Genomic DNA, 115343 nt, shown 5'->3' on the forward strand with positions numbered 1-115343 from the left:
CATCTCCTTAGAGTTTATGAAACCGATAAAAGCTGCTGTATTTTTAGTACGCTCAATGACCGGGTAACGTGTAAATTCGTATTCATCAATTACAACAAGAATTTGCTCTAATGTATAAGTTTTTTCGATTGTAATCATTTCACTGCGCGGAATCATGACTTCCCTTAGCTTCCGCGTATCAAAAGCGAAAATATTTTCCAGATAGGCAAGCTCTGTCTGATTGATCTCACCGCCTTCGTAACTTTGCGTCACAATCAGTCTAAGCTCTTCTTCCGAGTAAACTGTATCGTGGCCGGCAGGTTTGACACCAAAGATTTTTAGCAACCCGCGAGCAGATCCGTTTAATACGGAGATAATTGGTCCGGTAATTTTCCCGAACCAATATAGCGGCGGTGCCAAAATTAGCGTCATTTTTTCAGCATATTGGATGGCCAGTGTTTTTGGCATCAACTCGCCAAGCACTACGTGTAAAAAAGTAACAACCGATAACGCAATTACATAAGAAAGGGCTGTCGCAACCGCGGCCGGAATGCTGAAATACTCAAAAACAGGCTCAAGCATTTTCTCTACGGTCGGTTCACCGAGTGCACCAAGAATTAACGCTGTAATCGTAATCCCAAGCTGACAGGCTGATAAATAATAATCCAGATCCTGTGTTACTTTTTTTGCAGTGACGGCTTTTTTATTGCCCTCTGCGATAAGCTGATCAACCCGTGACATGCGCACTTTTAAAATCGAGAACTCGGCTCCAACGAAAAAGGCTGTCAACAATATAAATACCGCAATTAAAATTAAATTTATAATTATAATACTGTCCAATTAATTCCCCCGAAATATGAGGGATTCACCTCCAAGACATCTAAAGTATCGATCATTTACTGCTGAAGTTTATATTGTCTTAATACAACTTCCTTGATTTGATAATTGTCCATATCTGAAATAACCCAAATATGGTCGTCGAATTTTATTTCATCACCGATTTGAAGCTCTTCTCCGTTTTTGATCGAATCGATATTCGTATGCTGAATCCAGCCCCCGATTGTATCAATCTCGTCACTGTCCTCAAACTCAAATCCGAAACGATCTTCCAGTTCATCGAGCAGTACACGTCCATTAATCGTATACTCGTTTTCCCCTGACTTACGGATATCATCTACTTCATCTTCGTCAAATTCATCCCGAATCTCTCCAACAAGCTCTTCCAAAACGTCTTCCATCGTTAATATACCGGCTGTACCGCCATATTCATCGATAATAACCGTCATATGCACTTTTGCCTTTTGCATTTTTAACAGGGCATCCTGGATACTCGTCACTCCTAAAACAAATGGGACTTTCGTTAAAAACTGCTCAAGCTGTACCGTCCGATTTGAAACGATATAGCTAAGGAGCTTGTTTGCGTTGACGACACCAATAATGCGGTCTTTATCATTATTTTCAACAATAGGATAGCGTGTATAGTTATGTTCATCCAAAATCCGGATAATCTCTTCGGCGTTCATATCTTTGTCGATTGTAACTAAGTCTGTTCTTGGCACCATAATATCTTTTGCAACCCGTTCATCAAAAGCGAATACATTTTCTAAATATTTCAGTTCTTGCTGGTCGATTTGGCCGCCCTGAAAACTTTGTGCCATAATGATTTTCAGTTCTTCTTCTGAATAGGCCTGTTCTTCACTTGCTGATTTAACACCGATTGCTCGTAACAGTAAACGCGAAGTGCCGTTTAACGCCTGGATAAACGGATACATAATTTTACCGAACCAGTAAAGCGGTCCTGCAAGCATTAATGTCACTTTCTCGGAAAACTGAATCGCTAACGTTTTTGGTGCCATTTCACCAATGACAACATGCAAATAACTTACAATGGCAAGTGCTATTATATAAGAAGCGGCCGAAGCTACTACATCCGAAACATTTAACCAGTCAAATACAGGATGCATCAGTTCTTTTACATACGGCTTCGTAAAAGCACCCAAACCGATTGCTGTAATTGTAATTCCAAGCTGACAGGCTGATAAATAATAATCCAGGTCCCCTGCCACTTTTTTCGCAATGACCGCTTTTTTATTGCCTTCTAAAATCAATTGATCAATACGCGATTTACGGATTTTTACGACAGCAAATTCTGCTGCTACGAAAAATGCGGTTAAACCTAAAAAGATAATTAATAAAATGATGTTTAATATGGTGTTTACGTCCAATTACTTCCCTCAGCGCGAGGGATTCACCTCCAAAATGATTTAATAATAATTTGGTCTTTCTCTTATGTACCCGACTATCCTATTGAACATGCAAACAATAATGATGAAGTTATTAATTCTTTTAAGAGAATTTCTGCCCCAAAACCATCACGTTACAGTTTAAGAAAATTATATAGTTTTTATTGTCCAATCACAATTAATTGTGCCCAAAAATATAAAATTACAAAAAAAGTTTTCAGCTTTGATTGAAACAAAGCTGAAAACCTTTAATAAATTTATTCAACATCGACTGAAGATTTAATAATTTCGCCGTTATATAATTGGACTTTTTCATACTCATCTTTCTCTACTTGAAGAACGAATGTATGGGGCATACCTTCGTCTTCACATTTTTGTCCGACATTGTCAATCAATTGAACCGCCAAGTAATTATCATGTTCGTAAACATTATCGACTGAAGTACCACAGCTGCCCGAATAAGTGACAATAAATACGGCCATATACTTATCCATATCAATTGTGAAATTGTCTACATCAAATCGGCCTTGCAGTGATTCAAATTGTCCTTGTGTATTTGCATAGGCAATATGCGGAACGAGTGATTCATAGATCGGTGCAATTTTTTCATCATACTTAACAATTTCGAATGGTACTGCCTCTTTCTCGGTAAATGTAACTTTTGAACTTTCTCCATTACTACAACCTGCCAACAATAATAGGATGATAGCAAACAAATATTTTTTCATTATAATTTCACTTCTCTTTCTCATCTTCATAGTGATTTTAGTCCAGTTACGCATATTTTTCAAATCTTCTATCTTTCAATAAAGTAATTGTGATTACGTTAACAATTTCCCCTAATTCCTTATGAAATAAAACATCTTAAAGAAAATCCATCTTTGGGCGAAAATTCTAATCATTAAGGTATTTCAACTATTAATAGGCGAATTCCTATTGGCGCTTACCTGCATTTACATACATTACAAAGAATACTGAAGAAAGAAGGTATGCTTGTTGTATCAAAATCCGTTTGAACGCTTTGATGAGAGCCCTGAAGGACAACCATTTCAACAACAGTTTTTCCCAGCCCCACCAGGACCAGGCCCAGGAGGTTTCCCAGGAAGCCCGGGTGGATTCCCCGGATCTGGACCGGGATTCCCTGGAGGTTTCCCAGGTGGCGGCGGCCCCGGCGGCTTCCCTGGAAGTCCCGGAGGCGGATCTGGTGGAGGACCTGGAGGCAATACGCAAATGCCAATGGGACCACCCCCTAGTTTCACTCCGCAAATGCAGCAACTTTCCGCTAGCCATTCTCAGCAAGGTTCCAGTGGTATAAGACGCTGTATGTACCGCAATACGTTTATATGGCAAAGAAACGGTAGCAGCTTCTGGTTCTTCCCGACATTCGTTGCGCCAAATGTCATATTAGGCTTTAGATGGAGTCGTTTCGGCTGGATATTCAGTTCCGTTAACCGAAATTCAATACTGACTTTCCAATGCTTCTAACCTAAATATAAAAGCTCTTATGCGGCAGTGTTCATTACTGTGCCATAAGAGCTTTTACTTATTATGCTGCTTCTTTGCTGTTTTACTTACCTGTATTTTTTCATAGCAGAGCGTGTAATTGGCTGAGCGACTAATAGCTCAATTCAGGACAAACTCTTCCTGTTGTTTTCATCTCACGGTCAACTTCAGCAACAGAAAAAGCAATGACAATAATCGCCATTGCTTCGCTGACTTCGTAAATAAATTAAAAGGTTACAGCTTCAGTTCCTGTGGTTCACCATCATTCATTAATTTGATTGTGATTGGATCAAATTGAAGTGTCACCATATCCCCGTCTTCTGAAGTAAAAACATCTTTAAAGAAGTTTGTGATTTTCAACTTCAATGTATCATCCTTTACTTCGCTCAATTTTGCTGTAATTTCTAAATACGGGGCATGAAGATCTTCCTTAGTATAGCCCAGTAAAATATGTGTATAAGGATTTTCATTCAGATCGTACACTTTTTGAGAGTCTTCGGTTGTTGTCGCATAGAGCGTAAAATTTTCATTAGTAAATGTCATGTAGCGGACATAAGGGTGGCGTCCATTTAATGTAGCCATTGTCCCAATTTTATGGTCTTTAATAATTGAAAGTACTTTTTCTTTTAGTGTTTCCATTACGCTGCCTCCCTTAGTATAGTTGAATCTCTTCCTGGTTTTTTCCGTTTTTATTCATAATTCTCATTCGTGTCGGCGTAACTTGAATTAGCACAAAGTTTCCGTCCGCATGCTCCGGATATTTTTCAAGCAGCTGCTGCTTCACAACATCATTTAATGTTGTCGCCGCATTGCCTTCGATCTCCAGAAACGTTTCAAGTATTCCTTCGCCTTCATACCCTAATAAAATATGGGTACCGCCATATTCCGTAATTTCACGCACTACTTCCGAATCTTCCTGTGCCACCGTATACAGTTTCGACTCTACGTAGTCGAATGTCATATAGCGTGAGTTCGGTACACCGTTATTATTTGTGGCCATAACGCCAATGCTGTTTTCATTTAAAATTTGCAATGCAATTTCTTTATTGCTTTTACTCATATTTTCACTCCTCCGGTAATTTAAGTTCCATCATTCGTGAGATGAGAAGCACGTCCAACCGTATGTAATTCCAAATCAATGGGTAAACCGCTGTTGTGCTGATGCTTTTATAATTCCCTTAATAAATTTAAATAAAACAATTTTTCACCTATTTAACTTGGCAAATAACCTTTTAACCTTCCACCATTCAGAAAATCTCAATTAAAAATTCCTCTCCCTCAATCATGTGAACTGTAAAAAATTAAAAGTTATAGGGATATTTGTTTGAATATTAAAAAAATTGTAGATAAAATGAAATTGGAATAGATATCCTTTATTCTGCATGAAAACTATATGTAAGGAGGACATTGAATGAAAAGATTTACTTGGCTTTCTCTTATTCTTACAGCTCTTTTATTAGTTTTGGCTGCGTGCGGCGACTCCGAAGAGACGACAAATGATTCAACTCAAGGCGATAGCGGCACGACAGAAGGGACAGAAGAAAATGCTTCCGGCAAGCTCGTCATTTACACAGGGCGTGACGAAAACATGGTACAGGGTGTTATTGAAAAGTTTAATGAGCGTTACCCGGATATCGAAGTGGAATATATGACAATGGGTGCACAGCAGATTTTAGAGCGTGTGCGTGGTGAAAAAGCCAATCCGCAAGGTGATTTCTGGTGGGGCGGTACACAGTCAGCGATGATGGTTGCCGCAAATGAAGATTTACTTTTACAGTGGGATCCTTCATTTGTCGATTCCATTGACCCTCTTCACAAAGATGAAGAAAATCGCTGGGTCGGTGAAATGCTGTTACCTGAAGTCATTATGATTAACAGTGATGTCATGTCACCGGAAGAAGGTCCACAGGATTGGGATGATTTACTTGATCCGAAGTGGAAAGATGAAATTTTAATTCGCGGAGTTCTTGCTTCGGGAACGATGCGCACAATCTATTCTTCTATGATTTTCCGTCAGGGTGCCGATGATCCGTCAAAAGGCTATGACTGGCTGATGCAACTTGATGCGAATACGAAAGAATATACACAGGATCCTAACGCATTGTATTTAAAACTGGCACGCCAGGAAGGTTCAATTTCTTTATGGAACCTGCAAGATATTTTACTGAAAAAGCATACAACGGATTACACGTTTGATTTTATTTATCCGGAAAGCGGTGCACCGATCTTAGTCGATGCAGTAGGTATCGTAAACAATGCTAAAAATGAAGCGAACGCTAAATTATTTATGGAATTCCTGTTCGATCAGGAGACAATGGTAGAGCTTTCTAAAGAGTATTACCAAATTCCAACACGTACGGATATTGCGGCGGATGCAATGCCGGACTGGTATAAAGACTTGGATTTAAAACCATTGGATATCGATTGGCAAGTAATGGCCGATAAAGAAGCGGAATGGATGGAGTATTGGGATACAAATATTAAAGGAAAAGGCAAATAGTAGTTATATGACAGACCTCTGAATCAAGAGGTCTTTCTTTTCCTAATTTGTCGGTATGAAGGGAGTTGGATTGGATGAAAGCTGTTCGTATTAACGACGTTTCAAAAAAATTCGGTGATGTCGTGAGCGTCAAAGATTTAGAGCTGGATATAAAATCGGGTGAATTTTTTACATTTCTAGGTCCGAGTGGGTGTGGCAAAACAACAACATTACGGATGATTGCCGGATTTTACTACCCTTCTCAAGGTAAAATTTACTTTGACAATCAGGATGTCACAACATTGCAGCCTAATAAACGGAATATTGGAATGGTGTTTCAAAACTATGCACTCTTCCCGCATATGACAGTCAATGAAAATATTGCATTCGGTCTGGAGATCCGGAAATATGATAGAAAAACGATCAAAGAAAAGGTTGACCGGATACGCGAGCTTGTTCATCTAGGTCCATATGGCTCACGCAAAATCAATGAATTATCGGGTGGTCAGCAGCAGCGTGTTGCTTTGGCACGTGCGCTTGTCATTGAACCTGACATTTTGCTTCTGGATGAGCCATTATCCAATTTGGATGCAAAATTACGTGAGGAAACGCGGATTGAAATCAAACGGATTCAGTCGGAACTGGGTGTGACGACAATTTACGTTACCCATGACCAGACTGAGGCGATGGCAATGTCCGACCGGATTATGGTAATGGAGCATGGCGTCGTCAAACAAATCGGTACGCCACAGGAAATTTACCATCGGCCAAACAACCGCTTTGTCGCTACTTTTATCGGAGAGACAAACTTGCTTACGATGAAAGTAAAATCGATTGAAGACAATATGATTACCGTTACAAATGATAAAGGACTTGAACTGCAAGGCCTGACAGAAAACTTGGCAGCGGGTCTTCAAGTAGCAATCGGAGACGAAATTTATGTATCCGTCCGTCCTGAAGCATTTGAAAGCGGTCCTGGTGAAAACACCGTTACAGGTATCGTCGAGCTGATCGAATTTACCGGAATCAGCGTAAATTACTTTATCAAATGGAATGATACTACATTAAAAGCAATGATTATTAGTCGGGGTACTGCAATACTGCAAGCTGGCGATATGATTGAACTACATATCCCGAAACAAAATATTTATTTCCTAGGAGAATAAGAGAGGAGGCACACAATGAGCAAAAAATCCGTTGACACATACGAAGCGAGTTGGTGGTCTCGTCTTACACAATCACGCTATTTTGTCTATATTCTTATCTCCCCGCTGTTTTTAATATTGTTTGCCTATGTTATTTATCCATTTTACTCAACGTTTATTCAGAGTTTTGCCGGAGACAATCAGCTGGCAAACTATCAGAAGTTTTTCAGTTTAGAAAGTACAGCCAATCTGGAGGCACTTTGGAACAGCTTTTATATATCGATCATCAGTGTCATCTGCTGTGCTGTTGTCGGGGTCATGATGGCCTTTTTACTGGAACGCTATGACTTTCCGGGTCGCCGTCTTCTCTCTGTTTTAGTACTTGTCCCGATGGCATTGCCCCCCTTGGTCGGAGTTTTATCCTTTACATTTTTATATGGTGAAAGCGGCATCTTCCCGCGCTTATTCCAGCAGATGTTTCAATTGGAAGATGTTCCGTTTGCATTAAAAGGGATTTGGGGTGTCATTGTTGTTCATACGTTTACGATGTATACGTACTTCTATTTGACCGCTTCTGCAGCTATTAAAGGGCTTGATCCTTCTTTGGAAGAAGCCGCAACCAGCCTGGGAGCAAGCAGGATACGCGTTTGGCGGAAGATTATTTTGCCGATGCTTACCCCATCTTTAATCGCATCTTCCCTCCTCGTTTTCATGGTGTCGATGGCATCCTATACAGCGCCACTCATGTTCGGGGTTGAACGTACAATGACGATGCAAATTTATTTATCACGGACAAACGGCAATTTGGATATGGCGGCAACGCAGTCGACCATTTTATCATTCGTGTCCATTACCTTTTTGCTTATTATGCGCTGGTATCAAAACCGACGTAACTATCAGAATTTAAGTAAAGGGATCAGTGTTCACCGTTCGGAAGTGAGCTCGAAGCCTTTGAAGTATTTAGCGGTTACACTTTCCTTCATCGGAACGCTAATTTTAATCTTGCCGATTTTAGTGCTGATTTTAATTTCATTTTCAAAAGACGGTGCCTGGACAATTCAGATTCTGCCGACCGAATATACGCTTGATCATTATAAAGCGCTATTTACGGATGAACGCACATGGCGGCCAATTTGGAACTCGCTGCAAATGGGCTTCATCGCAACAGTCGGCAATATTATATTCGGTGTTGCTGCTGCTTATGCGATGGTCAGACTTAGCTTCAAAGGAAAAACAGCACTCGATATTCTAATTACGATCCCGTGGGCATTGCCGGGTACAGTTGTAGCTGTTAACTTAATCGCTGCGTTTTCCACGGAAAGCGTATTTACATTCAATCAAGTATTGATCGGTTCATTCTGGATTTTACCGCTTGCGTATTTTATCCGGCATTTGCCGCTTGTCTTCAGGTCAACATCCGCGTCCCTCATGCAGTTGGATCAGTCCGTGGAAGAGGCTTCGCGAAGTTTAGGGGCCTCGTGGTGGTATACATTCAGAAGAATTGTCATCCCGCTTACTTTATCTGGCGTTCTAGCCGGGACATTGCTCGCTTTTGTGCAAAGTATCGGGGAGTTCGTCGCATCGATTTTGATTTATAATACATCAACGATTCCTCTGTCGGTTGCCATATTCCAGAAGCTGTATGCCTTCAAGTTCGGTACAGCATGCGCATATGGTGTGCTGCAGATCATTTTAATCCTCATTGTCCTGATCATTTCAGAACGTTTATCAAAAGGCTCTGCAGGGAGCGCTATTTAACGCAAAAAAAGTAAAAGCAGAAAAACTGCTTTTACTTTTTTGCGTTATAGCTCTTTTACCATCCATACTTGATCATAGTAGCTGCCTTCAACCTTCAGGGCACGCTCTTCCTTTGCAAATCGCTTAAATCCTAGTGATTCGTAAAGAGAGATTGCCTGTTCATTTGTAGACTCGACAGTTAAATGCAGCTGTTCAAGACCATCATTTTCTCTTAATAGGCGCAACAGTTCTTCTATCATATCCCGCGCTACGCCTTTTCCTCTGGATTCAGGCATAACATAGAGTCCGACAAGAACACCTTTATGATTCAGTTTTGCACCCGTTTCTCTTTTAAATGTCGCAATTCCGATCAGCTCGTTCTCTTCAAATGCCCCAAGCGTAAATATATCGGCTTGCGGACGAAGACGCTGTTCAATTTCCGGGACCGTATAATTGTTCTCATGTTCAAAAGACGAGCTAAATGATGTTGGAGAATGTAAAAGCCCGTGTAATCTAACGTGTTTATATTGTTCTGCATCTTTATAACCTAATATTCGAATGTTCATCTTTTCACCTCATAACATTGCGTTCTATAATCTATACCCGGTTTCTTAATCTTTTACACTATTTCTCTATTATCACTAACTCTATTTCGCTACGTAATTGCGCTGGCGTATCTGCATAAACCCCAATATACTTTGCCTTTTTTTCAAATCCGCCTACTATTTGAATTGTCTGCAATTCTTTCAACTCAAGAATAAAATCGGGCTGTTCCTCTGTATTGCCTAACACTTTAAAATGATAAATCTTTTCATCTTGTAGGGACGTATGCAGTTGCGAAATATTTTTCAGCTCAATTTTTGTTTGTTTCAATAAGCCGTTGGAAAGATATAAATTTCCGTTTTCAATACGGACTGGATTTAGTACTAATGCACGCGAATCTGCCAGCAAGAATAGTAGTCCATAAAGTGAAAGAACTGAATGGCCCCAAGCCAGAATCGGCATACGGTCATGGAAAAACCAATGGAACGCGATCGCTTCAAATAATGCCGCATGGAAAATCATAAATAGCACAGGTACATACATCGTATTTTTATGAACGGTATATCCGTCCGGCTGTTTTTTCTTCCAGCTGCAAAACGCATAATAAAAAACAAGTATCTCCTGGCAAAGTATTCTCATTAATACGTTATCTTTCACTTTCTCTGCTACAATGCGAGGAAATGCGAAAATAAGTTGCTCCTGCTCTAATTTGACCGCCCGAATGATGCTCGGTAAATATTTTATGAAAACAAATAAAATGATTAATTCTACAAAAACCAATCCAACTTCTACAGCGATTGCAGAAAAAGTTATAAAACGAAAAGGCTCCATCAATCCATTAGGGATGACTAATCGAGCAAATAAAATACCCGCTGCCACAAAGACAACAAAATTTTTGACAGCCCATTTTCGTTTTTGCAGCAAAAGAAGCGCAGGTGCCACCACTGCACAGTCAATTAGCGAACCGATGACCATTCCGCGGGCTTGCTCCTCTGAAAGTGCGGAAACAAACGACAACTGATAAACAACCATATTGACCAGTAAAATGACACTAGCGATCAGGAACCATTTATAATCAACCACTCTTTGAAAAACCATCGCAATCCCCTTCCTTTCACGTATTGCATACATTTCCATAATACTTCCATTATAAACGATTGTTCCCATTCCATCCTCTATAAAAAAGCGCAGAAGTTCAGGAAACTTCTGCGCAGTAATTATTCTATTTATCCGTATTCACGAGCATGTCCTTCATCAGTTCACGGTTGCGTTTTTCGAATACTTCATTATGCGAAGAAACTTTTGCGTACTGATCTGCTGCCGGTTCAAGGCTAATTTTGATGGCGTTGATCGCATTGACCGCATCCTGGAATGTTCCGGTAATTAAATATACTTTGTTATCATATTTGGAAATATCGCCAACAGCATAAATCCCGTCAACCGATGTCAGCCCTTTCCCGTCCGTCAAATAATAATAGTCATAGTCCTGATCTTTTTCCGGAGCAAGTGCCGCATCAAAAGAAAATGAAGAATCCCGGTCATAGCCGTGGTTTACAAGGACATCATCCACCACGATTTCCGATGTTTCCTTTGTTACGACGTTTTCCAAAATGACTTCTTCTATTTTCGTCTTCGTTTCGTTCGCTACAAGTGTTTTAATCTGAGTATTTGTAATGATCGGGACGCCATTATCCTGTAAATGCCGGATTTGCGCTTCGTGCGCAGACAGCTTTTCGCCTCTGTAAATGACGGTAATCTGTTTGGCAATACCAATCAGATCCTTTGCCCAGTCAATCGCCGAGTTGCCGCCGCCTGAAATTAGCAGTGACTTGTCCTTAAAGCTTTGAATGCCTCGAATTGTATAATGCAAGTTCGATACTTCATACTTTTCCGCACCTTCAATATGCAATTTAATCGGGCTAATAATGCCTCCGCCTACTGCCACGATCACTTTTTTCGAATAGTGTTTTTCGCCTGAACCTGTCTCAATCACAAATAAATCTTCTTTTTTTGTGATGAAATCGACTTTTGTATTTAGACATACGGTTGGCTTAAATGTCAGTCCCTGTTTGATGAGATTTTCAATAACCTGCTGCGCGGGTGTTGGAGGCATACCGCCGATATCCCAAATGATTTTTTCAGGATAAACGTGAAGCTTCCCGCCGAGCGTCGGCTGAAATTCAATAATTTTCGTTTTTAATTCTCTCAACCCTGCATAGAACGCACTGTATAATCCGCTAGGACCACCGCCAATTATCGTTACATCATAAATATCGTTCATTCGAAACACTCCATTCATTTCATTTATCGGGCAATTACGCTTTTCGCGAAATTACAGCCGGATTCCATTGACTAAGTTGCAGCTAAACGAGCATTCCGGATTTCGAATGATGTCTTCCGATTGGTACAACAGAAGGCGAATCCGAAACAGGATCTTGAGTGACAACACAGTTTAAATTAAATATCTCTTTGATCAATTCACTCGTAATTACGTTTGCTGGTGTTCCCTCCGAAACAAGTCGACCTTTATATAAAGCAAAAATATAGTCGGCATAGCGGGCGGATAAATTAATATCATGGAGCACCATCACAATTGTCGTGCCGTGCTTACGATTTAAATCCGTCAATAAGTCCAAAATCTCCACTTGGTACGTAATATCCAAGTATGTAGTCGGTTCGTCCAAAAACAAGATGTCGGTTTGCTGTGCAAGTGCCATGGCAATCCATACACGTTGTCTTTGCCCTCCTGACAGCTCATCGATATGACTGTCGGCAAGTTCCGTTATGTTCATCATTTCCATCGCTTCTGCTACCGCTTCATAATCCTCAGTTGACCAGCCTTTTAAAAAGCTCTGATGTGGAAACCGGCCCCTGCCAACTAAGTCAGCAACTGTGATGCCTTCAGGTACGATCGGTGATTGTGGAAGAAGTCCTAAAACACGTGCAAGCTGCTTCGGCGGGATTTTGTTAATCGATTTATCATCCAACAATACTTGGCCGGAGATTGGCTTGATTAATCGTGCCATCGTTTTTAAGAGTGTCGATTTTCCACAGCCATTCGAACCGATAATAATGCTGATTTTATTGCTTGGAATCGCTAGACTAACACCTTGTAAAATCGCTTTGTTGTCATAGCCTGCAACAAGATTTTCCGTTTGGAATGTATGTGTCGATTTCATCATAAATCTCCTTTCCGATTAATACGGATTAATAAATAAATTAAGTATGGTGCACCGATTATCCCTGTAATGACCCCTACTGGATAGCGTGTCTCAAAAGCAAACTGTCCGATAAGATCTGCCGCCAATACTAAAATGACCCCGATTAAACCTGCAGGAATAAGACCTGAAAATCCGACACCTACTAATTTTTTTGCGATGGGACCTGCCAAAAAGGAAATAAAGGCAATCGGACCGGTTGCAGCAGTCGCCAATGCAATCATGAGCACCGACGTAATAATAAGGATGACTCTCGTTTGATTTGTATTGATGCCTAGAGATGTTGCCGCCTGTTCACCAAGTTCCAGCATTTCCAGACGCTTTGCAAAATACATTAAAATCGGAGTGCAAATACACACGATAAGAATTAGCGGGTATAAGTTCGTTAATTTTGCACCGTTTAAACTACCGCTCAGCCATCTCATTGCAGCCGGAATATCATGTGTATCCCCGATGAGCATTAAATAGTTGATAAAGGCCGTCAGCATCGCCTGAATGCCGATACCGATTAAAATAAGTCGACCAATCGAAAAGGATGTGCCTTTTGCCAGCAGATAGATAAAGATAGCTGTTGCAAGACCTCCGATTACAGCAGCGATGGATACGACCGTATTGCTTGCATTTAATACAATGATGCAAAATACAGCTGCCGCACTTGAACCTGTTGTAATTCCGATTACATTTGGATTTGCAAGCGGGTTGCGCAGCATCGTCTGGAAAATATAGCCCCCGACACCAAATGCAAAGCCTGCAAACAAACCGGCCACCATTCTTGGAAAACGAATTGTATTTACCGCAAAGGATGCTCCCTTCACTTGTTCACCTAATAAAACCTTTATGACATCCTGTACCGGATAAATCGTGTTGCCGAGCATAAGCATCAAACCGCAAAGTACTAGCGAAATGATGGCCATCAAGGAAGTCATCAGTATAAACCGGCGTTTTCTTTTTAATCTTGACGTCTTAATCATCTTCATCGTTTCATTCATCATATTGCACGCATTTTCGCTTTCATCGTAATTAAAATTAAAATCGGCGCACCTATAAAGGCCGTGACAATTCCAACTTCGAGCTCACTTGGACTGCCAAGAACCCTACCGATCACATCGGAAAAGGTTAAAATAATCGCCCCCGACAATGCTGACATCGGGATAATATAACGTAGATCAGGACCGACTACGAGACGTACGATATGTGTAGCTAATAAACCAATAAAGCCGATTGGACCTGCCAATGCCGTTGCAGCACCACATAATAATACGCCACCTAATGCCGCTGCAATTCTTACAGTACCTGTGCGTACACCCAGCCCTGTCGCAACATCATCACCTAATGCCATCGCATTTAATGCCGGAGCTGTAATGAAGGCAATAAATAGTCCTACTGCTATAAAAGGAATAAATAACGTAATTGTATCCCAGCTGCCGGAACCGACACTTCCGACCTGCCAAAATCTGAACTGATCCATAACATTCGTTCTTGGTATCATGATCGCCACGACAAGTGATGATAAAATTGCACTCGTAGCTGCACCTGCCAACACGAGCTTTAATGGCGTCGCGCCACCTTTCCCCATTGAACCAATCCCGAATACAAAAATAGCGGTAATAAAAGCTCCCGCTATCGCAAGCCAAATATACTGATTTGCTGAACTGATATTCAAAAAGGCAATGCCGCAAACGACGAAAAGGGATGCCCCTGTATTGACACCTAATATACTTGGATCGGCAATCGGGTTTCGTGTCACCGATTGCATAAGCGCTCCGGAAACACCTAATGCTGCGCCGCATAGTAAACAGAAAATCGTTCTTACTACACGCTGCCTTACGACGTTCGCTTCATGAGACTGAGCCTCTGAATGGAATAACCCATTCAGAAGATCTGTCCAGCCTATCATCCGCGAACCAAATACAAGTGATGCTAGTATACATAGCCCGAGTAAAATTATCAAAAGTAATAATACTTTGATAAAATTTCGCGGCATCATAATTTGCTTCTTTTCTAAAACGGATGTACTTTTCATATTATTTTATCTTTTTCGCAACTTCCGAAATTAAAGTTACATACTCGTCGATTGTATATTGAATTGACAGCGGGTTCGGATTTCCTGCAGCAGCAAGTGGTGTGTTGTCAGGAATGATTAAAACCGTGCCATTTTTGATTGCAGGTACTTTACCTAAAATCGGATCTGCCTGAAGTGCTGCTAATGTGTTGTCATCACCATATGCAATCAGAATATCAGCATCGTTTAAAGCATCTGCATTTTCTGCACTTAATTCGATGTAGAAGCTGCTTTCATCCTGAACTTGCGCTTTAATGCTTTCCGGATATTCCATACCTAGCTCTTCCAGTAATTCACCGCGCGGATCAGCTGGTGTATAAATATAGAACTTTGATAAATCTGTCGCGTTAAACATACCGAACGCTGCTTTTTTACCTTTGATTTCAGGGAATTCATTTGCTTTATCTTGAATTAATTTTTCTGTATCAGCGATTAATTGTTGACCTTCTTCTTCCATACCCATACCTTTTGCGTTGTATAGGATTTGGTCACGCCATGTAATAACCCACGGAGTTTCCGGATATGCAACAACCGGTGCAATCTCGCTTAACGTATCATACTCTTCTTGAGTAAGCCCTGAATATGCCGCTAAAATCACATCCGGATTTGAATCTGAAACTGCTTCAAAATCTATGCCATCTGTATCTTGGTAGATGTTCGGATTTTCCTCACCAAGCTCTTTTAATTTTTCTGCTGTCCATGGAAGCATACCGCTTTCATCCTGTACACCGTAGTTTGCTGCCGAAAACCCTACCGGTACAACACCTAAAGCAAGTGCTACATCATGGTTTGCCCATGAAACTGTTGCTACACGCTCCGGTTTTTCTTCAATTACTGTTTCACCTAATGCATGTTTGATTACGATTGGATATTGCGTTGCCGAATCTTCTGAATTTGAAGAACCTGTTGTTTCATTTGATTTATTCACTTCTGTACTTGTTTCTTTATCCGAGCAACCCGCAACAACCAGTAAACCAATCGCTACGAAAAGTATTGTCATTAAAGAATAGAACTTTTTCGTTTTCATTTGAATAGCGCCCCTTGGAATTTATTGATAACAATTATCATTATCGCTTCCTAAATAATAAATCTAAATGATAATGATTGTCAATGAGATTTATTAAATATTGAATTTAATTTTTATATAGTAAGTATTTTATATGGGCTATTCCATTTTTCGCTTTTCTATTCCCTCTCTATTTTTGTCTTTCATAAATATTTTTTCTCTTTTATACTATATTTCTCTTTAAATTGACGTTAACGTAAATGATATAATTCTTCCAATGGGGGTGTAATGTGAAATCCATTAAAACGATCGCTAAAGAATATGCACTCACACCGAGAACACTGCGCTACTATGAAGAGCTCGGAATATTGAAACCGACACGACCTCATAATGGAATGCGCCATTATTCCAAACGGGAGGAGGCAAAGATCAAGCTAATTATCCGAGGAAAAAAGTATGGCTTTTCTATGGAAGAAATTAAGGAAATGATTTTGCTTTTTGACCTTGATCGTACAGGTATTAAACAGCTGGAGCGGACAATCGAATACGGTCAGCAAAAAATAAAGGAAATTGACCAAAAGATTGAAGAGTTGTATGAAATCCGTCAAGAAATCGAAAAGACGGAAGCTATTTTTCAGGAAAAACTAATTCTATTATTGGAGGACCAATCATGAATATTTCTAATCTGTTAGCTCGTCATGCAAGAAAGTATCCGAATCAAACTGCTGTCATTAGTCTCGGCCAGGAAACGACGTATCAACAGTTGGATGACCAAGTTAATAAAATCGCCGGTTCATTGCGTGCAAGCGGAATCGTAAAAGGCGATAAAGTCGGGATTTTCATGCCAAATGTGCAAGAGTTCGTCGCGCTTTACTTTGCCATTCAGCGTATGGGGGCTGTCGTTGTACCGATCAATGCCAAGTTTGTCACACGCGAAATTGAGTATGTGCTCAATCATAGTGACGCGAAGGCGATCTTTGTCCATGAGCTGATTTTCGAACAGGCCGCTACGATTATGTTCAATGGTCTAAAAGTAAAAACAGGTCCTGCTGTCCATGACTGGCAAAGCTTCGATCAATTCCAGGCAGCTGGCCAAAATGAGGTCGTTTGCTGTGATCTAGTGGAGGATGATGATTCAACATTACTTTATACATCCGGCACAACCGGCAATCCAAAAGGCGTTTTACTGACAAACCGCAATGTCCTCGCAGTATCCCATATGATTGCCATTGAAATGGAAGTAAAACCCGAAAGCCGGATGCTCATCATGATGCCGCTAACTCATTCTGCTCCATTGAATTTGTTTTTGGTCACGGCCATTTTAGTCGGGGCAACAGCTGTGCTCACACCGACATTTACGCCTGACTTGTTAATAGATACGGTAGAAAAATACAAAACGACGCACTTCTTCGGGGCACCTGTTGCCTACCTTCTAACTGCCGGCTCACCTCGTATCGCAAGTGCGGACCTGTCGTCAATGAAGTGGTGGGTGTACGGAGGCGCACCGCTTTCCGAAAAAGAAGTCGTATATATTCAGCAGCAGTTTAATACGGACAACTTAGTATGTGTGTACGGTTTAACGGAAGCCGGTCCGAGCGGGTCGATATTACATGCTGCGGATCACCCTCACAAGGCAGGAAGCATCGGTAAGCGAGCACCGTTTGGAACAGAGCTGCGTGTGATTAATGCATTAAATGAAGATGTGGCACCTGGTGAAATTGGCGAAATCATTTTATATGGTGAAGGCAATATGAAAGAATACTATAAAAATCCGGAAGAAACGAAAAACATTTTCGTTGATGGCTGGGTGCGTTCGGGCGATTTAGCCCGCATCGATGAGGAAGGTTATATTTACATCGTCGACCGTAAAAAAGATGTAATTATTTCAGGCGGCGTCAATATTTACCCGAAAGAAATAGAGGATCAGCTGCTGCTGCATGACGCTATTTTTGAAGTAGCGGTGTTCGGTGTACCGCATCCTGAATGGGGCGAAACTGTAAAAGCGGTTTACTGTGCAAAAGTCCCTGTTTCCGAGCAGGAAATCCGCGAGCACTTGGAAGGGAAACTTGCCGCATTTAAAATCCCGAAAATCTTTGAACAAGCGGAAGCACTTCCGCGCAATGCTTCCGGGAAAATATTAAAACAGCAGCTAAGAGGTGAAGCAAATGCAAGTATTAGCCAATAAACGTGAAAAGAGCCAGAATTTTTATGAATCCGATCAAACATTGCATCAGCTACTACAGCAAAAACTTTCTCCGTCTTTTTATAATTATGCGGATGAACGGCTGACGGCATTCGGTGCGCTTTGTGCCGGACCGATCGATGCCCGTGCCAAAGTGACGGACCGGGAAGGCGAACCACGATTACGCCGCTATAATGCATACGGCGATGAAGTAAGCGAAGTCATTGTGAACGAAGGCTATAAACAAACGGTTGCCGAAACTTATGCAACAGGGATTGTCGGCTATATCCATAAAGACATTCCCGAATTAGGCCATAAAGGCAATTATGTATACAGCTTTGCGCAAGGCTATTTGCTATCGCAAACCGAACCAGGTTTTTACTGTCCTGTCACATTGACGATGGCGACAGCGTATTTATTCGAGCACTATGCATCCGAAGAGCTGAAGCAGAAGTTTATGCCGCATATTTGCGCAACAGGCGAAACGGAATTATTTGAAGGGGCTACGTTTTTAACGGAGCGCCAAGGTGGATCAGATGTTGGTGCGAATGTCGTGGAGGCACGCCTTGAACAAGGTGAATGGCGTTTATACGGTGAAAAGTACTTTGCATCGAATGCCGGGATGTGCGGAGTTGCGATGGTGCTTGCCCGTCAGACAACCAATTCCAAAGAAGGTTCACGCGGCTTAACATTGTTTGCTGTCCCATGGCGTGACGACGATGGTGAGCTTAATCACATTACGATCCGCCGATTGAAAGATAAGCTTGGCGTAAAGGCGGTCCCGTCAGGAGAAGTCGAGTTTAACGGTGCAAAAGCATATGTTGTCGGGGATCCTTCCAAAGGCATCTATTATATGCTCGAGGCACTCAACCTGTCCCGGATCTGTAATGCCGCAGCATCAGTCGGCATTATGAAACGCGCACTGGATGAAGCGGTCCATTATACAAACGGGCGTATCGCATTTGGCCAGACAGTTGCCGAGTTTCCGATGGTGAAGCATACACTAGGCTTATTGCACGCTAAATGGCATGCATCACTTGTTGCGTTGTTCGATTTAGTGTCGCGCTATGATGAAGTTGTCAGCGGGAATGCTTCAGAGGAAGAACAGCAGCTTGTCCGCCTGTTAATTGCGTTAGTGAAAAAGGAAACGGCAGAATGGGCGATTGAGTTCACGCATGAAGCGATTGAACTACATGGCGGAAACGGCTATATTGAGGATTTTGTTCTCCCTCGCTTGCTTCGCGATGCTCAAGTATTGACCGTTTGGGAAGGTACAGCGAATATTTTGGCACACGAGCTTATTCGCCTCGTTCAAAAGAATGCGCATATTACGCTGCTGAATGAATTGCAGCAGACGAACCATCCTTATTTGCAGCAGCTGGCCTCTGTCGTGGAGCAGCGCTTTGCAGTATTTGTCACACTGGAACCGGCAATGCAAACAGTGGAGGCGAAACCGCTCATGCAGGAGCTTGCTCGTCTATACGAAGCAGTTGTTGCGGTGAAGCATGGTGAAACGGCCGGTGAACGCGAGCAGATGCTGGCGGAAATTTATATCGAGGAACAGTTCGGCCAGAAGTCCTTTGGTGAAGTGCCATTAGCGGTGAAAGGGTTCGATGTGCTGAATAGCGGTTATTGATTGTTTAAGTGGAGCGCCCGGGTTGGTTACCGGGCGTTTTTTTGGTGGGGGTGCTGGGGTGCACTATGATCCAGCGGGCATTGGTCGGATTCTCTAATATATCCGCAGAAGTTCTAATATAAATTTATTTGTTCTAATATATTGCCGATCTTCTAATATAAGTGCGGTTTGTTCTAATAAGTGTCCCGGATGTTCAAATAAAGTATGTACTTCTTCTAATATCCTGCCTCGATCTTCTAATAAACCGCTTAAATGTTCTAATAAAATCCAGGTACGGCTTCTTCTCACCCATTTTACCGGCAATAAAGATTCTCCTGCACCTCAAATTATCGAATCTTCTAATATCCAGCCCCGTTCTTCTAATATCACTTGAATTTCTTCTAATAAACCACTCTATTGTTCTAATAAAATCCACACACGCTTTTTCTCACCCGGAATATAGGATCCGCCATAACAAAATAACGGATGCAGACGATTCTAAAACCGTTCACACCCGTTACATTTTTTTAAGCTTACTTCACTTCTTCAATTGCTTCCATTAAAGCCGGGAATAATTTTGCATCATCCGCATCTTCATCTGTTACTTCATTTAAAATCTCAAAATCATCTGCGTCAATGACAAACAGGCTCATGCCGTCTTTTAAAAATTCATCGGCTTCTACTTCGCCTTCGTAATATTGATACGTTGCTACAACGATGTTTGAACCTTCTTCTTCATCAAAGAAGAAATAAAGCTTTTCCGTGTTGCCGTATACTTCTTCCAACACCTCTTCCAGCTGCTCCGTACCTTTACTCCATTTCACTTCATTATTTACTGTCGCTGCCACGAGCGATTCTAATAGTTCGTCTACTGTATTTGTCATCATAATCCTCCAACTCCGCTCTATTTCGCGGTTAGTATTCCCACTGTATCATAAATTTAACGATAAACCTTAAAGGCAGATTATTAATTGCTCACTATTTGTTCATTCACCTCATAATGCGCAGCGAATAATTTTTCAATCGTCAATTGCAGTAGATCCACTAATGTTCCAAATGCAAAATCCGCGTCAAGCCGCTCTGTCCATTTATGCGGGTCTCTTCCAACCGGACCGATGTTCAGCACCGGTACAGTCAGCTCTTTCATATCCCCGATCGGCAGCGAGTAGCCTTTATCCCAAACCGGCATATTGTTTATTAGCGACTCAATCGAACTGTTTTCATAGTTCAACCCTACATAGCTTAAATCCGATATTCCGGCAAAGTAGTTTTGAATAGTAAACTCCATATTAAAAGTTTCATGCGTGTATTGCTTCAACTCATTTACAAGATTGCTGATGAGTCCATTTTTCCCTGAACTGATTGCAGGATAAAATGGCGGCGCAAAGAAGATAACAATCATCGGTGCCAGTTCATTACATAACGCAGCTAGTTGATCAACGAGGTCAATCGTTCGTTCCCGATCGTCTTTTTCGCTGTCACGATTTGATAGGAGTTCTTCAACTTTCTCTTCACCGTATTTCTCCAGCGCATATTCGTAAATTTCCTCATACTTCATGACCTTCACTTTTAATTGCTGCGGTGTAAATTCCGTATGCTGTGAATACTTCGTAGCTTTGTTCATATAGGACTGTTCGATTTCATTTGCCGCTTTGATCGCTTTTTGCTGGAGCAATGAAACAACGTCTGTCATGCTTCTTTCAAATAACAATAAATTAAATAGTGTCACAGCCCGATGTGAAATTTGTGTGGAATACTCCGTTTTCAAGTCGCGATAAATTAAATTCGTTGGTGGCGGCGTCATTTCTTCGCCCACTTTTTCACAAAAATCCGTATTTAATTCCATTTCAGCTGTCAGCACCGACGCCATATAATTTGCATTCAGTCCTCCGAACGGTTCCCCGACATGGGTTTCCTTCCCGTAGCATAAAAAGCCCGGCAATGCTTTTCCGATAGATCCGGTATAGAAGTAATTATTTTTATCGCCAGGAAAATTACTGAACATCGGCTCTGAATTTAATATTGTTGTATATTCAAGATTATGCTCTTCCGAAAGTTGCACAAGTTTTGGAACTGCTGCCCGCATTCCTTCAGAGTTTACTTCCTCATCCGGAACGGTCAATAAAAGAATGTTGCCGTCATATTCTCCGTATGTCGCCTGCTCTACAATGGACATATGCAAGGCAAGCCCGCACTTCATATCCATCGTGCCTCTGCCGAATAGCCAGTTTCCATTGTCTAGATCAACTCGTACTGCTTCAGGCAATTCATCTTTTATCAAGTAAAATTGTTCCGTCAGCTTCTCGGGCTCAAAAGCATATTGTTTCCATTTTCCGTAGTCCTGTACATCCACTACATCAAAGTGACTAATTAATACGACTGTTTTTTTAGTATCCGGAGATTTTTTGACCAATGCGCTAATGAAACTGCGCCCATCACTCAAGTATGTTCGATTTAAATGGCCAGGGTTTTCTTTGAAATACGCCAGCTCCGACAGTTTATTCACTACAATATCAGGGAAATCCTTTTCTGCCTGTGAACCTGAAACACTTTTTACTTGTACAAGTTCACATAATAATTGCCTTAACTGCTCTTTGCTCTTCCATTTAAACACAACATACCCTCTCCTTTGTCTCGTTCTAGCTGTCTCTCTATGTCGCCTATTTTCCTCAGTGTAAATAAATGTGAATATTCAGTCAATCATTTGTTTAAGACTATACTATTGAGAGTTGAAATTGGTGTTGGGTGTAAAGAAAAAGTTGAAGTTTGGCTTAAGCATTAAATACTCTCGGTAAACGAACATACCTCTATGAAGATAAAAAATCCCGCTAACATAAAAGATAGCGGGCTTTGTTATGTGCATCTAAGCTTATTTCTTTTCTTTACCCATTGAATGGAATAATTGAATTGAAGATAATACATTAATTTATAACGGTTTGTCGGAATATCTTAAAAATTTCCCGCACATGCCTCGATTAAGCGTCTTTCTATTATATACTCCAAAAATCTGTTGGTAGCCAAATTCATTGAGTTTTAAGTCTTTTCAATTACTTTTCTGATTCATATACATCAGTTATGTGAATATAATATTTTTGTTTCATATTATTATTGATAAGTTTTCCTTCATATAATAATGTACCTTGTTCAATATCAAAAATCTTAAGTACATAATCGTTATTCACTTCTGTCATGACGTAAAATTTTCCGTTTAGTGAAGTCGTGCTGTTAAATTCAGGAATTAATATTTTTACAGGATATGGTTCAGTAATCGGTTCAAGCCATCTCTGCTGTCCGATATTATATCTGTAAATGACTATTTCCTCTTTTGTTGAATAGGCAATAACTAAATAATTATCATCTACTTCAATACTTTGCAGGTTATGATCTAAACCTTCCGGTAACTGAATATCTGTTATTTCATTCGTTTCCGTATTTAATGCGCTGAACTGACGTGAAGTAACATCTTGTTCAGGACTTTTCAAATCAACAGAACTTATAGAATAGACATGGTATTTTTCATGACCTAAATTTGAATAAGAATTGTGGGAATCAATACTTCTTCTTGTCGTTTCGTCCATTGTTGCTTCTTCAAGTAAAGTTTCACTCAGCAGCTGCTGCTTTTTCAAATCAATAATCACATGATACATTTTTTCGCTTCCGTCATTATCAACTTGTTTTACAATAAGTTTAAGCTCATTATCAACAACCGTAATATCATTATAAAAAACCCAGTTATATCTATTTTTCAGCTGTGACTCGATTGCAAATGAAGTTCTCTCATCCTTCACTTTATCCAGTACATCAACTTCATAACTGTATGTGTCCCCTTCTTTTACCTTCCAGCCTTCTTCAGGATCCTTCATATAAATAAGCTTCGTATCGTCCTCAAAATAGTTATTTTCAATAAATGCTTTACCGCGCATAAAGCTTTTATGTTCATCTATGAGTCTTTGAAACATTATCGGCACTGTACGGTTATGAATAGATTCAATTAATGTGGATTCATCTTTACTAATAAGAAGTGAATTGTAACCTAGCCTATATTCAACGCTTGTTTCGAACATCAATGAATCTATATATTTATCATCACCTGAAATTTTTTCGAATGTAAAATTATACTCTTTGTCTTTTGCGTTCACTACTTGTATATAGTGCACAGTAAACGTTACAACGATTATTCCGGTAATTAAAAGAAGTTGCCAATATTTTTTCATGTCATTCCCCTCCTCTACACATTAATCTTTCGTTTTAATAAATAATCTGCTAAATAAATCGCAAGTGCAGTCGTTAAAATACTGAATCCTGTAACGATTAAATAAATCTCATTCGCATAAAAATAATTGGTAATTATTTGAATGATCACTGGAACCATTACAATGACTATTGAAATCACACAATAGATGAATGCCAGGAAAATCCCTTTAATATGATAGCTGCGTTCAAATAAAATAGAGGTGAAAATTACTGCAACAGCTGTAATGCCAATTACATAATAGAAAACAAACAATAAAGATGATTGCGGATACAATAAATCCAGTACTTCAGTAGAATAAATATAAATTATACTTTCATCCATCCATAATTGGTCAGGTACTATTCGTTGAGTAATTTGATTCACAACTTCCAGTAAGATGATTTGCATTCCAGTTAAACCGAAAATAAAAAGCAATATTGTTGTCAATTTGGCGAAATACACATTTCTGCGTGCTGTAGGCAGCATGAGTAAACGATAAATAACCGATGATTTCCCTAACCAGTCACGATACCAAATGAAAAAGACATAAATTATAAGTAAAGCTGCTGCAAATACTATGGATAGAATGAAGTATTCCGAATATAAAAAGTTTTGCAGTGAGTAGGCTCCGTACTGTTGGATATATTGGCTTACTGCCATTTGCTCACGCAGCATCGTTGTCTCCGCATTGTCTACATAATGTAAAGACGTGATAATGGCTCCGATAATTTGAGCTGCTACTACCCCGATTATTAAAGCTAGAAAGATTTTGCTGAATCGTTTCACTTCAAAATTGACGAGCTTTATATAGTGATTCATCCGACATACACCTCCCGCATTACATCTACTACGGATTTGCCTTCTGTTTCCCGCATCTCTTCTACATTCATTTCTCTTAATACACGGCCGTCCCCAATGAGCACTGCCTTATCGATTAAATGTTCAATATCATTAATTTCATGTGTTGTAATAATGACGCCGCGATTTTCAATTAAATGACTTGTAAAGACATTGGCAATCTGTTCTCTTGAAAAGATGTCGATTCCTGAAAACGGCTCATCCATCAATATATAGTCCACATCCAGTGCCAAGCCAAGCAGCAAATTGACTTTTGCCGTGTTTCCTTTTGACAGGCTTGAAATTTTATCGCTCGGATCCAGTTGAAAAAAGGCAAGGAGTTCTGTTGCCCGCTGTTCATTCCACACTTTATAAAAATCGGCCATAAAATCGAAGCTTTGCGCAATTGTATAGTTTGGTGACATTGTCAGACGGTCCGGAATATACGTAATTCTTTCAAAAGCATCTTTGCTGATTTTTTTGCCGTCGATTAGTATTTCGCCACGGTCAATCGGAGTGAGCGCCATGATTGATTTCATAATGGTCGTTTTTCCTGCACCGTTAATTCCGATCAGGCATGTAATTTGCCCTTTTTCTGCAGTAAAGCTCATATCTTTCAATACTTGCTTTCTTTTGTATTTTTTAGAGACATTTTTAACTTCAATCATGCTGCTCCGCCTCCTCATACTGTTTCTGTACGAGCTCCATGATTTCAGGAAGTGGCGCATTGATTGATTTTATCGAACTGATAAATACTTGCACTGCTTCACTGATTAGTTCTTCACGTACACTTTTTAGCACCGCTTCATCTTTCGTAATACAACTTGGCATATTTCCTTCTGTATAAATCAATTTCTGCTCCTCCATTTCCTTATAGGCACGCTGCACTGTATTCGGGTTGATTTTGAGCTGATTGGCCAACTCCCGTCTAGATGGGATGACATGGCCTGGCGCAAACGAACCTTTTGCAATTTGTTCCTTAAAATGACGGATAACCTGCACGTATACAGGATCCCGGTTATTGAATTTCACATCCACCTGTTTCAGCTCCTTTCGTGTATTACGCACTTAATACACTATTCGCAAAAAAATACTTTGAATCTCAATCTGTACTAACTACTTAATACAGTATGCATAAAAAATGTATTAAGCACTTCATACACCTAATAAGTGTATTATGTGTTTAATACATTCTTTTGTCAATATTATTTTTTACAGGTAATCATTTACAGCTGTTTTCGGATAATCCGATTTAATCCATTCATGATCATTTGAAAGTTTTTCATCGCTAATGAGGAAATACTGATAATGGACTTTATCACCCTGATCCGGAACCGGGTCATTCCATGTAATATCGAGGTGATACCACTGTCCATCCACTTTCACCAAATTCCAGGCATGTGGCCCGCCCGCATTGCCGACAACATATTTTGCTTCGATGCCGAGTGCTTCAAACATTAATAATGCGGCCAAAGCATACCCTTCACAGACGCCTTCCCCATTCATTAAAACCGAATATGGCGTATGCGGGTTCGCTTTACTGTTCATATTGTAAGCTGTATGCACAACTAAATAGTCGTTCACATATTTCACTTTCTCCGATTCCGTTGCATTCTCCGGAATTGTACTGATAATCTGATCGATTTTACCTAGCACAATGGCATTTTCTTCTGCTGTTAAATCATAGTTTACCGTTGCATGCCATTCAACTTTATTGCCGTAGTATTTGGCACGTGTTGAGAACTCGCCCATGACCGCCCATAAATACGGTTCATTTGTTTCCAGCCATGCAAATACTTCATCTATTGTTGTTTCAAAATCGGAGACGTCTCCTTCATAGTACACCGTAAACTGATGTTCAAACTGGGACATATGGTGGGCGATTGCCTGGCCTAACTGTTCCACATTTGTCACTGCCTGCGGTAAATCTTTTACGTCATAAACCGGAACAACTTTCTTATTTGCCAAATCCTGAAAATTAAAGCTTTGCAGTTTATTTTCACCTTGCATAAAGCTGGTCACGATCTGGTCGATTTTATCCTCCAAGTTGACATTCAGTTTTAATTGAATGTTTTCGTCAACTGTCGGCAATGTCAATGAAGAGGCTTTTACTTCTTCTTTCAAAATTCCGCCCGAAAGAATTGTCGCTATGAGAAAAAGACATGTAAATAACCCTTTTGAATATGTTAATGCGCTTGCATACAGTTTTGTAAAAGGATTCCTCGTCATCCGGTTTAATTCCGTATTTGCTTTCAATTCAAACTTATTTCGATCTCTGGAGACAAATAATCGATTCGGTTTTGATGTTGCGTTCTTATAAACACTTTTATATACGTCAAAAAGCTGTTGCTTATTTCCTTTTGCCAATTTAATTTGTTTAAAATGCTGCCTGATTCCTTTTCGTATTCGGCTCCGAATATATAATTGTGCGGTAAAGGAACGAAACAGCTTTATAAAAATTACTAGGACGATTAGAAAAATGATTGAAAAAATAATTAAATTACTCATATTACCCCCTACTAACCATAGTTATTTCTATATTACTTAATTATAGTTTCAAATGATAAATAATATGCATAATATTCTCCTAAATAGACTGGAACTATTTTCTTTACCCATGATTTATAGATTACCTTCACTTAAAATGAATTTCCGAAAACAATTTACTTTCACGATCCAAAAGTGTAAAATTACACTAATAGAGTATCATTACTTTTGTTGAAAGAGGTGATTTTGTGGAAAGAGATCCGGAGATGCTGGAACGGATTGCGGCTTTGGAGCAGGAACTTCGATTGTTAAAAACAGAAGTGCAGCATTTAAAGCAACATACGAAAATAGAGCAAATTATACCCGAAAGAAAAGAAACGGTAAAGCCGCCTATTATTCCGGCAAAGCAACCTGTATCAAATACGGTTGCTGTTCCTAAGGAAGACCCGATTCCCGAAAAGGAAAAGCGGTCACTGGAAGAATTGTTCACACGGGCATTACCGCGCATCTTTACAGTCATTTTAGTGCTCGGTGTCCTTTGGGGATTGAAACTCGTGAGTGATTACGGCTTTTTATCCGATAGCGTCAAAATTATCGCCGGCTTTGTACTGTCCATCGGTCTTGGCGCATGTGCCTATTATATGGAGAAAAAACAGAAAGGATCGCGGGTTGTCGCGTTATCGCTATACGGTGGTGCCTTCATCGTCGGGATTTTAACAACTGCTGCAGGGGCCATTTTATATGATGTGCTCAGTTTATACGTAGCACTGATTTTTGCACTGCTCTACATTGTTTACGGAGTATTCATCAGCTATATTAAAGGAAATGAAGCATTGACAGTACTCGTTGTCTTTACGTCATTACTGCTGCCGTATTTACTGGAATACATGCAGTTTAGCGCAATAATTATTGGTGTTTTCATCGTACTGCTGTTCGCCGTTCTACAAATCGTTATTTTGAAGCATACACAGCGAAAAGCGCTTTATATCGGGACCGCTTTTTCAGTTTTAGCACTGGCGGTTGTTTCGATATTCCATGATGAACGCCTCGTCTTTTTCGCATTTGCGCTCATTGCGGTGTTCAGTCTGTTTCTTATTAGTTTCTTACGGTTATATTCTAATAAAAGTAAGATTCATGCGAGTTTCCTATTTACCTTTACTGTCTTCGTATTGTCACTGGTAAACGGAATTCTTTCCCGTGAACAGACGCCGTTACTTATCGCGCTTATTTTGTTCTTAGCGATTGTAGCCGGTGCTTTATATATCGTATTTAAGCGTGCTGACCGACTGTTGACCGATATGTTCGGGACATTATCGGCGATCGTGCTTCTGAATATTATTACACAGCTTAATATTTCAAGTGAAATGACGTTGCTTCTGATGATTGTCGTAGCATTTGGAGGATTGGTTGTTGCGGTAAAACATGCGATAGTGTTCATGAAATGGGTTAAGTTCATTACATTCTCTCTATTGGCCCTTTTTGTTTTAATGTTTTATGAAGTGGAGCCATTTTTCTCGCTGAAGCATTTAAACATTGTTCTTGTCATCGCAATGCTTGTCGTTCTTTATAAAGTGCTGCTTCAGTATAAAGGCACAGCTGTCGAAGAGAAAAAGAGACTTTTCAAACTGGAAGATATTTATCCGTGTCTATTATATTTAGTTGCTCTGCTATACGTTTGGAAACTGGACTGGGCTTATATGCCGCAGCATTATACAACGTTTTTAGTATTTAGTGTAATCGCGTTTGCCTTTGCCGCAGTTTTGATCGTCAAAAGCGAAATCGTCGGTCAAATTCTTCCTTGGCTTGCTGCCGCGGTATACGGAGCTGCAGGACTTGTTTTACTGTCCACTGTATGGGTGGATGATCGGGCAGTTATTGTCGCCATTATCGTCCGTATTTTATACTTTGCCATTCTGTGGGCAATTGTCGCAGATGCTTGGGAACAAGGATGGATTTATAAAAACTATAAAACGTTTTTCAGCCAATATACAGAACCACTGACAATCGCCAGTATGATCATTTCGGTTATATGGGTTTTCAGTATAACGAATTTCATGAATTTCCACGAGCTTATCAATTGGAGCACCGCGGTTATTCTGAATACGGTATTTATTTTCATCATTGCCTGCATTTCGCTGTTCCTCGCAGCGAAACGAAGCTACTCTAATTTGAAAATGGTCGGTATCGGCTTACTGTTCTTCGGGATTATTAAGATGATTTTCTTTGATTTATCCGAGCTCGACATTTTGATTCGTTCGATTTCATTCATTATTATCGGTGCAATCGGACTTGTCATTTCAAACAAACTACTCGGAAAAGGAAAAGACGAATAATTGTTAGCTGAATGCAGTCTGGGCGATTTTGCCCAGACTTTTTTATTTCAATTCATCGAAAAGGAAATGGTATTATGTTATATTTAGTGTATTATTACACGAGGTGATTCGATGGATCGAGAGTTTATCATACAAATAACATCGGAAAGTTTGAAGCTTATCCGTACGGAAAATAATTACACGCAAGATAAAATGGCCGAAATTTTGGGTATTTCAAAAAAGACGCTTGTACAAATCGAGAAAGAGCGCAACTTTGCAAACTGGACAACAACAATTGCGATCTGTGCCCTTTTTCGTCATAGCGAAACATTGCAAAACCGTATTGGCGGCGATCCGATGGAAGTCATTGAACTTACTGCACATCATGTCATCATTACCCCACGCGAAAAAACAATGGGTGGATATGTTTGGTGGAAGAACATCGACGAATATAAAAAACACCGCCTTCAGCAAAATCTTCTAAGCAAGCATTACCGCATTTTAGACGACGAAAACTATCGAATCATCAGTACGTTTGAAGAAGATGTCGTAATGGAAAAGTGGCAAGCGATAAAATCTATTATTTAACAAAAATATTTTATGACTATCCTGCTGATTCGAATTTCCCTGTCAGCAGGATTTTTAATGACGGCAATTTATCCCGGTAATCGTAATAATGCTTTTCTCGTAAATAAACTGCCCCACCTTGCAAATAAACTTCGAATTTCGGGTATCATTTATTTAACAACTCTTTTAAGGATGTGTGTACGATGTGGAAGGAGATTTATGCGGATTTACATATACATATTGGACGTACTTATAAAGGACGGGCAGTAAAAATAACAGGAAGCAAAAACCTGACGCTGACAAATATTTTAGAAACCGCTACTTCGAGAAAAGGGCTGGATTTAATCGGCATTATCGATTGTCATTCACCTGAAGTAATTGAAGAAGTCGAACAGCTTCTTCACGAACAAAAAGCTACAGAATTAGTGGAAGGCGGAATTCGTTATAAAAAGACAACCCTCATTTTAGGAACGGAAATCGAGATTTACGATGCAAACTGTCATGGTCCGATCCATGTTCTGTGCTATATCCCAACACTTAAGAAGATGAAACAGTTTTCAGACTGGCTCCAACTTCACCAGAAGAATATTCATTTAAGCACACAGCGTTCGCATTGCGACGGGCGCACTTTGCAGCAAAAAGTCCATGAACTTGACGGCCTGTTTATTCCGGCACATGTATTTACCCCGTTTAAAAGTCTTTTCGGCAAAGGGGTTAAAAGCAGCCTGACGGAAGTTTTCGATCCGACGCTCATTGATGGAATTGAACTTGGGTTAAGCTCGGATACGATGATGGTCAAAGGAATCAGTGAATTGGCTCCCTATAGTTTTGTAACAAATTCGGATGCTCATTCTTTAGGTAAGCTCGCCCGTGAATATCAGAAAATCCGGGTAAAGGATGTTAATTTTGAAGAATTGAGAAAAGCACTTCATCAAAAAGAAGGAAGAACAATTACAGCCAATTACGGCCTCAATCCCCTTCTTGGCAAGTATCATGAAACGGTATGTGCGAACTGCGGCGAACAATTAATAGAGGAAGGTCATAGCCGCTGCCCTCATTGCGGGAAAGAACAGCTGATCAAAGGCGTGGCAAAAAGAATTGTGGAGTTAACGGATAACCCGCAGCTGGAAATTGCCAGACCTCCATACATTCATCAAGTTCCGCTCGATTTCATTCCGGGTATTGGATCTAAAACAATTGAAAAGATGCTGGATGCATTTGGAACCGAGATGAACATTTTGCATGAGGCTTCATTGGAAGAGCTGAAAAACGTCATCCCCGAAAAACTTGCCGTCCTGATCGACTTATCAAGAAAAGGTCAGATTGCCATAACGGGAGGCGGCGGCGGTATATACGGGAAAATTGATACGAATTGATTGAATCTTCGATTAAACATCGAAATTCTTTCCAATTTTAAATCCTCATATTCGTACACTCTACTAAGTTATAGTATACTTAGATGATAGAAATTTTATATAAAGGCAGGGTAGGAACATAATGAAGAAAAAACGTAAATTGGGCATTGGCTTCAAAATCACGAGTGGGTATATTATTCTCATAGTATGTCTAATCGTTGCGGCACTTGTCTTAAATAATCAAATAACAAGTTTACAAAAAGAACGAAATGACATTATTAAATATGATTCTCAAATGCGTATGATGTCAAACAATCTAGAACGCCAAATTCTTAATATGGAATCCTCCTTACATCGCTATTTAATTACAGACGATGAAGCGCATTTAAATAAATTCAATGAAGAAATGGCAACTTGGAAATCTTCCTATGATGAATTGAGTACCATTGTTTATGACTTTTCAAGCGGTCAGGAACAACTTGAAGTAGTACATAGCGGTATCGAAGATTGGATTAACAATATTGGTCAGCCTCTCTTGAACGCGATACTTGCTAATGATAATGAAGAAGTACTTTCAATGTTTAACGGTGTGGAAAGCAGCCTGGCCATTAGTCAACTGCAGCAAAAATTCACCGCTTTCCGTACGTATGAAACAGAAGCCATTCAAGTCAAAGTTGCGGATCTTAATGATCAAAATACGGCATTAACATATAGTCTTTTTGCGATCTTAACATTAATTGCAACAGTGACTATCGTGATTTTCACAATTATTTCACGGAATATTGCCGGGTCGATCAACGAGGTAACTGAAGCTCTTGAAGATATGAATGCTTCTGACGGGAAAGTACGGAAACGTATTACTGCCAAAACGAATGATGAAGTAAAAGACCTTGTACTGGCGACGAATTCCCTTCTTACGACATTGGAAAACCGTCAATGGTACCAAACGAACTTAGCCGAAGTTGTAACGGCCTACCAAGGTGTCGATACACTTGATGAATTAGGTGAAGTATTGCTGAAATCATTAACAACTCGTACACATTCGGTATACGGCGCATTTTACATTCAGGATATCCGCAACCATAACAAGTTCAACAAAATTGCTGCGTTTGCAGAAACTGGCGATGATGTAGGACGTGACAGCTTTGAAGTAGGTCATGGCTTCATCGGTCAGAGTGTAAAAGAAAAGCGTATATTAAGCTATGACAACAAAGATAATAGCTTCCACTACTTGGAAACAGCACTTGGAAATATTCCGATTTCAAACGGTATTATCGTCCCTGTATTTTTCGGAAAAGAAGTCGTCGCTGTTTTTGAATTGGCTTCCTTAAAATCATATAATCAGCAGCATCGCGATCTTATTAAAGAAGTGGTTGTACATCTAGGTGTAACGATCAACAGTATTATCGGACGTATGGAAGTTGTTCGTCTATTAAATGAATCGCAGGCAATGACGGAAGAATTGCAAGTTCAGTCAGAAGAGCTTCAAACGCAATCTGAAGAGCTGAAAATGCAAACAGAAGAACTGACAACAATTAACGAACGTTTAGAAGAACGTACACGTGATGCGGAACAGAAAACGCATGAACTGGAAAAAGTACAGGTTGAACTGAAGCAAAGTGCAGAGCAGCTGCGTCAAAGCTCAAATTATAAATCCGAGTTCCTTGCAAATATGTCCCATGAATTGCGTACACCGCTTAACAGTATTTTAATCTTGTCTGAAATGCTTGCTGAAAACCATGAACAGCATTTATCTGAAGATGAACTGGAGTATGCAAAAGTTATCCATGATTCGGGTGAAGATTTACTGAACCTGATTAATGACATTCTGGATTTATCGAAAGTGGAAGCCGGAAAAATGGATTTATGGTTCAGAGAGATGGATGTATATGAAATTCCACAGCATATACAAAATTTATTCCAGCCGGTAGCGAATCAAAAAGGCCTGGAATTATCTGTGGATGTAGCAAATAATCTTGCAGAAATTTTCCATACCGATGTAAAACGATTCCATCAAGTTTTAAATAACCTGCTTTCCAACGCACTCAAGTTTACTGAGGAAGGTTCAGTAACTGTGAAGGTGGACAAAGCACGTATAACGCCTGCCATGAGACAGCTTAGCGATACATGGATTACGGTTAGTGTGACAGATACCGGTATTGGTATTCCGAAAAATAAACAAAACATCGTATTTGAATCGTTCCAGCAAGCGGACGGCGCTACTGTTCGTAAATATGGCGGAACAGGATTAGGTTTATCCATTTGCCGTGAAGTGACAAAACTTCTTGGTGGCTGGATTACATTATCAAGTGCTGAAGGCGAAGGTAGCACATTTACAGTGTACTTGCCAAGCTTACCTGAAGGAAATGCTGTACAATCGAGCATCGCTGAACAGGAAGCTGTTTATACAGAGGTAGCTCCAGCTATTCCAATGGGTGTACCTACATCAATATTTGAAGAAAAGCATATTTTGATTGTTGATGATGATTACCGTAATATTTATGCGCTTCGTCAGGCATTGGAACATAAAGGTGTTCACATTATAGAAGCTTCCAACGGTGTGGAATGCCTGAATATTTTACAGACGGCGACTCGCGTAGATGCTGTTCTGATGGATATTATGATGCCTGAAATGGACGGATATGAAACAATGGAGCGTATCCGCAAAGATTTACAATTATATGAGCTGCCGATTATTGCATTAACAGCAAAAGCGATGAAGCAAGACCAAGATCGCGCATTTGAAGCGGGGGCTTCCGATTATATAAGTAAGCCTTTAAACTTGGAACAACTATTCTCCGTACTAACGGTATGGCTCACAAGTGGGGAACGTATACGAAATGTATAGAAAGAAGTTAGAGATACGCTTGTTATTAGAAGCGATTTACACATTATCAGGATTTGACTTCCGAAAGTATAATCAACAATCAATATTACGACGTATTGAGCATCGCATGCGGCTCAACAATTTTTCATCAATCTCTCAATTAACCGAATCGATAATTTACGATAAAGAGTTATTGAAAGTGCTGCTGAACGATTTTTCGATAAATGTAACGGAAATGTTCCGGGACCCCTCTTTCTTCAGGGCGTTCCGCGAAGAGATTGTTCCGCAGCTGAAAGATCTTGATAAGATACGGATATGGCATGCAGGCTGTGCAACCGGCGAAGAAGTTTATTCGATGGCCATCCTTTTGCAGGAAGAAGGACTGTTGGATCGTTCAATCATGTATGCGACAGATATGAATGAAAATGCGCTGTTAAAAGCCGAACAGGGTGCCTTCCCTCTTCATAAAATGCAAGCCTATACGAAAAATTATATTTTGGCTGGCGGAACAGAAAGCTTTTCCCAATACTATAAAACGGATGACAGCTTTGCCTCTTTCCATCCTTACTTAAGCGAAAACATCATGTTTGCCCAGCATAATCTGGCAACAGACAAATCGTTTCAGGAATTTGATGTGATCATTTGCCGCAATGTGCTCATTTATTTTACACCTGAGCTGCAGCATGAGGTACATCATCTCTTTTACGATAGCTTAGCAAGAAACGGATATCTGGGCTTAGGCGATAAGGAAACATTGCAGTTTACGCCGCTCGTATCCAAATACCGCACCGTCAACGCAACGGAGCGTATCTATCAAAAGAGATTCTAGTAACAGAATTTGACTATGTAAAGAATGGTACATCTATTATGGATGTGCCATTTTTTTATTTTGGATGAAGCAAAAAAAACCAATTTTTCTCTGTAAGAAAAATTGGTTTTTATAGTTAACATTAACTTTTCAGCTGTTGGCACTCAATAATAATACACACATATCATCCGGCTGGTTATGCTGCTGTTCGCCCTTCACTAAATAGTCGATTGGTGAAATGTCCGTCGACCAGTGGCTGCTCGCAATTTTGCACAGCTCTTTATCCGATTCTATTTCACAAGGACCCATTGCTTCCAAAACCCCGTCTGTAAACAGGACAATTTGGATGGATGAATTATATGGAATAATCGCCTTCTCAATTTTAATATCTTCAACAAAACCTACTGCATAGCTCGTATGTGTAATCGGTACAGTCTTTTCGCCATCAACAAAAGCATAGCCCTTTGGATGGCCTGCATTGACGTATTCCACTGTCTTTTTCTTCGTATCGATAATAAAATATACGCCGGTGAAATAATACAATATATTTTCTTTTTCATTTTGCAGTAAATTCATATAACGATTCAACTCTGCGATAACAAGCTCAGGGTCTGTCAGCTTTTTAATTGCCTCACGTAAAACGGAAGAAATATACATACAAACAAGCGATGCGGACACCCCATGCCCCATCATATCCAATAGCATGACAGCATATCGGTCTTCATCGAGCTTGTCCCAATAATATAAATCCCCCGCCAAATTTGATGATGGTAAATAAGAAGCGGTAATCGAAATATTCGACTCATGAACAGGTGGGCTTAAAAGGCTTTGTTGGACACGGGCTGCCAGATCCAACTCTCTTTGGATAATCTTCTCCTGATTTGTATGCCAGTCCAGTTCTTTTTTCAGTCTTTTCCCGACACGTATACGGGCTAATAATTCTATTCGATTAATTGGTTTAGTTATGTAATCAATGCCTCCAACATCTAAAGCTTCCGACAACTTCACTTTATCTTCCAGTGCCGTTACGAATATCACCTGGATATCTTTCCATTGAGGATTTTGCTTTAATATACGACAAGCTTCAATTCCATCCATTTCCGGCATCATGACATCCAATAAAATAACATTAATGTCATAGCACTTAGGGGCATTGGATGGATCTAGGTAGTCAAACATTTCTTTTGCAGATTGTACGGAAACAAACTTCTCATAACCATCACTTTTCAATATTTTTTCAATAACGAAGAGGTTAACTTGGTTATCGTCTACAACAAGAATGGTCATTACATCAACTTCTCTCTATTTTTTTAGATAAAGCATATAATTCATTGCCCGTCCCACATAATTATACAGAAAACAACAGGTAAATGAAATGAGGAGGCTTACTTGTCATGATTTCAGTCTATTAGTCTTATTAGCTATGTACTATGTATAATATAAGGGATTGATAGACTTAATCCGAACGCTTCTTACTTTCACTCTTTCTGTGGGGAAAAAGCAGTACTTTATTACGAATAATTTGCTATTAATTATCCTCATATATGTTTCCCACAAAAGAGGGATGGGTAAACATATAAGTTATGTTTTTTTTGAGAAATTTTGCATAGAGTATTCTTTATTGGGAAAAGTGGTAATAGGCAAGATAAATAGTATGTTGGAGCCATGTCTCACTATATAATCTTATCTATTGCATAGTAAGAGTGTACATATTATGATGAGCATAATTATTTAAAGAAAAGGATTCGATTTGATGAAAGAAATTTTGCTTATACTATTATTACAATTACTTTACGTTCCTTTATTTACACTGCGTACAATTTTTTTAGTTAAAAATATTACAACGCTCGCATCCATGATCGGAATCGTTGAAATGCTCATCTATGTATTTGGTCTGTCTTTAGTTTTCAGCGGCGACCAAGGTTTTCTTGCAATGGTCGTTTATGCGGTCGGTTTTGGTCTGGGGATTATTATCGGGACGCGCATCGAACAAAAGCTTGCGATTGGTTATATTTATGTAACGATCAACACGCAAATCCGCAATGAAGAACTGATACAAGTTATGAGAAATGAAGGATTTGCGGTAACGACGTACGTTGGTGAAGGCCGTGACAGCCAGCGCTATAAATATGAAATTTTAACAAAACGGAATCGTGAAAAGGAATTATTTATGCTTGTTCAGCACCATGAGCCATCAGCGTTTATTATTTCCTATGAACCGAAATCGTTTAAAGGCGGTTTCTTAGTAAAACGAATGAAGCAGCATAAGAAACATAAGTAAAAAAGTCCAATGAACGAAGAAAGTGCAGTACTGCACTCTCCCCTTCATTGGACTTTTCTTTTTATTTCACTTTATGAGCTGTTACTTTTTCAAGTTCCTGACCTAAAAACTTCGCAAGCTGCAGCATTGCATACTTCTCTTCTTTTGCCTCTGCATCCGGGTTGTAGTTCGTATTTGTGTTAACATCATACGTGAATACTTCTCCATTTACATTGCGGATAAATTCAATGCCTGCTACATCAATTCCACTGTCTTTCAGGAAATTCGCATAGTTTTCAAGCAGCTTTGTTTCGTTGTTTTCGACGATTTCAAATTTTGCACGCTGCTCTTTCGGCTCTTCCCCTACAGGACAGAACAGATCGCCAATTTGGCATACGTCTGCAGGACAAAGCTCAAATCCTTCCGATGTATCCACTTGCACTGAGTAGAAATACTCGCCGCCGATAAATTCAACACGTGTGATGTATGATTCAGGCGATTCGATATATTCCTGAATCAGCACAATTCCATCAACCGGCTCTTCATAGTCCGGCTTCGCTAAATGCTCTTCAAGTGCAGCGATCGAATAGAACAGCTGAACACCCAATCCTTTCCCTGCACGATTATGCTTCGTAATAAACGGCACAATATTCAGTGCTTTTGCTGCTTCAATAATTTGCTGTTTCCCTACAGCGGCAATAGTTTTCGGAGTTTTAATTCCATGCTTTTCCAGTGCCGTATACTGCTTTACTTTACTCAACTCCAAACGTAGTGCATTGCTGCCGTTCAATACTTTTCTTCCGTGGAATTCAAGCCAGTCCAGTACTGCTCCTGTCAGTTCAGGTGCATAACGGTGATCACGCGTATGTGATGAGGCACTCATTCGGTTATAGAATACGCCTTCTGGTGGAGCCTCTGTCAAGTTGACAATCCCCTCGTCCAAATGCCAGGTTTCATATGGTAATTTCAATTCCTCTAAACGATTTACTAAGTGACGCGTCCAATCGTCATTTTCATGGATTACGTAAATTTTTGCCATCTTCCATTCCTCCGATACTCTTTCAAACTGTTAAACAGAATTTTCCAACTTTAAAATTGTACTTCCATCATACATTAATTCATATGAAATTAGTATGATTTAAGTTTATTACTTAAAAATAATTGCTCTGCTACGTTAAAAGAAAACATCATCCATATTACCAAAATTCATATTCAAAAAATGATATTATACATTATATAGCCATAAATTTACTAATATTTCTATTATTTATGGCATTAAGGGGATGGACATTATGGAAATAAGAGATTTGAAAAACTTTATTAAAGTTGTCGATCATAGTAGTTTCACAAAAGCTGCCGAAGAAATGTATGTTACACAATCATCTTTAAGTAAAAGTGTTAAACGATTGGAAACTCAATTTGAGAGCCAGCTAATTATCCGTATAAAAAACAAAATACACCTAACAGATATCGGGAAAATCGTTTATCAACAAGGCCGCGAGATTATTAACTCTGTAAATGATCTCCATTTATTGATTAATCAAACGAAAAATATTGAGCACGGAAAAATCCTGTTAGGCATTCCACAGTTGATAGGAACATTATTTTTCCCTAAAATCGCAAAAGAATATTATGAATCACATGCCAATATTAAAATTGAATTGTTCGAACGTGGTGCAAAAAAATTAGAACAAATTTTAAATGATGGGAAAGTTGATATTGCCCTTATTGTAAAAACTCACTTAACAAAAGATGATTACAACTTTTATCCCTTTATTGAGGATGAATTTTATGTTTTTTTAAACAAGAATCACCCTTTAGCAAATCGTTCAGAACTTGCGATTTCAGAATTAAAAAATGAAAAGTTCATAATTTTCTCCGAGGAATTCACATTACATGACTATATCATCAATGCATGTAAAGCAAATGGTTTTTTCCCAAACATTTTATATAAAAGCTCTCAATGGGATTTGATTTTGGAACTTACAGCCTCCCATAATGCTGTTACATTATTGCCAAAATCCATCTATTCCAAAAATGTGAATCCTGATATTAAATTAATTAAATTAAAAGGGAAACCACTCTTATGGTCATTAGTTTTCATTACTTTGAAAGACTCCTATAAATCCTTCGCTCTACAAAGTTTTATTAATAAAATAGATTCCTTTAAACCTTAGTATTCCATTTCGGAATACTAAGAAGTCTCTTTATTCATTTTACTATTTTTCATACATAATATAGAATTTTAATTAAATTTAGAGCAAAAAACGGAGGAATTACATATGGCTTTATTAGGGTTTTTAACTATCGGAATTTTTTTGATTCTAATTTTTTCTAAAAAAGTATCAGTTATAGTTGCGTTAGTTTTAGTACCAATAGTCTTCGGATTAATTGGCGGGTTCGGGTTAGACCTAGGGGAAATGATGCTGAACGGTTTAACTACCGTTGCCCCAACTGGAATAATGTTAGTATTTGCGATTTTATTCTTTAGTATTATGTTAGATGCTGGATTATTCGATCCTATGATTCGCTTTATTTTAAAATTAGTCAAAGGTGATCCTCTTAAAGTAGTAATGGGTACAGCTGTACTAGCAATGCTTGTTCACTTAGATGGGAATGGTTCTGCAACATTCATCATTACAATCTCAGCGATGCTGCCTATTTATAATCGTTTAGGAATCAGCAGACTAGTATTGGCCGGTGTAGTTGCTCTTGGGGCTGGTGTTATGAACATTGTGCCATGGGGCGGTCCGACAGCCCGTGCCATGACAGTATTGGGCGGAGAAGCTAGTGACATATTTAACCCTGTTATCCCCGCAATGATAGCAGGAATTGCTTGGGTATTATTCGCTTCTTATTTAATAGGAAGAAAAGAACGTAAGCGTTTAGGTGTTTTAACACTTGAAGAAACAGAGCTGCAATTGAATTTATCTGAAGAAGAAATGAAATATCGTCGTCCAAAACTTGTACTGTTCAATCTTCTTTTAACAATTGCGTTGCTTGTACTACTAGTTGGTGCATGGTTGCCGATGCCTGTGGTATTTATCATTGCTTTTGTAATAGCACTTATGGTGAACTATCCAAACCAAAAAGATCAGCAATCCCGAATTGCTGCACATGCCAGCAGTGTTATTCTGGTCGCTACGATGATTTTCGCAGCGGGTATATTTACGGGGATTTTAAATGGTACTGGAATGATTGAAGAGATGGCTTTGGCATTTGTTAGTTTAATACCAGAATCTATGGGAAGATTTTTACCAGTTCTAGTAGCCATTACATCGATGCCCCTTAGTTTAGTATTCACACCAGATGCATATTATTTCGGCGTGTTACCCGTTATTGCTGAAACCGCTGCAAACTTGGGCATTGATCCATTTGAAATCGGACGCGCTGCAATATTAGGTCAAATGACAGTAGGTTTCCCTTTAAGTCCACTGACGGCTTCAACTTTTATTTTAATAGGATTGGCGCAAGTTGATTTAGTAGATCATCAAAAGTTTATTTTTAAATGGGCATTCATGACAACGATTGTTATGACTGTTGTTGCATTATTAATCGGAGCAATTTCAATTTGAGGTGAAAAGCATGAGAATAGGTGTAGGAACAGGGTTTGCCGGAGACCGTATTGAACCGGCAGAAATACTATTGGAAAAAGGTAATTTAGATTATTTAGTATTGGAATGTTTGGCGGAAAGAACAATTGCCTTGGCTCAAAAAAGAAAGCTTGCAAACAACAATTTAGGCTATGATCCCTTGTTAGAAAAAAGAATGCGTTCTCTTTTACCAAAATTAGCAAACAAGAAAACGCGCATTATTTCAAATATGGGTGCTGCCAACCCCATTGCCGGGGCCGAAAAAATCATTTCCATTGCACAAGAACTAAATATCAATGTAAAAGTAGCCATCGTTACTGGTGATGATGTTTTAAGTAAACTGACTGACAACTATGATATTTGGGAGTCGGGGAAAAAGCTCGGGGATTATGATGAGATTCTTTCAGCTAATGCCTATATTGGGGCTAAAGCTTTATTGGATGCCCTAAAGTCTGATGCCCAAATCATCATTACAGGACGCGTAGCAGATCCATCCCTATTCGTTGCACCAATGATTCATGAATTCGGATGGTCGCTGGACGAATTAGATAAAATTGCTCAAGGCACAGTCGTTGGTCATTTATTGGAATGTGCAGGACAGCTCACGGGCGGATACTTTGCAGATCCAGGCATTAAGGATATAGAAGGTATGGCAACACTCGGATTCCCGTTTGCCGATATAGATTCAGACGGGACAGCTATATTCAGTAAAGTTGAGGGAACAGGTGGCGAGCTTAGCCTTGCGACGATGAAGGAACAGCTGCTTTATGAGGTATTGAATCCACATGCCTACTATACTCCTGATATTATCGCTGATTTTTCAAAAGTAAAATTTGAGTATTTAAAAAAAGATCACATTAAAGTATCCGGGGTTTCTGCAGTAGGAAAACCCGAAACGCTGAAAGTCAGCATCGGATATAATGCAGGATTGATCGGTGAAGGCGAAATTACTTATGCAGGACCCAATGCTGTTGCTCGTGCAAAATTTGCCGGAGAAATAATTCGTACACGTATCGGGCATTTATACTCTGATTTCCGTGTAGATTTAATTGGACTCAATTCAGCACATCGTAAAGAATTTAGAGATACCGATCCATATGAAATCCGTCTTAGAATTGCCGGAAAAACAAATAATCCGAACTATGCGAGCCTTGTAGGAGAAGAAGTAGAGGCATTATATACGAATGGGCCTGCTGGAGGCGGCGGTGCACGTAAGAACGTAGTGGAATTAGTAGGTATCGTTTCAACATTTATTGATGAACAGGAAGTAGTGCTGAATACGTTGTTTAAGGAGTGTAATTCTAATGAAACTGTATAACTTAGCACATTGCAGAACCGGTGATAAAGGTAATTCTTTGACGATGTCAGTCATTGCCTATAAACAGGAGGATCTGCCGCTTCTAGTAGAAAAACTTACAGTGGATGTGTTAAAACAACATCTCGAAGGAATCGTATTAGGCGAAATTGAGCGATATGTACTTGAATCTATTGGCGCTATTCAATTTATTTGCCACCAAGCACTTGATACAGGCGTTACTACCTCTTTAACAATGGATACACATGGTAAATCATTAAGTTACTCCCTTCTTGAATTAGAAGTGTAAGCATTAAAAGTTATAGCTATTTAGGAGGCTAGTTTATGAATAAGGTTTTTGAATCTTTTGATAAGGCTGTTGAAGATATTAAAGATAGCACAACATTATTAGTAGGTGGATTTGGCCTTTGCGGTATTCCTGAACACCTTATCAGTGCTGTTCAAAAAAAGAATATCAAAGATTTAACAGTTGTCAGCAACAATTGCGGGGTAGATGACTTTGGTCTTGGTATCCTTTTAAAAAAACGTCAAATTAAAAAGATGATTGCTTCTTATGTTGGTGAAAATAAAACATTCGAACAGCAATTTTTATCTGGTGAATTAGATGTAGAGCTAACTCCCCAAGGAACTTTAGCGGAAAGGATCCGAGCAGGCGGCGCAGGAATCCCCGGGTTTTATACAGCAACCGGTGTCGGTACCCCAGTTGCAGAAGGTAAAGAAGTGAAAGAATTTAACGGAAAACCGTATATATTGGAAAATGCAATTCAGGGAGACTTTGCTCTTGTAAAAGCTTGGAAAGCAGATAAATCCGGTAATTTACAATTCCGAAAAACATCCCGTAATTTCAACCCTCTTGTGGCGACTGCCGGTAAAATTACCATTGTCGAGGTAGAGGAACTTGTAGAAATTGGTGATTTAAATCCTGATGAAATCCACTTACCGGGTGTTTATGTTCAACGTATTATTCATAGCCCCCATTTTGAAAAACGCATTGAACGTATGATGCTAAGGGAGGAAAACTAATGGATTCACGCACGAAGATTATTAAAACTGCCGTCCAGGAAATTGAAGATGGGATGTATGTAAATTTAGGAATTGGAATGCCAACACTTATCGCCAATGAAATCCCTTCAGATTTCAATGTATTTTTACAATCTGAAAATGGCTTACTTGGAATAGGACCCTATCCAACCTTAGATGAAGTCGATGCAGATCTGATTAATGCCGGCAAAGAAACTGTTACAGCAAGACCAGGCGCAGCTTATTTTGATAGTGCCACCAGCTTTGGCATGATTCGCGGCGGACATATTGATTTAGCAATTTTAGGTGGCATGGAAGTTTCACAATCAGGCGACCTTGCCAACTGGATGATACCCGGAAAAGTTGTAAAAGGTATGGGCGGTGCTATGGATTTAGTCGTAGGCGCTAAAAAGGTAATTGTCATTATGGAACATACTAACAAATACGGTGAATCTAAAGTAAAAAAAGAATGTTCTTTACCCCTGACAGGAAGAAGTGTTGTACATCGCTTGATTACTGATTTAGCCGTATTTGATTTTAAAGATGATCAAATGACTTTAGTTGGATTACAGGAAGGTGTTACAGTGGAAGAAGTCATCGAAAAAACTGAGGCATCTTTTATTAATGCACTATAAGAACCTATCCTCACATTGACCTTTTCGGATACACTATTACGCTTTATATTTTTCACTGAAAAAGTAACACGAATCGACAAATACTATAATGGAAAAATCCCTCAAGGAAAAAATCTTGAGGGATTTTTCTAACGTGAATACTCAGCAACTTTATTACGCCCTGCCTGTTTTGCACCGATATAAAGTGCACGGTCGGCATTGCGTAAAAGCCCTTTCGTCTCATCCGTGTCATCCGGTACATTGGAAACTCCGATACTCACTGTAATAAATACCAGCTCTTTCTGACCGTCTTCGGCTAAATCAGATTCAATTAAAAATGGTGTTTCTTCTACACAATGACGAATCTCTTCACCTAATTGGACGGCCTCTTCCTTCGTCATATGCGGTAGAAGCATGACAAATTCCTCTCCCCCATACCTTGCTAAAACTGCCCCTTCTGGAACGAAATTTTCCAGTAATCCAGCAAAATTTTGAAGGATGACATTTCCCGCATGATGGCCATACGTATCATTTATACGTTTAAAATAATCAATATCCATCATTAACAATGAAAACTGCAGATGTGGATTTGCCTGAATCCGCTCCTGCTCTATTACAAGCATTTTATCTAAATAATGATAATTATATAGACCTGTTAAGGCACAAGTCTCACTCTTCTCAACCGCCGCACTGAAGTATTTCGCTTTTTCCAGTGACACGGCAAAATACGTCGATAGCAAGTGCACGATATCCATCTGATACTTTTCAAAAGCATTCTTTTTGCGTGCCGTTAAAATCAGTGTTCCTTCCGTTTTTTGGTTGCGGTGTATCGGAACAATCATGACACTGTTCATATCGGAAGGAAGGAAATCCGGGGCATCTTTTTCCCATTCTTTTGAACTGGAGAACACTTTTTTGTCTTCTGTCTGGAAGCAAATATGAATAAAGGAATCCCGGATCGAATCTGAATCAGCCTGAATTTCAATATCTTTTCCATCTACTCTAGCACGCAGAATTACATATTTATCTAGAATATTATCGACAAGATACATTGCATCGTGTGTAAAAAGCTGACTCACGCGGTGCATAAACAGCTCAATAATTTGCTGTGCGCTTAGCCTGTCTGCCAGCTCATGGCCAAACTCGCTTGCTTTACTGAGCGAGTAGTTGACCCGTTCCGAAATATTGTACATTTTTGCAATAAACGTTATCGCAAAAAATGGAATGCCGAGCAGGAAAATTGCCGGTGCCCCGATCCCATTAATCAGGATGACCAATGTAACGGCAAATGGAATCGTAATGGTAGCACTCCCATAATCCCATAGTAAATGCTCACTGAAAAACTTTTCGTTTTCCCCTGTAAATCGATCGCGCAAATACAAAATCGTATGATTGATAAACATGTGCAACACGACAAAAACTGTTCCGTAAAGCAACAAGTGCGTTAAATTCGTATTCCCTACTTCAAACCCTGCTAAATGGACAATACCTGCAGCGAAAAACGACGTATAGGCAAACATCCAGGAAGTAAAAATTATGCGGTAAAACGCATCTTTATGATTTCTCATCTGGTAAATAATCGGTAAAATACTTAACTGGACGATGAGCATTTCTGCCCCGACCCCGTACAGCAAAAACGCGGCCAATGTCACCCATTGAGAAAGAATAATGGTGGTGTTTCCGATTTGGAATGGTATCGCTGTTGTAATAAGCGCGAATATCGATAAATACACGAAAATTTCCCAGTCAATTGGCTGACTTGGAAACAGAAAATATAATCCGTACATAAGGGGGAGTCCAGTAGCTACCCAAAGCAATATTACATTCTGTTTTGTTCTTCGATTAAATTCCATACCGGGCCCCCTTATCTTTTTGACTGAAATGTCTGACAAATATTAGTATATCATGATTACTAAGGAATGTAGCATGTTTTACTTCCTAACTTTTTGTTTCTATTATCCTAATGATTATTCGATTTATAGGTTTTTAGCTATACCATACTGTAAAATAATAACATAATTATACAAATATTCAATAATATTATTTGAAATAATACAAAAATTGTAAATCTTTTTTTAGACTGTTAGTTTACTTTTTCTATATTGTTTCATATATAAGTTTTTTCATCCAATGTCTTACCTACTACATTTTATTGAAAAGTTTTGACATACTCAGCCCCATAATATTGATAAAACTGTTTTGTTTTATTAGCTGCTAATACATCCACATATATTTTTTGATAGCCCTGCTCTAAAAAGGTATTCACATTGATTTCGCGATTTCTGTTTATTTTCAGGGTTTTCGATTTACTAGATGTTCTAATATATTTTGTGAAGTTCTAATATATTTTTATTTCTTCTAATAAAGTTACGATTTTCTAATATATTCGACTGATGTTCTAATAAGGTCGCCTGTTGTTCTAATATGACCGTCCGATTATCTAATATCCCTTGCACTTCTTCTAATATCCCACCGGTTTGTTCTAATAAAATCCACTTCAAGGAAAAAGTCTCCCAATAATTGTTAATTTTCTGCATAATTTTTTTATTTCATTTATTAAATGACAGGTATACGTTAAAATTGAAAATGTTGGAGGTCGAACTTCTTCATAATGTATTAAGTAAAGGACTGATGGAATGAAAAGAAGATGGTTGTTTTTAATGAGTCTTCTCGTTGTAGTCGTGCTCTCTGCCTGCTCACAGAAGTCAGAGGACGAGACGAAGGAACGGGTTAAAATTGGTGTCATGCTGTCAGATGCGGGACTTGGTGATCAGTCGTTTTCCGATATTGCTTTTGAAGGTCTTGAGAAAGCACGTGATGAATTAGATATAACATTTGATTACCGTGAACTTGAATTTACCGGTACATATAAACAAGGCTTGGAAGAACTCGTTGAAGAAGGTCAGGATCTGATCATTGGGATCGGATTTACGGTCCAGGAAGATATGGAGACAGTTGCTGCAGCTTATCCGGATGAGCATTTTTTACTGATCGATGCAGTGTCTGACTTGCCGAATATTCATAATATAACATTTAAAGAAAACGAAGGTTCCTATTTAATAGGTGCACTCGCTGCAATGAAATCTGAAAGTAATACGATCGGATTTATCGGTGGATTAGAAAATGAAGTAATCGAGCGTTTCGAAACCGGGTTTAAAGCAGGTGCCAAACATGTAAATCCCGACATAGAATTGTTATCCGTTTATGCTGGTGATTTCGGTGATGATCAGCTTGGTGCTTCCATTGCACGTGAAATGATTGAGCAAGGTGCGGACTATATCTATCCAGCTGCAGGCTTTACAGGCGTTGGTTCTATTTTAGCGGCACAGGAAGCCGGGGTACATGCATTCGGTGTGGACAGCGACCAGTTTTTCCTTGCAGAAGATACGATTGTTTCTTCGATGTTAAAACAGGTTGATACGGCCGTTTATCAGGCCATTAAAGAAGTTGCGGAAACAGGGGTACTTTCGGAAAAAGATAAAGTGCTCGGTATTAAAGAAAATGGTGTGAGCCTTGCCCCAATCCGTGTCGTGAATTTAACTGCACAGGAACAAAAACAAATCGAACAATTACAGCAGGAGCTTGCGGACGGTCAAGTGATGATTAAATAGAAGAAAGGAGATCGTACAACAGTGAAATTAAAACAGAAAATATTAATGTTGGCGTTGTTACCGCTGCTGCTGGCTGTCTGTATTATCGGCTATAATATTAGCCAGCTGATGAGCCTGAATGCATCTACGGAAGAAGTCGTGGATTCCTTAGTTGCCGTTGAAGAATTAAACAGCTCGGTTCAAAGCCTGCAAAAGTCATTAAGCGTCTATTCGATCAATGTATCCGAAAACAACAAATATAATATTGAAACAGATTTAGCGCGAACTGAAGAAGTTTATAAAAGTCTGCAAGGCAGTTTTTCAACAGAACGCCAACGTCAGATCAGTGCACAGTTTGAAGAAAAATTCGCGAAAATTTCCGAAGCGACTGCCGCTTCCCTACAGGAAACAAATGTCGCGGAAATTAAGCGTCAATCCCAGCGGACACGAGGAATCGTCAATGATGTAATCGAGCTGAAACGTGATGTCAGTGCAAACTATACCACGATGCAGCAAGAGCTTGGCAATAAAATTAATACTATTACATGGATTTCCATCATTTCGGCCATTGCACTCATTATCGTAAGTGTCGTGTCGGCCCTGTATTTCACTAACAGAATTGTTGGCCGCATCGGTCGATTAACAGCAGGTGCTAAAGAAATTGCTGCCGGAAATTTAAATGTGCAGTTTGAAGATCAGGATGCGGATGATGAAGTTGGCGAACTGCAGACTTCATTCCGCCAGATGACAGGCAATTTAAAGGAAATCATCACGCATGTATCGGACAGTTCAGACCAGGTTGCAGCATCTGCCGAGGAGCTGATGGCCAGTGCCGATGAAACAATGCTTGGCACAGAGCTGATTTCCACTTCCATTCAAAATGTTTCGGATGCAGCGGACAAGCAAAAAGTAATGTCGAGCTCCTCTGCCGACTTTGCACAAAAAGTATTGGAAGAGGCAGAAGAAATTGCAGCACAGGCTGATCATGCGACAGCACTGTCTGTTTCAACAAATGAAAAAATCGAAAAAGGTTCGGTGTATGTAGAAAATACTGTCTCTCAAATGAATCTCATTCAAACTACAGTAGAAGAAACAGCGGATTCTTTAACGCTTCTTGCCAGCCGTACGACTGAGATTGTCAATATATTAAAGCTTGTACAGGATATTTCCGATCAGACGAACTTGCTGGCACTGAATGCGGCTATTGAAGCAGCGCGTGCCGGTGAAGCTGGTAAAGGTTTTGCCGTTGTCGCAGATGAAGTGAAAAAGCTTTCTGAGCAGACGAAGCAGTCCGTATCCGATATTTCACGAATTGCAGGTGAAATTGAAAACGATACGACAACAACTGTTTCATCAATTCAGCAAGTGAAGGAACGTGTCAATGCGGGTATTACAATCTCGCACGATACGAAGGCAACATTTGACGAAATTTTGGCGATTATCGGTCAAGTACAAGATCAGGTAAACGAGATTACTGCTGTTTCTGACAGTATTCATTCGAAAATGGAATCGGTGTCAGAGCAATCACTTGAGATGGCGGCCGTTTCCGAAACTACGGCAGACAATGCTGTGTCGGTTGCATCCGCTTCAGAACAGCAGCTTGCCTCGATGTCCGAAGTAAATACTGCTGCAGGGTCGCTTGCCCACCTTGCCGAAGAGCTGCAAGGTATTGTGGCGAAGTTTAGAACTTGATTGAATTTCCGAAATCCTTTTATAGGGTTTCGGTTTTTTTATTGGGGCTGGTTCGGTTGGGTTGGGTTTATTAGAAGAATTATTGCTGATATTAGAAGATCTCAGGTAGTTATTAGAACATCTGCAACGTTTATTAGAAGTTTTCAATATATGGGCTTTAAGTATGGCGAAGTTTGATTATTAAGCGGTTTACGGGATACGGTTTCGTATTTTATTAGAAGAATTGCATGAGATATTAGAAGATCGCGTTTAGTTATTAGAACATTAACTGAGTTTATTAGCACTTCCCGGACACTTATTAGAACATCCGTCCATTATTTTAGAAGATGAGACTTTTATTAGATAACTTTTCACTTTATTAGAATATCCCTGCTATATATTAGAAAATCCATCGCCAGTAATCCGATCCCATCCATAAAAAATTTTATATGACGAAATATCCTATTTAAAACAGCAGAATCGTCATTTAAATACTAAACTTCATTTTCGGACTAAATAACTACTACATCCTGTAAAAAATAGACTTAAGTACTTAAAATTCCAACCGAAGTTATTACTAGATTCTAACTTGGACAATATGGAGGACTTTAAGATTATGAATATCGGAAAGAAACTGTTCGGTAGCTTTGGTATCGTTATTTTGATTATTATTTTTCTCTCAACTTTTTCCGCCATTAAATTGACAGAAATCGATGAAAACTTTTCATACGTAATTGATGATCGAGTATACAAAGTAACTGAACTATCGGCAATCCAGAATGCGACATCATTACAAGGGCTGTATCTCCGCTCATATGTTTTACGCCAGGACCCAGCTGATTTAGAAAGCCTTACTTCTCAGAAAGAAATGATTGCAACTACAATCGGCGCAATTGAAGGATTATTCGTAACTGAAGACATGAAGGAAAAAGTCAACATTTTAAAAGAAAATCAAGCTTTATATAATGACTATGTATCAGAAGTTATTGACTATGTGGATAGCGATGAAACAGATAAAGCGTACAATGTGCTATTCGAGTTCGCAGTACCAACTAACCGTACCATTCTGGAAACAATAACCGAGATGGTTGATTTCCAAAAAGAACAAATGCATAAAACAAGCGAGGAAACGACAGCAACTGCAAGTTTGAGTGAAAAGCTGCTGATTATCATTTCCGTTATCGGTGTTTTACTAGCATCAATCTTAGGTATTTTTATTACACTCAGCATTACCCGTCCGTTACGCAGGTTAACAATGGCGGCAAATGTAATTGCAGACGGCGATTTACGTGAGGAAGATATTCAGGTTAAAACAAAAGATGAAATTGGCGAACTTGCAACTGCCTTTAATGCAATGAAAGCCAATCTTGCCGAATTAATCAGTAATGTATCGCTGAATGTTTCAAGTACAACAGCTGCTTCGGAACAGCTGGCGAGCAGTACCGATGAAGTGTCGGCCGCTTCTGCAGATATTGCGAAACGTGTTGAAACTGTTGCTGAGGGCGGCAGTCATGCGGCAGCAATCGGAAATGATTGTGCGATCGCCATGGATGAGACTGCCCAAGGTGTAAGCAGAATCGCTGAAGCCGCGCAAGTATTGAACTCACATGCGATGGACATGCATACTATTGCAGGAGAAGGCGGTAATACATTACAGACAGCTGAACAGCAAATGGCCGTTATCCAGCAATCTTCTCATGAAACAAGAGAGAAAATTAAGCAACTGAGCAGACAATCTGCCGAAATCGAAAATATTACAAAAGTAATTACGGATATAACAGATCAGACAAACTTGCTTGCGCTAAATGCGGCAATTGAAGCTGCCCGTGCAGGAGAACATGGTAAAGGGTTTGCCGTTGTCGCTGATGAAGTGCGTAAACTGGCAGAGCAATCGAAAAACTCGGCGTCACAAATTGCCAGCTTAACATCGACAATTCAAGTAGATACGAGAGAAGTTGAAGAAAGCGTTAATACAACGGTTCACAACGTCGATCAAGGTGTTGTCTACTTACAAAATGCGCAAGTTTCATTTAATCATATTGTCGATTCTATCTCGGAAATGACTGCCCAAATCCAGGAAGTCTCTGCATCATCCGAACAAATTTCCGCAAGTACCGAAGAAGTTGCAGCATCTATTACTGAAATGGCTCATGCAGCTAATGGGGCTGCTGAAGAGGTCGGTATTGTCCAATCAGCAGTTGAAGAGCAAACTGCTACAATGCAGGAAATTAACATAGTCGCCCAATCATTGAGCGAAGGTGCTGTAGGAGTTCAAGAACAAATCAATCAATTTAAAGTGTAAAGTTAAAGACGCAAAAGCTGGAATATCAGCTTTTGCGTCTATTTGCATTATTGGATTCTACTAAACTCTTATCCAACTAATTAATCAGCTTGTACCATTTTCACTAGCACACTTGCCAATGATTTCTTTTCGCTTTCATCTGCTACTTTCCATAATTCCTGCAGCACTTTTTCTTCACTGTTTCGAGGTTCTTCGTTTTTAGCTAAATGATCCGCTACAAACTTGGCGCCTTTTGCCAACATGTCATCGCTCAAACCTAGTCGTTCACCTTTAGCAAGCTGGTCGTTCAAATAGCTTTTGAACGTTGAAAAGCTTTCTAAAATCTGATCTTTTTTTTCTGGAGATAATTCATCAAGTTTCTTGTTAATGTTATTCATTTCACTCATTTTGTAATTCCTCCTAGATTGTGTTTTGGCGTTCCCCTAACAATTACCCGCCTCCTTTGTTATTAAACTTTATTTTAAAAAATCTTCTAAATTTAAATTATTATGTTGCGCTACATAACAGTCATTATAAAAAAATGGGCACCGCTTCACCTATGAGTGTGCAGTGCCCGTTTTTACATAGCATATGAGCTATTTTTTAGGTTGGTTATCATTTTTTTCAATCTGCTCCATAATCCGTTTATGCCGGCGTACATCCCGCTTTGTAATAGGAATGACTTCATGTCGAATCATCTTAAAGAAGGAGACGATGAGTAAGAGCATAACGACGGTAAATGGCAGAGCCGAAATGAGTGAAGCAGTTTGCAGCGCTTCAAGTCCACCTGAAAATAATAGTACACTTGCTATCGCAGCGATCAATACACCCCAGATAACTTTTAATCTGTTGTGAGGGTTCATTGTCCCTTTATCTGTCATACTGGCCATAATAAATGTCGCTGTATCTCCTGATGTAATCAGGAAAATCACGATTAAAACAATCCCCAGAATGGAGGCAATCGTTGTTAACGGAAGTTGCTCCAGCATAAGGAATAAGGCAACAGTCAAATCAGTATCAACCGCTTCGGCAATTGTTGTGCCTTTGTTCAGATCAAAGTAAAGTGCTGAACCGCCAAATACCGCAATCCAGAAACAAGAGATAACCGGCGGAATGATCAAAACACCGACGATAAACTCACGGATTGTACGTCCTCTCGATACGCGCGCTACGAAAGACCCGACGAAAGGTGACCAGGCAATCGCCCATGCCCAGTAGAAAATTGTCCAATCCTTTACCCAAGTGCCCCCTGCATACGGCTGTAAACGTAAGCTGTACTGTACGAAATTCGTAATATAATCACTGATTGCTAAAACGAAACTTTCCATTATGAACACTGTAGGACCTGTAACAAAAACAAATAATAGCAAGATCAGGGCCAAGTACATGTTTACATTACTTAATATACGAATCCCCTTTTGCAGACCGCTAATAGAAGATGCCATATATCCAATGAAAACTATACCTATAATTGCCACTTGCACCCAAATGGAAATCGGTATATTAAAGACGGCATTTAAGCCACCGTTCGTTTGCAGAACACCTAAGCCGATAGATGTCGCAACACCCATTACTGTGGCAATTACAGCCAAAATATCAACCGTATTTTTAATACCGCGATTTGTCCCTGTGACAGGCTCTAACGCTGTGGATATTAATAAATCCCTTTTTTTTGTTGAATTGCATATAGGCCATGACTAACCCGATAATCGCAAAGACTGACCATTGGCTAATTCCCCAGTGGAAAAAAGCATAGCCCATTGCAAGACGGGCTGCATCTGTTGTTTGCGCTTGAACATCGTTAAACGGTGTTTTAAAATAATGACTCATCGGTTCGGCAACACCCCAGAAAACTAATCCGATACCTAGACCTGCCGCAAACAGTAGCGCAATCCATGTATGGAACTTAAATTCCGGTCTTGCATCTTTTCCGCCTAGACGAATTTTTCCGAACTTGGAGATTGCCAGTACTAAAAGAAAGACAATAATAATAAATACGGACAGCAAGTAAAACCATCCAAAATAGTCGGTTGTTAAATTAAATAAATATGTAGCAATATTACTAAAGGCATCGGGTGCCACACTCCCAAAAATAACACAAATTAAAATAAATGCTGCTGATACTGTAAATACAGTATTCGAAAAATATTTCCCTTTCATATGTTCACCTCTTTAAGTACATTGAAGAGAAGATACCCATATTATTCTATTTTTAAACATCCTTACTATGAATGTTACTATTTTTCTATAATTTATTTGGCAATGCTATTTGGATTTTCCCCTATTTTTCATTATTTTCAAGATACCAGATCGACGCATTCGATTCGAAATTTTTCTCTGGCCTGATCAGCTAAAGGTTACTGAATCAGCGAAATTTCGGCAACTTCAAACGGCCTCTTTGCCCGGGTAGATGGCAAATCCATCCTAAGCTTTGCCGCATCCGGGGTTAATATGCTGCAGTGCTTTGTTCACATCCAATTCGAAAAAGATGAACTGAAATAACAAACGGATCATTTTGAAGCACTGCATAGAAGTGTCAAAGTGTTCCGGTTTATTTTTTGCAAAGCAGGACATGTCGCGAAAATACTATTAAATGAATTAGTGGAATTACGCCACCTAAGCATGATTTTTTCGGAGGTAGCTCACTGTCTCTTTACTGAAAACCCGTTTTTCATTCCGGAAATTTGAACGCTGTTTGGATTTTTCATATAAATAGCGTTCTTCGATTGTTTCCGGATAAACTTGCGGGACTTTAGTAGGTTTCCCGGCTGTATCAAGCGCTATAAATGTAAAATAGGAAATCGCCGCAATCTTGCTTTCCCCTGTGCGCATATTTTCGGCATATACTTTTATGAAAACTTCCATCGAGCTCGTCCCTGTCCAGACGACAAACGACTCGAATGTAACGGCTTCCTCCGGACGGATTGGTGTTAGAAATTCTACTGTATCAACCGATGCGGTGACACATTCGCGCCTGCTATGCTTTGCCGCTGATATTGAGGCAACTTGGTCCATATCGCTCAACAGCCTGCCCCCAAACAACGTATTATGGTTATTGAAATCATTCGGGAATACCCGACTGGAACGGATGACTCTCGAGGCATTACAAGGTTTTGACTCTTCCATTTTTTTATCATCTCCAACACATATTATTCTAAATTTTCTAAAAATTCTTTTGTTGACCATATTAAATCATTCCATTTGAAGAATCAATGTTAATTTAAATTATTTTATACTGCTTATTATGTTCGGTCGGTCATTAATTGATTCGATTGGGAGTTGGGATTTTATTAGAAGTTTTGGGGCGGATATTAGAAGTTGGCGGCGTCTTATTAGAACATTCGAGAGGTTTATTTGAACATCTGACAGGTTTATTCCGGAACAAGTTTCACTTACCCCTTATTTTTGCTGAATTTTTTCGGGTGTGTGGTTTTATTAGAACATTTAATGCGGATATTAGAAGTTGGCGGCGTCTTATTAGAACATTCGAGAGGTTTATTTGAACATCTGACAGGTTTATTAGAACAGTTGGCCATTATATTAGAAGTTCCGGATATTATTAGAAGATTTTTTGAGATATTAGAACTTTTTATTTTTTATTAGAACATCTTGGAGAGCCTTAATAAGAAGACTGTAAGGAATGAATCCTACAGCCTATTTCATATACAAATCGACTAATTCATAGCATCTCTCTTTTGTTAACTGCGCTTGTGTGCTTACGTACTGTAGTGTTTCCATCGATCCGCCTTTATACTGCAATGCGTCCTCTGTCGCCTTTTCATCGCGATATTCCAGCCAATCTCGCTGCTCTTCTCGTAGTTTGCCCATGTTATTAGGCGGCAATGTTTTTTTTAGATCTGCGTAGATTTCATTCAATAGCTTATCCCATTCCGAGAATATTTCACCTTGGGCTGCTGTTATTTCCATTTGTGTCCCTTGATCGAAAATTTCATCAAACTTTTTCATACTTTCTTCTACATCCACTAATTTAGCGAGGTACTTTTCCTTCATGCTGACAAATGGGTCTTCGGTTACTCCAGGTGGTGGGTTTCCCTCTTCGTCCCCGTTCGCTGAATTTTGTTCAAAGCTTTCTCGGATGCTGTTGTTGATTTCCGTTTCTGCTTCTACAATCATGTTTTCAAGCTCTTCTTTCAAACTAATGTCCAATTCCGGGTTTTCCAGCAGCGGGTGTGCTTTTTCCAAAACACGGTCCCAATCGCCCTGACTCTTTGCATCCTTCACTTCTTTAAACTCCTGAATTTGTGCAGAGAAAACATTTGTCTCTTCATCGGTTTGGCTACTTTCCTCGATTAGTGTTAATGCTTTTTCATATTCCTCATCTTCCAACGCTACGATGACCTTGTCTTTTAGTTGCTCCTCACTTTCAGTACCGCAGCCGGCTAGCAATAAGCAAGCAGTAAACATTCCTACTAATTTCTTCATGTTGGTTTCCTTCTCTCTATTACAGGCTACTATTTAAGGGCAATTCAATATAAACTTCCGTACCTTTTCCGTATGCGCTATTCACTTCGATTGTCCCGCCGTGCTTTAAAATAATTGTACGGGAAATCGCTAATCCAAGTCCGGCACCAACAGATTTGACATCCGCTTTATAAAAAGAATTCATAATATGCAGTAATTGTTCTTCCTTTATTCCAATTCCCTCATCTCGAATCATACAAATCGCTTTACCGTTCAATTCGTACTGTTTGATCACTATTTCACTATCACGTGGCGAAAACTTAATCGCATTTTCGAGTATATTCAATAAAACTTGCCGGATTTTATCTTCATCGGCGTAAATGTTAACTGGTGTACTGTCAAGTTTCATGCGGATATTCTTTTCATTCGCTTTACTTTGCAACTGTAATGTCACTTCTTCAACCAGAGTCGCATAGGCAAATCTTGTCGGGTGCAGCTCAATCCGGTTTGACTCATATCTTGAGAAATTCAGAAGGTCCTCCACCAATTTTATGAGGCGATCGGACTCACTGTTGATCATCCGTAAACCAAAGTTGATTTCTTTTTCCGTTATTCCATCCGGTGACCCCAGCATTTCAGCCCACCCTTTTATTCCTGTCAGCGGTGTTCGGAGCTCATGGGAAATGGAAGAAATAAAATCATTTTTTAACTGGTCTGTTTTGACAATCTCATCCGCCATATAATTCAGCGTTTTTGACATTTCGCCTAATTCGTCCGGATAATCTTCCTTGATTCTTTTTTCGAAGTGCCCTTTTGCCATCGTTCCTGTAAAGTGAATGATTTCATTAAATGGCTTCACAATCGACTGGGCTAACCGGAGGGCTACAAGAAAGACAATTGCCGCGACTCCGATACAAAGTAAAATGCCGTATCCTAACAGGCTTTGGATGAGGTGGTCGGTCTCTGTTAATGACGTCGTATAGCGGAGTACACCTATCACTTTCCCGTCAAGAATCAGCGGGATATACGTTGCCAAAACTTTCTCTTCTGTCTGTTCAAGCTCCTCCTTTTCATAATAAGGGCTATAGGAAGAAAAGAGATCCGGATTCACTGTATAGCTGGTGTCTTCGTAAAAACCTGTAGAAGACTGAACCATTTCACCATCGCTATTTAACAGCTGCAGTTCTGCACCGTCAAACTCAAAGCTTTTTACACCGAAGTCACCGAAATCTTTTATTCTATCGGAAGTAAGCTCGATTTCATTGGCCCACCTAGGATGGATTGCCTCAACATGTTGTTGAAACGTATTGGCGATACCTTGGTAATAATACTTTGTCACTGCGCCCCAAAACACCGTCATCACAAGGGTTAACGTCAAAATAATGATGATCATGAAATAACGAATGACTCTCCGTTTCATTCGTTAACCTTCCAGTGGTAACCGCGTCCCCATTCTGTACATAAATACATTGGGGAGGAAGGATCTTTTTCGATTTTCTGGCGAATCCTTCTAATGTTGACATCCACTACTTTTAATTCGCCAACATAATGTTCGCCCCACACAACATCCAATAACTCATTCCTTGTAAACAATTCGTTTGGATGCTCCATTAGAAAATGCAGCAGGGAGAATTCAGTCGGTGTCAGTTTCACTACTTCATCAGAACTGTAAAATTTATTGTTTTTTATATCCATTTTGAAGTCTCCGGAAATCAGCATATCGCTCATTTTGGAAGTTGCCGCATCAGTGACATTTATTCTCCGCAAGAGCGAAAAAATTCTTACTTCCAATTCCTGCAGACTAAACGGTTTACATAAATAATCATCGGCCCCTATTACAAGGCCATCGATTTTATCCTTCTGTTGAGTTTTGGCCGTAATCATGATGATGCCTACCTTTTGATTCATTTTCCTGATCTGTTCGCAAACTGCAAATCCATCGATTCCCGGCAACATGAGATCGAGCAAAACAACGTCAAAAATCTTATTTTCAAATAATTGTAATGCCTGTTCTCCTGATTCGGCTTCCACCACTTCATAGCCTTTTTTTCTCAAACTTAATGAGACAAAACTTCGAATGGATAATTCATCTTCAACAACTAGGATGTTTGTCATATTTGCCCCCGCTTACAACTCGAATTGTTCCAAATGAAATGCTTCAACAGGAAAATCCGGGTGTTCTTCTATCGTCGTATAATATATCGTATCTTTCGTTTCTTTTAATATTGTATGCGCAGAATTCGGTGTTTCTTTATTCGCCCATATTACATCAAACAGCAGATTATTGTTGGCAAGTGATACAAGTTGAATGCCGTTTTCTATCTTCTTAATGGTCACTTTACCGTGCCATTTTTCCGGAATATCTATATAAAAAGTATGTTCAAAGTTGGTGGCCCGTTCTGTCACTTGTTTAGAAGTGCCGTTGATGGAATAGGTGACATAGCGCACGATGTACGGAGTTTCAGTTGAGTCTTCCTCTACCCATCCTTCGGGCAAATACGTTTCACCGACTTCCATTATGCCGTCTTCATTCCTATCCGCGCTGTATAAAGGAAGCGATTTATACGCGAGGTCACCCTGTTCAGCACCTACCTTTATCAGTGTTGTACCGTCATAAGCAATAATTTCGGTTAGCATAGCGTTCACACCAATTGCACTATCGACAAATAATGCGTGATTCCCGTCATTTAGTTTTCCGCTCTTCATCCTCTTATGAAAAGCATAGCTGTTTAAAGAAACTGCAGATAGGGACACTAAATCCCCCAATTCATAGTGAAATAATTCAGCGGTATAGAATGCTCTTCTTTCGCCGTCCACAAGAAGAAGTTCCAATTTTTCATCAGTATTATAATCTGAAATATCAAGCCCTTCATAACTGCGTTCGACCGTCTTTTTCAAGCTCCTGTCCTGCCATACATAAATCATCATCTGTTTTTTCGTTTCAAACTCACTTTCGCCTAAACCCACTACTACTTCCATGACCCCGTCTTTATCCAAGTCATGTAGCCCAAAGTAATCGATTGCCTGCCCATTTGGTTCGATATGCGCCGCTTCGTGCCACTTTGCGTTTTCTTCTTGTAAAACAGCGATATGGATTTGCGATTTCTGTTGTGGATTTCTGTATAAGACAATGGCTTCCTGCTGTCCGTCACCATCCAGATCCTCGATAAAAATGGACTGATTTTTATCGTTTTGCACAGGTGTGACAAGTTCACTGGAAGGTGGTAACAATACTTTTAGCTGTTGTTCTAGATTTCTTTTTTGCTCGTCTTGCTGCTGTGGTGAAGTAATTAATTCATTTGGAGATTTTACAAGATCGCATCCCGCGAGCAATGCAATCAATAAAATCGTTACCCATCCAATGCCTTTTCTCATACGCACCCCTAACTAACGCTGGCTTTAATCGTTTTCTGGAATAAGTTTATTATATAGCCAACTCCTACGGAAAGAGTTACAAAAAGGTTACAGTTCAAATTTATGTATAATAGGGAAATGAAAAAACTTGCATCCAATGTTTCGATTGGCTGCAAGCTCTGTCGGAGTTATTTTATAGTGGCTGAACATTTTTCATGATTATTTTACTGTTAGGAAGACTTGGAATGCTCACTTTGCTGTAGCTTAAATCCTGCTCCGGCACATCATAAGTCATTCGGTTCACTAAAAAATCCAGGCTCACTTTCATTACTTCGATTGTTACCCATTCCCCTGCACAGCGGTGGCCCAAATAGTGGTCGCCGCCACCTTGCGGAATAAAGCTGAACGGACTGTCATCCCAATTTTCAAAACGGCTTGGCTGAAATACGTCGGGGTTCTCCCAAATCGCCGGGTCATGATTTGTACCATACAGGTCTAACAGCGTCAATGTTCCTTCTTCGAACGTGTAATCTTTCCACGTAAACGCTTCTTTTACTTCGGCAGCGGCAAATGGGAAGAACGGATAAAAACGGCGCACTTCCTGAACAAACATTTGTGCCAGTTTTCCGTCACCGGATTTCAGCTTCTCACGCTCTTCCGCGTAATGATGGACGGCAAGTGCTGAAAAGTTGATATAAACGGAAATCGCGACGATCGGTCGTAAAATATTGATGACTTCCACTGCGGCGACTTTGGTGTCCAGGAGATTCCCCTCCAGATCCCGATGCCACGAAAATGCGTGCAATGCCGTTCCTTCTTCGGGATTTAATTTACCATCGCGTACTTGGTCGATTAATTCGCCTACCCACTTTTCCACCCGGTTCCGCGCATGTCTTCCCGCCCAATGCGATGGTCCGACAGCAGTTGCCGACTCGAACATTGCCCGTAAATCGTCCGCCAGTTTCTTGATCTCCTCTTCTTCCACCGGCACACCTGCCCACTCACAGGCAGTACGGCACATGATGTCCAATGTTTCTTCGTATAGTTCGATTTCTTCCATCCGCTGCCACTTGTCCAATGCGTGTTCCCACTGTTTCGCATGGATTTCATTCAGTTTTTGTAGTCGCTCGCGGGACATGAGCGACATGAACATTTGTTTACGGTGTTTATGGGCATCGCCATCCAATGTTTGCACACCCTTTTTACCAAACAAGGTTTCAGCCACTCGGTTTGGTGCGACACCCTCTCTTTTAAATTTGCTGTTGTCGTAAAAAACAGCCGCCGCTTCTTTCCCGCCCATACAGATCGCTTTTTTTCCTAGCAGCCGCGTTTCGAATACGTCTGACTGGAAGCTTTGGCGCCTATTTAAAATATAAAGATAACCTTCCCTCAAAAGGCTCAGGCTGTGGTCAAGTCCTTCTTCCTTCGGTACCGAGTTTGTCATTTCATCCATCTCCTTTTATATGAGTAACATTGTTGGTAATCCGTTCCCTGTTTATTCTTCGGAAAAACTTCAGGCGACTCTGGAGCAGAGTAGGATAAAGTGAGTCGACTCTTCCCTGTACTTTTCATTTTGGTAGCAAAACCCCTGTTATGAGAGCTTTTTAACTACATTAAGTGCAATAAAAATACTACCAACCGGAAATATTTTGTTTAACAACCGCTTGTTTGTGTTAACTACAGTAATAACGCTTTTTTTCTGATGACAGAAAAAAAGCTCTACATAAAAATTCGCAGTGCTGTTTTACATTTTTTAATATTAAAAAGGACGTGGTACATGAATGTTGGAAATCGTTAATTTTTTGAATAAGTATGTTTGGAGTAATGCGTTAGTATTTCTATTTTTGGCGGTAGGTCTTATTTTTACGTTGAGAACTCGATTTGTTCAAGTGCGGCGCTTTAAAGATATGATCACATTGCTGTTTGAAAAAAATAATGACAGTGCAGGGATTTCTTCTTTCCAGGCATTGGCGATGTCCTTAGGCAGTCGTATCGGCACAGGTAATATTGTCGGTGTTGCAGCGGCCATCAGCCTCGGTGGTCCCGGTGCGGTTTTCTGGATGTGGGTTATGGGATTTTTAGGTGCAGCCACTTCATTTATTGAAATTACCCTTTCTCAAATTTTCAAAAGTAAAATCGAAGGTGAATACCGCGGCGGAACACCGTTTTATATTTACAAAGGATTGAATTTGAAATGGTTTTCCATCATTTCAGCGACGATTTTAATTATCGTTATCGGGATTTTATGGCCGACAGTACAGGCGAACACGATTGCTTTAACGGTTCAGGAATCATTCAATGTTCCCCCACTTGTAACAGGTTTACTGCTTGCTGCATTAATGGCCGTGATCATTTACGGTGGTGTAAAGCGAATCGCTACTGTTTCGGAATATTTAGTTCCGTTTATGGCTTTAGCTTACGTGACAATTTGTATCGCATTATTAGTCGTTAACATATCCGAAATTCCGGCGATGTTTTCATTAATCGTGACAAGTGCGCTTAACTTGAATGCTACGTTTGCAGGTTTAGTAGGAACCGCCATTGCAATGGGTGTTCAGCGTGGGGTGTTCTCAAGTGCTGCCGGGTTGGGTACGGAAACATTTGAATCCGGTGCAACGAGTGTTTCGCACCCTGCCAAACAAGGGTTAGTACAGGCATTCTCAATTTATATTGATACGTTTTTAATTTGTACAGCGACAGCATTTATGATTTTAATTACAGGTATGTATAATGTTACGCCAAATGCCGGCGAGGCCATCGTATCGAATATTCCGGGTGCAAATCCTGAAATTTATACACAGTCTGCGATGAGTACACTGATCTCTCCGACATTCGGCCAGTACTTTATGACAATATCTTTATTCCTGTTCTGTTTTACTACGTTAATTACGTACTTCTACAAAATGGATACGAATATAGCCTTCATTAAAGAAATGCTGAATATCGGCAAAGCAGGCAAAATCATTACGCATACTGCCCGCATCGGCCTTCTAGGTATGGTTATTTTCGGTGCAGTGAATTCGGCTACACTCATTTGGGCGATTACCGATTTAGGCGTAGGCCTGCTCGGTTGGGTAAACGTTATTACAATCGTACTGCTTTCGAAAACTGCTTTAACCGCACTGAAAGATTACGATACGCAAAAACGCTTGGGCCTTAACCCAACGTTCAACCCATTAGTGTTAGGCATTAAGAACGCGGATTTCTGGGAGGATCTCGAAGCAAGATCTTCGATACCAAATACCGTTCCTTCAAAAGGAAAAACGGTCGTTGCGAAGAAAGTGCGTGAGCGTCTTCAGCCAGTACCGAATCCGTTTTCTGAATAAGTGACAGGCTGACCATTGCTGGATTTTCGGGTAGTGGTCAGCTTTTTTATTTATTATTTCCTTTATATATGGTTCAATTACAGAACAAACGTTCCAATAAAGAGGTGAAGTTTATGGACATCGAACGGCTGCATATCCGCATCATGATTACGTGCTCGATTGTGGGCTTTGCCAAACATGAAGCATTGGCCGCAAGCTATCCGGCAGAGGCAATTGATGATTTGGAACAGCACGGCTATATTGCCCGGACAAGGTATGGCCATTACTACAATACGAAGCTGGCCGCGCAGTATTTGAGAAGATTTATTACAACGTACAGTCCGCGCTTAAAGGTTGCGGAAATGGTGGAACTGTTGGAGCATGCACCCGAATATGTCGTCGTCGATATTGAAACGACGGGGGGCTCTGCTGCAAGGGGTGATAAAATTGTGGAGATTGCCGCGCTGAAAATAAACAACGGAGAAACGGTGGACCTTTTTCACCGCTTTGTGAATCCGGAAAAACCGATCAAAAATTCGCATATCCATGGGATTACGAATGAACGGGTAAAAGATGAGCAAACCATCTCCCCTGTCATTCATGCCTTTAAAGATTTTTTAGGTGATATGCCCATTGTGAGTCACCATATCGGGTTTGACTGGTATAGCTTTCTCGCACTAGAGTTTTTCCGGAACGGTATTCGACCAACGAATCCGGCTGCGTGTACGGTACTGCTTGCACGCAAATATTTGGACAGCCCGAAGAATAACTTGAATGTCATTGCCGAAACGTATAACATTCCGCTGCTTAACCATCATACAGCCGATGCGGATGCGATTTGTGCCAATGAAATACTGCAGCTTATTTTGAAAAAAGCGACTGCACAGTAAGAATGTGTGTGGTCGCTTTTTGTGCTTTTATTAGAATAGTTGAAATGGTTATTAGAAAATGTTCGCAGGGTATTAGAACATCGGAGTGCTTTATTTGAAGATGGCGGCTGTTTATTAGAACAACTCACTGATTTATTAGAAGTTCGCACTTTTATTAGAACATTTTTTTGTTTATTAGAACAATGCAGGACATTATTAGAAGTTCTCAGAATGCATTGTGTTGAAACTATTTCCAGCCTGTCGTCGTAGAATATATAAATTGGAGGTGGATGGATGAGGAACTTCTCTTTATATATGATGTTTACCGGGATATTGATCATCGCCATTAGCGGAAACTGGATTATCTTAAATTATGATAATGTCACGGTTTATCCGAAAACTTCTTATGTTATTTTTACAATCGGGTTAGTATTTGTAGCAGGCGCATTTGTCATGAGCCGTTTCACTACGTACCGTGAAACTGCGAGTACAAATGATAAACGAGACGCATTAAACAGATGGCTTATGGCGAATTATCCGGTTAATAAATGGTTGATTGGCCTCGCCGTTCTTCCTCTTGTCATTGCACCGTTTTATAGCTGGCTGCTGCTTTATACGTTATTTAAGTGGTATTTAATTGTTGGTAGTATGATAGCCGGAATAATTTTCGTGCTGCAAGGTGAACGGGTAGAAGATGATGCGGATTGGCAGTATAAAGGAAAAACAAAGAAAATGCTGGATCTGATCGATTACCGGAAACACCCGTTTAATATTTCGCTTATTCTTTTTATACTCGTCATTGGCAGCTTTATTTTCAGTAAGCAGTGGAATATTCCGCTCCATATGGATGTTGGCGGCAATCCGTACTACGTTGTTACTTTGCCAATCAGTGCATCTGTTATGTCCGCCCTCATGGTAATGAGTACGTTTATTTATATTATCCATCATGGGGATTTCTTCGGATTCCTTAAAGCTGGGCTAAGTTATGAACGAGTCATGGCTGCCCACTTTGGAGAAATTTTTATGTGTAGTCCTACATTGTGTCTTTTAATTTTCACTTGGATTATTTCCTTATCCTCTTATTGGTAGATAGGCACGAAACGGTAAATTTTTGCATACTTTAGCAACAATAAAAAAAGAGGTGAACGATTGAATTCGAATCATGATTATACAACGGCGCAACCGCAGTTTACATTCGATCTTAATAAAAATGCGTTGTTCGTTAAAGACCAGCATAATTTTATCAACCTGCTTGGCGTGAACCAGTTGAATACGCTGGATAATATATCGCTGCTTGATATTTATTTGAGCGCCAATAATGTCATTGAGCCGCACTACCATCAAAATGCGGCGGAACTTGTTTACTGCATTACAGGAAGGGCGATTGTTTCCATATTGAATCCGTTTACGAAACAGCTGATGCATTTCCCGATTAGTCCCGGTCAAGTGGCGAACGTTCCTCAAGGGTGGTGGCATTACGAAGTCGCTACGCAAAACAATACGCATCTGCTTGCCATTTTTAATGCTCCGACACCAGAAGTGATTCTAGGTTCTGATCTGCTTAAGCTGACACCGGCAAATATTATGGCCCATACTTATGGCATGAATGAAAATCTGTGGCAGCAGGCAGTTGCCCCTGTCAGACCGAATACTTTCATCGGTCCGCCAAACCCTTGGCAGCATGCCCAGCCCGGCAATTATGGCGGCGGGTATGGGCAGTGATTGATCTCGGTCGAAGGATCAAATTTCAAAAAGCGCTTGCATAATGATGCGGTCATGTTATGATTATTGTGAAATTAACCCAATATTGGAAGCAGATATTCTGCTCGTAAAACTACTAGGGGCGCCTAATGGCTGAGAAGTACCCTTTGCACCTGATCTAGGTAATACTAGCGTAGGAAAGTAGTATCGATCCCCTATTTTTATTTTTTGTTTAGGCTACGATACCACTTTCTTAATTGAAAGTGGTTTTTTTGTTGCAAAAATTATTGTAAAGGATGGTAAAAATGAATAAAACGAGAAAGCTTACTTACTCCGCGATTATCGCAGCGATCACAACGATTCTCAGCAGTATGGTATACATCCCATTAGGTTTTGCAAAAATTTTTCCGATTCAGCATTTTGCCAATGTCGTATCAGCGGTACTGCTCGGTCCATGGTATGCGGTATTCCAGGCATTTCTTACGTCCACATTGAGAAACTTAATGGGGACAGGCAGTCTATTTGCTTATCCGGGAAGTATGATCGGCGCACTGCTAGCCGCACTTTTGTTTGCGAAAACGAAGAAACTGGCGTTTGCAGCTGTTGGTGAAGTGATTGGAACAGGGTTGCTCGGTGCGGTTGCTACTTATCCGATTGCAATTTTATTTTTAGGTCAGGAAGCAGCGCTGTTCGGCTTTGTACCAGCATTTATGATGAGTTCGTTTGCGGGTGCGCTTTTAGGTTATGGTTTGCTGAAGGTGATGGTGAGAAACCGGGCGTTTGGCGGGATGCTTTATCAGAATGTGGGGTGAGTCGACGGGGTTGGGTTTTTATTTGAAGGTTTCGGGTGGATATTAGAACTTCGGGGCGGGATATTAGAACTTCTGCGTGCTTTATTAGAACAATCTATTGCTGGAAGATTTTCTTCACTGGTCTAGCGGTTTTATTAGAAGAGTTGGAGCAGATATTAGAACTTCGGGGCGGGATATTGGATCTTTCGTGGATTTTATTAGAACAACTTATTTATGGAGAACTATTTTCACCAGCTTATTGATTTTATTAGAAGACTTGAGCGTTTATTAGAACTTCCGGGCGGGATATTTGAAGATCTGCGGATGATATTAGAACAAATCACCTACTTATTAGAACAACCGACACTTATATTAGAAAATCCCACGTTTATTAGAAGATTTTAAACTATATTAGAACAACTCAGCCCTTTATTAGAAAATGAAGCGCCGGGTATTAATGCATGACACCCGGCACAATTTTCAAGCTAAATTAATCTGCCACGACACGCCGTAGCGGTCATTTAGCCAGCCGAACTTCTTACTGAAACCGTAATCCCCGATCGGCATTAGCGGATGTCCGCCTTCGAGCAGTTTTTCATATAGATAGTCGGTTTCCTCTTCGGTATCACATGTAATAAAAATAGAGAACGACGGGGTAAAGTCAAATTCATGTTTTAAATTACTGTCGATGCACATAAATTCCTGACCTTTAATCGAAAAAGTCGCTTGCATGACTTTCCCTTCGTCTCCGCCTTCATTTGCCCCATAGCGGACAATGCTCGTAATTTCCGCATCCTCGATTATGGATGTGTAGAAGTTCATTGCCTCTTCTGCAACTCCGCCTTGAAATATTAAAAATGGTTTTGCGCTTTTCATTGTAGCCTTCCCCTTCCGAAATCAAATTTACACCACTTCAATTTAGCCTATTTTAACCTTTTCCGCGAACTTTTCTACCTATAAAAAGGCATCTCCATATTCGAAGATGCCTTTCGTTTAATATTTAAATTTCGCGATAACGAGCTGTAATTCCTGTGCCAGTTCTGTTAAAGCTTGTGCCGATGTAGAAATTTCTTCAATCGCGATGAGCTGTTGTTCCGAAGATGCGGCTACTTCTTCTGAAATCGCAGCATTGTCTTGCGCAAATAATGCCATTTCACGTACGCTGGAAGATGTTTCGAGAATCGAGGCAGACACTTGCTGTGCTGTTGCCGATACTTCCTCTATTTGCGGTGTTACTTGCTCCATACTTTCGATAATGGTAGAGAACTTCGCCAATGCTTCGTTGGAAACTTCCACACCATTTTCTACCTGGTGGGAAATGCGGTCCATAATCGAGACCGTATTTTCCGTGTCATTCTGAATAGCTGAAATGATTTCATAAATATCCTTTGTCGACTGATGGGACTGATTTGCCAGTTGCTTCACTTCATTGGCGACAACCGCAAAACCTTTCCCGTGTTCCCCTGCTCGTGCCGCTTCAATCGAGGCATTTAATGAAAGCAAGTTTGTCTGTTCAGCGATTCCTGTAATAATATTTAAAATCGAATTCACCTGTTTTGAACGATCATTTAATGACTGGATCGTTTGATGGGACGCGATGACCGACTGATGGATCGATTTCATCTGATTCACAATATTTTCAACAGACTGACCGCCATCATATGCCTGTTTCGTCGTTTCGTTTGTAAGTGCTGAAACTTGCGCCGAGTAATTCGCGATTTGTACAGCGCCCTCCGTTATTTCCTCGAATGCATGGACACTTGTATCGACACTGTCCTTTTGCTTTTCCGCGCTTAGCGATACTTGCTGAATCGAAGCCGAAACTTCCTGTGTCACAGCAGTCGTCTCTTCGGAGTTCGCCGACAACTGTTCTGCTGAAGCCGCGACAAGTTCCGCATTTTGCTCAATTTTATGAATGAGGGATTTGAGGCTTTCCTGCATTTCTCCAAAGGCCTGTCCCAGCTCTCCAATTTCATCCGTCGTTTTCACGTCGATCGTTTGCGTCAGATCGCCATCACTGATCATTAGTGCTTTTTCTTTTAAATCTTTGATCGGTCTAATAATTGAACGGATCAGAATAAAGATTAGCAGTACACCAACTACAACCATAATTAAAATAACGATAATGGTTGCTTTAATTATCGGTGCTGCCGCCTCATCAATTTCATGAAGATACATATTTCCGCCAAGTTTCCAGCCCGTCAATTCGTTTGTGATAAAACGGACTACTTTTTTGTCACCGAAATAATCGTACTCAATCGAGCTCGCTTCGTTACTGTAAAACACATCGTAGAACGACTCTCCAAGTGGCGTGCCTGTTTCCTCTTCAGGGTGGACGATGTATTCGCCCTTTCTATCAAGCAGTACTGCATAGCCCTCTTCCCCAACATTAATCTGGCCTGTTATTTCGGCAATGTGACTTAATTTCAAGTTAATTCCGACTACCCCGCCGGCGATACTTTTTGAAATCGTTACAACTACATTATTACTGCTCGTAGAAATGTATGGATGCGAAATAACGGCCTGTCCTTTATTGGCAATGGCGTCCTTGTACCAGTCACGTTCTGTTACATCGAAATCTTTATCCATTGCCATATACGGCGCAATCGTCACCGATCCGTCATCCTTGCCAAGAAACACGGATTCCGCGTCTTCGTTCAGTTCAACATATTGATCCATGATTTTTGCTATATATTCATCGTCATCACTGCTACTGATTTCTTTCGATAAAAAGTCAACATTATCGATTTTATTTTCCATCAGACTGTTAATCGATGTATTGAGTAATCCCAAGTTTTTGTCGATTGTATTATAATACTGTTCTTTAATTGTATCCGTCGCGATAATTGCGGCAGTTGCCCCAATCGCTATGGATGGTACTAATAAAAATAGGGCAAATGCTAAAATTAGTTTCGGTTGTAGATTTTTGAAATTAAACAAATTGGACTTCCCTTCCTTACTAAGTTCGTAATATGTATTTCGATTAATAGACATTTTTCAAGTCTGTTTCTTATATCACCCTTTCAAGTTCACTACTAATTACTAAAGCCTCTATCTCTTTTTAATTTTCCGAGTAAGTTTTATGCAATAATACTTACTTTAAATAATAAAATTAATATACTAATTTCCTATGTCAGTATACAATTTTCCCTTTACTAAATAAAATAGTGAAAAAGAATACGTTACATTCCTAAAATTCATAGGTAGGGATGGGGTTCGGTTGCTTAATTTATTAGAAGTTTTTATGAAGATATTAGAAGAGTTACATCGAATATTAGAACTTCGGCGAGGTTTATTAGAATAACTTGGATAAGCGGATGCTTTTATGAGTGGGAGCGTTGTATTTTTGGTTTTCGGAGAGAGTATGAGATTTTATTAGAAGAGTTGGGGCAGATATTAGAATATTGGGGGAGGATATTAGAACTTCTGTGGGCGATATTAGCACAAGTTACGGACTTATTAGCATATTTATTACTTATATTAGAAGATCACACTTTTATTAGAACAAATAAAAATATATTAGAACAAATCACCCCTTTATTAGAACATCGCTGCTGAAAATTCAAACACCGAATGGTCATGCTCCCACCCGGTGTTTCATTTTAAGTTCTCTAACCTTGATAGCTCACTTTTCCTGTCTCTACTAATTCCTTCAGACCCATGAACATTAAATTCCAGCCTTGTTCTGTGCCATCTCGCATTTCATCCACAGCTTTTTTTATATCATCATCTGTCCAGTGCTCTTCATTCTCAACATGGATCAGTTGGGTGAACGTCATTTCACTGCCTTGTCCCAACTCTTTCAGCTCCACTGTAATGGTATCTGCCAGTTCACTGAATTGCGGCATCTTAAAAGTGAACACGATTTTTTCAGGCGATTTGATTTCAAGGTATTCGCCGATTGCGCGGTAGTCTTTTCCACCACGGTGGTCGACAATTTCCCAGCCGCCCCCTACTTTCGGGTCATTTTGTGCGACCTTGTTCGTCCCTACCAAAGTAAAGAACCAATTTTTCATCATTTCAGGATTCAGCCATGCGTCAAACACTTTTTCAGGCTTTACATTAAATTCTCTTTTTATCGTTAATGTCGTTGTTGAAATATTGTTCATTCAAATTCTCCTTTTAGTTACTTTAGTTAATTAATAACCTATACACAGGAACTTTAAAAACAATTGCTCCATAAAAAAGTCTCCTGCGAGATTGCCCTCACAGGAGACTTGCTTCAACCATTATTCTCCGAAAACGATATGCCACTCAGCACGGCCAGCTAAAAATTCCTCGGCCAATGCTTTTGCGCCTTCCAAGCTATGGCTTGCCGCCCAGCCGCACTGTACTTCATTGCATGCCGGTACAGATTCTGCCTTCAGCACATCTTGCAGTGTATTTTCAATAATCGTTAATACACCGTCATAGTCATTATAGTTCAGTAATGCCAGGTAGAAGCCTGTTTGGCAGCCCATTGGCGATAGATCAACGACATCTTCACTATGATTGCGGATACGGTCTGCCATTAAATGCTCCAAAGAGTGAAGTGACGGCATTTCCATATGTGCCTTGTTCGGCTGTTTGAAACGGATATCGTATTTTGTTACGACGTCGCCTTTCGCTCCTGTTTTAGTACCGGCAAGGCGTACGTATGGTGCCACTACTTTCGTATGGTCTAGATCAAAGCTCTCTACATTTGTTTTCTCTGTTGTCATGTTGAATCCCCCTAGTTAGATAAATTGCATCGATTTTATAAATTGTTGAATCCGTTCGTTATTGTTCGCTGTAAAGAAGTTTTCGGTTACGCCGTCATAGCCGATTTCACCGTTTTCCAGAAATAGAATCCGGTCTGCCACTTCGCGCGCAAAATTCAGGTTGTGCGTCACGATAATCATCGACTTGCCTTCTTCCGCCAAATCTTTCAGCACCTTCAGCACTTCCCCCTCAAGCTCGGGATCCAGTGCACTCGTCGGCTCATCGAACAGTAGAAACTGCGGTTCCATCGCCAATGCTCTTGCGATGGCGACACGCTGCTGCTGCCCTCCGGAAAGTTGCGACGGATACTGGTCTGTTTTATGACTCAGGCCAACCTTCTCCAATAACTGCTGCGCCTTTTGTCTTGCAGCCGCTTTATCTTTCCTTAAAACGGTAACCGGCCCTTCCATCACATTTTCAAGCACTTTCATATGCGGGAACAGATTGAAGCTTTGGAATACCATCGCCGTATTTTGACGAATTGAAAGCAGGTTCTTTTGAGAAATCGGCTTGTTCAGTTCAACTGTCTGGTTGCCGACTGTCAAAATTCCTTTTTCAGGTCGCTCCAATAAATTGATACAGCGCAGCAGCGTCGATTTCCCTGAACCGGATGGACCTAAAATAACTGTTGTTTCGCCTTCATGAAATGTTAAATTGATATTTTTCAATGCCTCGTTCTCGCCAAAGAACTTCGACATTTGCTGAAATTGTACGATAATAAGCCCTCCCTTCTAGCACTTCACCTGACACTCTTATACATACTTTGATGCGTATTTTTCCAGGCGGCTTTGAATGACCATCAGAATACTGATAAAGATTAAATAGATGACCGCACAAAGCGAATAAATCATAAGCGGCTCATATGTACGCGCGGTAATTTGCTGTCCGACCATGAATAGATCCGCAAGTGTGATACTCGCTACTAAAGAGGTCCCTTTCACCAGATCGATAAAATCATTGGCCACTGACGGCAATGAAATTCGGACAGTTTGCGGTGCGATCACTCGTCGCATCATTTGCCAATATGTCATACCGAGAGATTCTGCAGCTTCCCATTGCCCTTTTGGAATGGCCAAGATCGAAGCCCGAATCGATTCGGATGCATAGGCGCCCGTATTCAGTGAAAATGTAATAATCGCCGCTGTCCATGCATCAAGGGTAATCCCCAATTTCGGAAGACCGAAGAATACGATAAACAATGTTACCAATAATGGTGTTCCACGAAATACCCAGACGTACGTACCGAAAATCCAGCGTAATACTTTGTAGTTTGAGATTCTAGCCAGTGCCGTCACAACTGCGATGACCAGTGCTATGGCAAAGGCAATGAGCGATAGCGGAATGGTAACAAGAAGTCCTGCTTTTAAAATCGGCCAGATCGAGTTAAGTAAAATATCCATTTCTCTACTCATCCACTAACACTCCTTTCTATAGTTAAATCCACGTAAAAAAGGCCGTCGAAACGACCTTTCCATTAGTTGTTTGAAATAACATTTTCACCAAAATATTTTTCCGAAATTGCTTCGAATGTACCGTCTTCAGTACGTTCTTTAATAATTTCATTTAACTTCTCACGGAACTCATCGTTTTCTTTATTTAAAATTAATGCGATATCAGTTGAATTGATCGCACCGTCCAGTACCTTCAATTTCGTATCCGGCTGCTCCTGCAAGTATGTCAGGAATGTCACACGGTCATGGATTGTTCCATCTGCACGGCCTTGTACAACAAGCTCGATTGAACTCATCAGATCATTTGTTGCCACTACTTCTGCACCAAGCGCTTCTGCATCGCGGGCAAAGTTACTTGTAATTGTTTGTGAAGATTTTTTACCGTCCATATCAGCCGGCTCTTTAATTTCCGTGTTATCCGTATGTACGGCAACTACTGCTTCTGATTTCATATATGGCGTCGAGAAGTCGTACTTTTCTTTACGCTCATCTGTAATCGATACGTTGTTAATTACGAAATCGTATTTATCTGTATCTAAACCTGCAATTAATGAATCCCATTTTGTTTCAACATATTCCGCTTCAACACCAAGGTCTTTTGCGATCTGATCGGCAATTTCATATTCAAAGCCTGTTAATGCCCCTGATACATCATGGAAGCTGAATGGAGGGAATGTTCCTTCAAGACCGATTTGGATTTTTCCGTCTGCCTGGATTTCCTCTAATTTATTTTTTGCCTCACTTGCGTTTTCCTCTGATTTGTCGCCACCACATGCTGCTAAAACAAGCGCTGATAATGTAACGATTGATAATAATTTTTTCATGCTAAATGCCTCCGCTGTTAATTCCTAGTTATTTAATGAGCTTTATATTATAACAGGGTAATAATAAAAACAATCTTTATTTTCTGAACAATTTTTAAATTTAGAACTATTAGTTAATGAAAGCTAGGAAACGTGCGCTAGGCAGATAAAAAGTGCCAATTTCCTCAAATGGAAAATTGACACGTTCACGTTACTTTTTTAAAGAAAATGGCGCTGTTCCTTTTTGCAGGAAAGCACCCTTTCGTTCAATCTATTATTCTTCATAAATCATTTTCTTCGTCATTCCGCCATCGATTGTCAGATCCGTCCCGGTAATAAAATCATTTTCCGGGTTCGCTAAATACAGACAGGCGCGGGCAATATCATCCGGTTTGCCGACACGGTTGGAAAAATGCTGGTTATGGTCGACCGGTCTAAGGGCATCATAATCCCCTGTTTCAATCCAACCCGGTGAAATGCTGTTTACTGTAATGTTCAGCTCACTGAACGAGCTTGCCAATGCATGAGTAAGAGCCAGGATTCCTCCTTTTGATGCGGCATAGCCTTCTGAATTCGGTTCGGACATGACCGCACGTGTTGAAGCGAGATTAATGATTGCCCCGCCGCTGTTCATCCGTTTTGCCGCTTCACGCGAACATAAAAAGACACTGCGCAAATTCGTATTGATGATGTCATCCCAGTCTTCGAGCGATAATTCCAGCGGTGAAATCCATTTCCCTTTTCCCGCATTATTGATCAGTATATGAATCTCGCCAAAACGGGCTGCTGCTGTTTCCATCAATTGACGAACGCTCTCTTCACTGCGTACGTCCGTCTCTGCAAAAATGGCGGAGTACCCTTCCTTTTGCAGTTCGCCTGCCAGCTGGACACCTAAGTCATGTTCGATATCGGCGATGACAACATTGGCACCGGCTTTTGCAAAATGGGTTGCTACGGTGCGCCCGATTCCTTGCGCTGCACCTGTGACGATAACGGTTTTGTTCTGGAACATTGGTTGAATTCCTCCTTTGTCAATTGCTTAGTAAGAGTGTAACTGAAATGTGTTGAGATTTCGTGTTTGAGGTTGTGCTTTTTTAGAGTGGGTGCGCGTTGTAGGGGTTTAATTAGAAAAGTTTTGGCGGATATTAGAAGAGTTGCATGAGGTTTTAGAACTTTGGTGAGGGTTATTAGAAGATCTCGATTTGCCGGTGGTTTTTAAGTTTTTTGCGGATAGGACCGTGATTTTATTAGAAAAGTTCGGATACTTATTAGAAGAGTTACGTGAGTTATTAGAAATATGGCCAGGTTTATTAGAAGATATCGGGTAAGTGCGTGCTTTTTTAGTTAAAAGCGTTTAGTTTTAGGCTGTTCAGTGGCGGGGCAGGATTTTATTAGAAGAGTTCAGGTACTTATTAGAAGAGTTGAATAGGATATTAGAACATTTGAGTACTTTATTTGAATAGTTGGAGCACTTATTAGAAAAAATAGAATTTATATTAGAACTTCTCACTTTTATTAGAAGATTTTTCGAGATATTAGAACAATGGAGAACTTTATTAGAAAATCAGCCTCGCTGCAATCGGATTCGCCATCTACTAGAACGAGTAATTGCCTCGCTTTCATGCTATAATAGACGGAGCGGATCATTGCTAGTAAGGCAATGACAAAGGAGACAAAATAATGAGTCAACAAAATCAAGAATCAGCACAACAATTACCTGAGAACTTCAGTGAATTAAAGAAGGCCGTAAATCGTACAGCAGACTGGGAAGCACGTTTAGAAGCGGTTCAGGAACTGGCGAAAATTAAAGCGGATGAATCGATCAAAATTTTGCAATATGTGGCGAAAGCGGATTTAGTAACGAAAGTTCGTGATGCTGCTGCGAAACATTTAAAGAAAATGGGTCAGCAAGTCGAACCTTCTGAAGCACCTAAAGGCGAATTGTTCAAAGACCTGCGCAAAATTTTCAAGCGTATTAAGAAGAGCTTGCCTGCGGACCATACGTATGAAGACTTCAAAGTAAAATTGGAGAAAATGCGCATCGATATTTACAACACATATGAAGGCGAAAAAGGCGCACAGTTTGACGCTTGGCTGAAGGATATGTGGGAAACAACGACAACTCGAAAATAACACCAGTGAACACGGATTAAATTCCGTGTTTTTTATTATGTAAAAATAGCGCTCTCCTTATTGGAAAGCGCCACTACAAAACTATTAATATTCTCTTTGAGCATCTGTTGCATCGGCTCTATCAAATACTTGTCTATCAATATATTTATGGAAGAACCATTCCCCTAAACCGATGACTACCGCTGAAACAATGGCAGCTGCTACAATATTGTCGCTGTTTTCAGAATAGCTTTGTCCCATAAAGTAAATAACAATTGCTGCTAGAAGGACATCCGACAATGTAGCGACGATATTTCTTTTATCCTGCTCTGCACGGGCACCGGCATTCTGGAAAATCCCTAAATCCCCTACAACATAAGCTAAAAGTGTTAACACTAAACTGATTACTAATGTGTCGCTAAATGCAAAACCAAAAACCCCTGCAAGAATAATACCTAAAACTGCCGCAATCATCACAAATTTAATAACCAAAGCTTTCAAATGATTCATTTAGAACCCCTCCTTAATTTTGTTATACAGCATTAATACCCAACTCATATATTTTTACTCATATTCTGAGAAAATTATTAAATTAATATTTTGGAATAAATTCAATCGTTCGCTAGTATATCTTTTAAAGGAACGGAAAAAATAGTGGAGATAAACAGATGAGGTGAACAGAGTGGGTATTTTTGATGGATTGATGGGCAATGCAAGTGAATTGAAGGCAGAAGAGGTTCAAAAAGAGATGGCTGAAATCATTGCGAGTAATGAAGTAGTCAAGCATGCGTATAAAGTAATACGAGATACGTTTATCTTTACAAACAAACGCTTGATCCTTGTTGATAAACAGGGCATGACCGGGAAGAAAACGGAGTATATGTCCATTCCGTACAAGAGCATTACAAATTTTTCGATCGAAACAGCCGGCACGTTTGATTTGGATGCAGAGCTGAAAATCTGGGTTTCCGGCAATAGCGTCCCTCTTCAAAAGAAGTTTAACAAAGCGACAAATATTTATGCTGTACAGCGTGTTTTGGCAGAAAATATTTTGTCTTCTTAACAATTAAAACGAACGATTATGGATGCTTCTTTACCGGAGAAGCCGAATCGTTCGTTTTTTTGCTTCTTTTATATTTTGTGATTTATGATATGGTAGAAGCAATATGGGTATTAGAAGATTTTCCATTATATTAGAACATCTTCATGCTTTATTAGAACTTCCGCAGCACATATTTGAACATCGGGCACACTTATTAGAAGATCGTACATATATATTAGAAAATCCCAGTTTTATTAGAACATTTTTCAGTTTATTAGAACATTGAGCGGTGATATTAGAACTTTTCCGCACCCACACACTCTACGAAAGCGAGGAACCCTTCATGCAAATCGAACTCGATACAAATACGAAAAAATGGATGCAGTCAAAAAGCAAGCCTGTTTCCGTAAGAACTATATCTGTGAACGCTTGCTGTGCCCCGCCCGTACAGGAATTGATGACTCATTTAGGAAAGCCGAAAGACGTGCACAACTATCAGGAAATCAAAATCGATGACCTGTCCATTTACGTGGAGAAGCACCTTTCCCAAAATGAAAAGATGACATTGAAGCTTACAGGCATCGGCATTTTCAAAATGATTTCGGCTAAGTTAGGCTAGTAGGCAATTCCCACGCGCGCCTTTATAAAATCGCCGCTTTCCAATAAGCTATAGGCAAAGTCCGCGGTATCCGGGACTGAAATTTGGCTGCCGTCTACCGGTAGGAAATCTCGTTCTGTCCGGTAGTTCCCGAGCCGTTCCCCGTCCGGCAAATAGGTCGGGCAGACAATTGTCCAATCAAGTTCAGACTGCTCCAGCAACTCATACACTTTATGATGTTCTTCTGCAGCACGGGTTAATTTCCGCTTTGATTCGCTTGACTGGTAGCGCAGCAGTTCCGGGCTTACGCGACTTTGCAGGATGCCGGCAGTACCGATTGTAATGATTCGTTTAATGTCTTCCTTTTCCATTGCATCAATAATGAACGGCATGCTTTCCGTAAGAGTCGTTCCCCCATCTGTATTCAAGGCACTCATTACCACATCCGCCCCATTCATTGCCTGCTCAACATCTTTTTTACTCAGCACATTCCCCTGAATAACCGTCAGATTTTTATGCTGGAACTGAATTTTCTCCGGTGTGCGAACGAGAACCGTCACCTGATGGCCCTCCAGAAGCGCATTCTTAACTAAATGGCTTCCAACCCGGCCCGTACCGCCTAAAATTAATAACTTCATTTGGTCAACCTTCTTTCGTAAATAAATGATTAGCTCAAACAAATAAACAGCCGGCCCCGGATTCCCGGTCCCAACTGTCTTAATATAATCAGTACTTTGTATTTAATTATCCTTCAATATAGTTCGCTTCCAGACCGCGCGCTACTTCCTTCGCTTTCTCCATAACTGCCCGGTGTGCTACCGCCACATACAGTTCACTCTCGTAAAAGCGGAACGGGATTTCCTGACCTTCGTATTGCCACATGAAGAAGTCGCCGCTAATTTTCATGTTGACACCGTCTTGAGTGACACTATAAAAATCTCTGTACTCGAAATCCAATTTAGTCGCAAAGAAGTTCTGACATTCCTGTAGGCTTAGCGAAGGATTCCCTTCCTGATTATGACGTGTAATTTTATATCGTGGATTCATTCGTGTATTCATTAAAAATCTCCTTTAATAACCATCTATCGTTTCATTATAATTGGTTGCCATCGTTAAGGCAAAAGACTGGATTCAAACAATACCAGGCTTCCAAAATAGATACCCCGCCGATTTATTTCTACCTTGTATCATAATTTATATTCAATTTAAGTTTATTTAAATCTTTATCTATTTTAGAAATTAATATATGTAACTCTTCATTTTCAGAAGGGGTAAAGGTTTCGCCACAGCGTTCCCTTAAGAGTACTGCTTGATTTATAAGTCTCAAACACGTTTTAATCAACGCCAAGTCCTTTTCGATCGCCTCTTTGCTTATGTCTATTTCGCCCATTTATAACACTCCCTTCCATAAATTATATAACAGGAAGTATAAAAATACCCCCCTTTACTCTAAGTACTTAAAGGAGAGTATTGCTTAATAGGCTTTCCAATCGGAATGATTGCAGACTACGGTCATGCTGGCATGCCAAACAATTTACTCATTTTAGCGTTTGCCGGAATTTCACAATTTCCACGAGGCGATTGTTCATCATATCCACCGAGTCCTCAAAGTTATTCAAATACCATTGAATAAGTAACCCGATGATGGCATTTGCATTATATGCATGAAGATATTTATTTAGGCCATCCTTATGTTTTCTGAAATCCGTCTCTTCCATTAGCTTGCAGATTTCATCAAAAAGCATGTAATAATATTTCATCGACACATCTTCGGATAATACAATTTTGTAAAAATCCTCATATTTCTTTACGTGGTCGAATATTTTCACAGAGTTTGGATTCAAGTTGAGTCCGCTGACGGTCAATTCCAGTCCTTCTTTAAAGGGCTCATCATATGAAACTTGTAAATCCCGCATAATTTCTTCGAATAATTCCTGGAGCACATCATCGACACTTTGATAATGAAAATAAAATGTCCCCCGGTTAATCGTCGCTTCTTTACAAAGCTCGGTAATTTTAATTTGAGGCAATGACTTTTCCTTCAATAATAAGAGTAATGCTTTATGTATTGTTTTTTTCGTTTTGATAACACGAAGATCATTTTTATTCATGGCGACCTCCTTTACTGTACAATTCTAACAAAAATGTTGGATATCGTACACATGGAGGTTTTTTGCTGATTGAAAACGCTTTATCCCGTGTATTATAATTTTATTGTACAGATGTTCGATAATATTATTTCAGGAGGATGAATTCAAATGAAATTAGAAGGTAAAGTCGCAATCGTAACAGGTGCAGCTTCTGGTATGGGTAAAGCAATCGCTGAACTTTATGCTAAAGAAGGCGCAAAAGTTGTCGTTTCAGATTATAACGTTGAAGGTGCAAAAACAGTGGCGGACGCAATCGTAGCAGCAGGCGGACAAGCTATTGCAAATCAGGCAAACGTAGCAGAATTAGCTGACCTGGAGCGCATGTTTGAAGAAACAAAAGCAGCATACGGTCAATTAGATATTTTAGTAAACAACGCTGGAATCATGGACGGCATGGAGCCAGTCGGTGAAATTTCTGATGAAAAATGGGATCGTCTTTTCTCAGTAAATACAATGGGTGTGATGCGTGCAATGCGTATTGCCACAAACATCTTCCTTGAACAAGGTCACGGTGTCATCGTCAATAATATCTCAGCAGGCGGCTTACGTGGTGCGCGTGCGGGTGCTGCTTATACTGCTTCTAAACACGCAGTAGCCGGTTTAACGAAAAATACAGGTTACATGTACGCAAACTCTGGTATCCGTTGCAACGGGATCGCACCAGGCGGCGTAATGACGAATATCCAATCATCGATGACAGGCATTTCTGAGTTCGGTGCTGCACGTCAACAAACAGGGCTTGGCACAATGCCTCGCGCTGGTCAACCAGAAGAAATCGCTCAACTTGCATTATTCCTAGGTTCTGATGATTCAAGCTTCATCAACGGACAAGTAATTGCTGCTGATGCTGGTTGGACTGCATACTAATATTCATTTTTAATGGAGAGCAAAATCTTGGTTGGTCAAGATTTCGCTCTCTTTTTACCGGTTATTGATAAAATAGATAGAAACTAAAATAAATGAACCTTCCAGTCAAGTTTGAGATGGAAGGTTCACTTTTTATTTATATTTCGTTAATAACGCTTCTGGAATATGGCAGTAATCATCCGGACATCTCGTTAACCGGTCCTGGTGCTCTTCCGCACTTCTCACATAGTTTACGAGAGGCAGAACTTCGACTACAATCCGGTCAGCATCTGGTCTTGCTGTAATGTATGCTCTTGCTTCAATCAAGTGTGCTCCGTTTTCACTGTATACACCTGTTCGGTATTTCTCGCCGACATCTTCGCCTTGTTTGTTCACACTGTACGGATCGATAATTTCAAAAAAGTACCCCATCAGTTCCTGCAACGATACAACATTCGGATCAAATTCAGTTTTGACACACTCGGCATACCCATCATAACCGCCGTCCAAAGTGTTCGTCGTTCCGTTCGCTCTTCCCGCTTCAGTAAATGTCACACCAGGCAATGTTTTAATAAACGCCTGTACACCCCATAAACAGCCCCCTGCAAAATATACGGTTTCCATCTCGGTCACTCCCCTACTCTCTTACCCGCAACACTTTTTAAACTTTTTTCCGCTTCCGCAAATACACGGATCGTTGCGGCCGATTTTGCCGCACTGCTCACGTATAATATCTTTCATTAAAAATGACTCGATATCCTTTTCGAATCGCTCTTTCTGTTCAAGTACAGATACTCGCCACGTCGCTATTGACGGATGTTCCTTTCCCATAGCCTTGTAAAAGCTGTAAAACATTTCATCCATATCAAATGCGAAAGCTACTTCGTTTCGCCCGAGGAAATTCTCTATTAAAGGAAAGGCTTTAGGAGACAAATGACTCGTCAGTGCATCCAGGAAAAACTCTTTCATATCAATATCCGATGTACGTTTATAAGCATCGGCTAAAGCTTGTTCAGCGTATTGCGTTTTCGCCTCTTTTAATACTGCACTAGCTGTCATATACATCCCGTTTTTTTCCGATAATAAATACGGAACCATAGCCTTTGCCATCTCTTCCGACTGCAGACGAATCATTGTTTCCTGCAAGAGTTGGCCCAATTCATCATCTTCTATATGCATCAATTCCACAAAGTAAGGAATCAACTCTTCCTCTTGCATAACACCCGCTGCATAGACCGCCATTAATCCATTGATACTGAAAAAGTCTTCTTCTATACTGTCGGCAATTACAAGTCTTGCTTCCATCTCATCATATTCGCCTAGACGAATTAGCGCATTGATGATGTGCTTCAGAAAAGCTAAATGCAATGTATTATAATTTCTTTCGACTACATTGCAATACTCACCATACAATTCCCACAGCGGCTCAAACTCTTCGTCATCCGAAAATTCATACTGCAGCAGTTTCTCGCAAAGCTCAATATACTCTCTACCTAAAAAGGACATCAACTCACTCTTAAATTTGACAATAATTCTCGGCTCTACATTCAGTAAAAAGCGCACAACATTCTTTTTATCTTTTAATGGAATTTCCTGGATCCACTGTAACAGCAGTTCAATCGATTGCTCGTTTTTCGGACTATTTTCCAAATCCATTAATAATTCCTTCCTTGTAACCTCGTTCATCCGGCAAAAAACAATAAGATCATTGACCAGCTCAACCGGAACCGCCGGATAATCATGGAGCTGCAATAACCAGGCATGCCGTAAAACTTCATCGTCTGAAAATAAAAATGGTCTTACCTTTTCGATAAATATTGTCATCACATTCCCTCATTTCATTCTGTATATTTTGGGTAATTTCTACCGATATTGTCCAGTCAATAACTTATTTCGCAATGCTTCATCACTTGCATAAATGTACAGCCCTTTAATGCCGCGCTTCATTAAAATATTAATCGAATTCAGGACAATTTTTTCCTTCGCTTCGTTCACATCGGCAATGCCTTCCGTGCCTGAATAAGCGCCTTTATCCATATACTTGCTCGGGTCTATGACAATCTCGTCCCGCCCCGCGTCATATTTAACAGATGGTCCGAGCACAACGCCGACGTAATTCAGATCAAATCCTTGAATCGTATAGATCGAGCCCGCTTCATGCACCGTTTCCGGCTTTTCCGCCCACGTATATTTCGTACTCGTCGTATTCCAAGGCATTTTGTATTCGCCGTTGGATTCGTTCACATAATACGTCCCGCCATCTTTTTTATGCAAATAATCAAATGTTGAAACGACCCGGCTGAGTCCGAATTCACTGTTCCGCATCTTTATTGTGTCATGCATTTCCTTCATCGCATCGAACACTTTGAATTCATAGTTTTCATCATGAGGCAGCGGCAGCAGCTGCTTGTTTTTGAATGCATTGATCCAATTGATGACCTCATCATTTGCCTGCATCCGGAACTGGTTCGTCAACTGATATTCTTCGGTGTACGCGCTTCGCTTCTTTAGTTGTTCAAGCGTTGCCGCACCCCAGAGGCTCTTCAGTTTCAGCACCTGATTTTGGTCGTAAATAATGACGACGACTTTTGCCAGCTTTAACAGCTCTTCCAAGTGATTATTGCCGTGGAAGTTATTATACGTATCGGGTTTTGTAAGTAGTAAATGCGCTTCATCCACAAAAATGATGTCCGCTTTTTTATTTTCCTTTTGGAGCGTGTTCACTAAAGGTGTCGGCTTCGCAAAGTTTTTTGCCTTTAAATGCTTCACCTGTTTCGCAATCCCTTTATATGTTTTGAACATTTCTTCGTGATTGACGACCAAGTAATTTTCCGTCTGATAAAGCGGTGACGAAGCTTCTTCCGCCCGTTCCTGAATCGTGTTGAAAATTGAGCTTAGCACAACGCTTTTCCCTACGCCCGCTTCCCCTTCAATGACCAGTAAACTGCCGTATTCTTCAGGATTGGCACTTACTTGTTTCTCACAAAATTCGAGTACCTTCTCTTTCAGTTCAAGCTGCTCGATCGAGAGTTCCTTAAACGGCGACAGTTTAAAAATATCTTTATTTTCGATGACATGCAGTTCATGATCGACCAGCTTTTGCTCGTACAGCTTCTGCCAGATTTCTTTAAACAACTGCTGATCATAATACGGCTTGTCGTAATAGTTATGCGTAAAATCGCTCGCCGTTTTACTTTTGTTTTGTAGAGTATATTTTTCATCACCAAGAAAATAATTGATCAGCTTTGTTTCGAGATGAAAGGTTGCAGAACGGTTGAACTTTTCATGCTTGATGAGGTTGATCTGACTGACGTTTTTCCGGGCACTTAGATGGGCTTTCATCCGGCTTTTAAAATATACCGTCTCCCCTATGTAAGCTTCTTTATTGCCATTTAACACATAGATGACCGGGTAGTTCAGATAGTGTTCATTGTTGTTAATCCGGTTAATGCTTTCTTGCTTGAACGGCCAGGACAGTATTTCGATTGCTGACAAATTGCCACCTTCTTTGTTTTGAATCGTTGCTAATTAATAGTTACATATTAGCATAAATGATACTCATAAATCCCTCGTAAACCGGATCTTTGGATATCACTGGAATTTAGGCAAAATCGAGTAGGAGGCTAGCCATTAATTGGCTAGCCGACCTCTCACACCACCGTACGTACGGTTCCGTATACGGCGGTTCAACCTTTTGAGTATCTTTGCTCGTAAAATTGGGACAGGTCTTTCAGTCCCCATTTTACGAGCCTTTTATTTGGAATGGCTTGGTGTAGAACCTCGCTTCGTGATATTCGCCAGTACCCTTTTCTTGAATGCGCCGTTTTCATCGCTTCATCATGTTGGATTCCGTATTGGCGTAATTTCACATATTTAGTTCGTGGTAGCTTCCACCGTTTCCATATTAATTGACGTAAGCGATGGTTTAACCATCCCTGTAATTCTTGGATGAAAGTTTTCATGTTGGCAACTCCATAGTAATTAATCCAACCAACCGTTGTTTGATTGATTCTTTTCACAATCTCACTAAATGTCCCTGTTCGTTTACGACTCGTCAGTATTCTTAGCTTATCTTTTAGTCGTTTCTTGGCGGACTTGATTGGTCGGTATCCCACTTTCCCGACAGATTTTGTAGATGAAACCCTAAGAATGTAGCTGCTGTTGCGCCACACACTTTACTTTTCTGCTCATTGATTGTGAGACCCAGTTCATCTTCGATAAAATTCTTGACACTGGTCATGACGCGTTCACCTGCTCTTGGTGACTTTACATAAATCACAAAATCATCCGCATAGCGAATGAATCGGTGTCCTCGTTTTTCTAACTCTCTATCTAGCTTGTTTAAATACACGTTTGCTAGAATTGGAGAGAGTGGACCCCCTTGGGGTGTACCTTCTGTCGTTTCAATGAGGATGTCCTTGTCCAATATGCCTGAGCGTAAGAATTTCCATATTAGCTTAAGTACTATTTTATCTGTTATGAATTCTTCCAAATAAGCTCGTAGTCGCTGGTGATGAATCGTATCGAAGTAACTTTTCAAGTCACAGTCCACCACTGTTCGATAACCTTCCTCGTAATATTTCTTAGCGAGGGCAATTGCCTGGTGTTGGTTTCGACCTTTTCGAAAGCCAAAACTTTTGTCTGAAAAGTGTGGATCAATTATTGGTTGGATGACTTGTAGAATGGCTTGTTGAACAACTCTGTCCAATACACATGGTATACCTAGATATCGTTTGGAGCCATCCGCTTTTGGGATAGCTACTCGTTTCACTGGTTGAGGTTGGTAGGAACCATCTTTTAATTTCCTTTTCAATGGTTCCTCATATTTTATTAAATGCGCCTTCAGTCCATCAACCGTGATACCATCGATTCCAGGTGCTCCTCCATTTCCTTTTACTTTCTTATATGCATTCCATAGGTTTCTATGGGACGCAATTCTGTCAATTAAATTGATACTTTCTTGTTTCTTCATTTCCATGTTTACATCCCTACACGCTCTTATATACTCTTTCGCTTCCAGCTTATCCCTCTATAAGTAGCCATCTATTCGGTCTATACCTTGATGTTTTCTGTGTTTTGGCGGGATGTCTCCACCTCCTTGTTTCTTTCAAGATTTAAAAGATTGTTCGGCCCTTCATCTTTTGTCGAAGACTACTATGGCTTCTGCTGACTTCTCTTGATTCATCCATTTATCACTAAACAAATTGTTAATTGAATAACCCTCAAGAGACCTCCCCGGGTAAGCACAACCGCCTTCCTCTCATGTAACTGCCAGATTTACTGTATGGGATTTGGGCAGTATTGGACTTCGCTTTGTTTGGCAAGCTCATCCGTCCCAAGTCAGCCTTTTATCTGATTTCTGTTCGTCAGTTCGAGAGTTTGCGTCCGACTTCCTTCAGATTCCACGTCACCATGGACACCCTTGTCTTTCGCTAACAGTTCCTACTGCCAAGCCTGTAGTGGACTTTCACCACCAGGCTGTTGTGCATGCCGGGCACACCAAAAAACCGGTCCGTACAATTCTTGTACGAACCGGCTTCTGTCACCTGTCTATAATACTTTACTTAAGAATGATTTTGTTCTTTCTTCCTGTGGTGATTCGAACAACGCGATTGGCTCGTTTTCTTCAACGATGTAGCCGCCGTCCATAAAGATAACGCGGTCCGCTACTTCTTTCGCAAAGCCCATTTCATGCGTTACGACGATCATCGTCATACCTTCTTTTGCCAAGTCTTTCATAACATCAAGAACATCCCCAACCATTTCAGGGTCAAGTGCACTCGTTGGCTCATCAAATAGCATGATTTTCGGCTGCATAGCTAGTGCACGGGCAATCGCCACACGCTGCTGTTGTCCACCTGATAATTCAGAAGGATACGCATTGGCTTTCTCTACTAAACCAACTTTTTTCAACAGTTCCATCGCTCGCTCCTTGGCCTGGTCTTTCGTTAAGCCCTTTAATTTTAGCGGAGCATATGTGATATTTTGCAAAACCGTTTTATGCGGAAATAAATTAAACTGCTGGAAAACCATCCCTACTTCTTGTCTAATTTGATTTAAGTTTGCATTTTTAGCGGAAATCGCATGACCGTTTACAATGACATCTCCGCCTGAAATTTCTTCAAGGCGATTCAAGCAACGTAAAAAGGTACTTTTCCCTGAACCCGATGGCCCAATAACACAGACAACTTCTTTTTCTTTAATCTCAGTAGAAATATCTTTTAAAACTTCTAGTATCCCAAATGATTTTTTTAGGTTCTTTACGGTAATAATGCTCATCGCAGGGCCATTCTCCTTTCGAGGTAATTACTTAACAATGTTAATGCATATAAAATTACAAAGTAGATTGCACCAACAGTTAACCAAATTTCAAACGCAGCAAATGTAGCAGAAGCCTGAATGTCCCCTTTTTGCGTTAAGTCGGCGATTCCGATAACAGATAATAGCGATGTATCTTTCAAACTAATAATCGCTTGGTTCGTAAATGTAGGAAGCATTCTTCTAAGTGCTTGCGGCATAATAATGTCCTTCATCGTCTGAGCCCCTGAAAGACCTAGTGAACGAGCTGCTTCTGTTTGCCCTTTATCAATTGATTGGATTCCCGCACGGATAATTTCAGAGAAATAAGCGCCGGCATTCAGTGAAATTGCAAGGATCCCCGCTGTAATATTATCCATCGGGATGAACTTTGTCACACCGAAGTAGATGAAGAATAATTGTACAATGATTGGTGTACAACGGATGATATTTACAAAGACTTTTGCAATGATATTTAAAATTGTTAATGGCGCTAAACGGAACAATGCGACGATAAGACCGATAGCAAACCCTAATACAATAGCAATAACGAAGATGTAAAGCGTCATCTTCAACCCTTCCAGCAAGTAAGGTAACGCAGCGATTGCTACTTCCATATGTATTTCACTCCTCTTAAAAATAAGCACGCTATACGCGTGCTTACCGTTTTATTCAGCTAAATAGTTGTCTAGAATTTCTTGGTACTTGCCATTTTCTTTCAAGTTTTCTAGACCCGTATTAATTTTTTCAAGAATTTCATCGTTCTTACCTTTTAATACACCAATTCCGTATTTGTCATCATTTAAACGGTCACCAACAATTTTTAATGGTAAATCTTGTTGTGCGATCGCATATGAGATAACTGGGTAGTCTTCAAATAATGCTACAGAATTTCCGTTTTGTACTTCTAGGAACATTGATGGGCTATCATCAAATTGAACCATTTCAAATCCAACTTCTTGTGCAATCGAAGTCGCATAGTTTGCGCCAACTGTTCCTTTTTTTACTGCTACACGTTGTCCTTTTAAATCTTCTACAGATTGAATATCTGTGTTTGTTTCACTAACAATTAGAGATACACCTGCATCGAAGTACGGCTCAGTGAAATCAACGACATTTTTACGTTCTTCCGTGATACTCATTCCACCCATAGCTACGTCTAATTGACCTGCTTGTAGTGCTGGAATAATTCCCTTGAAGTCCATTGCTTTCAATTCCACTTCAAAACCTTGGTCTTCACCAATTGCTTCGATTAACTCCACATCAATCCCTACATATTTACCATCTTTTTCGAATTCAAATGGTGGGTATGTAACATCAATACCTACTTTATAAACTTCTTTGTCTGAATCAGTTGATGTTGATTCCTTTTCTGTTTCATCTGCACCGCATGCTCCCAATAACAATGCTGGTACGAGTAGTAGACTTGCTAATAGATTCTTTTTCATGAATTTTCCCCTTTTACTCTATAGTTAGATATTTCTAAATTCAGTTTATTATTAAAAAACTAGCTTTACAAGCTTTTTCGTCCTTTTTTCCTTTGTAATATCATTATTTTATTATTTCAAGATATTTTCTTGCTATAAAATTCCATTTATCAGAAAATTCCTTCTATTGAATTAAAAAAATTATTATTTTTTACCAATTCTTTAAGTGATAGGTCCGTCCTAGAAAGAAGGGTGTTCGGAAACAAAAATAAAAGAAGCCCCCCCTATAAAAGGGAGCTTCTTAAATAGCTTATTATATTTGTACTACACCTAATAAAATAGCAATGATTAATAGTACGATACTCAATCCCCACATCCAGAAGAATGAGAACTTCAGGTGTTTGCCCATTTCCAGACCTGATAGACCAAGTGCCAGCCATACTGCCGGTGCAAGTGGTGATACGAATGTGCCGACAATGTTACCGATGATCATCGCATACGCTGTCGATAAGGAATCGATGCCGTATGTTAAACCGATTTGGTCAACAACCGGGAACAATGCGAAGTAATATGCATCCGTACTTAACAGCAAGTCAAACGGTACACCAAGTACCCCAATAATAATATGTAAATACTGTGCTAAAAAGCTTGGTAAAATATTTACGGCATTATTGGCAATGGCCGTTAGCATGCCTGTCCCGTTTAAAATCCCTAAAAACAGTCCTGCTGCGATGATGATCGAAGCCATCGTTAGCGCGTTCGATGCGTGTGCCTGAATACGTCCCATCTGCTCTTTCGGTGTACGGTAGTTCAATGGTAAAGCGATCGCGACACCGATCAGGAACGCTAAGCCGGCCGGTAAAAGTCCTGACATTAATACAGCTAGAACAACAATAGCTAAAATCGCATTTGCCCAAATGAGTTTCGGACGCTTTAATGTTTCATCGGTTTCAGCATTTAAAATACTGTTGCTTAAATCGAATTTTAACGTTTCCCCTGTTTGCGCTCGTTTCGCAATGAGGCGTTTTTCACGGAATCCCATAAAGACAGCTAGTAACAGCATCAGCACAACACCGATAACCTGAATCTTAATTAACGGATGCCATAGCTCTGTTACATCTGTATCAAGAACGGAAGCGACACGCCCTAATGGACCGCCCCATGGAATCATATTGATAATCGCCGCAGAACCGCCGACTAACAGTAAAAGTAAATACGGGTTCATCCCTAGACGAACATATAGTGGCAATAATGCCGTAATCGAAATCAGGAATGTGGAAGCACCTGAACCGTCAAGCTGTGCAATAACCGCGACAATAACCGTTACGATTGCAACAAGCACGACATTCCCTTTTGACAGCGCTACCATTTTATTGATAATTGGTTCGAACAAACCGACATCCTGCATAACTCCGAAGAAAATAATCGCAAAAATAAACATGATGGCAACACTGATTACAGAACTGATTCCATCATCGAAAAATACCCCTAAATCATCAAACGAATAGCCTGCAACAAACATCGCCACTACCGGCGGAAGAACCATCGCAACAATTGGCGATACACGTCCGCTGATTAACAGCGCAACAATTACCAAAATCGTAATAATACCAATAATACTTAACATTCAACAACCCCCATTGCTTAGAATTCTTATAATCTTATGACAATTCTATGTGAGGAGGAAGAATGTGCTCATTTATTTAATAAAAACAATAAAGCTAATTTTGTTCATAAGTTTCACGGAGGACATAATTCCGTTCCGGACGACCGACAGTACCGTAAAGCAGCTTCGTCTCAAGAATGTTCATTTCCACTAAGTATTCCAAATAGCGTCGTGCTGTGGAGCGGCTTGTCCCGATCACTTCACTTAACTGTGTCGCCGTCAATGTTGTGTACTCGTGCTCATTAAATAAGTGAATCACCTTTTCGAGTGTAAACGTATCGATTCCTTTCGGCAGTGCCTTTTCAGTCGCTGTCGAATGATTTTGCCGGTGAAACAGCGCATTCAGGTCTTGCTGTGAGAAATGTGCTTTCTTTTGAAAAGCCGATTGCATCAAATGAAACTGCTGGAATGATTTTTGCAGCCGCGCTTCTTCAAACGGTTTTACAATATAGTCGAATACCCCATATGCGTACAATGCTTCGACATGGGCACGCTCTGCGGCGGCTGTCACCATAATAATGCGGACTTCCGGGAACTGCGATCGTACATACGCTACAAGTTCATAGCCTGTAACATCCGGAATATATAAATCCATCAACAGAATTGCTGGTGGTGTGTTATGCAGGAGTGCTTCCTTTAATGAGGCCCCCGTTAGAAATTGCTGTACTTGTGCATCCGGCTGAATCGCTTTAATATAGTCGGCATGAATCGCCGCAATGCGAAAATCGTCTTCCAGTAACCAAATATCCATTGAATCACTTCCTTTGTAAAATGATTAAAAAGCAGGCACCGCCTAAATCGCTTTCTTCTATTAACAGTGAGCCACCGACTTTTTCAAGTGCCTGTTCACTGATTGCCAGGCCGTAACCGCGGTCATAGCCGTCCTTTGTCGTAAATCCGAGTGTAAAAATCTGAGTTGCCGTTTCTTCATCGATTCCCGGCCCATTATCATGCACCTCAATGATCAGTTCATGGCGATATTGATGGATAAACAGCTCAATTTGCTTGTCCGGTCTCTTTGTTTGATCCAATGCATCCATCGCATTTTGCAGGACATTCCCTAATGCGGTCAATAATGCATCCACTTCTTCATCATTATAATCGACTAACACGTCCTCTGTTTCGATCGTAATCGTAATGCCGCGCTCTTTCGCTTCCGATATTTTCCCTTCGAGTAACGCCTGCAGCAATATCGAAGGCTGGGTTGCAATTGCCTGCTGCTGTTTCGTTGAGTCCTGCTGCTCCTGCCTGATAAATGCAATCGCCTCTTCAATATGGGATTGCTTTAACAAGCCTAAAAGAACGTGCAGTTTGTTCGCAAATTCATGTGTTTTTGCCCGCTGCATCCGCGCCTGCTGCTTCACCAATGTCAGTTCATTAATGACCGTTTCATATTCAAGCTTTGCCCGTAAAATATATAAATAGCCGAGCTGCTTCTCATGTTCCAACGGCGTTTTTGTAATAATCATCTCCTGCTGCTGCAACGGAATTTCCAGTGCCCGAATCACCTCTTCTTCAAATAGCTGTTCGGGAAGCAGTGTATGTAGTGAAATGCCTTCTGTCAGTGGGGAAAGGAGTTCCTTCGCACGTGAATTCGAGATCACCACTTCATTATTGAATGTCGTCAAAATAACCCCATCCGTCGTCTCCTCAAGTATTGTGTGATACGCCGAATAAAGCTTGGCAATTTGCGCCGGCTGCATACCGAGCAGCTGATCTTTAACATAAAGCGATAACAGCACCGCACAAACAATCCCGAAAACCGCAAGCAGCAGCGTGATCTGAAGCCAACCGAAAAAGGCGGTATCAATTGTCCTTTGTATATCTTTCGTTAAGTACCCTACCGAAACAACCCCGACAACTTTGCCGTTAACCAAAACCGGTACTTTCCCGCGGATCGATTCTCCCATTGAACCCGTCGTTACCGAAACGATGGACTCTTTGTTAATAAGTGCCGAATCATTATCCCCGCCGACCATCGACAGGCCGATTTTTTCCGAGTTCGGATGGGTATAGCGGATCCCTTGCTCATTTCCTATGACGATGAAACTGGCACTGGTCTGCTTTCGTATATCCTCCGCAATCGGCTGAAGAATAGAAGACGGATCTTCCGCAGAGAATGCGGCAACGACATCCGGCCGCTCAGCAATCAAATACGCACTCGTTAACGCCTTTTCCCCCATCTCTTCCAGTACCGATTCATCCAAATAATGATTAATCAACAACAAAAACAGCACACAAATCGTAAAAACGATCCCGCTGATTGTGATAAGAAGACGGAAAGTAAGTGATTGTTTTAGGCGGGTTATCATGGGTGAGCCTCCTTTTGTATGGTGTTTTTATTAGTTTACCACGGGAAGTTGGTTGCGTTGTTAAAGATATTGCTTCATGCAGTTGTTTGGATTTCGCAAAAATTCTCTTAGATACAGGACTGAACCCCATAAAAAAACCGGTTCGCACTATAACTCTAGTACGAACCGGTTTTACTATGGAACGTGAGAACCGTCACGTTATTTTTCACAAGCCCAGCCGTCGTTATCACGATCGTGTTTAGACTCATATGCTGGGTGACTTGATTTAACACCACTTGGGTAGACTGCGCGCATTGCCGTACAATTTTTGAAAGACGTTGCTGCTCCTGCTACTACATATGTACCGGAGTTAACATCACCTGTAGATGGTTTTGGCGACGGTGTTGGAACAGGTACCGGTGTTGGCTGAACAGTTTCACCTGGTGCTTTGAATTCCTTACTGTCAATCGTATAACCATTACAATTTAATGTGGCAACAATTGTACCAGCTTGTGCAGTTGAAAATGCTTTTGCACCAACCGTTTTAATATTCGTTAATACAGATTGGTGCGGGTGGCCGTAGTCATTATTTTCACCATAAGATAAAATAACTGCTTCCGGGCTGGCAGTTTTCAGGAAGCCAAGGGAGCTACTCGTATTTGAACCATGATGACCAGCTTTTAAAATTTCTACTTCACTAATTTTGTTCGTTGCAACCAATTTCGATTCAATCGCTACGTCCGCATCGCCCATTAATAATACATCCTGTGAGCAATACCCAGCTGCTATAACTAGACTAGCATCGTTATTTTCTGCTGCATCCGGATCAGAATAAATGACACTTAAATAGGAATTTATAGAACGATCTTGTTCTAAAATTTGTCCAGGCGTTGGAATAATGAATTTACTTCCTTCTGCCTGTATTGCTAATAACGTATTTTCGTACGTTTTTGATGTGTGTACTTTGCCCGATCCGACAAATGTGGCTACTTCAAACGCATTCAATACATCCACCATTCCACCGATATGGTCCGCATCAGGGTGTGTTGAAATTAAATAATCCAACTTTTTTACACCTAATGATTTTAAATAGGCCACTACTTTATCGCCTTGGTTGGTTGGGCCTGCATCGATTAACACTGTTTTACCATCGGCTAACTGGATAAATGTCGAATCTCCCTGACCTACATCAAGGAAGTGCACTTTCATTGACTTCCCGGATGGTGCAGTCGATGTCCCCTTGCTCATATAAATTTTCACTGTTTTTGTAGTTGGTACCCAATTAACTTGAGCACCTAACGCCTCGCTGATAAATCGTAAAGGTACGAGTGTGCTGCCATTTACTATTTGAGCAGGAACGGAAATCGTTACATTTTTGCCATTTACTTTCGTTGTTTTTGAGCCGATTTTCAGCCAAATTTTTGTACTGCCTTTAGATGCATCAATCGTTTTAGTGGATGCATTCCAATTAACATTTGCTCCTAAGCCTTCAAAAATACCACGTAACGGTACTAATGTTACCCCGTTTTTAATCATCGCCTTGTTGCTGTATGATTGTTTGGAATCATTTAAAAAAATCGAAATATTTGATGCTGCCTGAGCTTCATCCACCTTCGCAAACGTAGCAGATGAAAAGACAAGAAGCACAACCATCACCATTTTCAAAAACCTCATATATTATCCTCCAGTAAAATATTATTTTAACAAACTAATTATGGAGAGAAGAGGCGAAAACTTCAATGGTAAATAAAGTTATATCGGACAGTTTTGTACACGTCTTCTGCACCCTGCATTTCATAGGTTGAATATGAAATCTTACCTCTCACTTAATTAATATTCGAATCATTCTGCACATTTTCGCCGAAAACAAGTACCATTTTTCAATTGTTTCATATGATTTATATGAAAGGGGGAGAAGGTTATCGTCTATACGGAAACGATTGATCTTCAAGGTCATTTATTTACTGCTGTAACGGTGAATTTACCGAAAACAACATTGCTGACTATATCGAATGAGCGTGGGTACATCATGTGTGGTGCACTCGATGTCGGGCTGTTAAATGAAAAGTTGGCCGATCGTAAAATCATTGCTGGGCGTGCAGTTGGTGTTCGAACGATCGATGACTTACTCAAGGCGCCATTGGAATCCGTCACATACGAAGCGAGAGCGTGCGGCATCGAAGAAGGTATGATTGGCGAAGATGCTTTATTAAAAATGATTTAGTCAAATTTGTAAGCTCTCCGGTGATGAGCTTCACCCAAATAAATTTTCATGCAAAAAAACCGCTCTTTCAATTTCTTGAAAAAGCGGTCTATCTATTTTCATTGACCATACTTAGGTACAATCATATTGCTTTATTATAATAGGAAGCTTTCGATCCTTTACTTCTTTTTACGGCTAGAAGCTCTTCCAATTTCTGAATATATTCACGGTCTGCTGATATTCTTGTAAGGCTTGTTAATAAATATGGTCTTAACCCGGAATTGATTTTTTGGCATCGCGCAAGATTGATCAAATACTTGGCCATCTTAAATGACTTTAAGTGCGTATGTCCATTTTTAAATTCCTTCTTCGTATTGACGACCATAAATTCCTGCTTACGCCCTTTATAAAAAGGAATAATAATAAACTCATCTTTTTTAAAAATTTGATTCATATTATCCTCATCCTTTTCTCGAATATATTCAAAAATGAACTTTTCCATACGGAGAAATAGTGATCACCCCGTTTCCCTTAATGCCCCTCCCGCCTCTCCTCTTTTATTGGTCTTACATTTCCATACCCTATTTACCGGTTACTTTATTCCAAGTTCAATCGAAAAAGCACTTTTTAAGCTATTATTAACAATTCGAGTATGTTTTTACATTTGGTTAATATAGGATATTACAGAGGGAAAGCATTTGACAGGACAATTGCTTGCATTTCACTGAATTTTCTGTAAAATTAAATCAAGTTCTATTCATTCCCCCTAATGTTCTGGTCGCACATTACATTTACGAGGATTGGGTAGGGCTTTTCTTTATCGTTCTTTGCCTCGTTGAAGAAACGATAAAGTTCCGCTTATTGGTATTTTACTGGTAAAACAAATGGAATAGACTGAAAAACGGCACTTATTTTCTGGGATCGCCTTATTCATTAAAAAAAGGCCACATTAAAAGTAATCGTTCCTTTTAATGTAGCCCGTTTGCTTCATTTTATTTTATGAATTTCACTTCTTGAAGTTTATGGTGACCTGAGTCATTAATCCAGTAGCCTTCAATTTTTTCACTTACACCCGAAATATACGCTTGATGGTGGATATAAATCATTGGCGCTTCTTCCACTAAAATATCTTGAATCTCCTTATATAACGCTAAACGCTTCGTCGTGTCAATTTCTTCACGCGCCTCATCTAATAACGCATCGACCCTGTCATTCGTGTAGAACATACGGTTACCCGCATCGCCATGGTTTTTCGAGTGGAATAGCTGTGTTAAGAAGTAGTCCGCATCGCCTACCGGATTCGATAAACCTAAAATATACATGTCATGCTCACCGGCAGCCGTCTTCGCTAAGTATGCGCCCCACTCGACCACTTCAATGTCTGCCGTCACATTAATTTTCTTTAGTTCTTCTTGCAGCATGATTGCGATGTCTTGTCGCTGCGGGTTATCATTTGTCCAGATCGTTGTAGTAAAGCCATCCGCCAAGCCGGCTTCTGCTAAAAGTTCCTTCGCCTTTTCAACATCATAAGTTAATGGCTCTACCGAGTCATCATAGCCATATACACTTGGTGCTAACGGGCCTTTCGCTACTTCACCGATCCCTTCATAAATACCATCGATAATCAATTGCTGATCGACAAGCATTGATATTGCCTGACGAACACGAACATCGTCAAATGGTTCTTTATCGATATTGAAACCAACGTAAGATAATGATGAACCTGGTGTAATATCAACAGTACTCGTCGTTCCTTCAATCATTTCCACTTCATTTGGCTGAACCGGTTCAATAATATGTGCGTATCCCGTTTCCAGTTCTGCAGCACGTGTCGCACTTTCCGGAATGACTTTAAACGTTACAGAGTCTACATATGCTTTTTGACTCCAGTAATCTTCGTTATTCACTAATTTAATTTCTGTACCTGGTGTCCAATAATCAAACTTCATAAAGCCTGTACCAATCGGACCTTGCTCATTCACTAATGCGCCTGCCGGTTGGTCAGCTTTCATATTTTCATAATCTGCATCAATTTGGGCTGGTGAAATGATTACGCCGACCGGATGGTTTAAGTGGTTCAGTAATGGCGCAAATGGATAATGTGTATGAATTCGTACAACATAATCACTTACGACTTCCACTTCTTTCACCGCTTCAAATAAAAATGCCCGTGGCGCACCGACTTCCGGATCTAATATGCGGTCGAAGTTTTTCTTAACAGCCGCCGCATTGAAGTCTTCTCCATCATGGAATGTAATGCCTTCTTCAAGCTCAAACTCCCATGTCACATCATCTACTGCTGTCCAGCTTTTTGCCAAACTCGGTACGATATTGCCTTCTTTATCTTTTTTCACAAGACCTTCTGTAATGTTCGATAATACAGAAGCTGACGGTACGTCCGTAGACATATGCGGATCTAAATTTGCCGCATCGGATAATGTTGCAAGTACTAAATCCCCTCCAGCTGCCGCTTCCACCTCAGTAGAACTACTTGATGAATCCGCTGTTGTATTGTCACTGTTAGATGAGTCAACACCTGAATCATCCCCTCCGCTACACGCTACTAAAAGTAAGGCAAACGCCATTACTAAAAATAACAGAAAATTACTTTTTAAGTTATTCTTCATTCGTCTTTTCCCCCTTCGTTCTAACTTTTGTAGGCAATACATGTAAAGTCTACCAATTAAAACTTATAAAATAAACAATATTCTAAATTTTTATTCAATTATTCAAAATAAACAGTCACAACTTTTTCGGAAAAAATTACTTAAATAAGCATTGTTTTTATGTTATAGAGCATTTAAGGAATTTTTCCAATAGTATTCTATACATTTTTTATGCAAAAATAAAACACCCCTAGTTAGAAGTAACATTCTAACTAGAGGCGCGAACATTTATTGGACTTTTTTCTTCAACTTACACTAAAAGTGCCGCCGCTTCTTCCAGCGTGACCATATTCGTAATCATCGAACAAGCCGCATCAAGAATCGGGAATGCCAATGCAGCACCCGATCCTTCTCCAAGTCGCATATTCATATGCAGCATCGGTTCCAGTCCTAAAAGCTCGGCCGCGATTTTTGCACCCGGCTCTTCCGATAGATGTGACGGAATTAAATACGCTTTCACATTCGGATTCAGTTTATAGGCGATCAATGCCGAAATCGTTGAAATATACCCATCGACTACGACCGGCACACGATTCGCGGCAGCTGCAAGGAAAACTCCTGCCATCCCGCAAATCTCCAGCCCGCCTACTTTTGCCACAACATCAATCGGATCTTCAGCATCCGGTTTATTCAACGCGATCGCTTTTCGAATGACTTCGGCTTTATATTCGATACCGCCAGCCCCAACACCAGCTCCGTAACCCGTTACTTCCAGCGGATCACAGCCATGAAGTACCGAAAGCACCGCAGCACTTGGTGTCGTATTTCCGATGCCCATTTCACCGGTCCCGATAAGGTTGACGCCGCTTCGAATGGCTTCTGTCGCGACTTCAATTCCGACTTCAATCGCCTGAATCGCTTCTTCACGTGTCATTGCAGGACCTTTCGCCATATTGTCCGTCCCGTATTTCACCTTTTTAATAATGACCCCGGCATCTTGAGGTAAATCTTCTTTTACCCCGATATCTACCGGGATGACTTTCGCATTCGTTATTTTCGAAATCGTACACATCCCTGTCGTCCCTTTCGGAAAGGATAGTGTTTGGAAAACCGTTGTACTTTGCGGGTTTGGTGTTACCCCTTCCTCATATACACCGTGATCTGCCGCCATGACAATCATCGCTTTGTTATCGATTTTCGGTGCAAGTTCACCGGTAATTGTGGCGATTTGCATAGCTAATGATTCAAGCTTCCCTAAACTTTGAGGCGGCTTGGCTAAAGAGTCTATGTACTGTCGCGCTTTGTCTTCCATTTGTCGGTCGATTCCCTGAATTTGTTCAATCGTTTTCTGTAATAATTGCATGTTTCGTTTCCCCCATTTAAATGAATTTTGACAATAAAAATAGCCTGCAGTTTATTCGTTAACAAATAAACTACAGACATATCCAGTGTCTATAAACAGTAAGCGTATTAGGCAGGTCTCCTGGCTCAGATTCACGATTTCATAGCCCCTTCCCGGAATGACATCCAGTGGGTATTGCTATGAAACTCCTCCATACAGTGGTGGGATTACGCTAAAGCTTTTCACTTTATTCCCTATTCTCCTTTAACGGGCACCTAATGCTTGATGAATTTAACATTACTTTACTTTGAACCTGTTTTTTCGTCAAGGGGTCTACACATTCAGTTTACGCTGATCAGCTAACTGTGGTTTCATTGCAAACTTTGCAACAAAGTAAACTAGAAAACTCAACCAAGTCCCCTGTACAGTCAAGCTGTTAGATACCGGGATAGATGAGGAGATAACGCTCAAGATATTTAATGTGTAAAATACTAAAATTCCAAGTAACGCTATCGTCATCACTTTATTTTTTCCAGCCATTTGTTTACGAAACAGCGGACCGGCCACATTGCTACCGCTGCGCTTAGTCTCTATAACTTGTTTAATTAAAGCATAAGTTAAACCTGCAATAATTATCCCAACTACTGCAAATCCGATCATTTCTCCCATTTTCATTTTCCCCCGTTCCACTAATCTCCCAAATAAAACTCTTTTATTTTCTTCGGCAAGATTTTACTCATAATGATTCCTGCCAACGCCAAGCCAATCAAAATCACTCCAATTTCCAAAAGGCTTTTTAACCATGGGATTTCAATCATTTCCGTTATGTTGGCTCCACCTATAATAATAAATACAGCTCCAGCCCATGCCAGTAAAAAACCGGCACCGAATTGCAGCCATTCTTTTTTCGACAGCTGTTTAAAAATGGCCCTATACTTATAAAATTTCCTGCAAGCAAAGATTAACAAAAACCCCGTTAGAATATAACCAATCATCACAATCCCCCTGCTTTAACTTTGTTTATGTATGACGGTCCAACACATCTGTTCCTTTAAAATGTTTGATTGTCGCCCATAACGAGACGATAAGCAAAAATGAAAAAAGGACAAAGGAAATGCCCGCTAGCCATTTAGCAACGATCGAGGACGAATTATTAAGTAGCTGAATATTTTTTAACAAGAAACCTACAATCATAATTTGAGGCAGGATTAAACAAATCCTTATAGAAACCGCCTTTGAATTTTCCTGTGTCATAACCACTCTCCATTTAGTCATTATTTTACTATGCTAACATATTCCCCTAATACGAGGTAATACGGAATCCCACTCAAAAGCTTGCCGCACCCTTCACCAAATAAAAAACGGCATGAATTTCTCCATGCCGGTTTCAGTCGAATCAACTAAGTATGCCTTCACTCGCCGCATATACTTTCACACGGTTGCGTCCTTCTTCCTTCGCCGCATATAAAGCGGTGTCTGCTTTATGCAATAGCTGATACAAAGTTTCTTCTGTCCAGTCTACTACTTCCGCAACACCAATACTTAACGTAGCCGAAAGACTGCCCGCTTCCGTCATGAGCGGTGCCTGTTCAATGGCAGTGCGAAGCTGGTTGGCTAATATTTCACCTTCCGCTTCATCGAACCCCTTCAGCGCAATGACGAATTCCTCTCCGCCGTACCGCGCAAAGAAATGCCGCCCTTCCAGCAGTTGTGTTTGGCAGGCATTTACGACGTGCACGAGCAACTGGTCCCCTATATGATGCCCGTACGTATCATTCACCCGTTTAAAATGATCGATATCCATTAACAGGACCGTAAATGGCAAACCCGTATCCTTCGCTTCCTGAAAATCCTGTTCACTTTGCTGTAAAAATGCGCGGCGATTATAAATTTTCGTGAGCTCATCATAATAAGCCTGCTGCTCCAGTTTTTCCTGCAGCCTTTTAATTTCCGTAATATCCGTAAAAACCAATAACAAGCCTTTACTGTTTCTCGCTTGTTCCAGTGAAGTAATGCGAACTTGATAAACCCGGTCCGCATATTCGGAACATAACCTCACTTCTTGAACGTCCTTAATATCGCGTTAATTTGAAAGGCAGTTCCTCCCCTGTCTGTTCATTCCAAAACTTCACAAAATTTTTGCCGAACATCGATTTTTTCAAATTTGGCAGCATCACTTTCGATGCTTGATTGAATTCAATAAGCCGGTAAGATTCATCCAATACGATGGCCCCGTCCGTAATACTATTATATATTTTATCTTTCGCAATCGGCATAATCCGAAACAGCCGGGATGTGCTGATCGCCCACAAGTATAATAAGGAAGAAAGCCATAAAATCATCGGTACCGGATCAACTCCTGCAGGTGTGAATCCGTTCAAATAAAGAAACGCTGTCACTATCGGAACAAGCTGGCCGAACATTAACGCAATCAATTGGGGGCGGTATACCTTCGCCGTTTCCTTCCAATGAGAAATCACCAGCAAAAATGCGACAAACATGCTGGCAAAGGTGTATACACCGTGCACCATATACCACATGCCAATCTCCTGATAAACGAAAGGTGCTCCTAAATTCGGGTCCAGTTCAAAAACTCGATAATGAAGATGATGCCAGGGATTTGTCGCTACCATTATAATAGTGATAAATGGAATAAGAAGTATGAATACGCTTCTTCTAACCGTCATCTTAAAGCCTAAATAGCTCATGACATACAGTAAGCCCAGTGTTGCAGATGTCGGCATCCCGATGTAGAGAATGGTATTCCAGAAACTGATTTGTTCGAGCGTCGTCGATATTAAAGTCATGGCCGAAGCAAAACAGTAAATGCTGATGGCCGCTGTATAGAGAATAAAATAATTTGCGATATTCGTATATTTATGACGTTTGCTAAAGGCATAGAGACATAAGTACAAATTTAGTACTCCCGACGTACAAACAAGCGTTATATACATGGTCAATTGCGAACCCATTATTGGTTTATCCTCTCTTAATTAACACTTTTTTCTTATAATGTAGCATAAAATATAAAATAATAGGATATTTTATTGAAATAATAATAGTTATCTATCAATTTATCCCTCGAAATGAAAGGAGGAAAAAAGGCGTTTCCCTTTACTTATTCTCCCATCTAATTCAAAATTACAGTTTAATAGAATAAAATCTATGTTTTAAAATGTTAGAAGAGATTATTTGATGGGAGTGTATTTCATGATCCAAAATATAATGAAGCGAAATAACGTACATATTCGTGGGAAAGGTAAAAAACCTTTAATTTTCGCTGCTGGGTTTGGATGCGACCAAACGGTATGGAATGATGTATTTCCTGCTTTTGAAGAAGATTATCAAATAATTTTATTTGATTATGTCGGGTTTGGAAATTCAGATATTACAGCTTTTGACCTTGAAAAATATGGAGAACTGTCCGGTTACGTGCAGGATCTTTTAGACATTTGTGAAACTCTGGATTTAAAGGAAGCAGTTTTTGTCGGTCACTCGGTAAGCAGTATGATCGGCTTCTTGGCTTCATTATCAAAACCAGAGTACTTTTCACAACTGATCCTGATCGCACCATCACCAAGTTATATCAATGATCCCCCATACTACGGTGGTTTTGAAATTAAAGACTTACTCAATTTAATGGACCTGATGGAAAAAAATTATATCGGTTGGGCAAATGCTTTCTCGATTACATTATTAAACAATACAGCAAAAGCAGGCGTTTCAAAAGATTTGGAAGATCGGTTCTGTTCAACTGATCCTTTATTTGCGAATACATTTGCAAAGGCTTGCTTCTTTACCGATAACCGTAAAGATATTCCGAAAGCAACTGTCCCGTCCCTTATTTTACAATGTAAGGAAGATGTCATCGCGCCAAGGGTAGTTGGCGAGTACTTACATGAGCATATGCCAAACAGTAAGATTGCCTATATGAATGCAATCGGTCACTGTCCACATATGAGCGACCCGGAGGAAACAATTCAATTGATTAAAAATTATTTATCGGAGCAACCTGTGCCACTGATCGGTGAGGGCGTGGAATATTTAAATGGATGAACTAATAGAGAAGGCCCCGTGCGGATTTATCACTTTATCATCAGAAGGTGAAATTCTTACCATTAATAAGACATTGCTGAATTTGCTGCACTATCAAACATCCGAGCATCTTATAGGGCAGCATTTTAATGTGCTGTTATCTCCTTCGTCCCAGATTTTCTGTCAGCTTTATTTAGTACCGCTGATTAAAGTGAAGCACGCTGTCGAGGAAATGTTCCTGACATTACTAACCGTAATGAAAGAAGAAATCCCTATTTTATTAAACGCTTCTATCCAGGATAATAATCAGATAATCGGCGTCATTTTTCCGATCCGTAATCGAAGTGCATTGGAAGATGCGCTCATAAACGCCCGGAAAATGACGGAAGATGCTTATTTAGAAAAAGAGCAGGTCCTTTCGAAATTGGAGAAAAAGCAACTGGATCTCGAGCAGGCCAATCAAATCAACACGAAAATTATGCGAGAAACCGAACGGGATTTGCAGATTGCCAAAAAAATTCAGGAAACCGCATTAACGAAGGACATCCTCAATGAGGATATTCAAATCCTGTCTTATTATCATGCGTCTAAATCATTATCCGGAGATATTTTTGGATTTTATCAAATAACGCCGCAAAAGTACGGCATTATTTTATTGGATGTTATGGGCCACGGGGTTTCATCTGCTTTAATTACGATGTCACTTCAATCGATGTTCCAGAAGTTAATATCGCGGGAAGCCGCACCTGAAAGGGTATTACAGGAGCTGGATCAGTACTTGCACGATTTATTTCAAAACAATCAGGATGCTTGGCATTACTGCACAGCAATTTATCTGAATATTGATATCAGCACACAGACGATTGAGTATATTAATGCTGGCCACCCTCCTGCTATTTTACAGGAAGTCAATGGTGCCCAACATGAGCTCGGTGCAACAAACCCGCCATTAGGCATGTTTGAAAACATTTTGTATAAATCAAGAACATTTCATTATAAGAGTGGGACAAGAATACTTCTGTATACAGATGGTGTTTCTGAAACGTTTGAGTTAAACACCTTAAATCATTTACTGCACGATACAATATGGAGTCCATTAGCAAAGACAAAAGAGACCATTCAACATACACTCGAAAACAAAGAAAATATATATAGTAAATATAATCATGATGACCAATGTTTTATATTGGTTGAGTTATAAAAAAACAGTGGGAGAGACTTTCCACTGTTTTTTACTTTTCCAACTAAGCTACAAATACCCGTACATATAAAAACGAGGAATGTCCTGTGTATTCCCAAACTTTCATTTGGGAACGTTATTTTGTATGGATTTGTATGTTTTATAAATTGTTGTTGTACTAGAATATCTGTTAGTGAAAGAAAAATTTATTCTTTATTAACATAAGTCCCGCCAATGAAATCATGAATGGTTCTCTTGTCTTCTCGTAAGATAACCATAAGTCCACTGACCAATACTGATATTCCAAAGGTAGCTAATACAATGATATATTTACCAACCATTTCTCTCATAATCATATTGAGTATTGTAGGGTTCTCATCATCGTTAAAACGCTTTATTTTAACCTTACAAATTTTCTTGCCGATTACGTATCCACCCCACAAAATAGGAGTAATGGTCAAATACAAGGTATATAATGCTTGAAAAGTGAATTCTTCGTTCTGTTCGATAGAATAACTACCGTTTATCATGTAATATACGATTCCAAATATTGACGAAATAATTAAAAAATCTAAAATACTTGCTATAAACCTTATGCCAAATCCTGCTGGTCTCTTAAAATTCATCTAATCTCCCCCTATATTCCGTTTACTGTAAATTATACCATTTCATTATTGAACTACTATCTCGTTAATTGAAGAAAAACGTACCTAAAGCGACGTTTGGTAACATTTCATAATTTTTATTATTACTAAATAATAATCCCAAAATCCCCATACTATTGCCTAGTCATTAAAACTTAATGTGGTATATAATAAATATTTAATTTAAAACGGATTCAACGTTCTTGGAAATTCAACAAAGGAATTAGACTAAAATAACGAAGCTACTGCTACTATTATTAAATAAGCATACTAACTTTGACTGAAGAAGAAAAAGAAAATCCAAGTTGTACGCAAAAGTGCATTGCAGCGTCAAAGAGGGATTGGGAGTAATTATGGGAAATTTGTTCAATGCATTATTTATACTATTTTTGTTGTCGCCTCTAGTTGTGGCAATTATTTTAATGGTTAAGGCTAAAAATACCGACGCCATGTTTTATACGAAGTTTGTTGGGCTTGCATTCGGGGTTTTTAATGTGGGATTTTTAATTATGACTTTAACTGATTCCGGGAATGGCGGAGGCCTATTTATAGGGTTAGGCTTCTTCTTTTTTGTATTGCCGATTAATGCGATTGCTTTCTTTATATGCTTATTTTCAGATTTAAACATGATGGATAAAAGCGCTAAAAACTTAAAATAAAGTGAACAATGATGAGGTCGTCAAAGATCAATGTTATAGATTCATTAGTAGAGACAAACGCTGAAATAACAACGTTTGTCTTTTTGTGTTCCGATAGATGTTATGATGCTCCTTATCACATTAATCAAGTAGCATCATAAATCATCAAATCCTAAATTCACCGGCTCTAACGGTAATTCCCCGGCAGAGCCTGCCATATTCGTAGACGCTACCGAATGGTCCACTTCCTCAAAGGAAATCCCATCAATCCAAGCTTCGCCAGACCCTGTCAGTAAAAGTCCAAAATGAATGGAGGCACTTTCTTCTCGCACATCTAAGACAATTGAATAATAATTCCAATCGGTCGTTCCGTAAATCGAACGGTTGTCCATATTATCAAATTGCAGTAAATCACCGTTTCTTGAATCAATTCGACACCAGGCACCGCACTTCACAACATTTTTTGTTTTAATAAAGCAGGACATTTTCATTCGTTTACCAATCCATTTTTCAGCTGAAAATGTTTGCATCATTGTACCAAAATGACCTTCCTCTACAGAACCATTAGAACTAAGTTGACCGGATTTTGAACCTGTATGGAATACTTCGTGGTCCGCTTTCATCATATAAAGAGACGGATTTGTCCCCGTTAACAGCCACCCTTTTACTTCGTTTGTTGTTGTCATTTCCTTTTCCTCCTTTGTGTATAAAGAACGCATCATCTGGCGGTATTTACCGGGTGGCATATTGTATAGCTCTTTAAATGCACGGGTAAAAGCTTCTTGCGATTGAAACCGACATTCTAACGAAATCTCAAGAATTGCATAATCCGTATGGAGCAAGAGATAAGCAGATACGGCAAGGCGTCTTTTTCGAATATACTCACCAATCGTTAAACCCGTTTCTTTTTTAAACTGACGCGTCAAATAAAATTTCGAGTAGCCGATTTTTTCTGCGTAATGCTCCAACCGCCACGTTGTTAATAAATTCTCCTCTAATGTATCCACAATTTTTTGAACGATTTCACTATACATAACTGCTCACCTCAAAACCAAGTATACGGGAGGAATAAGGAAATTTTTTGATAATTATTGCACTACTTTCATTCGGGAACTTTTTTTGATTTAAACATCCCCTTATTCCAAAATGCGCAGCAAATTTTTCAACGTTACATCAAATCGTTTGCTGTAATGACGTTCGCACAGCCTCTTCACATGACGGAGATATTAAAATCCATCCGCTATAAATCTACTTTATCTGTTCGCTAAGTGGAATCCTTCTCCAACCATAAAATTGCATACCTTCTTCTACTCATAAAAATCATTTCAATTCCCACCTTTCATTGTTTTAAATGACTAAAAATTAATAATGACGTTGGCGCGTGTAATCTTCTACTTTTCGTTTGTTCTCTTCAAAGATTTTTCTTACTTTTTCTTCATGAAGTGCTTTCTCATGTGAGATCTCACGTTCACGCTTTGTAATAGCTATCGAAAGGGTAAAAAAGTTTAATATCATGGATTATCACCTCCTTAAAATACCCTGAAAATGGAAAAAACCGCAGAGAGACTCCCCCCTGCGGTAAAAAAAGGCATAAAAATACCGCAGGGGCACACTTCTCCCTGCGGTATGGGCATACTTAATTAATAAAAAAATTTAAGCAATCCATTCCAAACTGGTCGAATGTGTGATTTTCGTTTTTTCTGAATTTGTATCTACTAGTGACATTAATTTATAAATAACGATCATTTTCTTCGACCTCCTTAGAATTTTTTGATTATTGTGTAAGTATAAACACCCTCACATTATTTGTAAACATATTTTTTACAAAATTGTAAAAAATAATCAAACATACTATTTCAAAATGTTGATGTAGCAAAATTTTCACTGCATTTTATTTTTTATTAATACGTCGTTACTTTGACTGCTTTTTGGGCCGTATAAATCCAGCGCTGCCACCAGGACAGGTTATCCTGATATTCTTGCACATCCAAAGTATACAGGGCATCTTCATTTTTCCAAAGCCGCTCAAAATATCGCTCCATATCCAAGGCGAGCGCACTATCATTTGGCGCGAGGATGCGTACGTTATTTTCCAGGTTGTAATCATCCAGTGTTCGTTCTGTATAGTTGGAAGAACCGCTTGAAATGATGGTTTGTTCTGCTGTTTGAATCCAGATGGCTTTTGTATGGTATTGGCCGACTACGGTATTGTACCAGCGAATGTTAATTTGTTCTTTTGTATCCTCTAGCAGCTCATTCACAACCGGGCGATTCGGCAAACCGGACTTTTCCTGGCCGAATGAGTTTTCATTTGGGTCCAGAATCATGTTCACCTGCACATCCCGGTTTGCTGCATCGGTTAAGGCGTTCACAATGCCGCGATGTGCAATAAAGAACATGCCAACCCAAATTTCATCTCCTTCTTTTGTCGCCTCCAGATCTTCAAGCAAGGCATCCAATATTTTCTTCTCGGTCAAATATTGTACCGCATACTGGCCGTCCTCTTGCTTAGGAATATCCGCCCTCGGCAATTTGGGACCATCCGACATGATCGACACCGCTTCTTCAGTCTCCAGAATATCGTTGATAACAGATCCCGTTACTTTCAAAGCAAGATTTCCGTGGAAACCACTTGCATCATGCGGGTTTGATGAAGTGATAATCGCTTCCTTTTCCGAAATGGCTGCTTTGCGGTGATTGGCTTTCACATTGAGCAGTTCCAAATAGGAGGTTGCGGTCATTTTTGGGGCTTTGCTCGACATGGCATTGGCTATCCACCCTTCGCCGTCGCGGTCAAACCATTGAAAAAATAATCGGTATAAGCCCGAATAAATCGGCGTGGAATCCCTTAATGGTTCTAAATCGGTGTAAACAATTTCTACCCCGGCTTCACGCATCTTCTTGAACCACGGCGTTTCATAGGAACCATAGCCCTTATTTAGCGGATCGGTGATGAAAACAACCGGCATATCCGGATTGTTTTTCTTTTTCTCGGCAAGCTTGTCAGAGAGGCTGTCCGCGATTGGCGGGAAATCTTCTTTTTCATCGAAATACCCATCCATCAAAAAGAAATCCACCACGACAAACTGTTCGGCTTCATCAATCAATGTATAAACTGCATCAAATATATGATTCTCATGTTTCCGATTCGTTCCATCCTGATCTTGCGCATAAGTTAAATCCGTAATCATTTCAATATTGTCTGTTCTATGCAACTCTCCTTCATAGGAAATATTTTTCGGCAACGGTTTATACGTATGCCATAGCATTACCCCTATATATAGCAAAATCAAAAGAAGTAAAAGAGCGCTTATAATCTTTTTTCTGCGGCTCCAGCTGTTCCATTTCTTCTGAACTTTTTCCATTGAAATTCCCCCAATACTCTTGTACTTCAAGTTCCCGCGAACAAGCAAACTTAAACAGCGCTTGCTTGCATGGGAGCTGGGATTGTCAGGGAAACGGACTTAGCGAAGATCCAGTAAAGATCACATCTACTTACATTTAACATTACGCTACGAATGATAACATCAATGTTATGTTCCGTTGGTAGATTTACTATTAAAACAGTGTTTATAATTAAATACGAGAGGATGAAAAGTATGATTAATTTGAATTTAAGCTCGTTGAGAAAACGTCGTAATCTAACGCAAGAGCAATTAGCACAAGAATTAAATGTTTCACGTCAAGTAATTGCAAAATGGGAAAAAGGTGAATCGACACCAGATTTACATCATAGTATGAACATTGCCAATTTCTTTGGGGTAACCTTAGATGCGTTAGTAAATCATAACTCGGAAGAAACAGGTATAGATATTCCACCAAAAGGACAGCATTTTTTTGGGACAGCAACAGTAGGAGAACGTGGCCAAATTGTCATTCCGAAAAAAGCCCGTGAAATTTTCCGAATTAACCCAGGTGATTCAGTCGTTATTATAGGGGATGAGGAACGGGGGTTGGCGTTAGCACCTGAAAAAATGATTAAACAGTTTTTAAATATGGCGAAAAATTATCAAAAAGAGGAGGAATAAATGAATGAGTGCTGCAATTGAACTTCAAGGTTTATCAAAAAGCTTTAAAGAAAAAGTTGCCGTTTCTCCGATGACACTTACGATTAACCAAGGGGAACTATTCGGACTCCTTGGAGTAAATGGTGCTGGAAAAACGACGGTTATCAATATGTTAAGCGGCCTTGCCAAACCAACTTCAGGAGATGCACTTGTTCTTGGGCATTCCCTTAGTAAGGAGTTGCCAAGTATTCGGAGATTACTCGCTGTCTCACCTCAGGAAACGTCCATTGCACCAAATTTATCTGTGCGCGAAAATTTATTATTAATGGCACGCATTCACGGCTTTTCGAAGGAGAAGTCCATTGAAAAAACGGATGCTTTAATTAGCCAGTTTTCACTACAGCCTTACGAACATCAACGTGGTAAAAAATTATCCGGCGGTTGGCAACGAAAGTTAAGTATTGCAATGGCTCTCATTGCAGATCCTCGAATTTTATTTTTAGATGAACCTACTTTGGGGTTAGATATCATTAGCCGTCGTGAGCTATGGGCAATGATAAATAAACTGAGAGAGACGACGACAATTGTACTTACCACCCACTATTTAGAAGAAGCAGAAAACTTGTGTGATCGTATTTGTATTATGAAGGACGGAGAAATAAAGGCACTTGGCAAAGTAGACGAGCTCCTTACAACAGCAAGTAAAGAAAACTTTGAGGATGCATTTGTGCATTTCGTAACAGGAGGCAAATTATAATGAGGGCTTATGTCTTTGCTGGACGTTGTACGAAAGAAATTGTACGCGACCCGATTTCATTATTTTTTGGTATAGCCTTTCCCATCATTTTACTGTTGCTATTAACTGCGATTAATCGCAATGTTCCAGAAGCACTTTTTAATATTGAACATTTAACACCTGGCATCGCAGTATTTAGCCTTTCTTTTATTGCTTTATTTGCAGCACAAACGTTAGCGAAAGACCGTTCTAGTTCCTATTTAATAAGATTGCTAACGACTCCTATGAGAGCAAGTGATTTCATTATTGGTTATACGCTTCCTTTAGGGATAATTGTTTTGCTTCAAAGTATTACGTGTTTTATAACTGCTTACTTTTTAGGTTTGGAGCTATCTTTCAACCATGTATTTGCATTTATTGCCTTACTCATTACATCTACTATTTTCATAGGAATCGGACTGTTATGCGGCTCCTTATTTAGCGAAAAGGCAGCTGTCGGCTTATGTGGCGCTTTGTTAACGAACGTAACCGCCCTATTATCTGGCGCATGGTTCGATGTATCGTTAATTGGGGGAACCATTGAAAAAGTCGCTTATGCGCTACCATTCGTCCACGCTGTTGATTTAGTTCGAGCAATTGTAGCAGAAGACTTTAGCGCAATGTTTCCCCATTTATATGTTGTGGTAATTTATGCAGCGGTCCTTTTTAGTCTTTCGATTTTTATTTTCAAATATAAAATTCAGCAAAATTGAATTACGGTGAACCGTATCATAAGTAAATGCGGTTTTAAAAAAGCTTAAAGAACACGAATGATTCATGTTCTTTAAGCTTTTTTGTTAGATGCTGACGGTAAGATTTAGTGGTTGTAAAATTGTTTCTGCGACTCTTCTTTTGAGATTTTTTTGGAAGCATAGTGCTGCACTTCATTATCACCTACACATACACTGTATGCTGCTTTTTCGAATAAACATTGGTCATTGCTATCATTTCCAAAAGCAATAAACTCATGGATGTTTAGTTTTTCAAGACCCGTTACTTTATTAATACGTAATGGACTGATATCAATCGCATCTTCTTGTTTGTAAGTTGTTATCAAAACAGGTAAGTGTTCAAGGTGAGTAATGACCTGTTGAGTAGGATTAAATATGACTAATTTGCAGATTTTCTCAAGCTCTGTCATAGCTAAATTTCTAGCGGACGTTTGGTTAATATTTTTATAAATAGGATGTTCAAAGCTACCAGTGAATGCATAATCCCATTCGCCATCAGCTAAATATGTAAGCACAACAAAAAGACATTTAAATCGTATATTGAAAAAATGGAGTGAAGAAGCAGCCATTATTCGTAATGGAGATACGCTTCAAATTTTAAATTGGGAAAAGATGAAGCAATATTCAAATGATGTAAGATTTGAATGATATTTAAAACCGCACTTAGTGTCATTACGGAGAAGCGTACCATAAATAAGTGCAGTAAGGTGATAGGACTTAACAATCGGGCGCATTTCATGAATAAGAAAATGCTTTATTCAATTATAGGGGCCATATTGTGGAGGGAAAAATGTATATTTATATATAATGCAATCGGGATTATGAAGAATTACATTTGACCTAATGCAAAAGTATTTCGAAATAAATTGTGGAATAATTTCTTTAAATATAATACCTTAATAACTAGATTATTCGCTTAAAGAAAAATATTAATAGATAAAAAATTCATTATAAAGGATTGAAGCAACATGGAATTACGCCAGTTAGAGTATTTTTTAGTGCTTAGTAAAGAACTACATTTTACAAAAGCAGCCGAAAAGATAGGAATCTCACAACCCACTTTAAGCCAACAAATTAAGGTTCTAGAAAAAGAGATAGGGTATTCACTATTTAACCGTGTTGGCAAGAAAATTGAGCTTACGAAGGTAGGGGCAATTGTCCAACAAGAAGCACTGAATATTCAAGATTCTATCCAAAATATATCTTCACAAATTGTAGCATTTTCGAAAGTAGAAATAGGAGAATTGAAGATTGCTGTATTACCAGGAGAAATGACAGATCTAATATCCACAGTATGTATTAAATTTAATAAGTTATATCCGAATATTAAAGTTCTTATTGAAACTACAGATCAAGTAGAAAAAATTGTTTTAGAAAATCAAGCGGATTTTGGAATTGGTTTTCAATTTGATAAGTCTGATTTATTACAGGGAATAAGGTTATATAATGAAGAGTTTTATCTGATTAGTAATCAAAGTAACAATGAACAAAATGTTTCGTTCTCTTCTATTTTTAATGAACCCCTTATTTTATTTTCTAATTCACATCAATGTAGAAAATTATTAAATAAGACTAGCTTCGGAATTGGCAAGAAATTAGAGCCTATTATTGAAACGTCGAGCATTACATCCATTTTAAATCTCGTAAGAAGTGGAGTTGGTCGCAGTGTTGTCTCACGCACTCTATATGAGTTTTATGATAAAAACGACTTATTTTTCCAACGTATTGAAAACCCAACTTTAACTAGACCTGTCAATCTCATGATAAAGAAGAACTGTTTTATTAACTACGCCGCACGTGAGTACATGAAATTATTATTAGAAGAAATTGAAGAACTTCATTTCCATACAGGGAAAGATGCTCTAAATTATTTAAATGACTTAGCATTATAGGTTGTAACTATCATTTTCATAGAAATGATGTAATAGACGAATGATAAAGCATTCTATACAATAAGATTAGGACAATTAAGAAATTTATATTGTAAGGGATTTTTTAATTGGCAATGGGAAAAGACAAAACTACTATGAGGTGATTGTTTATGAGTAAAGATTTAAGTCAATTCATCAGAAACGAAGCATTTTTAGACAAAGTTGTTTCTGCGGAGGAAGCTGCTTCTTGGATTGAAGATGGTATGAACCTTGGTATGAGCGGATTTACATTATTTGGTGAACCAAAGGAATTTCCACTTGCACTTTCTAAACGTGGTGAGAAAGAAAATTTCAAAGTAAATCTTTATACAGGTGCTTCGTTAGGGCCAACTGCGGACCAATCAATGGCTGAAGCTGGAATTATTAACTTACGTGTTCCATACCAAGGTAACGCTGTAATGCGTGGGAAAATCAATGCTGGTGAGATTTACTACATTGACCAACACGTATCACACACAGCAGAAGAAGTACGTAAAGGGACATTAGGAAAAATTGATTACGCAATTATTGAAGCCGCTGCTATTACAGAAGATGGATTAATAATTCCAACTGGGTCTGTTGGGAACTCACCTATTTTTGTAGAAAAAGCTGAAAACGTTATTATTGAATTAAATTTAACTGCACCTAAAGCGTATGAAGGTCTTCATGATATTTATGTACCAGATGTGCAAGGTGAACGTCGTGAAATTCCTGTTTACAAAGTGTCTGACCGAATTGGCGAAATCGGCATTAAAGTAGATTCAGCTAAAGTAAAAGGGATTGTTTTATCCGAACAGCCGGATATTCCTTCACCATTATTTGAGCCAAATGAAGAAACACAGCAAATTGCCAATCACTTATTAGACTTCTTAGCGAGTGAAGTAGAAGCAGGCAATTTAACGAATTCTTTAGCACCGCTACAATCGGGCGTAGGGTCAGTCGCAAATGCCGTATTAAACGGGATGAAAAATTCGCAGTTTAAAGATATTGAAGTGTTCTCAGAAGTATTACAAGACGGGATTTTCGACTTAATCGATGCAGGTGTTGTTAAATTCGCAGCGGGTACTTCGTTCTCACTTTCAAAGAAGCGTGTTGATTCTTTAGCTGAAGATCTAGAGAGATACAAAGATAAAGTGATGTTCCGACCACAAGAAATTTCGAACCATCCAGAAATTATTCGTCGATTAGGTGTAATTTCATTTAACACTGCTATCGAAGTGGATATTTATGGGAACGTTAATTCGACACACATCAACGGTACGAAAGTAATGAATGGTATTGGTGGATCTGGTGACTTTGCGCGTAACGCACGCATTACAATCTTTGTAACATCTTCTTTAGCAAAAGATGGCGCAATCTCAACAATCGTTCCATTCGTATCGCATATCGACCATACGGAACACGATGTAGATGTAATCGTAACTGAGCAAGGCTATGCTGATTTACGCGGACTTCCACCAGTGAAGCGTGCAGAAAAGCTGATTGAAATCGCGCATCCGAATTACCGACCACAATTACGTGCGTACTTTGAAGAAGCGAAAGAAAAAGTCGGCGGTCAAACACCACACATTCTAAATAAAGCTTTCTCATTCCATACAAACCTAATTGAAAAAGGAACAATGTTATTCGAGGAAGAAAAAGTAAACAGTTAATTTCTCTAACTAAAAAGGGTTACAATATGTAACCTTTTTTTATAATTTTCTTTATAATTCAAAATTAAGTTCTAATCAAACCCATCAAATTGCAAAGGAGTTTTTATTATGTGTCAAGAAATCGCAGGTATTAAAATCCCAGATTCAAAATTAGCAAAAGACGCGGTTGATATTTTACGCGAATATGGAAACGATTTATTATGGAATCACTCTAACCGTGTATTTTTATTTGGTGCTGTTAATGGTCAAATTGCAAAACAAGATTATGATTTAGAACTACTTTACGTAAGTGCATTATTCCATGATCTAGGACTAACTAAAAAGTACAGTAGCCCAGATTTACGTTTTGAAGTGGACGGTGCCAATGCAGCAAGAAGTTTCTTACAACAATATCAAATTCCTGATGAATCAATCCGCCTTGTATGGGATGCAATCGCATTACATACAACACCTGGCATTGCAGAGCATAAAGAATCAGAAGTAGCATTATTGTTCTCAGGTGTGGGTATGGATGTAATGGGAGACGGATTTGAACAATTCCCCCCACACTTACGTGAAGAAATTATTAAAGCATTCCCTCGTAACAATTTTAAACAAGAAATTATTCCTGCTTTTTATGAAGGCTTCAAACATAAGCCCGAAACTACTTTTGGTAATATGAAACAAGATATTGTGCAACATTTTGTACCAGAATATAAAAACAAGAACTTCTGTAGCTGTATTTTACATTCACCGTGGTCAGAATAAATAATCCCCTCTTTTAACAAATTTAAAATTTATATACGAAGATGCTTTCTGATTATGAAAGCATTTTTCTTGTTTTATAGACTATAATTGAGGGGGCAGATTCCGCCACGCTGCTATTCTTTTACAATTATTAGATGTAGAATTTTATATTAAATGAGTACTGCGGAGCGTTTGAGCCAGCAGTGCGGAACTTTAAGCCAGTGAATGCGGAGTTTTGAGCCACCGATTGCGGACAATTGAGCCACTATTAAGAAAAGGAAAACAACTACTGAAATTGCAGCTAGTTGTTTTCCTTTTTAATTTGAAAATAATCTATCGCTTAAGTGGTTTTAGACCATGGCGCTCGCGCATCGAGACTTCGCCATCAATTAAAATGTGGTAAGAATCATGTACAATACGGTCTAAGATAGCGTCTGCGATTTGGGCATGGCCAAGTTTCGCGTACCAGCCTTCCGGCGCAAATTGAGAACAGAAGATAGTTGAAGCCTTTTTTAAACGAGCCTCCACAATTTCGAAAACGTTTAAAACTTGTTCCTCTGATAGGTCTGTTAAAAGCCATTCGTCTATAATGAGTAAATCGATTTTTTTGTAATGCTGAATAAGTTTTCGGTAGCTGCCATCTGCTTCATATTTCGCTACAGCTAGTTCATCTAGTAGTTCCGGGAGGCGTATATATTTAACTTTGTGAAATTGACGGCAGGCATGAACACCGAATGCATTGGCTATATAGCTTTTTCCGTTGCCTGAAGCGCCCATTAAAATGATGTTGTGGTGATTTTGAATGTAGTTTCCTGTAGCTAATTCTAAGATGAGGTTTTTATCTAAACGGCGATCTGGATGGTATTCAATATCTTCAATGGCAGCCGACGGCTCATTGAACGTCGCTTGTTTGATTAAACGAGCGAGTTTATTCGATTTGCGGCGATCATATTCTGTATCTGTTAAGAGACTAAAAAGATCATTAAAATCCATATCACGATAGGCTGGATTTTGGTTGATTTCCTGATAGAGTTCCGCCATTGCGCTTAAACCCATTTCTGAAAGCTTACGTAGTGTTTCTTGTTTACTCATTTTTTCTCCCTCCCGAAATAAGCAGCACCACGTGTAAATCCGTGATTTTCATTCGAAGTTTTTATGGATGGTACGCTCTTTGTTTTTGAAGCCTGTTTTGTTCTTTCTAATAGGCCTTTTAAAACTGTATTAGAGGGGCTTGATGAGATTTCAAGTAACGTCTTAATGGCTTGCTCAAGTTCTTCTGCCGTATATTTCTTCACCATGTTTTGTAATGTACTTAAAATTTGGAGTGCTTTTTTCTCTACATGATTTTCTAAAATATACGCGACATATTTTTCCGTAAATGAACCGATGGTTGTTGCCCATTTAGTTACGTTTTCAGGATTATGTTCTACGTAAGAACGATGGTGATCTGGCATATGATCAATGTTTGTAGAATATTGTCCTATCTCACCTTTTAATCGTTTATGGGATGCAATTCGTGCTTCTTTAAAGTACACTTCAATTAGAT

General features: G+C 39.8%; 113 protein-coding genes, 1 pseudogene and 2 riboswitches (2 of these 116 running past the window's edge). Of the genes and pseudogenes, 42 read left to right on the top strand and 72 right to left on the bottom strand.

Features of this window, described 5'->3' with window-relative positions; genetic code table 11:
• The 3 genes from MKZ25_RS14915 to MKZ25_RS14925 all read right to left on the bottom strand — a co-directional run.
• On the bottom strand, nucleotides 1-819 hold the 5' portion of the coding sequence (locus MKZ25_RS14915; RefSeq protein WP_340802185.1) for a hemolysin family protein. Its footprint begins 249 nt before the window's first position; only the first 819 of its 1068 coding nucleotides appear in the window; the start codon lies at nucleotides 817-819; its stop codon lies beyond the left edge, outside the window.
• A gap of 56 nt (nucleotides 820-875) precedes the next feature.
• Nucleotides 876-2204 carry a hemolysin family protein gene (locus tag MKZ25_RS14920; protein ID WP_340716119.1) on the bottom strand — a complete coding sequence of 443 codons (1329 nt, stop codon included), beginning with the start codon at nucleotides 2202-2204 and terminating at the stop codon, nucleotides 876-878.
• 275 nt (nucleotides 2205-2479) lie between these two features.
• Nucleotides 2480-2950 carry a Fe-S oxidoreductase gene (locus MKZ25_RS14925; protein ID WP_340716120.1) on the bottom strand — a complete coding sequence of 157 codons (471 nt, stop codon included), beginning with the start codon at nucleotides 2948-2950 and terminating at the stop codon, nucleotides 2480-2482.
• 268 nt (nucleotides 2951-3218) lie between these two features.
• Between MKZ25_RS14925 and MKZ25_RS14930 the strand changes: the two genes are divergently transcribed.
• Nucleotides 3219-3707 (top strand): hypothetical protein, encoded by a 489-nt coding sequence (locus MKZ25_RS14930; protein ID WP_340802186.1) that lies wholly within the window; start codon nucleotides 3219-3221, stop codon nucleotides 3705-3707.
• A 252-nt stretch (nucleotides 3708-3959) separates the two neighbouring features.
• Here MKZ25_RS14930 and MKZ25_RS14935 read toward each other — a convergent pair whose 3' ends face one another.
• Together MKZ25_RS14935 and MKZ25_RS14940 are read right to left on the bottom strand one after the other, a co-directional pair.
• Nucleotides 3960-4364 carry a pyridoxamine 5'-phosphate oxidase family protein gene (locus tag MKZ25_RS14935; protein ID WP_340802187.1) on the bottom strand — a complete coding sequence of 135 codons (405 nt, stop codon included), beginning with the start codon at nucleotides 4362-4364 and terminating at the stop codon, nucleotides 3960-3962.
• Nucleotides 4365-4377: 13 nt separating this feature from the next.
• Nucleotides 4378-4785, bottom strand: coding sequence for a pyridoxamine 5'-phosphate oxidase family protein (locus MKZ25_RS14940; RefSeq protein ID WP_340716123.1), 408 nt, complete (start codon nucleotides 4783-4785; stop codon nucleotides 4378-4380).
• 351 nt (nucleotides 4786-5136) lie between these two features.
• Here MKZ25_RS14940 and MKZ25_RS14945 point away from each other — a divergent pair, with 351 nt between their 5' ends.
• The 3 genes from MKZ25_RS14945 (at nucleotide 5137) to MKZ25_RS14955 (ending at nucleotide 9107) form a co-directional block, all read left to right on the top strand.
• Nucleotides 5137-6225, top strand: coding sequence for an extracellular solute-binding protein (locus MKZ25_RS14945; RefSeq protein WP_340716124.1), 1089 nt, complete (start codon nucleotides 5137-5139; stop codon nucleotides 6223-6225).
• Between the two features lie 74 nt (nucleotides 6226-6299).
• Nucleotides 6300-7370 (top strand): ABC transporter ATP-binding protein, encoded by a 1071-nt coding sequence (locus tag MKZ25_RS14950; protein WP_339195622.1) that lies wholly within the window; start codon nucleotides 6300-6302, stop codon nucleotides 7368-7370.
• A 15-nt stretch (nucleotides 7371-7385) separates the two neighbouring features.
• On the top strand, nucleotides 7386-9107 hold the full coding sequence (locus MKZ25_RS14955) for an ABC transporter permease (RefSeq protein ID WP_340716125.1): 1722 nt from the start codon (nucleotides 7386-7388) through the stop codon (nucleotides 9105-9107).
• 44 nt (nucleotides 9108-9151) lie between these two features.
• On the opposite strand, the gene MKZ25_RS14960 is transcribed toward MKZ25_RS14955, so the two are convergent.
• The 7 genes from MKZ25_RS14960 to MKZ25_RS14990 all read right to left on the bottom strand — a co-directional run bounded on the left by MKZ25_RS14960 (nucleotide 9152) and on the right by MKZ25_RS14990 (nucleotide 15936).
• Nucleotides 9152-9652 (bottom strand): GNAT family N-acetyltransferase, encoded by a 501-nt coding sequence (locus tag MKZ25_RS14960; RefSeq protein WP_340716126.1) that lies wholly within the window; start codon nucleotides 9650-9652, stop codon nucleotides 9152-9154.
• Nucleotides 9653-9710: 58 nt separating this feature from the next.
• Complete coding sequence (locus MKZ25_RS14965) at nucleotides 9711-10796, bottom strand: hypothetical protein (RefSeq protein WP_340802188.1); 1086 nt, start codon at nucleotides 10794-10796, stop codon at nucleotides 9711-9713.
• 55 nt (nucleotides 10797-10851) lie between these two features.
• Nucleotides 10852-11910, bottom strand: a complete 1059-nt coding sequence (locus MKZ25_RS14970) for an NAD(P)/FAD-dependent oxidoreductase (protein WP_340802190.1) — start codon at nucleotides 11908-11910, stop codon at nucleotides 10852-10854.
• An 82-nt stretch (nucleotides 11911-11992) separates the two neighbouring features.
• Nucleotides 11993-12808, bottom strand: a complete 816-nt coding sequence (locus MKZ25_RS14975) for an ABC transporter ATP-binding protein (RefSeq protein WP_340802191.1) — start codon at nucleotides 12806-12808, stop codon at nucleotides 11993-11995.
• Entirely contained in the window at nucleotides 12808-13839 is a 1032-nt protein-coding gene (locus tag MKZ25_RS14980) for a FecCD family ABC transporter permease (protein WP_340802192.1), read from the bottom strand. Before MKZ25_RS14980 ends, MKZ25_RS14975 begins: the two co-directional genes overlap by 1 nt.
• Nucleotides 13836-14870, bottom strand: coding sequence for a FecCD family ABC transporter permease (locus tag MKZ25_RS14985; protein ID WP_340802193.1), 1035 nt, complete (start codon nucleotides 14868-14870; stop codon nucleotides 13836-13838). The genes MKZ25_RS14980 and MKZ25_RS14985 overlap by 4 nt, the downstream gene beginning before the upstream one ends.
• A gap of 1 nt (nucleotide 14871) precedes the next feature.
• Complete coding sequence (locus tag MKZ25_RS14990) at nucleotides 14872-15936, bottom strand: iron-siderophore ABC transporter substrate-binding protein (protein WP_340716131.1); 1065 nt, start codon at nucleotides 15934-15936, stop codon at nucleotides 14872-14874.
• 269 nt (nucleotides 15937-16205) lie between these two features.
• Here MKZ25_RS14990 and MKZ25_RS14995 point away from each other — a divergent pair, with 269 nt between their 5' ends.
• Genes MKZ25_RS14995 through MKZ25_RS15005 form a run of 3 tightly spaced genes read left to right on the top strand, consistent with a single transcriptional unit; the run spans nucleotide 16206 to nucleotide 19733 of the window.
• On the top strand, nucleotides 16206-16589 hold the full coding sequence (locus MKZ25_RS14995; RefSeq protein WP_340802194.1) for a MerR family transcriptional regulator: 384 nt from the start codon (nucleotides 16206-16208) through the stop codon (nucleotides 16587-16589).
• Nucleotides 16586-18100 carry a class I adenylate-forming enzyme family protein gene (locus MKZ25_RS15000; RefSeq protein WP_340802195.1) on the top strand — a complete coding sequence of 505 codons (1515 nt, stop codon included), beginning with the start codon at nucleotides 16586-16588 and terminating at the stop codon, nucleotides 18098-18100. Before MKZ25_RS14995 ends, MKZ25_RS15000 begins: the two co-directional genes overlap by 4 nt.
• The gene (locus MKZ25_RS15005; RefSeq protein ID WP_340802196.1) at nucleotides 18081-19733 is read left to right on the top strand and encodes an acyl-CoA dehydrogenase family protein; all 1653 of its coding nucleotides are present in this window, start codon (nucleotides 18081-18083) and stop codon (nucleotides 19731-19733) included. Before MKZ25_RS15000 ends, MKZ25_RS15005 begins: the two co-directional genes overlap by 20 nt.
• A 93-nt stretch (nucleotides 19734-19826) precedes the next feature.
• Here MKZ25_RS15005 and MKZ25_RS15010 read toward each other — a convergent pair whose 3' ends face one another.
• The 8 genes from MKZ25_RS15010 to MKZ25_RS15045 all read right to left on the bottom strand — a co-directional run bounded on the left by MKZ25_RS15010 (nucleotide 19827) and on the right by MKZ25_RS15045 (nucleotide 27291).
• Nucleotides 19827-20036 (bottom strand): phosphomannomutase, encoded by a 210-nt coding sequence (locus MKZ25_RS15010; protein WP_340802197.1) that lies wholly within the window; start codon nucleotides 20034-20036, stop codon nucleotides 19827-19829.
• A gap of 209 nt (nucleotides 20037-20245) precedes the next feature.
• Nucleotides 20246-20596 carry a hypothetical protein gene (locus MKZ25_RS15015; protein ID WP_340716135.1) on the bottom strand — a complete coding sequence of 117 codons (351 nt, stop codon included), beginning with the start codon at nucleotides 20594-20596 and terminating at the stop codon, nucleotides 20246-20248.
• An 83-nt stretch (nucleotides 20597-20679) separates the two neighbouring features.
• A complete protein-coding gene (locus MKZ25_RS15020) occupies nucleotides 20680-22326 on the bottom strand; it encodes a M20/M25/M40 family metallo-hydrolase (protein ID WP_340802198.1) in 1647 nt (548 codons plus the stop codon).
• Nucleotides 22327-22759: 433 nt separating this feature from the next.
• Nucleotides 22760-23926: a hypothetical protein gene (locus MKZ25_RS15025; RefSeq protein ID WP_340802199.1), complete on the bottom strand. Its 1167-nt coding sequence runs from the start codon at nucleotides 23924-23926 to the stop codon at nucleotides 22760-22762.
• Nucleotides 23927-23940: 14 nt separating this feature from the next.
• Nucleotides 23941-24765 (bottom strand): hypothetical protein, encoded by an 825-nt coding sequence (locus MKZ25_RS15030; protein WP_340802200.1) that lies wholly within the window; start codon nucleotides 24763-24765, stop codon nucleotides 23941-23943.
• Nucleotides 24762-25451, bottom strand: a complete 690-nt coding sequence (locus MKZ25_RS15035; RefSeq protein WP_340802201.1) for an ABC transporter ATP-binding protein — start codon at nucleotides 25449-25451, stop codon at nucleotides 24762-24764. The genes MKZ25_RS15030 and MKZ25_RS15035 overlap by 4 nt, the downstream gene beginning before the upstream one ends.
• Nucleotides 25444-25821 carry a GntR family transcriptional regulator gene (locus tag MKZ25_RS15040; protein ID WP_340802202.1) on the bottom strand — a complete coding sequence of 126 codons (378 nt, stop codon included), beginning with the start codon at nucleotides 25819-25821 and terminating at the stop codon, nucleotides 25444-25446. The genes MKZ25_RS15035 and MKZ25_RS15040 overlap by 8 nt, the downstream gene beginning before the upstream one ends.
• A 174-nt stretch (nucleotides 25822-25995) precedes the next feature.
• Entirely contained in the window at nucleotides 25996-27291 is a 1296-nt protein-coding gene (locus tag MKZ25_RS15045) for a transglutaminase domain-containing protein (protein ID WP_340802203.1), read from the bottom strand.
• A gap of 227 nt (nucleotides 27292-27518) precedes the next feature.
• Between MKZ25_RS15045 and MKZ25_RS15050 the strand changes: the two genes are divergently transcribed.
• The 5 genes from MKZ25_RS15050 (at nucleotide 27519) to MKZ25_RS15070 (ending at nucleotide 35160) form a co-directional block, all read left to right on the top strand.
• Nucleotides 27519-29603, top strand: a complete 2085-nt coding sequence (locus MKZ25_RS15050; protein ID WP_340802204.1) for a DUF2339 domain-containing protein — start codon at nucleotides 27519-27521, stop codon at nucleotides 29601-29603.
• 111 nt (nucleotides 29604-29714) lie between these two features.
• Nucleotides 29715-30170 (top strand): helix-turn-helix transcriptional regulator, encoded by a 456-nt coding sequence (locus MKZ25_RS15055; RefSeq protein ID WP_340802205.1) that lies wholly within the window; start codon nucleotides 29715-29717, stop codon nucleotides 30168-30170.
• Between the two features lie 182 nt (nucleotides 30171-30352).
• Nucleotides 30353-31525, top strand: coding sequence for an endonuclease Q family protein (locus tag MKZ25_RS15060; protein WP_340802206.1), 1173 nt, complete (start codon nucleotides 30353-30355; stop codon nucleotides 31523-31525).
• A 121-nt stretch (nucleotides 31526-31646) separates the two neighbouring features.
• Nucleotides 31647-34352 carry an ATP-binding protein gene (locus MKZ25_RS15065; RefSeq protein WP_340802207.1) on the top strand — a complete coding sequence of 902 codons (2706 nt, stop codon included), beginning with the start codon at nucleotides 31647-31649 and terminating at the stop codon, nucleotides 34350-34352.
• Nucleotides 34345-35160, top strand: a complete 816-nt coding sequence (locus MKZ25_RS15070; RefSeq protein ID WP_340802208.1) for a CheR family methyltransferase — start codon at nucleotides 34345-34347, stop codon at nucleotides 35158-35160. Before MKZ25_RS15065 ends, MKZ25_RS15070 begins: the two co-directional genes overlap by 8 nt.
• A gap of 129 nt (nucleotides 35161-35289) precedes the next feature.
• On the opposite strand, the gene MKZ25_RS15075 is transcribed toward MKZ25_RS15070, so the two are convergent.
• On the bottom strand, nucleotides 35290-36426 hold the full coding sequence (locus tag MKZ25_RS15075) for a fused response regulator/phosphatase (protein WP_340802209.1): 1137 nt from the start codon (nucleotides 36424-36426) through the stop codon (nucleotides 35290-35292).
• Between the two features lie 466 nt (nucleotides 36427-36892).
• On the opposite strand from MKZ25_RS15075, the gene MKZ25_RS15080 reads away from it, so the two are divergent.
• Nucleotides 36893-37420 carry a DUF2179 domain-containing protein gene (locus tag MKZ25_RS15080; protein ID WP_340802210.1) on the top strand — a complete coding sequence of 176 codons (528 nt, stop codon included), beginning with the start codon at nucleotides 36893-36895 and terminating at the stop codon, nucleotides 37418-37420.
• Nucleotides 37421-37481: 61 nt separating this feature from the next.
• Here the strand turns inward: MKZ25_RS15080 and MKZ25_RS15085 are convergent, their stop codons facing one another.
• Nucleotides 37482-38438, bottom strand: a complete 957-nt coding sequence (locus tag MKZ25_RS15085; protein ID WP_340802211.1) for an ATP-grasp domain-containing protein — start codon at nucleotides 38436-38438, stop codon at nucleotides 37482-37484.
• A gap of 253 nt (nucleotides 38439-38691) precedes the next feature.
• Here MKZ25_RS15085 and MKZ25_RS15090 point away from each other — a divergent pair, with 253 nt between their 5' ends.
• From MKZ25_RS15090 to MKZ25_RS15115, 6 genes are all read left to right on the top strand, one after another.
• Nucleotides 38692-39576, top strand: a complete 885-nt coding sequence (locus MKZ25_RS15090) for a LysR family transcriptional regulator (RefSeq protein ID WP_340802212.1) — start codon at nucleotides 38692-38694, stop codon at nucleotides 39574-39576.
• A gap of 105 nt (nucleotides 39577-39681) precedes the next feature.
• Nucleotides 39682-40974, top strand: coding sequence for a CitMHS family transporter (locus MKZ25_RS15095; RefSeq protein WP_340802213.1), 1293 nt, complete (start codon nucleotides 39682-39684; stop codon nucleotides 40972-40974).
• Nucleotides 40975-40984: 10 nt separating this feature from the next.
• On the top strand, nucleotides 40985-42310 hold the full coding sequence (locus MKZ25_RS15100; RefSeq protein WP_340802214.1) for an acyclic terpene utilization AtuA family protein: 1326 nt from the start codon (nucleotides 40985-40987) through the stop codon (nucleotides 42308-42310).
• Entirely contained in the window at nucleotides 42297-42596 is a 300-nt protein-coding gene (locus MKZ25_RS15105) for an AtuA-related protein (protein WP_340802215.1), read from the top strand. Before MKZ25_RS15100 ends, MKZ25_RS15105 begins: the two co-directional genes overlap by 14 nt.
• A 35-nt stretch (nucleotides 42597-42631) precedes the next feature.
• Nucleotides 42632-43330, top strand: coding sequence for a CoA transferase subunit A (locus tag MKZ25_RS15110; RefSeq protein ID WP_340802216.1), 699 nt, complete (start codon nucleotides 42632-42634; stop codon nucleotides 43328-43330).
• The gene (locus MKZ25_RS15115) at nucleotides 43330-43962 is read left to right on the top strand and encodes a 3-oxoacid CoA-transferase subunit B (RefSeq protein WP_339195679.1); all 633 of its coding nucleotides are present in this window, start codon (nucleotides 43330-43332) and stop codon (nucleotides 43960-43962) included. Before MKZ25_RS15110 ends, MKZ25_RS15115 begins: the two co-directional genes overlap by 1 nt.
• Nucleotides 43963-44090: 128 nt before the next feature.
• Here the strand turns inward: MKZ25_RS15115 and MKZ25_RS15120 are convergent, their stop codons facing one another.
• Together MKZ25_RS15120 and MKZ25_RS15125 are read right to left on the bottom strand one after the other, a co-directional pair.
• Entirely contained in the window at nucleotides 44091-45794 is a 1704-nt protein-coding gene (locus tag MKZ25_RS15120) for a sensor domain-containing diguanylate cyclase (RefSeq protein ID WP_340802217.1), read from the bottom strand.
• A gap of 465 nt (nucleotides 45795-46259) precedes the next feature.
• The gene (locus MKZ25_RS15125) at nucleotides 46260-46442 is read right to left on the bottom strand and encodes a hypothetical protein (RefSeq protein ID WP_340802218.1); all 183 of its coding nucleotides are present in this window, start codon (nucleotides 46440-46442) and stop codon (nucleotides 46260-46262) included.
• Nucleotides 46443-46577: 135 nt separating this feature from the next.
• On the opposite strand from MKZ25_RS15125, the gene MKZ25_RS15130 reads away from it, so the two are divergent.
• From MKZ25_RS15130 to MKZ25_RS15140, 3 genes are all read left to right on the top strand, one after another.
• Nucleotides 46578-47552: a BMP family lipoprotein gene (locus MKZ25_RS15130; protein ID WP_340802219.1), complete on the top strand. Its 975-nt coding sequence runs from the start codon at nucleotides 46578-46580 to the stop codon at nucleotides 47550-47552.
• A gap of 21 nt (nucleotides 47553-47573) precedes the next feature.
• Nucleotides 47574-49223 carry a methyl-accepting chemotaxis protein gene (locus tag MKZ25_RS15135; protein WP_340802220.1) on the top strand — a complete coding sequence of 550 codons (1650 nt, stop codon included), beginning with the start codon at nucleotides 47574-47576 and terminating at the stop codon, nucleotides 49221-49223.
• Between the two features lie 595 nt (nucleotides 49224-49818).
• A complete protein-coding gene (locus MKZ25_RS15140) occupies nucleotides 49819-51504 on the top strand; it encodes a methyl-accepting chemotaxis protein (protein ID WP_340802221.1) in 1686 nt (561 codons plus the stop codon).
• A gap of 80 nt (nucleotides 51505-51584) precedes the next feature.
• On the opposite strand, the gene MKZ25_RS15145 is transcribed toward MKZ25_RS15140, so the two are convergent.
• The 8 genes and pseudogenes from MKZ25_RS15145 to MKZ25_RS15180 form a co-directional block, all read right to left on the bottom strand.
• Nucleotides 51585-51890 carry a DUF3243 domain-containing protein gene (locus MKZ25_RS15145; RefSeq protein WP_340802222.1) on the bottom strand — a complete coding sequence of 102 codons (306 nt, stop codon included), beginning with the start codon at nucleotides 51888-51890 and terminating at the stop codon, nucleotides 51585-51587.
• Between the two features lie 189 nt (nucleotides 51891-52079).
• A pseudogene (locus MKZ25_RS15150) lies at nucleotides 52080-53643 on the bottom strand (BCCT family transporter).
• 456 nt (nucleotides 53644-54099) lie between these two features.
• The gene (locus MKZ25_RS15155) at nucleotides 54100-54609 is read right to left on the bottom strand and encodes an acyl-CoA thioesterase (RefSeq protein ID WP_340802223.1); all 510 of its coding nucleotides are present in this window, start codon (nucleotides 54607-54609) and stop codon (nucleotides 54100-54102) included.
• Nucleotides 54610-55137: 528 nt separating this feature from the next.
• Complete coding sequence (locus MKZ25_RS15160) at nucleotides 55138-55926, bottom strand: lysozyme inhibitor LprI family protein (protein WP_340802224.1); 789 nt, start codon at nucleotides 55924-55926, stop codon at nucleotides 55138-55140.
• Nucleotides 55927-55945: 19 nt separating this feature from the next.
• Complete coding sequence (locus MKZ25_RS15165) at nucleotides 55946-57325, bottom strand: HAMP domain-containing sensor histidine kinase (RefSeq protein ID WP_340802226.1); 1380 nt, start codon at nucleotides 57323-57325, stop codon at nucleotides 55946-55948.
• Nucleotides 57322-58020 carry a response regulator transcription factor gene (locus MKZ25_RS15170; RefSeq protein ID WP_340802227.1) on the bottom strand — a complete coding sequence of 233 codons (699 nt, stop codon included), beginning with the start codon at nucleotides 58018-58020 and terminating at the stop codon, nucleotides 57322-57324. The genes MKZ25_RS15165 and MKZ25_RS15170 overlap by 4 nt, the downstream gene beginning before the upstream one ends.
• Before the next feature lie 12 nt (nucleotides 58021-58032).
• Complete coding sequence (locus MKZ25_RS15175) at nucleotides 58033-59280, bottom strand: FG-GAP repeat domain-containing protein (protein WP_340802228.1); 1248 nt, start codon at nucleotides 59278-59280, stop codon at nucleotides 58033-58035.
• A 172-nt stretch (nucleotides 59281-59452) separates the two neighbouring features.
• Nucleotides 59453-60703 carry a cytochrome P450 gene (locus MKZ25_RS15180; RefSeq protein WP_340802229.1) on the bottom strand — a complete coding sequence of 417 codons (1251 nt, stop codon included), beginning with the start codon at nucleotides 60701-60703 and terminating at the stop codon, nucleotides 59453-59455.
• Nucleotides 60704-61040: 337 nt separating this feature from the next.
• Between MKZ25_RS15180 and MKZ25_RS15185 the strand changes: the two genes are divergently transcribed.
• The 5 genes from MKZ25_RS15185 to thiW all read left to right on the top strand — a co-directional run bounded on the left by MKZ25_RS15185 (nucleotide 61041) and on the right by thiW (nucleotide 65946).
• Nucleotides 61041-62585 (top strand): alanine/glycine:cation symporter family protein, encoded by a 1545-nt coding sequence (locus MKZ25_RS15185; protein ID WP_340802230.1) that lies wholly within the window; start codon nucleotides 61041-61043, stop codon nucleotides 62583-62585.
• 113 nt (nucleotides 62586-62698) lie between these two features.
• Nucleotides 62699-63454 (top strand): 3'-5' exonuclease, encoded by a 756-nt coding sequence (locus MKZ25_RS15190; protein WP_340802231.1) that lies wholly within the window; start codon nucleotides 62699-62701, stop codon nucleotides 63452-63454.
• Nucleotides 63455-63727: 273 nt separating this feature from the next.
• The gene (locus MKZ25_RS15195; RefSeq protein ID WP_340802232.1) at nucleotides 63728-64522 is read left to right on the top strand and encodes a nucleotidyltransferase; all 795 of its coding nucleotides are present in this window, start codon (nucleotides 63728-63730) and stop codon (nucleotides 64520-64522) included.
• 60 nt (nucleotides 64523-64582) lie between these two features.
• Nucleotides 64583-65155, top strand: coding sequence for a cupin domain-containing protein (locus MKZ25_RS15200; protein WP_340802233.1), 573 nt, complete (start codon nucleotides 64583-64585; stop codon nucleotides 65153-65155).
• 107 nt (nucleotides 65156-65262) lie between these two features.
• Nucleotides 65263-65351: riboswitch (TPP riboswitch) on the top strand.
• Between the two features lie 88 nt (nucleotides 65352-65439).
• On the top strand, nucleotides 65440-65946 hold the full coding sequence (gene thiW, locus MKZ25_RS15205) for an energy coupling factor transporter S component ThiW (RefSeq protein WP_340802234.1): 507 nt from the start codon (nucleotides 65440-65442) through the stop codon (nucleotides 65944-65946).
• A gap of 459 nt (nucleotides 65947-66405) precedes the next feature.
• Here thiW and MKZ25_RS15210 read toward each other — a convergent pair whose 3' ends face one another.
• The 8 genes from MKZ25_RS15210 to MKZ25_RS15245 form a co-directional block, all read right to left on the bottom strand.
• Nucleotides 66406-66801, bottom strand: coding sequence for a VOC family protein (locus MKZ25_RS15210; RefSeq protein ID WP_340802235.1), 396 nt, complete (start codon nucleotides 66799-66801; stop codon nucleotides 66406-66408).
• Between the two features lie 117 nt (nucleotides 66802-66918).
• Nucleotides 66919-68865 (bottom strand): methyl-accepting chemotaxis protein, encoded by a 1947-nt coding sequence (locus tag MKZ25_RS15215; protein ID WP_340802236.1) that lies wholly within the window; start codon nucleotides 68863-68865, stop codon nucleotides 66919-66921.
• A 671-nt stretch (nucleotides 68866-69536) separates the two neighbouring features.
• A complete protein-coding gene (locus tag MKZ25_RS15220) occupies nucleotides 69537-70034 on the bottom strand; it encodes an SRPBCC family protein (RefSeq protein ID WP_340802237.1) in 498 nt (165 codons plus the stop codon).
• A gap of 120 nt (nucleotides 70035-70154) precedes the next feature.
• Nucleotides 70155-70625: an S-ribosylhomocysteine lyase gene (locus MKZ25_RS15225; RefSeq protein WP_079524304.1), complete on the bottom strand. Its 471-nt coding sequence runs from the start codon at nucleotides 70623-70625 to the stop codon at nucleotides 70155-70157.
• 15 nt (nucleotides 70626-70640) lie between these two features.
• On the bottom strand, nucleotides 70641-71381 hold the full coding sequence (locus MKZ25_RS15230) for an amino acid ABC transporter ATP-binding protein (RefSeq protein WP_445326884.1): 741 nt from the start codon (nucleotides 71379-71381) through the stop codon (nucleotides 70641-70643).
• 36 nt (nucleotides 71382-71417) lie between these two features.
• Complete coding sequence (locus MKZ25_RS15235; protein ID WP_079524306.1) at nucleotides 71418-72077, bottom strand: amino acid ABC transporter permease; 660 nt, start codon at nucleotides 72075-72077, stop codon at nucleotides 71418-71420.
• Between the two features lie 62 nt (nucleotides 72078-72139).
• On the bottom strand, nucleotides 72140-72940 hold the full coding sequence (locus tag MKZ25_RS15240; protein ID WP_340802239.1) for a transporter substrate-binding domain-containing protein: 801 nt from the start codon (nucleotides 72938-72940) through the stop codon (nucleotides 72140-72142).
• A gap of 253 nt (nucleotides 72941-73193) precedes the next feature.
• Nucleotides 73194-73931, bottom strand: a complete 738-nt coding sequence (locus MKZ25_RS15245; protein WP_340802240.1) for an SDR family NAD(P)-dependent oxidoreductase — start codon at nucleotides 73929-73931, stop codon at nucleotides 73194-73196.
• Between the two features lie 668 nt (nucleotides 73932-74599).
• Here MKZ25_RS15245 and MKZ25_RS15250 point away from each other — a divergent pair.
• Nucleotides 74600-75052, top strand: a complete 453-nt coding sequence (locus MKZ25_RS15250; RefSeq protein WP_340802241.1) for a HEAT repeat domain-containing protein — start codon at nucleotides 74600-74602, stop codon at nucleotides 75050-75052.
• Nucleotides 75053-75136: 84 nt separating this feature from the next.
• Here MKZ25_RS15250 and MKZ25_RS15255 read toward each other — a convergent pair whose 3' ends face one another.
• Entirely contained in the window at nucleotides 75137-75541 is a 405-nt protein-coding gene (locus MKZ25_RS15255; RefSeq protein WP_340802243.1) for a DUF2512 family protein, read from the bottom strand.
• A 172-nt stretch (nucleotides 75542-75713) separates the two neighbouring features.
• Between MKZ25_RS15255 and MKZ25_RS15260 the strand changes: the two genes are divergently transcribed.
• A complete protein-coding gene (locus MKZ25_RS15260; RefSeq protein ID WP_340802244.1) occupies nucleotides 75714-76094 on the top strand; it encodes a PH domain-containing protein in 381 nt (126 codons plus the stop codon).
• A 322-nt stretch (nucleotides 76095-76416) separates the two neighbouring features.
• Nucleotides 76417-76692 carry a CC/Se motif family (seleno)protein gene (locus MKZ25_RS15265; RefSeq protein ID WP_340802245.1) on the top strand — a complete coding sequence of 92 codons (276 nt, stop codon included), beginning with the start codon at nucleotides 76417-76419 and terminating at the stop codon, nucleotides 76690-76692.
• On the opposite strand, the gene MKZ25_RS15270 is transcribed toward MKZ25_RS15265, so the two are convergent.
• From MKZ25_RS15270 to MKZ25_RS15285, 4 genes are all read right to left on the bottom strand, one after another.
• Nucleotides 76689-77309 carry an NAD(P)-dependent oxidoreductase gene (locus MKZ25_RS15270; RefSeq protein WP_340802246.1) on the bottom strand — a complete coding sequence of 207 codons (621 nt, stop codon included), beginning with the start codon at nucleotides 77307-77309 and terminating at the stop codon, nucleotides 76689-76691. The genes MKZ25_RS15265 and MKZ25_RS15270 overlap by 4 nt on opposite strands.
• Nucleotides 77310-77415: 106 nt before the next feature.
• Nucleotides 77416-77730, bottom strand: coding sequence for an excinuclease (locus MKZ25_RS15275; protein WP_340802247.1), 315 nt, complete (start codon nucleotides 77728-77730; stop codon nucleotides 77416-77418).
• A 118-nt stretch (nucleotides 77731-77848) separates the two neighbouring features.
• Nucleotides 77849-78061 (bottom strand): phosphoglycerate mutase, encoded by a 213-nt coding sequence (locus MKZ25_RS15280; protein ID WP_340802248.1) that lies wholly within the window; start codon nucleotides 78059-78061, stop codon nucleotides 77849-77851.
• A gap of 148 nt (nucleotides 78062-78209) precedes the next feature.
• Nucleotides 78210-78782 (bottom strand): TetR/AcrR family transcriptional regulator, encoded by a 573-nt coding sequence (locus tag MKZ25_RS15285; RefSeq protein ID WP_340802249.1) that lies wholly within the window; start codon nucleotides 78780-78782, stop codon nucleotides 78210-78212.
• Between the two features lie 147 nt (nucleotides 78783-78929).
• On the opposite strand from MKZ25_RS15285, the gene MKZ25_RS15290 reads away from it, so the two are divergent.
• Complete coding sequence (locus MKZ25_RS15290) at nucleotides 78930-79688, top strand: SDR family oxidoreductase (RefSeq protein WP_340802250.1); 759 nt, start codon at nucleotides 78930-78932, stop codon at nucleotides 79686-79688.
• 132 nt (nucleotides 79689-79820) lie between these two features.
• Here MKZ25_RS15290 and MKZ25_RS15295 read toward each other — a convergent pair whose 3' ends face one another.
• From MKZ25_RS15295 to MKZ25_RS15350, 12 genes are all read right to left on the bottom strand, one after another.
• Complete coding sequence (locus MKZ25_RS15295) at nucleotides 79821-80291, bottom strand: peptide-methionine (S)-S-oxide reductase (RefSeq protein WP_340802251.1); 471 nt, start codon at nucleotides 80289-80291, stop codon at nucleotides 79821-79823.
• A 21-nt stretch (nucleotides 80292-80312) separates the two neighbouring features.
• On the bottom strand, nucleotides 80313-81491 hold the full coding sequence (locus MKZ25_RS15300; RefSeq protein ID WP_340802253.1) for an SEC-C metal-binding domain-containing protein: 1179 nt from the start codon (nucleotides 81489-81491) through the stop codon (nucleotides 80313-80315).
• A gap of 39 nt (nucleotides 81492-81530) precedes the next feature.
• Nucleotides 81531-83162, bottom strand: coding sequence for a DUF2075 domain-containing protein (locus MKZ25_RS15305; protein ID WP_340802254.1), 1632 nt, complete (start codon nucleotides 83160-83162; stop codon nucleotides 81531-81533).
• 191 nt (nucleotides 83163-83353) lie between these two features.
• Nucleotides 83354-83839, bottom strand: coding sequence for a group II intron maturase-specific domain-containing protein (locus MKZ25_RS15310; RefSeq protein ID WP_340801943.1), 486 nt, complete (start codon nucleotides 83837-83839; stop codon nucleotides 83354-83356).
• Nucleotides 83743-84639 carry a group II intron reverse transcriptase/maturase gene (ltrA, locus tag MKZ25_RS15315; RefSeq protein WP_340799763.1) on the bottom strand — a complete coding sequence of 299 codons (897 nt, stop codon included), beginning with the start codon at nucleotides 84637-84639 and terminating at the stop codon, nucleotides 83743-83745. Before ltrA ends, MKZ25_RS15310 begins: the two co-directional genes overlap by 97 nt.
• A gap of 578 nt (nucleotides 84640-85217) precedes the next feature.
• On the bottom strand, nucleotides 85218-85946 hold the full coding sequence (locus MKZ25_RS15320; RefSeq protein WP_340802256.1) for an amino acid ABC transporter ATP-binding protein: 729 nt from the start codon (nucleotides 85944-85946) through the stop codon (nucleotides 85218-85220).
• The gene (locus MKZ25_RS15325) at nucleotides 85943-86581 is read right to left on the bottom strand and encodes an amino acid ABC transporter permease (RefSeq protein ID WP_251690198.1); all 639 of its coding nucleotides are present in this window, start codon (nucleotides 86579-86581) and stop codon (nucleotides 85943-85945) included. Before MKZ25_RS15325 ends, MKZ25_RS15320 begins: the two co-directional genes overlap by 4 nt.
• 51 nt (nucleotides 86582-86632) lie before the next feature.
• Nucleotides 86633-87412, bottom strand: coding sequence for a transporter substrate-binding domain-containing protein (locus MKZ25_RS15330; protein ID WP_340802257.1), 780 nt, complete (start codon nucleotides 87410-87412; stop codon nucleotides 86633-86635).
• A gap of 292 nt (nucleotides 87413-87704) precedes the next feature.
• Nucleotides 87705-89018, bottom strand: coding sequence for a CitMHS family transporter (locus MKZ25_RS15335; RefSeq protein WP_340802258.1), 1314 nt, complete (start codon nucleotides 89016-89018; stop codon nucleotides 87705-87707).
• A gap of 94 nt (nucleotides 89019-89112) precedes the next feature.
• Nucleotides 89113-89808, bottom strand: a complete 696-nt coding sequence (locus MKZ25_RS15340; RefSeq protein ID WP_340802259.1) for a response regulator — start codon at nucleotides 89806-89808, stop codon at nucleotides 89113-89115.
• A 4-nt stretch (nucleotides 89809-89812) separates the two neighbouring features.
• Nucleotides 89813-91369 (bottom strand): sensor histidine kinase, encoded by a 1557-nt coding sequence (locus MKZ25_RS15345; RefSeq protein ID WP_340802260.1) that lies wholly within the window; start codon nucleotides 91367-91369, stop codon nucleotides 89813-89815.
• A 198-nt stretch (nucleotides 91370-91567) separates the two neighbouring features.
• Nucleotides 91568-93022, bottom strand: coding sequence for a stalk domain-containing protein (locus MKZ25_RS15350; RefSeq protein ID WP_340802261.1), 1455 nt, complete (start codon nucleotides 93020-93022; stop codon nucleotides 91568-91570).
• Between the two features lie 301 nt (nucleotides 93023-93323).
• On the opposite strand from MKZ25_RS15350, the gene MKZ25_RS15355 reads away from it, so the two are divergent.
• Nucleotides 93324-93572, top strand: a complete 249-nt coding sequence (locus MKZ25_RS15355; protein ID WP_445326870.1) for a YunC family protein — start codon at nucleotides 93324-93326, stop codon at nucleotides 93570-93572.
• A gap of 121 nt (nucleotides 93573-93693) precedes the next feature.
• Here the strand turns inward: MKZ25_RS15355 and MKZ25_RS15360 are convergent, their stop codons facing one another.
• From MKZ25_RS15360 to MKZ25_RS15395, 8 genes are all read right to left on the bottom strand, one after another.
• Nucleotides 93694-94005 carry a hypothetical protein gene (locus MKZ25_RS15360; protein ID WP_008405307.1) on the bottom strand — a complete coding sequence of 104 codons (312 nt, stop codon included), beginning with the start codon at nucleotides 94003-94005 and terminating at the stop codon, nucleotides 93694-93696.
• 538 nt (nucleotides 94006-94543) lie between these two features.
• Nucleotides 94544-96178, bottom strand: a complete 1635-nt coding sequence (locus tag MKZ25_RS15365) for a glutathione ABC transporter substrate-binding protein (protein WP_340802262.1) — start codon at nucleotides 96176-96178, stop codon at nucleotides 94544-94546.
• A 289-nt stretch (nucleotides 96179-96467) separates the two neighbouring features.
• On the bottom strand, nucleotides 96468-97520 hold the full coding sequence (gene cobT, locus MKZ25_RS15370) for a nicotinate-nucleotide--dimethylbenzimidazole phosphoribosyltransferase (RefSeq protein WP_340802264.1): 1053 nt from the start codon (nucleotides 97518-97520) through the stop codon (nucleotides 96468-96470).
• 93 nt (nucleotides 97521-97613) lie between these two features.
• Nucleotides 97614-97791: riboswitch (cobalamin riboswitch) on the bottom strand.
• Between the two features lie 41 nt (nucleotides 97792-97832).
• Nucleotides 97833-98168 (bottom strand): 4-aminobutyrate aminotransferase, encoded by a 336-nt coding sequence (locus MKZ25_RS15375; protein ID WP_340802265.1) that lies wholly within the window; start codon nucleotides 98166-98168, stop codon nucleotides 97833-97835.
• A 20-nt stretch (nucleotides 98169-98188) separates the two neighbouring features.
• Nucleotides 98189-98494 (bottom strand): hypothetical protein, encoded by a 306-nt coding sequence (locus tag MKZ25_RS15380; RefSeq protein WP_340802266.1) that lies wholly within the window; start codon nucleotides 98492-98494, stop codon nucleotides 98189-98191.
• Between the two features lie 25 nt (nucleotides 98495-98519).
• Nucleotides 98520-98753, bottom strand: coding sequence for a hypothetical protein (locus MKZ25_RS15385; protein ID WP_340802267.1), 234 nt, complete (start codon nucleotides 98751-98753; stop codon nucleotides 98520-98522).
• 142 nt (nucleotides 98754-98895) lie between these two features.
• A complete protein-coding gene (locus tag MKZ25_RS15390; RefSeq protein WP_340802268.1) occupies nucleotides 98896-99558 on the bottom strand; it encodes a GGDEF domain-containing protein in 663 nt (220 codons plus the stop codon).
• Nucleotides 99559-99571: 13 nt separating this feature from the next.
• Complete coding sequence (locus tag MKZ25_RS15395) at nucleotides 99572-100414, bottom strand: histidine kinase N-terminal 7TM domain-containing protein (protein WP_340802269.1); 843 nt, start codon at nucleotides 100412-100414, stop codon at nucleotides 99572-99574.
• Nucleotides 100415-100709: 295 nt separating this feature from the next.
• On the opposite strand from MKZ25_RS15395, the gene MKZ25_RS15400 reads away from it, so the two are divergent.
• Both MKZ25_RS15400 and MKZ25_RS15405 read left to right on the top strand, forming a co-directional pair.
• Nucleotides 100710-101555 (top strand): alpha/beta fold hydrolase, encoded by an 846-nt coding sequence (locus MKZ25_RS15400; protein ID WP_340802270.1) that lies wholly within the window; start codon nucleotides 100710-100712, stop codon nucleotides 101553-101555.
• Nucleotides 101548-102735 carry a PP2C family protein-serine/threonine phosphatase gene (locus MKZ25_RS15405; RefSeq protein WP_340802271.1) on the top strand — a complete coding sequence of 396 codons (1188 nt, stop codon included), beginning with the start codon at nucleotides 101548-101550 and terminating at the stop codon, nucleotides 102733-102735. The genes MKZ25_RS15400 and MKZ25_RS15405 overlap by 8 nt, the downstream gene beginning before the upstream one ends.
• A gap of 185 nt (nucleotides 102736-102920) precedes the next feature.
• Here MKZ25_RS15405 and MKZ25_RS15410 read toward each other — a convergent pair whose 3' ends face one another.
• Nucleotides 102921-103340, bottom strand: coding sequence for an RDD family protein (locus MKZ25_RS15410; RefSeq protein WP_340802273.1), 420 nt, complete (start codon nucleotides 103338-103340; stop codon nucleotides 102921-102923).
• Between the two features lie 323 nt (nucleotides 103341-103663).
• Here MKZ25_RS15410 and MKZ25_RS15415 point away from each other — a divergent pair, with 323 nt between their 5' ends.
• On the top strand, nucleotides 103664-104017 hold the full coding sequence (locus MKZ25_RS15415; RefSeq protein ID WP_340802274.1) for a hypothetical protein: 354 nt from the start codon (nucleotides 103664-103666) through the stop codon (nucleotides 104015-104017).
• A gap of 134 nt (nucleotides 104018-104151) precedes the next feature.
• Here the strand turns inward: MKZ25_RS15415 and MKZ25_RS15420 are convergent, their stop codons facing one another.
• The 3 genes from MKZ25_RS15420 to MKZ25_RS15430 form a co-directional block, all read right to left on the bottom strand.
• Nucleotides 104152-105030, bottom strand: a complete 879-nt coding sequence (locus tag MKZ25_RS15420; protein ID WP_340802275.1) for a helix-turn-helix transcriptional regulator — start codon at nucleotides 105028-105030, stop codon at nucleotides 104152-104154.
• 328 nt (nucleotides 105031-105358) lie between these two features.
• Nucleotides 105359-105511: a YrzI family small protein gene (locus MKZ25_RS15425; protein ID WP_340802276.1), complete on the bottom strand. Its 153-nt coding sequence runs from the start codon at nucleotides 105509-105511 to the stop codon at nucleotides 105359-105361.
• Nucleotides 105512-105897: 386 nt separating this feature from the next.
• Nucleotides 105898-107361 carry a phospholipase D family protein gene (locus MKZ25_RS15430; protein WP_340802277.1) on the bottom strand — a complete coding sequence of 488 codons (1464 nt, stop codon included), beginning with the start codon at nucleotides 107359-107361 and terminating at the stop codon, nucleotides 105898-105900.
• Nucleotides 107362-107595: 234 nt separating this feature from the next.
• Here MKZ25_RS15430 and MKZ25_RS15435 point away from each other — a divergent pair, with 234 nt between their 5' ends.
• The 3 genes from MKZ25_RS15435 to MKZ25_RS15445 are packed head-to-tail and all read left to right on the top strand — an operon-like array spanning nucleotide 107596 to nucleotide 109491.
• Complete coding sequence (locus MKZ25_RS15435) at nucleotides 107596-108024, top strand: helix-turn-helix domain-containing protein (RefSeq protein ID WP_340802279.1); 429 nt, start codon at nucleotides 107596-107598, stop codon at nucleotides 108022-108024.
• 4 nt (nucleotides 108025-108028) lie between these two features.
• On the top strand, nucleotides 108029-108760 hold the full coding sequence (locus MKZ25_RS15440) for an ABC transporter ATP-binding protein (RefSeq protein WP_340802280.1): 732 nt from the start codon (nucleotides 108029-108031) through the stop codon (nucleotides 108758-108760).
• Complete coding sequence (locus tag MKZ25_RS15445; RefSeq protein ID WP_340802282.1) at nucleotides 108760-109491, top strand: ABC transporter permease; 732 nt, start codon at nucleotides 108760-108762, stop codon at nucleotides 109489-109491. The genes MKZ25_RS15440 and MKZ25_RS15445 overlap by 1 nt, the downstream gene beginning before the upstream one ends.
• 104 nt (nucleotides 109492-109595) lie before the next feature.
• Here the strand turns inward: MKZ25_RS15445 and MKZ25_RS15450 are convergent, their stop codons facing one another.
• Complete coding sequence (locus MKZ25_RS15450; RefSeq protein WP_340802283.1) at nucleotides 109596-110024, bottom strand: HAD hydrolase family protein; 429 nt, start codon at nucleotides 110022-110024, stop codon at nucleotides 109596-109598.
• 25 nt (nucleotides 110025-110049) lie between these two features.
• Here MKZ25_RS15450 and MKZ25_RS19875 point away from each other — a divergent pair, with 25 nt between their 5' ends.
• The 4 genes from MKZ25_RS19875 to MKZ25_RS15465 all read left to right on the top strand — a co-directional run bounded on the left by MKZ25_RS19875 (nucleotide 110050) and on the right by MKZ25_RS15465 (nucleotide 113818).
• Nucleotides 110050-110157, top strand: a complete 108-nt coding sequence (locus MKZ25_RS19875; protein WP_445326871.1) for a hypothetical protein — start codon at nucleotides 110050-110052, stop codon at nucleotides 110155-110157.
• Nucleotides 110158-110477: 320 nt separating this feature from the next.
• Nucleotides 110478-111401, top strand: coding sequence for a LysR family transcriptional regulator (locus MKZ25_RS15455; RefSeq protein ID WP_340802284.1), 924 nt, complete (start codon nucleotides 110478-110480; stop codon nucleotides 111399-111401).
• A 149-nt stretch (nucleotides 111402-111550) separates the two neighbouring features.
• Nucleotides 111551-113071, top strand: a complete 1521-nt coding sequence (locus tag MKZ25_RS15460) for a succinate CoA transferase (protein ID WP_340802285.1) — start codon at nucleotides 111551-111553, stop codon at nucleotides 113069-113071.
• Between the two features lie 108 nt (nucleotides 113072-113179).
• A complete protein-coding gene (locus tag MKZ25_RS15465; RefSeq protein ID WP_340802286.1) occupies nucleotides 113180-113818 on the top strand; it encodes an HD domain-containing protein in 639 nt (212 codons plus the stop codon).
• A gap of 312 nt (nucleotides 113819-114130) precedes the next feature.
• Here MKZ25_RS15465 and istB read toward each other — a convergent pair whose 3' ends face one another.
• Together istB and istA are read right to left on the bottom strand one after the other, a co-directional pair.
• On the bottom strand, nucleotides 114131-114889 hold the full coding sequence (istB, locus tag MKZ25_RS15470) for an IS21-like element helper ATPase IstB (protein ID WP_293927736.1): 759 nt from the start codon (nucleotides 114887-114889) through the stop codon (nucleotides 114131-114133).
• A protein-coding gene (gene istA, locus MKZ25_RS15475) for an IS21 family transposase (protein WP_340800721.1) crosses the window boundary here: on the bottom strand, nucleotides 114886-115343 show its 3' portion. It continues 1084 nt past the right edge of the window; the window shows 458 of its 1542 coding nt (coding positions 1085-1542); its start codon lies off the right edge, out of view; the stop codon is at nucleotides 114886-114888. The genes istB and istA overlap by 4 nt, the downstream gene beginning before the upstream one ends.

The sequence above is a fragment of the Solibacillus sp. FSL W7-1464 genome, from assembly GCF_038004425.1.
GTDB lineage: Bacteria > Bacillota > Bacilli > Bacillales_A > Planococcaceae > Solibacillus.

What these genes read in the sequence shown, in the direction of transcription:
- MKZ25_RS14925 (WP_340716120.1), bottom strand. Translation starts at nt 2,950, where the DNA reads ATGAAAAAATATTTGTTTGCTATCATCCTATTATTGTTGGCAGGTTGT.
- MKZ25_RS14935 (WP_340802187.1), bottom strand. Translation starts at nt 4,364, where the DNA reads ATGGAAACACTAAAAGAAAAAGTACTTTCAATTATTAAAGACCATAAA.
- MKZ25_RS14940 (WP_340716123.1), bottom strand. Translation starts at nt 4,785, where the DNA reads ATGAGTAAAAGCAATAAAGAAATTGCATTGCAAATTTTAAATGAAAAC.
- MKZ25_RS14945 (WP_340716124.1), top strand. Translation starts at nt 5,137, where the DNA reads ATGAAAAGATTTACTTGGCTTTCTCTTATTCTTACAGCTCTTTTATTA.
- MKZ25_RS14950 (WP_339195622.1), top strand. Translation starts at nt 6,300, where the DNA reads ATGAAAGCTGTTCGTATTAACGACGTTTCAAAAAAATTCGGTGATGTC.
- MKZ25_RS14955 (WP_340716125.1), top strand. Translation starts at nt 7,386, where the DNA reads ATGAGCAAAAAATCCGTTGACACATACGAAGCGAGTTGGTGGTCTCGT.
- MKZ25_RS14960 (WP_340716126.1), bottom strand. Translation starts at nt 9,652, where the DNA reads ATGAACATTCGAATATTAGGTTATAAAGATGCAGAACAATATAAACAC.
- MKZ25_RS14965 (WP_340802188.1), bottom strand. Translation starts at nt 10,796, where the DNA reads ATGGGAACAATCGTTTATAATGGAAGTATTATGGAAATGTATGCAATA.
- MKZ25_RS14970 (WP_340802190.1), bottom strand. Translation starts at nt 11,910, where the DNA reads ATGAACGATATTTATGATGTAACGATAATTGGCGGTGGTCCTAGCGGA.
- MKZ25_RS14975 (WP_340802191.1), bottom strand. Translation starts at nt 12,808, where the DNA reads ATGAAATCGACACATACATTCCAAACGGAAAATCTTGTTGCAGGCTAT.
- MKZ25_RS14980 (WP_340802192.1), bottom strand. Translation starts at nt 13,839, where the DNA reads ATGATGAATGAAACGATGAAGATGATTAAGACGTCAAGATTAAAAAGA.
- MKZ25_RS14985 (WP_340802193.1), bottom strand. Translation starts at nt 14,870, where the DNA reads ATGAAAAGTACATCCGTTTTAGAAAAGAAGCAAATTATGATGCCGCGA.
- MKZ25_RS14990 (WP_340716131.1), bottom strand. Translation starts at nt 15,936, where the DNA reads ATGAAAACGAAAAAGTTCTATTCTTTAATGACAATACTTTTCGTAGCG.
- MKZ25_RS15000 (WP_340802195.1), top strand. Translation starts at nt 16,586, where the DNA reads ATGAATATTTCTAATCTGTTAGCTCGTCATGCAAGAAAGTATCCGAAT.
- MKZ25_RS15005 (WP_340802196.1), top strand. Translation starts at nt 18,081, where the DNA reads ATGCAAGTATTAGCCAATAAACGTGAAAAGAGCCAGAATTTTTATGAA.
- MKZ25_RS15015 (WP_340716135.1), bottom strand. Translation starts at nt 20,596, where the DNA reads ATGACAAATACAGTAGACGAACTATTAGAATCGCTCGTGGCAGCGACA.
- MKZ25_RS15025 (WP_340802199.1), bottom strand. Translation starts at nt 23,926, where the DNA reads ATGAAAAAATATTGGCAACTTCTTTTAATTACCGGAATAATCGTTGTA.
- MKZ25_RS15030 (WP_340802200.1), bottom strand. Translation starts at nt 24,765, where the DNA reads ATGAATCACTATATAAAGCTCGTCAATTTTGAAGTGAAACGATTCAGC.
- MKZ25_RS15035 (WP_340802201.1), bottom strand. Translation starts at nt 25,451, where the DNA reads ATGATTGAAGTTAAAAATGTCTCTAAAAAATACAAAAGAAAGCAAGTA.
- MKZ25_RS15045 (WP_340802203.1), bottom strand. Translation starts at nt 27,291, where the DNA reads ATGAGTAATTTAATTATTTTTTCAATCATTTTTCTAATCGTCCTAGTA.
- MKZ25_RS15055 (WP_340802205.1), top strand. Translation starts at nt 29,715, where the DNA reads ATGGATCGAGAGTTTATCATACAAATAACATCGGAAAGTTTGAAGCTT.
- MKZ25_RS15060 (WP_340802206.1), top strand. Translation starts at nt 30,353, where the DNA reads ATGTGGAAGGAGATTTATGCGGATTTACATATACATATTGGACGTACT.
- MKZ25_RS15065 (WP_340802207.1), top strand. Translation starts at nt 31,647, where the DNA reads ATGAAGAAAAAACGTAAATTGGGCATTGGCTTCAAAATCACGAGTGGG.
- MKZ25_RS15070 (WP_340802208.1), top strand. Translation starts at nt 34,345, where the DNA reads ATGTATAGAAAGAAGTTAGAGATACGCTTGTTATTAGAAGCGATTTAC.
- MKZ25_RS15075 (WP_340802209.1), bottom strand. Translation starts at nt 36,426, where the DNA reads ATGACCATTCTTGTTGTAGACGATAACCAAGTTAACCTCTTCGTTATT.
- MKZ25_RS15080 (WP_340802210.1), top strand. Translation starts at nt 36,893, where the DNA reads ATGAAAGAAATTTTGCTTATACTATTATTACAATTACTTTACGTTCCT.
- MKZ25_RS15085 (WP_340802211.1), bottom strand. Translation starts at nt 38,438, where the DNA reads ATGGCAAAAATTTACGTAATCCATGAAAATGACGATTGGACGCGTCAC.
- MKZ25_RS15090 (WP_340802212.1), top strand. Translation starts at nt 38,692, where the DNA reads ATGGAAATAAGAGATTTGAAAAACTTTATTAAAGTTGTCGATCATAGT.
- MKZ25_RS15095 (WP_340802213.1), top strand. Translation starts at nt 39,682, where the DNA reads ATGGCTTTATTAGGGTTTTTAACTATCGGAATTTTTTTGATTCTAATT.
- MKZ25_RS15100 (WP_340802214.1), top strand. Translation starts at nt 40,985, where the DNA reads ATGAGAATAGGTGTAGGAACAGGGTTTGCCGGAGACCGTATTGAACCG.
- MKZ25_RS15105 (WP_340802215.1), top strand. Translation starts at nt 42,297, where the DNA reads ATGAAACTGTATAACTTAGCACATTGCAGAACCGGTGATAAAGGTAAT.
- MKZ25_RS15110 (WP_340802216.1), top strand. Translation starts at nt 42,632, where the DNA reads ATGAATAAGGTTTTTGAATCTTTTGATAAGGCTGTTGAAGATATTAAA.
- MKZ25_RS15115 (WP_339195679.1), top strand. Translation starts at nt 43,330, where the DNA reads ATGGATTCACGCACGAAGATTATTAAAACTGCCGTCCAGGAAATTGAA.
- MKZ25_RS15120 (WP_340802217.1), bottom strand. Translation starts at nt 45,794, where the DNA reads ATGGAATTTAATCGAAGAACAAAACAGAATGTAATATTGCTTTGGGTA.
- MKZ25_RS15130 (WP_340802219.1), top strand. Translation starts at nt 46,578, where the DNA reads ATGAAAAGAAGATGGTTGTTTTTAATGAGTCTTCTCGTTGTAGTCGTG.
- MKZ25_RS15140 (WP_340802221.1), top strand. Translation starts at nt 49,819, where the DNA reads ATGAATATCGGAAAGAAACTGTTCGGTAGCTTTGGTATCGTTATTTTG.
- MKZ25_RS15145 (WP_340802222.1), bottom strand. Translation starts at nt 51,890, where the DNA reads ATGAGTGAAATGAATAACATTAACAAGAAACTTGATGAATTATCTCCA.
- MKZ25_RS15155 (WP_340802223.1), bottom strand. Translation starts at nt 54,609, where the DNA reads ATGGAAGAGTCAAAACCTTGTAATGCCTCGAGAGTCATCCGTTCCAGT.
- MKZ25_RS15160 (WP_340802224.1), bottom strand. Translation starts at nt 55,926, where the DNA reads ATGAAGAAATTAGTAGGAATGTTTACTGCTTGCTTATTGCTAGCCGGC.
- MKZ25_RS15165 (WP_340802226.1), bottom strand. Translation starts at nt 57,325, where the DNA reads ATGAAACGGAGAGTCATTCGTTATTTCATGATCATCATTATTTTGACG.
- MKZ25_RS15170 (WP_340802227.1), bottom strand. Translation starts at nt 58,020, where the DNA reads ATGACAAACATCCTAGTTGTTGAAGATGAATTATCCATTCGAAGTTTT.
- MKZ25_RS15175 (WP_340802228.1), bottom strand. Translation starts at nt 59,280, where the DNA reads ATGAGAAAAGGCATTGGATGGGTAACGATTTTATTGATTGCATTGCTC.
- MKZ25_RS15180 (WP_340802229.1), bottom strand. Translation starts at nt 60,703, where the DNA reads ATGACAAACTCGGTACCGAAGGAAGAAGGACTTGACCACAGCCTGAGC.
- MKZ25_RS15185 (WP_340802230.1), top strand. Translation starts at nt 61,041, where the DNA reads ATGTTGGAAATCGTTAATTTTTTGAATAAGTATGTTTGGAGTAATGCG.
- MKZ25_RS15190 (WP_340802231.1), top strand. Translation starts at nt 62,699, where the DNA reads ATGGACATCGAACGGCTGCATATCCGCATCATGATTACGTGCTCGATT.
- MKZ25_RS15195 (WP_340802232.1), top strand. Translation starts at nt 63,728, where the DNA reads ATGAGGAACTTCTCTTTATATATGATGTTTACCGGGATATTGATCATC.
- thiW (WP_340802234.1), top strand. Translation starts at nt 65,440, where the DNA reads ATGAATAAAACGAGAAAGCTTACTTACTCCGCGATTATCGCAGCGATC.
- MKZ25_RS15210 (WP_340802235.1), bottom strand. Translation starts at nt 66,801, where the DNA reads ATGAAAAGCGCAAAACCATTTTTAATATTTCAAGGCGGAGTTGCAGAA.
- MKZ25_RS15220 (WP_340802237.1), bottom strand. Translation starts at nt 70,034, where the DNA reads ATGAACAATATTTCAACAACGACATTAACGATAAAAAGAGAATTTAAT.
- MKZ25_RS15225 (WP_079524304.1), bottom strand. Translation starts at nt 70,625, where the DNA reads ATGACAACAGAGAAAACAAATGTAGAGAGCTTTGATCTAGACCATACG.
- MKZ25_RS15235 (WP_079524306.1), bottom strand. Translation starts at nt 72,077, where the DNA reads ATGAGTAGAGAAATGGATATTTTACTTAACTCGATCTGGCCGATTTTA.
- MKZ25_RS15240 (WP_340802239.1), bottom strand. Translation starts at nt 72,940, where the DNA reads ATGAAAAAATTATTATCAATCGTTACATTATCAGCGCTTGTTTTAGCA.
- MKZ25_RS15245 (WP_340802240.1), bottom strand. Translation starts at nt 73,931, where the DNA reads ATGTTCCAGAACAAAACCGTTATCGTCACAGGTGCAGCGCAAGGAATC.
- MKZ25_RS15250 (WP_340802241.1), top strand. Translation starts at nt 74,600, where the DNA reads ATGAGTCAACAAAATCAAGAATCAGCACAACAATTACCTGAGAACTTC.
- MKZ25_RS15255 (WP_340802243.1), bottom strand. Translation starts at nt 75,541, where the DNA reads ATGAATCATTTGAAAGCTTTGGTTATTAAATTTGTGATGATTGCGGCA.
- MKZ25_RS15265 (WP_340802245.1), top strand. Translation starts at nt 76,417, where the DNA reads ATGCAAATCGAACTCGATACAAATACGAAAAAATGGATGCAGTCAAAA.
- MKZ25_RS15270 (WP_340802246.1), bottom strand. Translation starts at nt 77,309, where the DNA reads ATGAAGTTATTAATTTTAGGCGGTACGGGCCGGGTTGGAAGCCATTTA.
- MKZ25_RS15275 (WP_340802247.1), bottom strand. Translation starts at nt 77,730, where the DNA reads ATGAATACACGAATGAATCCACGATATAAAATTACACGTCATAATCAG.
- MKZ25_RS15280 (WP_340802248.1), bottom strand. Translation starts at nt 78,061, where the DNA reads ATGGGCGAAATAGACATAAGCAAAGAGGCGATCGAAAAGGACTTGGCG.
- MKZ25_RS15285 (WP_340802249.1), bottom strand. Translation starts at nt 78,782, where the DNA reads ATGAATAAAAATGATCTTCGTGTTATCAAAACGAAAAAAACAATACAT.
- MKZ25_RS15290 (WP_340802250.1), top strand. Translation starts at nt 78,930, where the DNA reads ATGAAATTAGAAGGTAAAGTCGCAATCGTAACAGGTGCAGCTTCTGGT.
- MKZ25_RS15295 (WP_340802251.1), bottom strand. Translation starts at nt 80,291, where the DNA reads ATGGAAACCGTATATTTTGCAGGGGGCTGTTTATGGGGTGTACAGGCG.
- MKZ25_RS15300 (WP_340802253.1), bottom strand. Translation starts at nt 81,491, where the DNA reads ATGACAATATTTATCGAAAAGGTAAGACCATTTTTATTTTCAGACGAT.
- ltrA (WP_340799763.1), bottom strand. Translation starts at nt 84,639, where the DNA reads ATGAAGAAACAAGAAAGTATCAATTTAATTGACAGAATTGCGTCCCAT.
- MKZ25_RS15320 (WP_340802256.1), bottom strand. Translation starts at nt 85,946, where the DNA reads ATGAGCATTATTACCGTAAAGAACCTAAAAAAATCATTTGGGATACTA.
- MKZ25_RS15325 (WP_251690198.1), bottom strand. Translation starts at nt 86,581, where the DNA reads ATGGAAGTAGCAATCGCTGCGTTACCTTACTTGCTGGAAGGGTTGAAG.
- MKZ25_RS15330 (WP_340802257.1), bottom strand. Translation starts at nt 87,412, where the DNA reads ATGAAAAAGAATCTATTAGCAAGTCTACTACTCGTACCAGCATTGTTA.
- MKZ25_RS15335 (WP_340802258.1), bottom strand. Translation starts at nt 89,018, where the DNA reads ATGTTAAGTATTATTGGTATTATTACGATTTTGGTAATTGTTGCGCTG.
- MKZ25_RS15340 (WP_340802259.1), bottom strand. Translation starts at nt 89,808, where the DNA reads ATGGATATTTGGTTACTGGAAGACGATTTTCGCATTGCGGCGATTCAT.
- MKZ25_RS15345 (WP_340802260.1), bottom strand. Translation starts at nt 91,369, where the DNA reads ATGATAACCCGCCTAAAACAATCACTTACTTTCCGTCTTCTTATCACA.
- MKZ25_RS15350 (WP_340802261.1), bottom strand. Translation starts at nt 93,022, where the DNA reads ATGAGGTTTTTGAAAATGGTGATGGTTGTGCTTCTTGTCTTTTCATCT.
- MKZ25_RS15360 (WP_008405307.1), bottom strand. Translation starts at nt 94,005, where the DNA reads ATGAATCAAATTTTTAAAAAAGATGAGTTTATTATTATTCCTTTTTAT.
- MKZ25_RS15365 (WP_340802262.1), bottom strand. Translation starts at nt 96,178, where the DNA reads ATGAAGAATAACTTAAAAAGTAATTTTCTGTTATTTTTAGTAATGGCG.
- cobT (WP_340802264.1), bottom strand. Translation starts at nt 97,520, where the DNA reads ATGCAATTATTACAGAAAACGATTGAACAAATTCAGGGAATCGACCGA.
- MKZ25_RS15375 (WP_340802265.1), bottom strand. Translation starts at nt 98,168, where the DNA reads ATGGGAGAAATGATCGGATTTGCAGTAGTTGGGATAATTATTGCAGGT.
- MKZ25_RS15380 (WP_340802266.1), bottom strand. Translation starts at nt 98,494, where the DNA reads ATGATTGGTTATATTCTAACGGGGTTTTTGTTAATCTTTGCTTGCAGG.
- MKZ25_RS15385 (WP_340802267.1), bottom strand. Translation starts at nt 98,753, where the DNA reads ATGACACAGGAAAATTCAAAGGCGGTTTCTATAAGGATTTGTTTAATC.
- MKZ25_RS15400 (WP_340802270.1), top strand. Translation starts at nt 100,710, where the DNA reads ATGATCCAAAATATAATGAAGCGAAATAACGTACATATTCGTGGGAAA.
- MKZ25_RS15405 (WP_340802271.1), top strand. Translation starts at nt 101,548, where the DNA reads ATGGATGAACTAATAGAGAAGGCCCCGTGCGGATTTATCACTTTATCA.
- MKZ25_RS15410 (WP_340802273.1), bottom strand. Translation starts at nt 103,340, where the DNA reads ATGAATTTTAAGAGACCAGCAGGATTTGGCATAAGGTTTATAGCAAGT.
- MKZ25_RS15420 (WP_340802275.1), bottom strand. Translation starts at nt 105,030, where the DNA reads ATGTATAGTGAAATCGTTCAAAAAATTGTGGATACATTAGAGGAGAAT.
- MKZ25_RS15425 (WP_340802276.1), bottom strand. Translation starts at nt 105,511, where the DNA reads ATGATATTAAACTTTTTTACCCTTTCGATAGCTATTACAAAGCGTGAA.
- MKZ25_RS15430 (WP_340802277.1), bottom strand. Translation starts at nt 107,361, where the DNA reads ATGGAAAAAGTTCAGAAGAAATGGAACAGCTGGAGCCGCAGAAAAAAG.
- MKZ25_RS15435 (WP_340802279.1), top strand. Translation starts at nt 107,596, where the DNA reads ATGATTAATTTGAATTTAAGCTCGTTGAGAAAACGTCGTAATCTAACG.
- MKZ25_RS15440 (WP_340802280.1), top strand. Translation starts at nt 108,029, where the DNA reads ATGAGTGCTGCAATTGAACTTCAAGGTTTATCAAAAAGCTTTAAAGAA.
- MKZ25_RS15445 (WP_340802282.1), top strand. Translation starts at nt 108,760, where the DNA reads ATGAGGGCTTATGTCTTTGCTGGACGTTGTACGAAAGAAATTGTACGC.
- MKZ25_RS15455 (WP_340802284.1), top strand. Translation starts at nt 110,478, where the DNA reads ATGGAATTACGCCAGTTAGAGTATTTTTTAGTGCTTAGTAAAGAACTA.
- MKZ25_RS15460 (WP_340802285.1), top strand. Translation starts at nt 111,551, where the DNA reads ATGAGTAAAGATTTAAGTCAATTCATCAGAAACGAAGCATTTTTAGAC.
- MKZ25_RS15465 (WP_340802286.1), top strand. Translation starts at nt 113,180, where the DNA reads ATGTGTCAAGAAATCGCAGGTATTAAAATCCCAGATTCAAAATTAGCA.
- istB (WP_293927736.1), bottom strand. Translation starts at nt 114,889, where the DNA reads ATGAGTAAACAAGAAACACTACGTAAGCTTTCAGAAATGGGTTTAAGC.